The following is a 110,672-nucleotide window of genomic DNA, read 5'->3' on the forward strand; positions in this document are numbered from 1 at the left end:
GGGTGGGGGTGTGGGCGTGGGCGTGGGGGACGGCGGCGGCGGTGAGCAGAACGGGGGGTCGGTCCAGGTGACGTGTCCCGCGACCGCCACCGCCTCCGTGCCGCCCGGTCCCGCCGAGGCGTACGCGCAGGCGTCGGCCACGGCCGTGCCGGGTGCGCCGACGATCGTCCAGATCAGCGTCGCCACGGCCAACGCGCGTGCCGCGGCGTGGGATTGGGTCGATACGAGTGCTTGCACGACGAAGATCATGAGTCGTGCGCCGCCGGGCCACGCCCGGGATCCCGGTGATTGCCCCGAAGGAGTTAACGAAAGAAATCCGGGACACCGTTGAACACGACCCGTGCCTCCGTGCGTACCCATCGTCGAGCGGCGGCACAGCAGGGCGCTGCACGACCCTTGCGATGATGTGGAGTTGACGATGAAGACCTCCTGGCGGAGCGCCTCACTGGTGGCGAGCGCCGCGGCGGTGCTGGCCCTGACCACGGCGTGCGGGCAGGAGAGCCCGCCGCCCGCCTCCAGCCAGAACGTCGGCGCCACGGCCGGGGCCGGGGACGTCGGCAGCATCGACGCGGGCCAGGCGGGAGGCGGCGGCGCGCAGGCGCCGGCGAGCCCCGCCGACACGGCGGGCGAGCTGAACGTCTCCACCAACGCCGAGCTGGGCAAGCTGGTGACCGACAGCCTTGGTCTGACCCTGTACCGCTTCGACCAGGACACCGCCGAGCCGCCCGCCTCCAACTGCGAGGACGACTGCGCCAAGACCTGGCCGCCGGTGCCCGCCGACGACGCCACGGCCGGCGAGGGGATCGACGAGTCGCTGCTCGGGGAGGTCGCCCGGGCCGACGGCACCAAGCAGCTCACCGTCGCCGGCTGGCCGGCCTACCGCTACGTCAAGGACGTCAACGCCGGTGACGTCAAGGGCCAGGGCGTGGGCGGCAAGTGGTACGCGCTGAACCCCGAGGGCAAGAAGGCGCAGGCGGCCGACCAGCCCGGGCTGTCCACCCGTGAGGACCCGAAGCTGGGCGAGATCGTCGTCGACGGGAACGGCATGACCGTCTACCGCTTCATGAAGGACGAGGCCTGGCCGAAACCCGTCTCGGCCTGCACCGGCGCCTGCCTGGAGAAATGGCCGGCGGTGTCGCCGGTCGCCTTCGACGACACCAAGGGCATCCAGAAGAAGGGCTACATGACCTTCACCCGCCCGGACGGCGCCGAGCAGCAGACGATCAACTGCTGGCCCATCTACACCTTCGCCGGTGACAAGGCTCCCGGCGACACCAACGGTCAGGGCGTCGGCGGCACCTGGTACGCCGTGCGGCCCGACGGAAAGCCGGTCGGCGCGTCGGAGAAGTAACGACCTTCCCAGGGTGTCGTCCACTCCGGACGCCGCCGGCCCCGTGTCCGCCCCTCCGCGAACCGCGGAGGGGCGGACCGTTGTGCCGTGGTTCACCGGCGCCCGGGGAATGATCGGCACCCTTCTCCGCGCACTTCTCGGCGCGTCGGGACTCTCCGGGATGCCGTGGACACATGTCGTCACGCTTTCCCGGGGGAGCCGAACAGGCACGTGCCCCTGGCAGTGACCGGGAACGGACGGTCAATTTCCGTTTGGGGTCGCTCCTTTGACCGGCGATCAGTAGCCTCTGCTCGAACACCGGATCGCCTACGCCTGGAGAGATACATGGAGCGTCCCGCCTGGGCCCCACGGAGCATCGACATCTCGGTGCCCAGCGTCTCCCGGATGTACGACTACTACCTGGGCGGTTCGCACAACTTCGAGGTCGACCGGGAAGCGGCCCGCAGGGCCATGGAGTTCCTGCCGGGCCTGCCCAAGATCATGCAGGCGAACCGTGCCTTCATGCGGCGAGCGGTGCGTTTCGCGGTTGGTGAGGGCGTCACCCAGTTCCTGGACATCGGTTCCGGCATCCCGACGTTCGGCAACGTCCACGAAGTGGCGCAGGCCGCAGTGCCGGACGCACGGGTGATGTACGTCGACCACGACCCGGTGGCCGTGGCGCACAGCCAGGCCGTCCTGGAGGGCGACGACGGCGCGGGCGTCGTCGCCGCGGACCTCCGCAAGCCGCGGGAGATCCTCGACAGCCCCGAAGTGCTGCGGCTGATCGACCTGAATCGGCCAGTGGCGCTGCTCCTCGTTGCCATACTGCACTTCGTGGAAGACGCGGACGACCCGTACGCGGCGGTGGGCGAACTGCGCCAGGCCCTCGCGCCCGGCAGCATGCTCGTGCTCACCCACGCCTCGTACGAGGGGATCCCGCTGCCGGCGGAGCGGGCCGAGGGGGCGGTGGGCGTGTATCAGGACATTCGCAACCCGCTGATCATGCGCACGCGCGACGAGATCGCGCGGTTCTTCGAGGGGTACGACATGGTGGAACCCGGACTGGTGCCGATGCCGCGGTGGCGGCCGGACACCGCGCCGGAGGACGAGGATCCCTACGCGTTCTCCGGTTTCGCGGGCGTGGGGCGTACGGCGTGAGCGCGGAGCCGGACGGGCCGGAGGACAGACTGCGCCGGTTCGCGACGATCTGGAGCCGGGCGGTCTTCCCGGTGACCTCGACGTCGGCGACCCGCCCGGAGTTCGAGGAGCTGCTGCTGCCGCTGGCCCGGCTGCTGAGCGAGGCGCTGCGGGCCCGGTCGTTCGACCCGGACGCGGGCCGGACGGCCGGCGCGGCGCTGGTGGAGGCGCACTGCACCGACCCGGAGGCGCTCAGCCGGACCCTGGACTGCGTGGACGCCTATCTCGTCCTGTACTGCGGCGGGGACGGCGACCGGGAGGACCTGCGGGCGCGCTCCGGCAGGCTCCAGCACGCCATGGCCGCCGGGTTCGCGCAGGCGCTGCGCGAGCGGACGCTGGCCGAGCAGGAGGCCATCGCGCAGGCCGCGCTGGAGGCCCAGGGCGTGGTGGCGCAGGCGCTGCACGCCACCGAGGCCCGGTTCCGGGCGGTGTTCGAGGGCGCGGCCATAGGGATCGGCATCGCCGACCTGGAGGGCAACGTCCTGCAGGTCAACGGCGCGCTGCGGCGCATGTTCGGCCTGTCCGAGCAGGGCCTGCGCGGCCGCAAGGTCAAGGAGTGGGTCCACCCCGACGACGCCCCGCAGACCTGGCGGCTCTACGACGAGCTGGTGAGCGGCGAGCGCGAGCACTACCACCTGGAAAAGGCGTTCTACCGCCCTGACGGAACGGTCCTGTGGACCAACCTGACGGTGTCCCTGCTGCGCGACGCCGACGGCGACCCGCAGTACCAGCTCGCCCTCATGGAGGACACCACCGAGCGGCGGCTGCTCAACCTCCGGCTGCGCTACGAGGCCACCCACGACGCGCTCACCGGGCTGCCCAACCGGACGTTCTTCTTCGAGCGGCTGGAGAAGGCGCTGGGCGCCGGGGAGGGCCGGCGGTTCGGCCTGTGCTACCTCGACCTGGACGGTTTCAAGACCGTCAACGACAGCCTCGGGCACGCGGCCGGCGACCGGCTGCTCGTCGAGGTCGCCGACCGGCTGCAGGCCTGCGCCACCGCGTCCGGCGAGATGGTGGCCCGGCTCGGCGGCGACGAGTTCGTGGCGCTGACCACCGGCCCCGACACCGAGCGCACCGTCGACGAGCTGGCCGCGCGCATCATGAACGCGCTGCTCGCCCCGATCAGCGTGGACGGCCGGGAGCTGACCGTGCGCGGCAGCATCGGCATCGTCGAGGGACCCGCCGGGGAACGCAGCGCGGCGGAGGTGCTGCGCAGCGCCGACATCACCATGTACCGGGCCAAGTCGGCGGGCGGCAACCGGTTCGAGCTCGCCGACCCGGAGGCCGACGCCCGCGCCATCACCCGGCACGGGCTCACCACGGCGCTGCCGACGGCCCTGGACCGGGGCGAGTTCTTCATCGAGTACCAGCCGCTGGTGCATCTCGGCGACGGCAGCGTCCGGGGCGCGGAGGCGCTGGTGCGCTGGCTGCACCCGCAGCACGGGGTGCTGTCCCCGGACCGGTTCATCCCGCTCGCCGAGCACACGGGGCTGATCGTTCCGCTGGGCCGCTGGGTGCTGGAGCAGTCGGTGCGGCAGGCCCGTGAGTGGCGGGACCGGCACGGCGGTGAGGCGCTCGGGCCGCTGCGCATCAACGTGAACCTGTCGCCCTGTCAGCTCACGCATCCCGGACTGGTCCAGGACACGGTGGAGATCCTGGAGCGCACGGGTGTGGAGCCGGACGCCCTGTGCCTGGAGGTGACGGAGTCGGCGCTGATCGGCGCGGACGACGATCTGCTGAAGCCGCTGCGCCGGCTGGCGGAGATGGGCGTCGACATCGCGCTGGACGACTTCGGCACCGGCTACTCCAACCTGGCCAACCTGCGCCGGCTCCCGGTGAGCGTCCTGAAGCTGGACCGCTCCTTCACCCAGAGCATGCAGCAGTTCCCGGCCGACCCCGTCGACCTCAAGATCGTCGAGGGGATCGTCTCCCTGGCGCACAGCCTCGACCTGGCGGTGACGGTGGAGGGCGTGGAGACGGGGGCCCAGGCCGAACAACTCCGCCTCCTCGGCTGCGACACGGCCCAGGGCTGGTACTACGCCCGCCCGGGCCCGCCCGACCGCCTGCACGAGCTGGCCCTCGTCGACGCGACGGGCTAGCCGCCCAGCGGCGCGGGGCGTATGGGCCGTACGGCGGCTGCGGGTGGGGCGTGGCTGACCGCGCCCACGCGGCGGAGCCGCACAGGCGCCTGCCCCGCGCCCCTGGGGGAAGCTCTCACGGACGGAGAAGGACCAGGTGGGGACGGACCGGGAGAGGGGTCCGGTGAGGGCGGCGGTCGAAGGGGAGCTGCGGCTCATGGACCCGGCCGTGCGCTCCTCGCGTGCCGAGGTGGTGCGCCTGCCGGACCCGGAGTTCACCGAGGTGGGCGCCTCGGGCCGGCGCTACACGTACGAAGAGACGCTCGCCGAGCTGTGCGACCACCCGGGCGGCCCGGTGTACGAACCGTCGGAGATCACCGGCGTCCTCCTCGCACCCGGCCCGGTGCACCTCACGTACGAGACCCGCTTCGACGGTCACCGGGCCCGCCGCAGCTCCCTCTGGCGCAAGCACGACGACCGGAGGGACCGGCGCATGTACTACCACCAGGGCACCCCGGTCCCCTGAAGGGGCACGGGCCTACAGGGGCGCGGGGAACTGCGCACGGGGGTCCGGGGGCGAAGCCCCCGGGGACGGGAAGGGAAGGGGCGGCGGGGGCGAGGAAGCCCCCACGCGCCCCCCGCGTCAGCGCTCCAGCAGCATCCGCTGCAACTCCCGCGCGGCCCGAGGCGGAGCCACATCACTGCGGTGGGCCAGCGCGATGGTCCGGTACAGCCCCGGCCGCGCCAGCGGAGTCACCCGCAGCCCGTGCCCCGACCGCGCGGCCACCATCCGCGGCACCACCGCCACCCCCAGCCCCGCCCGTGCGAAGCCCAGCACCGCGTCCATCTCGCCGCCCTCCACCGCGAATCCGGGCTCGAAGCCCTCCGCCCGGCACGCCGCCACGGTCAGCTCGCGCAGGTCGTAGCCGTGCCGGAACATCACCAGGCGTTCGCCCTCCAGATCGGCGATGCGCACGGCGCGCCGGCCCCGCCCCGGCCGCGGGGCGTCCGGGGAGGAGACGACCACCAGGTCCTCGCGCAGCAGTTCCACCGTGGTGAGCGCGGGGGAGGGCGTCGGCAGCGGCAGGACCACCAGGGCGAGGTCGAGGGCGCCGCGGGCCAGCTCCCGTACCAGGTCGTGCGAGCCGCCCTCCTCGATCAGCAGCCGGACGCCCGGGTAGCGGTCGTGGAAGGCGCGCAGCACGTCCGGCAGCAGTCCGGTGCACAGGCTCGGCGTCGCGCCCAGCCGCACCCGCCCGCTGCGCAGCTGCGCCACCTCCTGCACCTCGTGCCGGGCGGTGTCCGTGTCGGCGAGGATCCGCCGGGCCAGCGGCAGCAGCGCCTCGCCCGCGTCGGTCAGCGTGATGTTGCCGCGCGCCCGCCGGAACAGATCCGCCCCCAGCTCCCGCTCCAGCGCCCTGATCTGCTGGGACAGCGACGGCTGCGCGACATGGACCAGCTCCGCGGCCCGGGTGAAGTGCCGGGTCTCGGCGACGGCCACGAAGTACTGGAGCTGCTGGAACTGCACGCACCCAGCATAGGCTTTTCCTATCGGAACGAGCCGGACCATGTCTTGGACCGATGGGGCCTTTCGGCCCTAGCGTCTGATGACATGGCTCTGGCAACGCGGACGGACCGACGGCCGTCCATGGCACGCACCGTGTGGGACTCGACCGTCGGCAAGAAGACGGTGATGGCGGTCAGCGGCATCGTCATGCTGCTCTACCTGGTCGCCCACATGATCGGGAACCTGAAGATCTTCTTCGGGGCGGGCGAGTTCAACCACTACGCCCACTGGCTGCGCACGGTCGGCGAGCCGTTCATGCACGAGGAGTGGACGCTGTGGATCGTCCGCGTCGTCCTCGTCGTCGCCGTGATCGCCCACGCCGTCTCCGCCTACCAGCTCAGCCGCCGCGACCTCAGGGCGCGCCCCGACAAGTACGTCCACAAGAAGGCGCGGACGAGCTACGCCACGCGCACCATGCGCTGGGGCGGCGTCATCCTCGCCCTGTTCATCGTCTGGCACCTGCTCGACCTGACCACCGGCACCGTGCACTCCGGCGGCTTCGAGACCGGCAAGCCCTACCAGAACGTCGTGGACACCTTCTCCACCTGGTACGGCAACGTCATCTACATCGTCGCGATGCTCGCCGTCGGCCTGCACATCCGGCACGGCTTCTGGAGCGCGGCCCAGACCCTCGGCGTCGGCAGCCGCACCCGCGACCGCGCCCTCAAGACCATCGCCCATGCCCTCGCGCTGCTGCTCACGGCCGGCTTTCTCGCCGTCCCCGTGGGCGTCATGACCGGAGTGGTGAGCTGACCATGACTTCCTACACCGCGTACACGACCGGCGAGCCGGTCGCCGACACCAAGGCCCCCGCGGGACCGGTCCACGAGCGCTGGGACAAGCGCCGCTTCGAGGCCGGGCTGGTCAACCCCGCCAACCGGCGCGGCAAGACCGTCATCGTCGTCGGCACCGGCCTCGCGGGCGGTTCGGCCGGCGCCACGCTCGCCGAACAGGGCTACCGCGTGGTCCAGTTCTGCTACCAGGACTCCCCGCGCCGCGCCCACTCCATCGCCGCGCAGGGCGGCATCAACGCGGCGAAGAACTACCGCAACGACGGCGACTCGGTCCACCGCCTGTTCTACGACACCGTCAAGGGCGGCGACTTCCGCTCCCGCGAGTCCAACGTCCACCGCCTCGCGCAGATCTCCGTCGAGATCATCGACCAGTGCGTCGCCCAGGGCGTGCCCTTCGCCCGCGAGTACGGCGGGCTGCTCGACACCCGCTCCTTCGGCGGCGTCCAGGTCTCCCGCACCTTCTACGCCCGCGGCCAGACGGGCCAGCAGCTCCTCCTCGGCGCCTACCAGGCGCTCAGCCGGCAGATCGCGGCCGGCAACGTCGAGATGCACCCGCGCACCGAGATGCTCGACCTGATCGTCGTCGACGGGCGGGCCCGCGGCATCGTCGCCCGGGACCTGATCACCGGGAGGATCGACACGTACTTCGCGGACGCCGTCGTCCTCGCCAGCGGCGGTTACGGCAACGTCTTCTACCTGTCGACGAACGCCATGAACTCCAACGCCACCGCGATCTGGCGGGCGCACCGGCGTGGCGCGTACTTCGCCAACCCCTGCTTCACCCAGATCCACCCCACCTGCATCCCGCGCACCGGCGACCACCAGTCCAAGCTGACGCTGATGAGCGAGTCGCTGCGCAACGACGGCCGGATCTGGGTGCCGAAGGCCAAGGGCGACACCCGCCCGGCCGACCGGATCCCCGAGGACGAGCGCGACTACTACCTGGAGCGCATCTACCCCTCCTTCGGCAACCTGGTGCCCCGCGACATCGCCTCCCGCGCCGCCAAGAACGTCTGCGACGAGGGCCGCGGCGTCGGTCCCGGCGGGCAGGGCGTCTACCTCGACTTCGCGGACGCGATCAAGCGGATGGGCCGGGAGGCGGTCGAGGCGAAGTACGGCAACCTCTTCGACATGTACCAGCGGATCACCGACGAGGATCCGTACCGGGTGCCGATGCGGATCTACCCCGCCGTGCACTACACGATGGGCGGCCTGTGGGTCGACTACGACCTGCAGACGACGATCCCGGGCCTGTTCGCGATCGGCGAGGCCAACTTCTCCGACCACGGGGCCAACCGCCTCGGCGCCTCCGCGCTGATGCAGGGTCTGGCCGACGGCTACTTCGTCCTCCCGGCCACCGTCAACGACTACCTGGCCCGCAACCCGCACCAGGACGAGGTCACCGGCGAACACCCGGTGGTGCAGGAGGTGCTGGCCGAGACCGAGGACCGGCTCAACCTGCTGCTGGCCGTGGACGGCGACCGCACCCCGGACTCCTTCCACCGCGAACTGGGCGAGCTGATGTGGGAGTTCTGCGGCATGGCCCGCACCGACTCCGGGCTGCGCAAGGCCCTGGAGCGGATCCCGCAGATCCGCGAGGAGTTCTGGCGGCGCATCAAGGTCCCGGGCACCGGCGAGGAGTTCAACCAGTCGCTGGAGAAGGCCAACCGCGTCGTCGACTACCTGGAGCTCGCCGAGCTGATGTGCCTCGACGCGCTGCACCGCTCCGAGTCCTGCGGCGGCCACTTCCGCGAGGAGTCCCAGACCCCCGACGGCGAGGCCGCGCGCCGGGACGACGCGTTCTCCTACGCCGCCGCCTGGGAGTTCACCGACACCGGCGAGGCTCCCGTCCTGCACAGGGAAGACCTGGTCTTCGAGTACGTCCACCCCACCCAGCGGAGCTACGCATGAAGCTCAACCTGCGCGTCTGGCGGCAGAAGAACGCCGACGCCGACGGCGCCATGTCCACGTACGAGGTGGACGGCATCTCACCCGACATGTCCTTCCTGGAGATGCTCGACACCCTCAACGAGGAGCTCATCCTCAAGGGCGAGGACCCGGTCGCCTTCGACCACGACTGCCGCGAGGGCATCTGCGGCGCCTGCTCGCTCGTCATCAACGGCGACGCCCACGGGCCCGAGCGCACCACCACCTGCCAGCTGCACATGCGGTCCTTCGAGGACGGCGACACCATCGACGTCGAGCCGTGGCGGGCATCCGCCTTCCCGGTCGTGAAGGACCTGGTGGTCGACCGGTCCGCCTTCGACCGGATCATCCAGGCCGGCGGCTACATCACGGCGCCGACGGGCTCCGCGCCGGAGGCGCACGCGACGCCGGTGCCGAAGCCGGACGCGGACCTGGCGTTCGAGCACGCCGAGTGCATCGGATGCGGGGCGTGTGTCGCGGCGTGCCCCAATGGGGCGGCGATGCTGTTCACGTCGGCGAAGGTCAACCACCTCAACGTGCTGCCGCAGGGGGCGCCCGAGCGGGAGACGCGGGTGCTGGACATGGTGGCGCAGATGGACGAGGAGGGATTCGGGGGGTGCACCCTCGCGGGGGAGTGCGCGACCGCATGTCCCAAGGGCATCCCGCTCACCTCCATCACGGGGATGAACAGGGAGTGGCTGCGGGCCACCCGCAGGGCGGGCAAGCGGTAGCACCGCGTCGCGGTGCGTCGCGCCCGCGCGGCGGAGCCGCACGATGTCACGTCCGCGCCCCCGTCGGGGCGCCTCACCGAACGTTCGCCGAAGGTGCGGACGGACGGGGCCGGGAGAGGTGCTCCTTCCGGCCCCGTCTCGCTTTCCGCTCCTGGCATTCAGCATCTCCACATCCGCACTCCCGGCTCCGGTCACGTACACGCCAACCCGGATCGGAAGAACAGGAGTGTCCCCACTCCCGCTCCGGTGCGTGATCAGGAGAGAGCCATGACCGGCGTACTGACCGTCGACCACCCGCGGCCCGCCACCCCCACCCGCTACACCGTCACCCTCGCCCGCGACGAGGAGGACGTGCGTGCCGCCCAGCGGTTGCGGTACGAGGTCTTCGCGGGGGAGATGGGCGCTCTGCTGGCCACCCCGCAGCCGGGGCTGGACGTCGACCCCTTCGACGCGTACTGCGACCACCTGCTCGTGCGGGAGGAGGCCGGCGGCCAGGTCGTCGGCACCTACCGGCTGCTGCCGCCGGAGCGCGCCGGTATCGCCGGACGGCTGTACGCGGAGGGGGAGTTCGACCTGTCGGCCCTCGACGCCATACGGCCGTCCCTCGTCGAGGTCGGCCGTTCCTGTGTGCACCCCGACCACCGCGACGGCGCGGTCATCGGGCTCATCTGGGCCGGCATCGCCCGCTACATGACCGACCGCGGCCACGCCTGGCTGGCCGGCTGCTGCTCCGTCCCCCTCGCCGACGGGGGCGCGCTCGCCTCCGCCACCTGGGACCGGGTGCGGGCGGGGCACCTCGCGCCGGAGGAGTACCGGGTGCGCCCGCTGCTGCCCTGGCTGCCGAGGACCTCGGCGCCCGCCGCCCCCGGTGACCTGCCCGCCCTGCTGCGCGGCTACCTCCGGCTCGGCGCCTGGGTCTGCGGCGAGCCCGCGCACGACGTGGACTTCGGTGTCGCCGACTTCTACGTGCTGCTGCCGATGGACCGGGTCGACCCCCGCTACCTGCGGCACTTCCTCTCCCTCGTCCCCGCCCGGTGAGCGTCTGGCAGCCGGGCGCGCCCTGCACCCCGCGGGGCTGTGTGGAACCGACGGCGTCCGCGGCGGCCGTACCGCTGGCGGTGCTGCGGCTGACGGCGGTGGGCCTGCTGGTCCTCGCCGGGATCGCGCTGCTCCCGCTCGGGCGGCGGATCCCGGCGGGCGCGGTGCGCCGGTGGTGCCGGTGGATCGTACGGGCCGCCGGTGTCCGGGTCCGCATCGACGGGGCCGCCGTGCCCACGGGCGGACTGCTGCTCGTCGCCAACCACATCTCCTGGCTGGACGTGCCGCTGCTCGCGGCGGTCCGTCCGGCCAGGATGCTGGCCAAGACGGAGATACGGCGCTGGCCCGTGGCGGGGGCGCTGGCGGCGCGCGGTGGCGTGCTGTTCATCGACCGTGACCGGCTGCGCGCCCTGCCGGACACGGTCGCCGCGCTCGCCGGGGTCCTGCGCGGCGGTGCGGCGGTCGCGGCGTTCCCGGAGGGCAGCACCTGGTGCGGCCGGGCCCGGGGGCACTTCCGCCGCGCGGTCTTCCAGGCGGCGCTGGACGCCCGGGTCCCGGTCCAGCCGGTGCGCATCGGCTACCGGGGTGTGCGCGGGACCCCGGCCACCGCACCGGCCTTCGTCGGCGACGACACGCTCCTCGCCTCGCTGTGGCGCGTGGCGTCGGCCCGGGGAGTGGTCGCCGAGGTCGAGGTGCGGCCTCCCCTCCCGCCGGGGAGCCACCTCGACCGCCGTTCCCTGGCGCGCGCGGCGCAGCCGGAGGCGGTGGCGGGGCACGAGGGCGGCCACCACGAGTGAGCACTGCGGAAAATTAAGTACCTTTTGTCGCTTTCGTACTGTTTTCGGTGAGGGATCCGGGAGAACCAGTGAGGGGCGACTTCCGAAAGGAGGGTGATGGAAGATGATCACCCGCGAAGAGATCTCGATCCTGCTGGATCACCCCGTCTACGACGGGGACGGGAACAAGGTAGGCGACGCGAAGCACGTCTTCCTCGACGACGCCAGCGGACGCCCCGAGTGGGTGACCGTCAAAACGGGCATGTTCGGCTCCAGCGAGTCGTTCGTCCCCATCCGTGACGCCGCCCTGGTGAAGGACCACCTCGAGGTCCCCTACCCCAAGGACAAGATCAAGGGCGCGCCCAACGTCGACATCGACGCGGGCGGCCACCTGTCGGTGGAAGAGGAAGACCGCCTGTACGACTACTACGGCATCGACTGGGACTCCGTGCTGGCCGAACCCGGCGAACGCGACCGGTCTCCCGGCGCGGGCGCGGCCGGTACGGCGGGAGCCGCCGGAGCCGCGGGCACGGCGGGCATGGCCGGCCGTCGGGACGACACCTCCCGGACGGCGCCGGACGCCGCCGGAACCGCGGCTGCCGCGGGCAGCCGGAGCGAGGCCCGGACCCGAGGGCACGGCGACGACGCCATGACCCGCTCCGAGGAGCACATGCGCGTCGGCGTCGAGCGGCACGAGGCCGGACGGGCCAGGCTGCGCAAGTACGTCGTCACGGAGGAGGTCCAGCAGACCGTGCCGGTGCGCCACGAGGAGGTCCGCGTGGAGCGCGAGCCGATCACGGACGCCAACCGCGACGAGGCCATGTCGGGTCCGGCCTTCAAGGAGGACGAGCACGACGTCACGCTGTACGAGGAGCGCCCGGTCGTGGAGACCGAGGCGGTGCCGGTCGAGCGGGTCCGGATGACCACGGAGGAGAAGACCGCCGACGAGACCGTCCGCGGTCAGGTCCGCAAGGAGCGCATCGAGGCCGAGACGGAGCTGGACGAGGAGTCCGGCCGCCGTGGCCGCGACGCCCCGGGGCGGGGCCGCGAGTAGGACCGCCCCCGACCCCCAGCGCGCGCCGGTGCCGTCTCACCGGCGCGTCGCCGTGCCGCCGTCCAGCCCGGCGATCGCGGCGAGCCGCCGGTAGGAGTCCAGCAGCGCCTCCCGGTCGTGGGTGCTGGTGGTGACGAGCACCTCCTGCGCGCCGGTCTCCTCCAGCACCGTCTCCAGCCGGTGCGCCACCTCCTCCTCGGTGCCGGCCAGGTGACCGCTGAGCCCCGACTCGTAGAAGCCGCGCTCCTTGGCGCTCAGGGAGAGCGTCTCGACGCGCTCGGCGGGCGGCAGCGGCGGAAAACTGCCGTGGGTCCGGGAGTACGCCATCGACCAGGCCTCCGGGATCAGCAGCCGCCGGGCCTCCTCGGGGGTGCCGGCCACCGCGACCGTGCCGGAGACGACCACGTACGGCTCGCTCGCCCACTGCGAGGGGCGGAACCGTTCGCGGTAGCGGTCGATGCCGCGCCGCACCCCGTCCCGGTCGCGGAGGTCGCCGATGACCATCGGCAGACCCGCGCGGGCCGCGATCGTGGCGCCCTCGCCCATGGCGAGCACGAACGGCGGCACGGTCAGCCCCTCGGCGGGCCGGGCGCGCACCCCGGTGGGGGAGGTGCCCCGGAACCAGCCGAGCAGCTCGTCGAGCTGGGCCGCGAAGTCCTCCGCGTCGTCCTTGCCGCGCCCCAGCGCCCTGCGCACCCCGTCGGTGAAGCCGACCGAGCGGCCCAGGCCCATGTCGACGCGGCCCGGGAACAGCGATTCCAGCACCCCGAACTGCTCGGCCACCACCAGCGGCCGGTGGTTGGGCAGCATGACCCCGCCGGTGCCGACGCGGATGGTGCGGGTCGCCCCGGCGACGGCGGCGGCCAGTACGGTCGGCGCCGACCCCGCGACCCCCGGCACCCCGTGGTGCTCGGCGACCCAGAACCGGTGGTACCCGAGCCGCTCCGCCTCCCGGGCCAGGCCGACGGTGTCCCGCAGCGCCTCGGGGCCGGTGTGCCCCTCACGGACGCGGGAACGGTCGAGTACGGAGAAGCGGGCCGAGGAGATCGCGGAACTCATACCCGGTTCAACACCCGGCGGCGCTCAGGATTCCGCGCGCTCCCCGTCTACGCTGGGCGGTGTGACCGACCGCGACGAGCGGCCGCCGGCCGTGTTCGACCTCGACAACACCCTCGCCGACACGGCGCACCGGCAGCGCTTCCTGGCGCGCAGGCCGCGCGACTGGGACGCCTTCTTCGCCGCCGCGCCGCAGGATCCGCCGCTCGCCGAGGGCGTCGCACTGGTCCGGGAGAGCGCGCGGGAGTGCGAGATCGTCTACCTCACCGGGCGGCCCGAGCGCTGCCGGCGCGACACGCTGGACTGGCTCGCGGCCCAGGAGCTGCCCGCGGGGGACGTGCACATGCGCGGCGACGCCGACCGCCGGCCGGCCCGCCGCACCAAACTGGCGGTCCTGCGCCGCCTCGCCCGCACCCGGGACGTCCGCGTGCTCGTGGACGACGACGAGCTGGTCTGCCGGGACGCCCGGCAAGCCGGCTTCACCGTCGTCCTCGCCCGCTGGACGGCCCCGTCCGGGGAGCTGGCGGACGCGCAGGAGCGGGAAGGGCGCACCTGAGCGGCGGCCCGGCCCCGCCCCGGCTCAGTCCGACTCCTCCAGCCGGAAGCCGACCTTCAGCCCCACCTGCCAGTGCGCGACCCGCCCCTCCTCGATCTGGCCGCGCACCTGGGTCACCTCGAACCAGTCCAGATTGCGCAGGGTCCGCGAAGCACGTTCGATGCCGTTGCGTACGGCCTGGTCGACGCCGTCGGGCGAGGTGCCGACGATCTCCGTGACCCGGTAGGTGTGATTCGACATGCGGCTGCTCCTCTCACGTCATTCCACCGTGCCCCACCCCGCGGCGGAGCGCGAGGCGTCGGCCCTGTTCGCCCGACGGCCTTGACCTACGCATTGGTCCATACCAAGATGCTGAGCACCCGTCCGAGCACCGCTCGCCCCCCACGTCGGGCCCCGCCCTGTCCGCCGGACCGAAACAGGACCCCTCGTGAGACGCCGTCTGCCCGCCCTCGTCTGTGTGTCCGCCTCCCTGCTCAGCGGCTGTGGGCTGCTGCCCGGCGACGCCGAACGGAGCACGGTCACCGTGTGGTTGATGCGGCACAGCGCCTCGCAGGAGTACCTGGACCGCTTCACCGAGGAGTTCGAGCGCGAACACCCCGCACTCGACCTCGACATCCGCGTCCAGGAGTGGACCGGCATCGGCGAGAAGGTGCAGAAGGCGCTGGAGTCGGACGAGGAGGACGGCCCCGACGTCATCGAGGTCGGCAACACCCAGGTCGCCACCTACGCGGAGGGCGACGGGCTGCTCGACCTCACCCTGGAGTCCCTGCGCGACTGGGGCCGCGACGACTGGCTGCCCGGCCTCGCCGAGCCCGGCCGGTGGGGCTCCCAGCAGTACGGCATCCCCTGGTACGCGGCCAACCGCGTCGTCATCTACCGCAAGGACCTCTTCCGGCAGGCCGGCGTCGCCGCCCCGCCGAAGACCCGCGACGAGTGGCTCGACCTCACCGAGAAGCTCGACGCCGGCGGCAACCAGGGCGTCTACCTCGCCGGACAGGACTGGTACACGCTCGCCGGCTTCATCTGGGAGGAGGGCGGAGAGCTCGCCGAGGAACGGGACGGGGTCTGGCGGGGCACGCTGGACGGCCCGGCGGCGCTGCGCGGCATGGACTTCTACCGCCGGCTCCAGGCGCTCGGTGACGGACCGGTCGACGCCGACGAGGAACACCCGCCGCAGGCGGACGTGTTCGCGCGGGGCGAGGTGGCGCAGATCGTGGCCGTACCGGGACTGGCGCGCGCCATCCTCAAGCAGAACCCGGGCCTGGCGGACGAGTTGGGCTACTTCCCCGTCCCCGGCAGGACCGCCGGCAAGCCCGGCGCCGTCTTCACCGGCGGGTCCGACCTCGTGGTCCCGGCCAAGACCGACACCAGGGAGGGCGCCGTCGAGGTCGTGGCCGCGCTCACCGGCGCCCGGTGGAACACCGACCTGGCCCGCACGATGAACTACGTCCCCAACAAGGCCGGACTCGCCGAGTCGGTGGCGGGGGAGGAGGGGGTCGCGGCCATGGCGGCCGGAGCCGCACGGGGCCGGGCGACCCCCGGCACACCCCAGTGGGCCGCGGTCGAGGCGGACAACCCGATCAAGGAGTACATGACCGAGGTGCTCACCGGGGCCGACCCGGCCACCGCGGCCGAGCGCGCCGCGCGCCGCATCACCGAGGCCCTGGCCTTCGACTAGGGCGGCGCGGCGCTCCCGTCAGCGCGCGACGCTCAGGGACAGCGCGAACCGTCCTTCCCCGTCCGTCCACCACCGGACCGGTTCCAGCCCCGCGGCCGTCAGTTCCGCACGCACTCCGTCCCGGCGGAACTTCGCCGACACCTCGGTGCGCAGCTCCTCGCCCGCCGCGAAGTCCACGGCGAGTTCCAGGGAGGGGATCTTCACCGTCTGCGCGGTACGGGAGCGCAGCCGCATCTCGATCCACTCGTGCCGGGCGTCCCACAGCGCCACGTGGTCGAAGGCGTCCGGGTCGAAGTCGGCGCCGAGCTCGCGGTTGATGACGGTCAGGACGTTCTTGTTGAACGCGGCCGTCACCCCGGCCGCGTCGTCGTATGCCCGGACCAGCACCCGCTCGTCCTTCACCAGGTCCGTGCCCAGCAGCAGCGCGTCGCCCGGGGCGAGCAGGGCGCGGACGGAGGCGAGGAACGCGGCGCGCTCGGCCGGCAGCAGGTTGCCGACGGTGCCGCCGAGGAACGCCACCAGCCGCGGCCCCGGCGTGTCGGGCAGGGCCGGCAGGGCGGTGAAGTCGGCGATCAGCGCGTGCACCTCCAGTCCCGGCCGCTCGGCGGCCAGCGCCCGCCCGGCCAGGGCGAGGGCGCTCTCGCTGACGTCGACGGGGACGTAGGCGTGCAGCCCGGTCAGGGCGTCGATCAGGTGCCGCGTCTTCTCCGAGGAGCCGGAGCCCAGTTCGACCAGGGTGCGGGCGCCGGACGCCGCGGCGATCTCACCGGCGCGGGTGCGCAGGATCTCGCGCTCGGCGCGGGTCGGGTAGTACTCGGGCAGCGCGGTGATCTCCTCGAACAGCTCGCTGCCCCGGGCGTCGTAGAACCACTTGGGCGGCAGCGTCCTGGGGCTGCCGGTCAGGCCCTCGCGGACGTCGGCGCGCAGGGCGGCGTCGGCGGCGTCCTCGGGCAGGGTGCGGGTGAGACGGAACGGACTCACGTGCGTGGCTCCCTCGAAGGTACGGGTGCGTCGGCCGGCGTCAGGGCGTCGCCGGGCTCCTTGAGCGGGGTCAGCAGGACGTCGGTGGGGCTCGCCGCGAGCAGGGTGCGGTCGGGGACCTCGCGCCAGTGCGGATCGTCGTCGTAGGGCTCGGAGGCCACGACGGTGCCGCCGCCGGTCCGGGTGAGGTACCACAGCGTGTCGCCCCAGGCGGTCGCGGTGACGGTGTCGCCGCTTGTGAGCAGCAGGTTGAGCCGGGCCCCGGGGGCCGCCGCGGCGACCTCCAGGACCGTGTCGGCCAGCGCCTGCCCCTCCTCGTCACCGGCCCGCAGCCGGGTGAGCACCAGCGCCCACACGAACGCGGAGTCGTTGCGGGCCTCCAGCGACAGCACGTCCTCGGCGGGCAGGGACGCCACCAGCGGCGCGAGCGAACCCGGCCAGCCCGGCACCGCCCCGTTGTGGCTGAACAGCCAGGTCCCGGCGGCGAACGGCGCCGCCGCGGCCTCCGCGTCGGCGCCCGACAGGGTCGCGTCCCGCACGGCCGCGAGCAGCGCCCGGGTCCGTACGACGCGGGCGAGGTCCGCGAACGACAGGTCGGCCCAGACCGGTCCGGCCCGCCGGTACCGGGCCGGCACCGGATCACCCTCGGCGTACCAGCCCACACCGAAGCCGTCGGCGTTGACCGTGCCGTACCGCTGCCGCCGGGGCGCCCACGACTGGCGGTACAGGCCGTACGGCGGCCGCACGAGCAGCTCGCCCAGCGGCTCCTCGGGCCCCACGTACGCCACGTGACGGCACATCAGACCTCCTCCGAGCGCGCCGTGCGGAACCCGGAGAAGATCTGCCGCCGCACTGGCAGGTCCCAGTTGCGGAACGTGCCCCGGCAGGCCACCGGGTCCACGGCGAACGAACCGCCGCGCAGCACCTTGTACTCCGGCCCGAAGAACACCTCCGAGTACTCCCTGTACGGGAACGCCCTGAACCCCGGGTACGGCAGGAAGTCGCTCGCCGTCCACTCCCACACGTCGCCGATCAACTGCCGCACCCCGAGCGGCGACTCACCGGCCGGACAGCTCCCGGCTGGCGCCGGACGCAAGTGCCGCTGGCCGAGGTTGGCGTGCTCGGGGCCGGGGTCGGCGTCGCCCCACGGATAGCGCATCGAACGGTCGCCGGCCGGGTCGTACCGCGCCGCCTTCTCCCACTCGGCCTCGGTGGGCAGCCGGCGCCCGGCCCAGCGGGCGTAGGCGTCGGCCTCGTACCAGCACACGTGCAGCACCGGTTCGTCGGACGGCACCACCTCGGTGACGCCGAACCGGCGCCGCAGCCACTGCCGGCCGTCCCGGCGCCAGAACAGCGGCGCGGTCAGGGAGTTGCGGCGGACGTGGGCCCAGCCCTCGGCGGTCCACCAGCGGGGCTCGTCGTAGCCGCCGTCCTCGATGAACGCCTGGTACGCGGCGTTCGTCACCGGAGTGGTGTCGATGCGGAAGGGCGGCACCTCGCGCCGGTGCGCGGGGCGTTCGTTGTCCAGCGCCCACGGCTCGTCCGAGGTGCCCATGGTGAACGGACCGCCCGGGACGAGGACGTCGGACGGGCCCGTGAACAGGGGCGCGGGCTCCGGGTCAGGGGCGGTCAGCGCCCGCGGCCCCTTCCGGAGCTGGTGGGTGATCAGCATGGTCTCGTCGTGCTGCTGTTCGTGCTGCGCGATCATCCCGAAGGCGAAGCCCGCCTCGGTCAGCCGCGTCCCGTGGAACGCGGCGCCCTCCAGCACGTCCAGGGCCCGGCCGCGCACGTCGGCCGCGTACCGGCGGGCCTCCTCCGGCGGCAGCAGCGGCAGGGCCGGGCGTTCGGCGCGCGGATGCTCGAAGGCGTCGTACAGGGTGTCGATCTCGGGCCGTATCGCCTCGTGGCCGGCGACGGCCCGCAGCAGCCACTGCTCCTCCTGGTTGCCGATGTGGGCGAGGTCCCACACCAGCGGCGACATCAGCGGCGAGTGCTGGGCGGTCAGCTCGGGACCGTCGACACAGCCGGTGAGCAGCGTGGTGCGGTCCCGCGCGGTGATCAGCGAGGCGACCGCGCGCTCGCGCAGGGCTTCGGCGCCGAGGGCGGGATCGGTCATGAGGGGGTGTCCTTCCCGTGCGGGTGCGGGGGCCGGGGGCGTGTGCCGCCGGCCGTCGCGCGCAACTCGTCGAGCAGGTCGTCGGCCGGGCAGCGGCCGCGGGCGACATAGCGGTCCCGGTACGTCCCGACCGCGTCGACCACCTGGGTGGTGGCGCCGAGCCGGGGCAGGGCGCGCAGCGCCGCCGTGAAACAGCCGGCGGCCACCTCGCGCAGCTCCGGGTCGGCCGGTCCGACGCGGGCCGCGTCCCACCAGAGCGGATTGTGCGGGGCCGGCATGCCGCGGGCCCGCTCGGCCAGCGGCTTCACCGCCCGGTAGGCGGTCTCGGCGGCCTCCGGGTCGTCGAACAGCGCCGCGACCACGGCCAGCGGCACGATCCAGCCGTCGTCGCCGGGCTGCGCGTCGATCATGCGCAGTTCCAGGTGGCCGCGCGGCCGCACCGGCGGGAACAGGGTCGTGACGTGGTAGTCGAGGTCGTCCCGGGTCGGCGGCCCGGGCGTGCCGGACCTGACCCACTTCCGGAAGGTGAGCCCCCGGGGCACGTCCCACGGCCCGCCGTCACGCCGTACGCACATCACGGGCGCGTCCAGGACGTGCCGGGCCCAGGCGCCGCGCGGGTCGGCGTCCAGCACGGGGGCGCCCGCCCGGCCGGTGCCGATCTGCGCCCAGCGCAGCTGCCGGGTGGACAGCCAGCCGGTCGGCCGGCCGTCGGCGATCGGGGAGTTGGCGAACACGGCGACCAGGACCGCGCCCAGCTGGTGCGCCAGCCACCAGCGCCGTACGTGGCCGAGCGGGCCGGGCTCCTCGTACCCGGCGTCCACGCACACCTGCACGGAGGCGGAGGCGCACATCATGCCCCGGCCGGCGGGGCCGGTGCGGTCGAGGCAGGCCTCCATGGCGTCGTACCGCGGTTCGCGCAGGAACCGGCGGGGGCGGTGCCAGGGGGCGTGGCCGAGGCCGGCGAGGAGCAGACCGTCCTCGCGCAGCACCGCGCGGACGGCGTCCAGGTCGGCGGAGACGGTGCCGACGCACTCCATCAGGGAGGCGGCGGGCGGCGAGCTCAGCTCCAGCTGGCCGCCGGGCTCGATGGTGAGCGCCGACCTCAGGGGCACGGTCCGCAGGGCGGCGTAGGCCGCTTCGAGTCGTTCGGGTGACACGGGGAGCCGCGGGTCCCGCAGCTCGTGGACGAGCCATTCCACCTCGACGCCGAGGAGGCGCGGCGGTCCGGTCTTGAAGCAGATGCCCCGGACCAGGGCCTCCACCTCGGCTTCCGTGACAGGGGTACGCGGCTCGGCACAGCCGCCCGCCGTATCGGACATGCAGGCATCCTCCTGAGATTCCGCCATGTCACCGGCCCGGAGCCTTCGCGGTCCCGGCCGGCACCAACCCGTCCACCCAAAACCTTCGCGCCGACGGGCACAAGGGCGCCCGGCGGGTCGTCCCGGTCCGGCCGTCCCTTCGTCCGGCCTGTTCCCGGGCGGTTCTCCACCCGTTCCCCGGGCCTTCCGGGGAGGCGGAAACTCCGTTGCGGCGCGTCACCAGCATCGCTCAGGATGCCCGCATGAGCACGACGAGCGAGACCGCGCGGTGCGTGGTCACGGCGGCTACGGGGGTGGCGCCGTGAGCGCGCCCGCGCGGCATCGCCCGCGAGACGAGCGGAGCGTAGCCGGAGCGGACGGGGGCGCCCCCGTCCCCGGCGGCGGGCACCCGAACGGGGCGCAGGCGCAGGAGGAGGCCCTGTGCCGCGCCTTCGCGCTGTGCACCTGTCTGCCGCGGACCGCCGGCTTCCACGACCGCCACCGCGCCCGCCGTGACCCGTTCCGCGCGGGCCGGGTGGTCCACTCACCCGCCGTGCCCGTCTTCCGCGACGACCGCGGACGCCCCCTGGACGAGCCGTTCACGGCCGGTTTCCCCACCTCCCCCGCGCCCCACGCGGGAGTGATCCCGCGGACGGCGCCGCAGCGGGCCGTCGAGGAGCCGCACGCCCCGGCCGTACGGGCCGGGCGCGTCCCGGAGACCGCCGCCGCCCACGGCTGCCGGCGGCTCGTCCCGGGCGCCAGGGGCCGCGGGGGTGTTCCGCGACGACCCCGCCCACGCGGCGGCGGCGTTCCGGTCGCACCCGGAGCCGGGCGGGCGCTTCGCGGGCGCCTTCGCCCATGTGGTGTTCGGCGTCCTGGACCGCACCCGCGACAGCGCGGTCCGCACCGCGTTCGAGCGGACCTCCGCGGACCTGCCGTCCGGGCCGACGGCGATCAGCTCCAGCCGTACCGCTCCCGCAGCCGCTGACGCACGAGGTTGAACCGCATCCGGTCCAGCGCGCACGCCTCCCGGCGCATGCCCTCCTCGTGCAGCCGCAGCACCCGGTCCACGGCCACCCACGAATCGCGGCCCGACCGGTCCCACGGCCCGCCGCCGATCGGCACCCACTCCCGGTGACCGTCGCGCCCCTTGCTGGACAACCGCACGGCGAGGAACGTCCCGCCCGCCTCACGGGCGACGACCAGCACCGGACGGTCCTTGCCCCGGCCGTCGTTCTCCTCGTAGGGCACCCAGGTCCAGACGATCTCCCCGGGATCGGGGTCGCCGTCGTGCGCGGGCGAGTACTCGGTGCGCACCCGGCCCACCTCACGGGGCGCGGCCTCGACGGTGGCGGAAGGGCCGTGGCGGCCCGGGGTGTTCTCAGGACTGAAGGCGGTCACAGGCGTACCGTACGGCACCCCCGAAGACGCCTCGCACGCGGCCGTGGCCTCCTCGCAGGAGGCGACAGGTGAACGGCCCCCGGCGGCCGTTGACAGCCGACCCGCCCCGGCGGTACTGATCGAGGCCGGAGCAGGCAGGAGGCGCGGACGTGCACGAACCCCCCTTGTCCGGGATCACGGTGGTCAGTGTGGAACAGGCGGTGGCCGCGCCCTACGCGACCCGGCAGCTGGCCGATCTCGGCGCCCGTGTGATCAAGGTGGAGCGGCCGGGCGAGGGGGACTTCGCCCGCCGGTACGACACGACCGTGCACGGCAACTCCAGCTACTTCGTGTGGATCAACCGCTCCAAGGAATCGCTCACCCTGGACCTGAAGGACCCGCGCGGCCGCGCGATCCTGCACGGACTGCTCCGGGACGCCGACGTCTTCGTGCAGAACCTCGCGCCGGGCGCCGCCGACCGCCTCGGCCTCGGGACCGGCGAGCTGACCCGCCGTCACCCGCGGCTGATCCCGTGCACGATCTCCGGATACGGCACGAGCGGCCCCTGGGCCGGCCGCAAGGCGTACGACCTGCTGGTGCAGTGCCAGACCGGCCTGGTGTCGCTGACCGGCACACCGGAGGGGCCCGCCCGCACCGGGATCTCCGTCGCCGACATCGCCGCCGGGATGTACGCGTACAGCGGTGTGCTCACCGCCCTGTACACCCGCGCGACCACCGGCAGGGCGCACCCGGTGGAGGTGTCCCTGTTCGAGGCGCTCGCCGAGTGGATGGGCCAGCCCGCCTACTACACCCGCCACGGCGGCGGCCAGCCCCCGCGCCTGGGCACCCAGCACGCCACCATCGCCCCGTACGGCGCCTACCGGGCCGCCGACGGACGCGAGGTGCTGTTCTCCGTCCAGAACGAGCGCGAATGGGCGGCCCTGTGCGCGGAGTTCCTCGGCCGGCCGGAGCTGACCGACGATCCGCGCTTCGCCACCGGCCCCGACCGGGTGGCCCACCGCGAGGAGCTGAACGCGGTCGTCGCCGAGCGCTTCGCCCGCGCGGACGCCGATGAGCTGCTCGGGGAGCTGGAGGGGATCGGCATCGCCTGCGCCGGGGTCAACGACGTCGCCGCGTTCCTCGACCACCCGGTGCTCGCCGCCCGCGACCGCTGGCGCGAGGTGGCGGTACCGGGCGGCACCGTGGAGGCGCTGCTGCCGCCCGCCGGCCTCGCGGGTCTGCCGGCCCGCATGGGCCCGGTACCGGCCGTGGGCGAGCACACGGAGGCGATCCTCACGGAACTGGGCCGCTCCCCCGGGGAGATCGCGGCACTGCGCGCGGACGGGGTCGTCTGACCGCGGCTACGCCTGCCGTCGGCTCAGCGCGTCCAGCACGTCCTCGTCCGTCAGCTGGTCGAACTCCTCGTACCACTGGCCCACGGCCAGGAACGCGGCCGGCTCGTGCGGACAGACCACCTCGTCGGCCTCGGAGCGCATCAGCGCGAGGCCCTCCCTCGCGCCGACCGGAACGGCCAGCACCAGGTGTGCGGGGTCCTGTGCCCGCAGGGCGCGCAGCGCGGCGCGGGCGGTGGAGCCGGTCGCCAGTCCGTCGTCGACGACGATCACGGTCCGTCCGCGCAGTTCGGGAGCGGGACGGCCCTGACGGTAGCGCTGTTCGCGGCGGCGCAGCTCGGTGCGCTCGCGCTCGACGACGGGCGCCAGGTCGGCCTCGTCCAGACCCAGCCGCGCCAGGGCGTCCTCGTCGAGGAGCGGAACCCCGTCGCCGGCCATCGCGCCGACGCCGAACTCCTCGTGGAAGGGGGCGCCGATCTTCCGTACGACGAGGACGTCGAGCGGGGCGTCCAGCGCCCGGGCGACCTCGACGGCCACGGCGGCGCCGCCGCGGGGCAGGGCCAGCACGACGGGGTCGGGCAGGGCTCCCTCGTCCTGCCTCTCCCGCAGCCGTGCGGCCAGTTCGCGGCCGGCCTGCCGACGATCGCGGAACCGCATGGCGGATGCCCTCCCTCCGCACCGGAGACGGCGCCTGAAGCACCTGATTCGCACCCGTGTACCCCGCTCTCCGGCGCGCGAAGCGCCCGGCGCCCGCATGGGTGCGCGGTCGTCGGGCAGGCGAGTCCCATGGTCGGTGACACGAGCGACTACGGGCAGGCGCGGCCGGAGGAGAGCGGGCACCGGGCGGTGGCGCAGGAGGACGAGCTCCGGATCGAGGTGTGGGCGGCGAGCCGGGAGAACTGTCTGGCGGAGGCGGTGGCGGCGATGGTGGAGTGCTTCGCCGACGTCTCCGGGGTGCGGCCCACGGGCGTGGGCCGCGTCCGGCTGGCCGGGGCCAGCGACGACGATCTGCTGGCGGCGCTGCTGGAGGAGATCCTGTACCGGCTGGAGGAGTACGGCCAGGTACCGGTCGACGTGGAGGCGGACGGGACCGAGGACGGTCTCGACGTACGCCTGGCGGTGGCCGCCCTGACGGACGTACGGGTCACCGGCCGGATGCCGACGGCCGTGGGCTGGGAGGAACTGCGGATCCACCCGGGGCCGTACGGCTGGACGTGCGCGCTCACGGTCGACGGATGACGGCCGTCCCGAAGCAGCCCCTCCGGGGGAGCCCGGGGACCGAGGGCCCGGGGGGCGGCGCCCCGGGCACGGACGGACGGGGCCGGCGGGGCGGGGACCCGCCCCCCCGGCCCGGGCTCCTCGGCTCCGGGAAGAACCGCGCTCAGTGCGTGGGGGCCGCCGCGCTGATGTCCGCCAGGGCGGAGTGCGGGTCCTCCGTCGCGGCGAGGTCGCCGAGGCTCACCATCCCCACCGGACAGCCGCCGTGTTCCACCACCGGGAGCCGTCGCACGGCGTACCGCCGCATCAGCTCCACGGCGTGCTCGGTGGTGTCCTCGGGGTCGAGTGTCACCAGGGGCGGACGCGTGCACAGGGAACCGACCGTCGTGGCCTCCGGGTCGCGTCCCTCCGCGACACCCCTCAGCACGATGTCACGGTCGGTGAGCACACCGAACAGATCACAGTCGTACGCGACGAGGACGTCGCCGATGTCCTGCTCGCGCATCAGGCGCGCCGCCCGCGCCACCGTCGTCATGGGCTCGACGGACGCGGCGTCCGCGGACATCACGTCCCGTATCCGTGTGGTCATGGGCACCTCCCGGTACGTGGCCGGCCTGGCCTCCCCGTGTCCGCCGCGTAGCCCGTCGCGCGGTGCGTAAACCGTCGCGCGGTGCGTAAACCGACCGGGCGGGGGCGGGCGTGCGGAACACGCCCGCCCTCGTCCCGGCTGCACGGTCACACGGCTTTGGGGACCTCCTCGGTGACGCCGTTCAGCGGCGAGGCCGGGTCGGTGCCGTACGGAAGGGTGATGGCCTCGAGGCCGTGGCCCGCCGGGTCCCGGAAGTACACGCCGCGACCGCCGTCGTCGCGGTTGATACGGCGGGAGTGCCTGCCGTGCGGATCGGCCCGGACGGGGATCCCGGCGTCCACGAGCCGGGTGAGGATCGCGTCGAACCCGTCCTCGGGGACGAGGAACGCGTAGTGCTGCGCCGGGATGTCGATGTCGACGGTCGCGAAGTCCGGGGTGACTCCGTTGGCGGTCGTCACCGGCGGGAACACTCCGGCCGGCTCCCCGGCCTCCAGACCCGGGATCCGGGCGAGGGATCGGGCGGACTTCTCCCGGTCACGGGTGGGCACGATGGTGTGGTCGAACTCGACTGACACGTCGTCCATGCCTCCACGGGCATCCGCGGCGCCTCCATGCCTCACCCGGCCGGGGACCGGCACGCGATGCCGCGCCGGAGAGCCTGGACGGCGGGACCGACGGCTGTCGAGCCGTTAAACGGCGGGCGGGACGCGCGGGCGCGTGTCAGGCCGGGGCGTCGTGCCCGCCCTCGGCAGCGGCGGCCTCGTCCACGCGGCCGGCCACCCAGTCCAGGAAGTCCCCGACCGCAGCCCCGGGCAGCGCGAGCGCGGACTCGCGGGGGCGCTCGAAGCTGCGCAGCGCGTCCGCGATCAGTGGCCGGAAACCCGCCTCCGAGGCGGCGACGATCCCGGCCGCCCCGCGTTTGGCGAACCAGCGGCCGGTGCGGCAGTACACCACGGAGCGGCAGCCGTTGAGCACCCGGTTGTCGGCCGCGTGTCCCTCCCCCACGGCGTGTTCCCGCACGGAGGCGCGGAGCGCGGTGAGTACGGCGGCCCGCTCCGGTGCGGCGATCACGTCCCGTACCGGCCCGCCGAACAGCGGGAGGCCCGCCTGGTGGGCGACGGAACGGTCGAGGACGTACCAGAACGCGGGCGACTCCCCGGGGTCGTGGCTGACCCGCTCGGGCAGGGACGGTCCGGTGTTGAGGTCCATGAGGTACCCGGCCCCGCCGGACGGACGGCCGGCGAAGTCGGCCGGGTACACGACCAGTTCCAGTCCGGCCGCGGGACAGGGCAGGGCGGGGTGGGCCAGCGCCCCGGCCAGTTCGGGCAGGGCACGCCGGGGAAGCGAGCGGTCCACCACGACGGTCACGTCGATGTCGCTGCGCCCGTGCCGGTAGTCGCCGAGCGCGAGGGATCCGACGGCGAGGACGCTCACCAGGTGGGGGCCGCAGACGGCGCGCGTGCGGTGGACCAGCTCGTCGAGGTAGGGACGGACCTCGCGGGGCGGGACGGGAGTACGGCTCATGGGACCAGTGTCGGCCCGCGGATCCGCGACGCGGTGCGTCAGTTCCACAACTCGTCGCTGTCACACACCCGTGCGCCCATGTTGCGTTCCATCATCCGCAGGGCGGCGTCCGCGAGGTCGGCGTGGATGTGGGCGACGGCGTCCCGGGGGACGATCACGTCGAAGTGGCGGATGTGCGCGTCGAGCGACGAGTAGAGGACGCACTGCTCCGTGACCTGACCGCACAGCACGAGCCGGTCGATGCCCTGCTGGTTGAGCAGATAGCCCAGGGGGGTCTCGAAGAAGATCGAGTGCCGTGCCTTGACGACGAAGAGCGAGGAGTCGTCCGGCACCAGTGGCTCCACGAGGCGCGCGTGCGGTCCCGACAGGGCCTTGTCGAGCAGCTCCCCGTGGTGGGAGCGCCACTCGCCGAAGTTGTCGTTGACGTAGATCACCGGCACGTCCCGGCGCCGCGCCCGTTCCAGCAGGGCGGAGACGACCGGTACGACCGCCTCGGCGGAGGGGAGCAGATGCTCGGCGTCCGGATGGTCGTAGGTGTTGATCATGTCGATGACGATCAGCGCGCTCTTGCCCATGCTCCCCGGGTTCCACGGACGAGGGGGAGTCAGACATGTCCCCTCGCCCGCACGACCACGGCGACGTCCTCCGGGACAGGGCCGTCCGGCCCTAGCCCCGGCGGGATCCGCCGACGACGATGGAGGAATGATCCACAGCGATGGCTTCCGGTCGCTCGACCGCCAGGAGTGCCTGCGCCTGCTGGCCGAGGCGCCGGTCGGTCGCGTCGTCTACACCCGGCAGGCGCTGCCCGCGGTCCTGCCCGTCAACTTCACCCTGGACACGGATTCCTCCGTGGCGCTGTGCACCTCCGCCGCCTCCGATCTGGTCCGGGCGGTCGACGGCGTCGTGGTCGCCTTCGAGGCCGACGACTTCGACGCCGGGAACCGGTCCGGCTGGAGCGTGGTGGTCACGGGCCGGGCGGCCGTGGTGACCGACCCGGCCGAGCACGAACGCCTGCTGCGGACCGGACCCCGCTCGTGGATGCCGATGCGCGACGGGGTGTTCGTCCGGATCGAGGCCGAGATGGTCAAGGGCCGGGAACTCACGGGACTGCCCGGGCCCGGCTGAACCGGCGCCCGCGTCGGCGGCGTTGTCCCGCCGCCCCGCTGAGGTCACCGTCCGGTGGGCACGTCGTCTCCGGAGCCGCCCGGACGACGTGGGACCGTGCCGCGGGCCCGACGGGGACCGCCGGTGCGTCGGCCGTCGGGCAGCGGCCGTCGCGGCGGACCGGTGCCGCCGTGCTCGGCCCGGAGACCGCCGGTGCGGTGCGCGCCACGGCCTTCTGGACGCATCCGGTCGGCGCCGAGCCGCGGCGCGGCCGGATCTCCACCCGGCCGCGCGGTGTGTCCCTCCAGGGCGCCATCGTCGCCGGCGCCCGCGCCCGCACGGTCGCCGACGCCGTCCTGCCGCTGGACGCGGCGAGCGGCGACCACGGCCTCGACCCGCACCGGCCGTCGGCCCTCGGCACCTTTGGGGCTGCCGGCCGCGAGCCCGGCCGGCCGCGGATCGCGCTCTCGCCGAGGCCGCCGCTCACCGCCGTGCCCGCCCGGCTGTGCTCCGAGACGCGCGCCCGGCTCGTCGAACCGGCCGGAGAACCGCCCCTGTCGGGGCCGTCGCCGCAGGCGGCGCGCCGCGCGGAGGCGGTGCCGCACCGGCGTGCCGGCGGGTTCTCCACCGGCTCGGCTTCACGGAGCGTCCGCGGGCCTGCTGCGGGAGACGATGCGGGCGCCGCGGTCGTCGACGGCACGGACCTGGAGCGAACCGCAGCCGCAGCGGGTCCACACCGTGCTGCCCGTCGCGGTGCCGTGCCGGGAGACCACCTGGAACGGCTCGGCGTCGTTTGGCCACCCGCAGTACGGGCAGCACATGCCGGTCGTGCCCGTGGCGCCGGTCGTGCTGGTCATGGTGACTCCTCGGATCCTCGATCACATGGGTGCGCTGCCGGTCGTCGCGACACGGCAAGGGTGCTTCGTGCCTTCCGTGCACGTCCAGGTTGACTTTGTGCACGCCATCGTTAAGCGTGGCCTTCATGATCGACCTGCGTCGGCTGCACGTCCTCAGGGCGGTCGCCCACTACGGCACGGTCACCGCGGCCGCCCGCGCGCTGCACTTCACCCCGTCCGCCGCCTCCCAGCAGATCCGTCAGCTCGCCCGCGACCTGGACGTCGACCTGCTGGAACCGCGGGGGCGGGGGGTACGGCTCACCCCGGCCGCCGAGAGTCTGCTGGCGCACGCCGACGCGATCCAGGCGCGCTGGGACCAGGCCGAACGGGACCTGCGCGCCGACCACGGCGCCCCGGCCGGGGTGCTGCGCGTCACAGGGTTCCCGGTGGCGATCTCGGTGCTGCTGGCGCCGATGGCCGCCCGGCTGGGCGGGCGTCATCCGCGGTTGTCGGTGCGGATCGCGGAGGCGGAGGTCACGCGGAGCTTCGACCTGCTCTTCGAAGGGGCCGTCGATCTGGCCGTCGTCGAGTCCACCCCGCACAACCCGCCGCTGAGCGACACGCGGTTCGACCAGCAGCCGCTGCTGGACGACCCGTTCGACCTCGTGGTCCCGGCGGGGCACCCGCTGGCCGGGCACGGGCGGACCGACCTCTCCGAGGTGGCGCGCGAGCCATGGGTCGTACCGGTGCCGGACAGCCCTTGCCGGCCGCATGTGCTGGCCGCGTGCGGTGCGGCCGGCTTCGCCCCGGACGTCGTCCACCACGCCTGTGACTGGAACGTCATCGCCCATCTCGTCGCCCACGGCCTCGGCGTCGCGCTGATCCCGCGCCTCGCCCGTCTCGCCCCGGACCTTCCGGTCGCCCGTGTGCGCTGCACCGGCGACCCGCACCGCAGACTGCTGACCTGCACCCGCGGCGGTGGCCACGCCCGCCCGGCGGTGGTCGCCGCCCTGCGGGAACTGCGCGAGCTGGCCGCCACGGCGGTCGACTGAGAGCGGGACGGCGCCCCTGCCGGGCGGGCGTCCGGGCGGGCCGCCGGGGACGGTGCCGGCGGCCGGCCGGGGTCGTGACGCCCGCGTGGGGGCGGGGCCGGCGGGTGGTCCGTCCGCCGGCGTTCCGGCCGGTGCGCTACCGTCCCGGCGCCCCGGCCCGCAGGCCGTCCATGACCAGGTCCAGCAGCCGGGTGGCGCGCGGCTGCCAGTCCTCGGCGGGATCGAGCTGCCACAGGCCGCCGATGGCGAGGACGAGGTCGTCCGCGGTCACTCCCGGACGAATGGATCCGGCCTCCTTGCAGCTGCGCAGCAGGAGTTCCGCCGCCTCGGTCACCGGACTGTGTCCCGGCTTCGCCGGGCTCCCCGGTCCGCTGGTGGCCTGCCGGATGGCGTCGGCCAGCCCGGCCTTGGCCATGGCGAAGCGGGCGAGCCCGTCCATCCACTCGCGCAGTGCGCGGTCGGGCTCCCGCGTGCTCAGCAACTGCGCCGCACTGTCCGCCACCTGCTGCATCTCGTACCGGTAGATCTCCATGACCAGCGCCTCACGGCTGGGGAAGTTCCGGTAGAACGTGCCCTGCCCGACGCCCGCCTTCTTGGCGATCGCGCTCAGCGGGGTGTCCGCCGCGCGCGTGAGTTCGACGAGGGCCACCTCCAGGATGCGCTCGCGGTTGCGCTGCGCGTCCGAGCGCAGGGGCGGCGCCGTGCTCCGCGGTGTCCGCGCGCACGGGGATGCGTCCTTCTCGTGCCCCACTCGTCCTCCTCCTCCCGGACCGTGACCGAAACCCGCCCTTGAGAACCGGACAACTGTCCACTACGTTCTCGGGGGTAACGGACAGCTGTCCGCTTCGGGTCCATCGTATCGGCGGACACGGACGGCGCGGGACGCCCGGTGGCATGCCCTCGACGACCGGCGCGTTCCCGGTGCCTCCCCCTCCTCCCCATGGTCCCGCACGCCCCCACGTTCCTCACGGCCCCCCCACGTCATCGACTCGTCCGCCTTCCCGATCCCTGAAAGAAGGCTTCCCATGGCCCCCCCGACGTCCAGCAGCGTCACCCTGAACATCAACGGCGAGAAGCACCCGCTGTCCGTCGACCACCGCACCACCCTGCTCGACGCCCTGCGCGAGCGCCTCGATCTGACCGGCACCAAGAAGGGCTGCGACCAGGGACAGTGCGGCGCCTGCACGGTCCTGGTCGACGGCCGCCGCACCGTATCCTGCCTGCAACTGGCCGTCGCCTCCGACGGACGCGAGATCACCACCGTGGAGGGCCTGGCCGACGGGGACCGGCTGCACCCGGTGCAGCAGGCCTTCCTCGACCTGGACGGCTTCCAGTGCGGCTACTGCACCCCCGGCCAGATCTGTTCGGCCGTCGCCGTCATCGAGGAGCACGCGGCGGGCTGGCCCAGCGCCGTCACCGGGGACGTGCGTCCCGAAGCGGGACCGCCGCCCCTGACCCCCGAGGAGATCAGGGAACGCATGAGCGGCAACCTGTGCCGCTGCAGCGCGTACGTGCAGATCGTCGAGGCGGTCGCCCGCGCCGCCGCGGAGCACCGCGGCGAGACCGAGAGGGCCGTGGCATGAGGGAGTTCGACTACCGGCGCGCCGACGACGTCTCCGGCGCGGTGGCGCTGCTCGACGCCGACCCCGACGCCCGCTACCTCGGCGGCGGCACCAACCTCGTCGACCTGATGAAGAGCGGTGTCGAGCGCCCGGCCCGGCTCGTCGACGTCCGCGCCCTCCCGCTGGACCGGATCGAACCGGCCGGTGACGGCGGGCTGCGCGTCGGCGCCACCGTCACCAACAGCGACCTCGCCGCGCACCCCGTGATCCGCCGGGACTACCCCGCCCTCGCCCAGGCCGTGCTCGCCGGCGCCTCCGGGCAGTTGCGCAACATGGCCACCGTCGGCGGCAATCTGCTCCAGCGCACCCGCTGCGGTTACTTCACCGATGTGACCAAGCCCTGCAACAAGCGTGTCCCCGGCAGCGGTTGCCCCGCCGTCGAGGGCGAGCACCACAACCACGCCGTCCTGGGCGCCTCCGGCCACTGCGTGGCCGTCCACCCCTCCGACATGGGGGTGGCGCTGACCGCGTTCGACGCGGTCGTCTCCTACGAGACCGCCGACGGGCCGGGACAGTCGCCGCTGGCCGACTTCTACCTCCCGGTGGGCGACACCCCGCACCGGGAGACCGTCCTGCCGCCCGGCGCGCTCATCACCCACGTCACCCTGCCGCCCGCGCCGGTCGCCGCCCGCTCGCGCTACCGCAAGGTCCGCGAACGCGCCTCGTACGCCTTCGCGATCGGCTCGGTCGCCGCCGCCCTCGACGTCGGCGGGGGAGTCGTGCGCGAGTCCCGCCTCGCCTTCGGGGCCGTGGCGTCCCGGCCCTGGCGGGCCCGCGCCGCCGAACGCGTGCTGAACGGCGCCCCGGCCACCGCGGAGTACTTCGCGGCGGCGGCGGACGCCGAACTCGCGGCCGCCAGGCCGCTGCCCGACAACGGATACAAGGTGACCCTCATGCGCAACCTCGTGGTGGCCGTGCTGTCCGAACTCGCCGAGGAGGCCGCCCGATGACCACCGCCACGACGGGCGCCGTCGGCACCGCGCACACCCGCGTCGAGGGCCGCGACAAGGTCACCGGCGCCGCCCGGTACGCCGGTGAGATCCCCTTCGCCGGCCTCGTCCACGGCTGGCTGGTGCTGTCCACCGTCGCCCGCGGCCGGATCCTGTCCGTGGAGACCGGGCCGGTGCTCGGCATGCCGGGCGTGCTCACCGTCCTGCACCACGGGAACGCCCCGCGCCTCGACACCGACTACGTCGGCATGCTGGGCGTTCCGCCGGACCCGACGGCCGCGGTCTTCCAGAACGACCGGGTCCCGCACGCCGGCTGGCCCGTCGCGCTCGTCGTCGCCGAGACGCCGGAGCAGGCCAGGGAGGCCGCCGAGGCGCTCGTCGTCACCTACGAGCGGGAACCGCACGACATCGAGCTCTTTGCCGGCCGCCCGGACGCCTACGCGGCGGACGGACACATGCCCGCGGTGACGGAGAAGGGCGACCTGGAGGCCGAACTCGCCGCCTGCGCCCACGTGGTGGACGTGGAGTACACCACGCCCGAGGAGCACCACGCCATGATGGAGCCGCACGCGGCGACCGCCCTGTGGGACGGCGGCCGGCTCGAGGTCGTCGACTCCAACCAGGGCGCCACCTGGGTCGCCGACGAGCTCGCGCGGATGTTCTCGCTGGACGCGTCCGCGGTGCGGGTGCGCTCCGAGCACATCGGCGGCGGCTTCGGCAGCAAGGGCCTGCGGGCCCACCAGGTGTCCGCCGTGATGGCCGCGACCGCCTTGCAGCGGCCGGTCCGCGTCGTCCTGACGCGACGCCAGATGTTCTCGCTCACCGGCTACCGCAGCCCCACCGTCCAGCGGGTCCGGCTCGGCGCCGGCCCCGACGGCCGGCTGCGCGCCCTCGAGCACCGTTCACTGAACCAGACGTCGACGGTCTGGGAGTTCGTCGAGCCGAGCGCCGGGGTGGCGCGCGTGATGTACGACGCCGACGCCCACCGCACCTCGAACGAGGTGGTGCGGCTGGACGTGCCGTCCCCGACGTGGATGCGCGGGCCGGGCGAGGCGCCCGGGTCGTTCGCGCTGGAGGCGGCGTTCGACGAACTGGCCGAGCGGTGCGGCATCGACCCGGTCGAGCTGCGGCTGCGCAACGATCCCGAGCGCGGCCCGGTCTCCGGACTGCCGTTCGCCGGCCGCAACCTCGCCGCCTGCTTCCGCGAGGGCGCCCGCCGGTTCGGCTGGGCGGACCGCGACCCGCGTCCGGGGACGCGCCGCGAAGGGCGCTGGCTGCTCGGCACCGGCACGGCCGCGGCCTCCTTCCCCTCGGGCGCCCTGCCGTCGACGGCCGCGGTGACCGCGGAGGCGGACGGCACCTACACCGTGCGGATCGCCGCGGCCGACATCGGCACCGGGGCGCGTACGGCGCTCACCCTGGTGGCCGCCGACGCGCTCCGGGTGGCGCCCGACCGGGTCCGGGTGCGCATCGGCGACAGCGACTTCGGCCCGGCGGGGATCGCGGGCGGCTCCATGGGCACCCGCTCCTGGGCCTGGGCGGTCACGGCCGCCGCCGAGGAGCTGCGCGGCCGGCTCGTCCCCGGAGGCGCCGTGCCGCCTGAGGGCATCACCGTACGGTCCGACACCACCGCCGCCCTCGGCGCCCTCGCCCAGAAGGAACGGCACTCCTTCGGGGCGCAGTTCGCCGAGGTGGCCGTGGACGTCGCCACCGGCGAGGTGCGGGTGCGCCGGATGCTCGGCGTCTTCGCCGCGGGCCGGATCGTCAACCCGCTCACCGCGCGCGGTCAGCTGGTGGGCGGCATGACCTGGGGCATCTCGATGGCCCTGCACGAGGAGGCGGTCCGGGACCGCGCCTTTGGCGGCCTCTACGGCGCCGATCTGGCCGGCTACCACGTCGCCACCCACGCCGACGTGCCGACGGTCGAGGCGGACTGGGTCGACGACCCGGACCCCGACGACCCCGTCGGCATCAAGGGCATCGGCGAGGTCGGCATCGTGGGCGCGGCGGCGGCCGTCGCCAACGCGGTCTGGCACGCGACCGGCGTACGCCACCGGAACCTGCCCATCCGTCCGGACCGGGTGCTGCGGGCGGGAGGAACGGGTGTTTGACATCGCCGGCGAGCTGCACCGCTGGCTGACCGAGGGCCGGGAGTTCGCCGTGGCCACGGTGGTGTCCGTGGGCGGCAGCGCGCCGCGCGGCCCCGGCGCCGCCCTCGCCGTCGACCGCGGGGGCACGGCGATCGGCTCGGTGTCGGGCGGGTGCGTGGAGGGCGTGGTGTACGACCTGTGCGCCCGGGCGCTGGAGGACGGCGAGACCCGTGTCGAGCGGTTCGGGTACAGCGACGAGGACGCCTTCGCGGTCGGTCTGACCTGCGGCGGGGTCATCGACGTCATGGTGACCCCGGTCGGCGTGCGGGCGCCCGCCCGGCCGGTGCTGGAGGCGGCGCTGTCGGCCGTCCTGCGGGGCGGGCCGGGGGCGCTGGCCCGGGTCGTCGAGGGACCGGCGGAACTCCTCGGCAGGGCCCTGTTCGTCCACCCGGACGGGTCGTACGAGGGTGGCCTCGGCGGCGCTCCCGAGCTGGACCGGACGGCGGCCGGGGAGGCCGGGGCCCTGCTGGAGGCCGGCCGCACCGGTACGGTCCGCGTCCAGGAGGACGGGTCGTACTGCCCCGGCGGGCCGGCCCTGTTCGTGGAGTCCTCGGTGCCGCCGCCCCGCATGATCGTCTTCGGGGCGGTCGATTTCGCGGCGGCGCTGGTGCGGGTGGGCAAGTTCCTCGGCTACCACGTCACGGTGTGCGACGCGCGGCCCGTGTTCGCGACCGGGGCCCGCTTCCCGGAGGCCGACGAGGTCGTGGTCGACTGGCCGCACCGCTATCTGCGGAGCACCGGGACGGACACGCGCACGGTGCTGTGCGTCCTCACCCACGACGCGAAGTTCGACGTACCACTGCTGCAGGTGGCCCTGGGGCTGCCGGTGGCGTTCGTCGGAGCGATGGGCTCCCGGCGCACCCACACCGACCGGGAGCGGCGGCTGCGGGAGGCGGGGGTGGGGGAGCGGGAGCTGGCCCGCCTCCGCTCTCCGATCGGCCTCGATCTCGGTGCGCGTACTCCGGAGGAGACGGCTCTGTCCATCGCGGCGGAGATCGTCGCGGCTCGTCGGGGCGGTACGGGGGTTCCCCTGACGGGCTCGCGAACGCCGATCCATCGCGACGGGCGGTCCGCGTCGGCGGCGGCCTGAGCCGTTGAGGGGTTTTCGCCCCCGCCGCCCCTTCCCGTCCCGTCCCGAACCTGGGGCTGCGCCCCGGACCCCGCTCCTCAAGCGCCGGAGAGGCTGAGACTCAGCCTCTCCGGCGCTTGAGGAGCGGAGATTCCGGGGGCGGAGCCCCCGGGCGAGGAGATCAGACCGCGGCCGGCGCGTCGACGATGCCGTGGAGGCGGGTGACGACCTCGGTCAGCTGGGCGGCGACCTCGTCGTCGTCGGCCGGGTGGGTCTCGGCGAAGCGGGTCACCGAGCCGGGGATGGAGAGCTTGATGTCCTCGATCACCTTGCCGCCGGCGATGCCCACGGCCTTGCGGGCCTCGTCCTGCGCCCAGACGCCGCCGTACTGGCCGAAGGCGGTGCCGATCACGGCGACCGGCTTGCCGCTGACGGCGCCGGCGCCGAAGGGGCGGGACAGCCAGTCGATGGCGTTCTTCAGGACGGCCGGGATCGTGCCGTTGTACTCGGGCGTGAAGAGCAGCAGGGCGTCGGCGCCCGCGGCGGCCTCGCGCAGCGCGGCGGCGGCGGCCGGGACGCCGCCCTCGACGTCGAGGTCCTCGTTGTAGAAGGGGATCTCCGCGAGCCCTTCGTAGAGCGCCACCTCGGCGCCCGCGGGAGCGAGCTTGACCGCGGCCTCGGCGAGCTGGCGGTTGTGCGAGCCGGCGCGGAGGCTGCCGACGAGGGCGAGGATGCGAACAGACATGGGGGAACTCCAGGGGGGATGCCGAAACACTGCCGAAACAATCCGGACCGAGGTCCGTTTCTCCGTTGTAGCACTTGAACCGGACCGCGGTCCAGTTTCCTCCCGATGCTTTACGCTGGCTTCATGTCCGCCGTGCCGCCGCCCGCCCCGGTACCCCAGGAGCCCGTACAGCCGCAGGAATTGCTGCAACTCGGCACCGACCCCGGCGAACCCTGTCTGCGCGCCGACGCCGCACGCAACCGGGCCCGCCTGCTGGAGGCCGCCGCGCTGCTCGTGGCCGAGCGCGGGGCCGACAGCATCACCATGGAGGAGGTCGCGGCGGCGGCCCGCGTGGGCAAGGGGACGGTCTTCCGCCGCTTCGGCGACCGTACCGGTCTGCTCACCGCCCTCCTCGACCACTCCGAGAAGAAGTTCCAGGCCGCCTTCCTCAGCGGACCCCCGCCGCTCGGGCCGGGCGCGCCCCCGGCCGAGCGGCTGCGCGCCTTCGGCCTGGCGATGCTCCGCCGCACGGCCGAGGAACTGGAGCTGCAACTGGCGGCCGAACCGGGAGCGGGCCGCCGCTTCACCAGTCCGCCCCGCCGCGTGCTGTGCCACCACGTGACCCTCCTGCTGCGCGAGACGGTCCCGGACGCGGACTGCGACGTCCTCGCCCACACGCTGATGGCCCAGCTCGACCCCGCCCTGGTCCACCATCTGATACGGCAGTGCGGCATGCCGCCGAAGCGGCTGGAGTCCGCGTGGCTGGACCTGGTCGACCGGGTGACGGGCCGGCCGTCCGACCGCTGACGGTGTATCAACTCCCCCGGCTGAAAGGCCGGTTACGGCTTCTGCGAGGATGCCGTACGTCATGGTGCAGATAACGAACACGCCCGCGTCCCCCGCACCGACGCGCTCCGTGCCCACGAGCGCCGATGTGGCCCGCCTGGCCGGCGTCTCGCGCGCGACCGTCTCCTACGTCCTGAACAACGCCGGTGCCGTCCGGATCAGCGAACCCACCCGTCGCCGGGTCCGCGAGGCCGCGAAGGAGCTCGGGTACGTGCCGCACGCGGCGGCCCGCAGCCTGCGCGCCGGACACAGTCGCACGGTCCTGATGCCCGCGCCCGCCTTCCCCGTCGGGCCGCTCTACAGCCGGTTCATCAACGATCTCCAGGCCTCCCTCGCCCGTCTCGACTACACGGTCGTGCAGTACGGCACCGTCGGCCTGCACGACGACGAGGCCGCCCGCGCCTGGGCCGAGCTGAGGCCGGTGGCGGTCCTGGTGCCCGGCTCCGGCCTCGGCCCGCGCGGCGTCGAGGTGCTCAAACGCTCCGGGGCGCGGGCCGTCGTCACCCTCGGCCCCGAACCCGTCGAGGGCGCGCATGCCCTGCTCCTGGACCACGACGTCGTCGGGCACAGCGCCGGCGCCCACCTCTTCGACCGGGGCCGCCGCCGGATCGGCGTGGTCGTTCCCGGGGAGCCCGGCCTGGAGGCGTTCTCCGCGCCCCGCCTGGCCGGGGTGCGCGCCGCCCTGCGCGGCACCGGCGCCACGGTCACCGAGCTGCCGCTCGCGCTCGACGAGGCCGACGCCGCCCGGCTGGCCGACCGCTGGCGCGAGCTCGGCCTGGACGCCGTGTTCACCTACAACGACGAGTACGCGATGCTGCTGATGCGCGCGCTCCAGGACGAGGGCGTCCGCATCCCGGAGGAGACCGCGGTGGTGGGCGCCGACGACCTGATGCTGGGCCGGCTGCTGCGGCCCCGGCTGAGCACCGTCCACCTCGAACTGCCGGCCGGCCGCGAGCTGGCCGAACTGGTCGACCGCGCGGTGCGCGACCCGGCCGCGGCGCCCGAGGCCCACAAGGTGCTGGGGGCGTCGGTGATACGACGCGAGTCCAGCTGACCTTCGGGCGCGGGCCCGTCGTGGCTGTTCGCGCCCACGCGGCGGAGCCGCATGTCGACACAGGTCGGCGCCCCCGCAGGGGCGCGGGGAACCGCGCGAGGGGGTCGGGGGCGAAGCACCCGGGGACGGGAAGGGGCGGCGGGGGCGAGAACCCCGCCCCACCGCCGCCGAGGCCGTCTCAGGCGCCCGGCGCCTCCCCCTGCTGCGCCTGCTGCTCGGCGATCTGCTTGCGGACGTCGTCCATGTCCAGCTTGCGGGCCTGCCCGATGACGTCCGTCAGCGCGGCCTCGGGCAGCGCACCCGGCTGGGCGAACACGGCGACCTGGTCGCGCACGATCATCAGCGTCGGGATCGACTGGATGCCGAAGGCCGCGGCCAGCTCCGGCTGCGCCTCGGTGTCCACCTTGCCGAACACCAGGTCGGGGTTCTCCTCCGCAGCCTTCTCGTACACCGGCGCGAACTGGCGGCACGGACCGCACCAGGCCGCCCAGAAGTCGATCAGTACGAACTCGTTGTCCGTGACCGTCCGGTCGAAGTTCTCCTTGGTGAGCTCCACGGTGCTGCTCATCGCGCGTTCCCTCTTCCTGGTCTCGGGTCGGGCCGTCGGCACAACACGGCCGGCCGGTCACGTATTCCGCGCCCCTACCCATGTGGCCCCGGGGCACACCGCCCACCAGACTGACGTCATGACGGAAACGCAATCGACGCAACCGGAATCAACCGCCTACGACGTCGTGGTGCTCGGCGCCGGACCCGTGGGGGAGAACGTCGCCGACCGCACCCGTGCCGCCGGGCTGACCACCGCGGTCGTGGAGAGCGAGCTGGTCGGCGGCGAGTGCTCCTACTGGGCGTGCATGCCCAGCAAGGCCCTGCTGCGCCCGGTCGTGGCCCGGGCCGACGCCCTCCGCGTCCCCGGCCTGAGCCGGTCCGTCCAGGGGCCCCTGGACACCGGCGCCGTACTCGCCCGCCGGAACTCCTTCACCTCCGACTGGAAGGACGACGGCCAGGTCCGGTGGCTGGAGGGCACCGGAGCCGACCTGTACCGCGGTCGGGGCCGGCTCACCGGTCCGCGCACCGTCACCGTCACCGGCGCCGACGGCGGCCGGCGGGTCCTCACCGCCCGGCACGCCGTCGCCGTCTGCACCGGCAGCCGCGCCCGCCTGCCCGACCTGCCCGGACTCGACGAGGTGCGGCCCTGGACCAGCCGCGAGGCCACCGGAGCGCAGTCCGCGCCCGGCCGGCTGGTCGTGGTCGGCGGCGGGGTCGTCGCCACCGAGATGGCCTGCGCCTGGCAGGCCCTCGGCTCACGGGTCACCGTCCTCGTCCGCGGCGAGAGCCTGCTGAACCGCATGGAGCCGTTCGCCGGCGAGATGGTGGCCGAGGCGCTCACCGAGGCCGGCGCCCGGATCCGTACCGGCACCTCCGTGAAGTCGGTGACCAGGGAGAACGGCACCGTCCTGGTCACCACCGACGGCGGTGACCGGATCGAGGCCGACGAGATCCTCTTCGCCACCGGGCGCGCCCCGCGCACCGACGACATCGGCCTGGAGACGGTCGGTCTGGAGCCCGGTTCCTGGCTCGCCGTGGACGACAGCCTCCGCGTCACCGGCCACGACTGGCTGTACGCCGTCGGCGACGTCAACCACCGGGCCCTCCTCACCCACCAGGGCAAGTACCAGGCCCGGATCGCGGGCGCCGCCATCGTCACCCGGGCCGCCGGGGAGCCCGTACAGGCGGAGGAGTGGGGCGCGCACGCCGCCACCGCCGATCACGCCGCCGTCCCCCAGGTCGTCTTCACCGACCCGGAGGCGGCCTCCGTCGGCCTCTCCCTGGCCGAGGCGGAGCGGGCGGGCCACCGCGTCCGCGCCGTCGACGTCGACCTGTCCTCGGTCGCGGGCGCCGGTCTGTACGCCGACGGCTACAAGGGCCGGGCCCGCATGGTCGTCGACCTCGAGGAGGAGATCCTGCGCGGCCTCACCCTGGTCGGCCCCGGCGTCGGCGAACTCATCCACTCCGCGACCGTCGCCGTGGCCGCCCGGGTCCCGATCGCCCGCCTGTGGCACGCGGTCCCGTCCTACCCGACGATCAGCGAGGTGTGGCTCCGCCTGCTGGAGGCGTACCGGGACGCCTGAGCCCCTCCAGCCCGTCCGCCCCCTTCAGTCCGTCCGGCGTTTGAGGACGAGGCCCGTTCAGGGCCGAAGGGGGGCCGGGGGGCGGAGCCCCCGGGGACGGGAAGGGAAGGGGCGGCGAACCACCCTCGGGAACGGCGGCCGACGGCCCGGTCCGGTGGAGGGCGAGGGCCAAGGCGCCCGGCGCCGAGCGCTCCGGTCCTCCGTCCGGCGGGCGGATGCCGCCGGACGGAGGACCGGAGCGGGGTCACGGCAGCTCGAACCCCAGCTCCCGGGCCGCCCGCTCCGGCGTCGGCTGCGACCAGCGTTCCATCGCGGACCGGTTGGACGACAGCGAGCGCGGCTCGGCCCGGTCGAGGTACAGCGTGCCGTCGAGGTGGTCCGTCTCGTGCTGCACGATCCGCGCGGGCCAGCCGCCGACCACCTCGTCCAGCGCCCGCCCGTGCTCGTCCCGCCCGGTCAGCCGCACCTCGGCGGGCCGCGCCACCACCGCCTGGTACCCCGGCACGCTCAGGCACCCCTCGAAGAACCCGACCCGCCGGGCGCCGACCGGCTCGTACGCCGGATTGACCAGCACCCGGAACGGCTGCGGCACCCGCCCGCGCGCCAGGCGCACCTCCTCCGGGACCGGCGCCGGGTCCTCGATCACCGCGATCCGCAGCCCCACCCCGACCTGCGGCGCGGCCAGCCCGACACCCGGCGCCGCGCGCATGGTGACCCGCAGCGCCGCCACGAACCGGGCCAGCAGAGCAGGCCCCAACTGCCCGTCGTACGGCTCGGCGCCGCGGCGCAGCACCGGGTCACCGGCCGCGACGATGGTCAACGGCCCTTCCACGGCGAGCAGTTGCTCGACCCGCTCGACCAAGGGCGCGCGATCGTCCGGAGTTCCCATCCCGCCAGCATCGCACGCCCGTCATGTGTGGCGCAGGTCACATGCGACGTCCGGGAACCGGACGCCCCGCCGCCCCGACTACTGCACCACCACCCCGCCAAGACGTTTCCGGGAGAACCCCACCGATGACCACCGCTCCCTCGACCGCCCCGGACGAGGCAACGAAACCCCCCGCCCCCGCACCCGTGAAGAGCGCCCGGGCCGGCCTGCGCCCCCTCGTCCTGCGCCTGCACTTCTACGCGGGGGTCCTGGTCGCGCCGTTCCTCCTCGTCGCCGCCCTCACCGGACTGCTGTACGCCGCCTCCTTCCAGGCCGAGAGGATCGTCTACGACCACGAGCTGACCGTCCCCGTCGGCGACCGCAAGCTCCCCGTCTCCGAGCAGGTGGCCGCCGCCCGCGAGGCCCACCCCGAGGGCGCCGTCTCCGCCGTGCGCCCCTCACCCGCGGCGGACGCCACCACGAGGGTGATGCTGTCCGGCGTGCCGGGCGTGGACCCCGGTCACACCCTGGCCGTGTTCGTCGACCCGTACACCGCGAAGGTGCGCGGCGCGCTGGAACAGTACGGCTCCACGGGCGCGCTGCCCCTGCGCACCTGGATCGACGCGTTCCACCGCGATCTGCACCTGGGCGAACCGGGCCGTCTCTACAGCGAGTTCGCCGCCAGCTGGCTGTGGGTGATCGCGGGCGGGGGACTGGTGCTGTGGTTCTCCCGGCGTCGCACCCTGCGCAAGCTGCGCGGCACCGGTGGACGGCGCCGTACCCTGGCCCTGCACGGCGGCGTGGGCGCATGGGCGGCTGCCGGCTTCCTCTTCCTCTCGGCGACCGGCCTGACCTGGTCCACGTACGCCGGCGCGAACATCGGCGAACTGCGCGCCTCCCTCGGCCAGGAGACCCCCTCGGTGTCTGCCGAGGCGGCCGGCGAGCACGCGGGCCACGACGCGGCCGGCGGCGCGTCGGGCGATGCGGCGCACGGGGTCGGCCTGGACGAGGTGCTCTCGGCGGCACGGGCCGAGGGACTGGGCGACCCGGTGGAGATCGTGCCGCCCGCCGACGGGAAGTCCGCCTACGTCGTGCGGCAGATCCAGCGCAGCTGGCCCGAGAAACAGGACTCGGTCGCCGTCGACCCCGCCTCCGGCGAGGTCACCGACGTCCTGCGCTTCGAGGACTACCCGGTCCTCGCGAAACTCACCCGCTGGGGCATCGACCTGCACACCGGCAACCTGTTCGGCCCGGTGAACCAGATCGTCCTGATGGCCCTGGCCCTCACCCTGATCCTGCTGATCCTGTGGGGCTACCGCATGTGGTGGCAGCGGGGCCGCGGCTCCGCCTTCGGCCGGCCGGTCCCCCGCGGGGCCTGGCAGCAGGTGCCGCCGTACGTGCTCGTCCCCCTGCTGGCGGCGATCGCCGTCCTGGGCTACTTCGTCCCGCTCCTCGGCATCCCCCTGGCGGCGTTCCTCGCCGTCGACGTCGTGCTCGGGGAGGTGGCCCACCGCCGGGGCCGGCGGAGTTACGGAGGCGACCCGGCGGCGCGATGACGCGCGGCGCCCGGCTCCCCGTCGCGGGGAACCGGGCGCCGGCCCGCCCTCACTCCTCGTCGAAGGAGCCGCCCAGCGCGGCGGCGATCCGCAGGTGCGGCCGGGCCTCGTCGTCCCGCCCCTGCCGCTGGAGGGTGCGCCCGAGCATCAGCCGGGCGTAGTGCTCCACCGGGTCACGCTCCACGATGACCCTCAACTCCTCCTCCGCGCGCCGCAGTTGCGCCGAGTGGTAGTAGGAGCGCGCCAGCAGCAGCCGCGGCCCGGTCTGCTCCGGCACCTCCTCGACCAGCCCGCCGAGGACGCGCGCGGCGGCGGCGTACTCCTTGGCGTCGAAGAACATCCCGGCGCGCTCCCAGCGCTCGGCCGGCGTTCCGTGGTCGTAGTACGTGGTGTCCACTTCTGACCTCCTCCGAGGCCGACAACGGACCCGGCCACCGCGGTATTCCGCCGCCTCGCGGTCGGGCCGCGGCGGTCAGGCCGCGGCGGTCAGGCCGCCAGGCCCCGGCGGTAGGCGTAGATCACCGCCTGGACGCGGTCGCGCAGGCCGAGTTTGGTGAGGATGCGGGAGACGAAGGTCTTCACGGTCTCCTGGCTGATCAGCAGGGCCGCGGCGATCTCGCGGTTGGACAGGCCGTCCGCGATGAGACGGAGGACCTCCAGTTCGCGGGGGGTCAGGGGGAGGTCCCGCGACGCCCCGTCATCGGCGGGGCGGATCCGGGCGGCGTAGCGGCCCACGAGCCGGCGGGTCACCTCCGGGTCCAGCAGCGCCGCGCCCGTGGCCACGGTCCGGATGCCGTGGAGCAGCCGGTCCGGCGGCGCGTCCTTGAGCAGGAACCCGCTCGCCCCCGCGCGCAGCGCCTCGTAGACGTACTCGTCCAGGTTGAACGTCGTCACCACGAGCACCTTCACCGGATGCGGCACCCCCGCGCCGGCCAGCAGGCGGGTGGCCTCGATGCCGTCGAGCACCGGCATGCGCACGTCCATCACCACGACGTCCGGACGGAGCCGGCCGGCGAGGTCGACGGCGGACCGCCCGTCGCCGCACTCGCCCGCCACCTCCAGGTCGGGCTGGGCGTCGATGATGGTCACCAGGCCGGTGCGGACCAGCATCTGGTCGTCGCAGACCAGGACCCGGATCGGCGCGGTCATGCCGTGCTCCCCGTCGGTATCCGGGCCCGTACGACGAAGCCGCCGCCCGCCTCCGGTCCCGCGCTGAAGTCGCCGCCCAGGACGTCGACCCGCTCCCGCAGGCCCGCCAGGCCCCGGCCGCTCCCGCCGGGGGAGGGGGCCACCGGTGCGCCGGAACCGTCGGTGCCGACCTCCACGGTGATCTGCCGTTCGCCGTGCCGCACCCGGACCCGGGTGGCGCCGCCGCGGGCGTGCTTGAGGGCGTTCGTCAGGGCCTCCTGCACGACCCGGTAGGCGACGAGGTCGGCGCTGCCGGTCGACGACGCCGGCGTGCCCTCCTCGGTGAACTCCACCGGCTGCCCGGCCCGGCGGCTCTGTTCCACGAGGGTGAGGAGCCGGCCTGCGGGCGGTGTCCTGGCCTCGGGGCCGTGGCCGGGGTCGAGCAGGTCGAGCAGGTGCCGCAGATCGGTGATGGCCCGCCGGCCGGTGTCGGTGACGGCGGTCAGTGTCCGGTCCAGCCGGTCGGGCGCGGCGGTCAGATAGCGGGCCGCCTCGGCCTGCACGACCATCGCCGTCACATGATGGGTCACGACGTCGTGCAACTCGCGGGCGATCCGGGCGCGTTCGGCGGCCCGGGAGTCCTCGGCGACGCGGTGCCGGCGTTCGGCCTCCGCGATCCGGGTGGAGCGCAGCCACGCCCCGGTGCCCCAGGCGAGGCACACCGCCAGGTAGAACGTCACGAACTCGCTCACCGGCTCGCCCGGACCGAGCCGGTGGAACACGACCGTCAGCGCCAGGTAGGCGACGGTGCACAGGGCCATGACGGTGCGCCGGTACCGCTCCAGGTACGCCCCGGCGCTCAGCAGCGCGATGACCAGCGCGGCGCCCGCGGGGGAGTGGTAGCCGCGGAGCTGGTCGAGGGCGAACCCGGCCGCCACCAGGGCGAGGCAGACGGCCGGCCACCGCCGGCGCACGGCGAGCGGAAGGGCCTGGAAGGCCACCGCCACGAGGGCGAGCCGGTCGAAGGGCCGTTCCGGCACGCCGCCGAGGAGCGTTCCGTGGTGCTGGAAGGCCGGCCACAGCGACAGGGCGAGGACGAGCAGCCCGAGCAGGAGGTCCCTGACGGTGACGTCCAGCCGGCGCCACGGGTCCCGGAGCCGGTGAGGAGCGATCACCGGGGCAGTCTAGCGGTGGCGTCGGCCCGGTCGGCGCGCCGGCGGCGGGGCACCAGACGGCCGCGCCGGTGGGCCAGCCACAGGAACGCGATCGTCAGCAGGACACCGAACAGCACCGAGTACACGCTTCCCTCCGGCCCGAAGTCGCCGCCGGTGATCCACTCGTTGCCCGACGTCGTGGAGTCCAGCAGCCCCTGCTCGGTGTCGTTGCCCGAGACCACGGTGCTGAAGACGCCGCCCGCGGCGAAGTTCCAGCCGAAGTGCACGCCGATCGGCACCCACAGGTTGCGGGTGGCGACGTACGCGGCGGCGAGCATGCCGCCGGCCTCGATCGCGATGGCGAAGGCGCCCCACGCCGTGGCGTCCGGGTTGGGCAGGTGAGCCAGGCCGAACAGCAGCGCGGTCAGCGCCAGCGCGATCCAGGTGCCCAGGTACTCCTCGACGATCCGGAACAGGACTCCGCGGAACAGCAGTTCCTCGGTGACGGCGGCGGCGGCCATGAAGCCGAACAGCCCGACGGCGCCGCTCGGCGAACCCAGGCCGTGCACCTCGTAGTCGCCGGCGGTGAAGAGGTTGGTGACGACCATCCCGAACATCACGACGCCGATCAGCGTCCCCCGGCCGAGCGCCGGCGCGGCGCCGTCCGGGTCCAGCTCCGTGACCGGCCGGCGCTCGGTCCGCCCCACCACCCACCGGTAGACCAGCACCGCGAGCACGGCGGTCAGCCCCCCGAGGGCGAGCGTGAGCCACGGGTTGTCCCGCACCGCGTTCACGCTCTGTCCGCCTATCGCGGAGATCGCCACCACGGCCAGGATCTGCCAGACCACTCTCATCGAGGACTCCTTCGTCACATCCGCGGCCGAGTGCCGCGTGCCGCAACGGACGCTACGGAGCCGGTGGCCGGAAAACGTCACCGCACGGTGGACACTTGCCCGTAGCTCGCTCGGGGGACAGGACATGTCTCGGACCAACTCCCGTGCGGGCGAAAGGTGTTCAGGATCACATTCCGGGGAATGAGTCGCGGGCGTGGGAGACGCCGTACCCACGGGCGACCGGTCGGCCCGGATACGACGACGAGGGGCCATGACTGCTGGACGGGGTGCTCGCACGGGGCGGGCCGCGGTGTTCGCGGCCGTCTGTGTCGTGCTCGCCGCCCTGGGGCACGTCATGATGTCCGGCGACCACGTCCCCCTCCGGACGCTGGCGGCCGGCTGGGCCGTGACCGGCGTCCTGGGCTGGGGACTCGCGGGGCGTGAGCGCGGACTGCCGCTGATCACGGCGGTCGCCGTCGCCGCCCAGACGGTCCTGCACGCGTCCTTCTCCCTGACGGCCCCCGCCGGCGCCGGCTCCACGGGCACGGGCGACATGGGCGCGGGCGCGATGCCGCACGGCACGCACTCCATGCCCATGCCTCCTCCGACGGGGACGGGCACGGGCATGGAGGGGCACACGGCGTCCTCCGGCCACTCCTCGGCCGGCATGCTCGCCGCCCACCTGCTGGCCGCACTGCTGTGCGGTCTGTGGCTCGGGTACGGCGAGCGGGCGGCGTTCCGGGTGCTGCGGGCCGTCGGCGGATGGCTGGCCGCCCCGGCGCGGCCGCTGTTCCTCGTGCCGAAGCCGCCGCGCCGTCCCTCCCTCCGCGTCCGCCGGCGCCGCCGCTCGCACCGCGCGCCGCGTCTCCTCCTCCTCGTCCACGCGATCACCTCCCGCGGTCCTCCCACCGGGGCCGCTGCCGCCTGACGGCAGCCGGCGACACCCCGGGCCGCCCCTGCGCGCCCCGGGCTCCGGTCGTGTGCCCGTACGCCCCCGTGCGCCGTACCGCCCGCGGCCGTACCCCCGCCGACCGGGCCGCGCACGCCCGCGGTTCCCGGTTCCTCCGCGAAGGACATCAGGTGATCACTCCCACCCTGCCCGCCCCTGCCGGAAGACCCACCGACGACGCGGCGACCGCCTGGGCGCTGGCCGCGCGCGGCGGTGACTCCGACGCCGTCGACCGCTTCGTCCGCGCCCTGCACCGCGACGTCGTCCGCTACGTCGCCCACCTGTGCGCCGACCCGCAGACGGTGGACGACCTGGCCCAGGACACGTTCCTGCGGGCGCTCGGCAGTCTGCACCGGTTCGAGGGACGCTCCTCGGCCCGCACCTGGCTGCTGGCCATCGCCCGCCGCGCGGTGGCCGACAGCCACCGGTACACGGCCGTACGGCCCCGGACGGCCGACGTGCCCGACTGGCGGCTGACCGTGGAACGGGCGCAGCCGCGCGGGCTGCCCGGATTCGACGACGGCATCGTGCTGCTCGATCTGCTGGACCGGCTGCCCCGGGAGCGGCGCGAGGCGTTCGTCCTCACCCAGCTGCTCGGACTGCCGTACACCGAGGCGGCGGCCCTCGGCGACTGCCCGGTCGGCACGGTCCGCTCCCGCGTCGCCCGCGCGCGGACGACCCTCGCCGCCCTCGTCGCCGAGGCGGAGGGGGCGAGCACGGCCGTACGGAGACCGGTCCCGGACCGGGGCTGACCCTCGTCCCGCCCCACGAACACCCGCACGTCATCGCGGGGCAGGGCACCCGACCAGCACGACCTCCAGCGTGCGCGGGCCGTGCACGCCCTCCACCCGGTCGAGTTCGATGTCGCTGGTCGCCGACGGGCCGGAGATCCAGGTGAGCGGGCGGGCCGGGTCGAGGCGTTCGAGGGCCTGGGGAACGGAGGAGACGACCTGGTCCGGGACGCGGACCACACAGATGTGGTGGTCGGGGACGAGGGTGATCCGGCGCCGGCCCTGGTCGGGGGAGCCGTCGAGGACGATCGTGCCCGTCTCGGCGACGGCGACCGCGCAGGCGGTGACCACGCTGTCGACCCGGTCCAGCTCGTGCGGGGTGCTCTCCGCCCGGTCCGCGACCCGGGTCGCCTCCGACCCGGTGAGCCAGTCCTCGTCCAGGCCGGGCGGAACGAGCACCGACGACGCCCCGCGCGCCGCGAGCAACCCGGCGACGACCCCGGCCAGCCCGGCCGCGTCCGTGCGGTGCACGATCGCCCGGTAGTCGGCCAGGTTCTCCGCGAGGAGGTCCACCGTCTCCTCGACGGTGCGCTCACCGTGCTCGCGCAGATAGCCGCGGGCGACCGCCCGCTCGTACGGGGTGTCGTCCCCCGGCACGTCGGCGAGGGCGCGCCGCACCCGGCCCAGAATCCGTTCCCTGCTGCTCACTTCGCCGCTCCCTTCCCGCTCCGCGTACGCTGCCACCAGTCCCGGAACGGCTCCGCCGGCACCGGCGGCAGGTCCCGGGTCCCGCTCCACGCCCGGCCGGGCCCCGGCAGGGTGCGCGGATGGAGGCGACGGGTGCGCGAGGCGAGGCGCTGGCCGGCGCGCAGGGCTCCGGGGTAGGTGAACGCCCAGCGGGCGGCGCGCATCGCGGCGCGCTCGGCGGCGTGCCCCTTGGCCGGCTTGAGCACCACCTTGTTGCCGCCCCGGGTCGCCTCCCCGCCCTGGGCCACCCGTTCCCGCAGGTGCACCAGCACCTCGGGGATGTCGATGGCCACCGGGCACACCTCGTAGCAGGCTCCGCACAGCGAGGAGGCGTACGGCAGGGAGGCGTCGATCTCGCTCCCGGTGCCCCGCAGCTGGGGACTGAGGATGGCGCCGATCGGCCCCGGGTAGACCGAGCCGTAGGCGTGGCCGCCGGCCCGCTCGTACACCGGGCACACGTTCAGGCAGGCCGAGCAGCGGATGCAGCGCAGCGCCTGCCGGCCCACCTCGTCGGCGAGCGTGTCGGTGCGGCCGTTGTCCAGCAGGACCAGGTGGAAGTCGCGCGGGCCGTCCTCGTCGGTGGTGCCGGTCCACGTCGAGGTGTACGGGTTCATCCGCTCGGCGGTCGAGGAGCGCGGCAGGGTCTGCAGGAACACCTCCAGGTCCTGCCAGGTCGGCACGATCTTCTCGATGCCGACGACCGAGATCAGCGTCTCGGGCAGGGTCAGGCACATCCGCCCGTTGCCCTCGGACTCCACCACCACCAGGGTGCCGGTCTCGGCGACCATGAAGTTGGCGCCGGAGACGCCGACCTTGGCGCGCAGGAACTTCTCCCGCAGGTGCTGCCGCGCCGCCTCGGCGAGTTCGGCGGGCGTGTCCGTCAGCCCCTCCGGGGCGGGGCGGCCCCACGCGCCCATCTCGCGGGCGAAGATCTCCCGGATCTCCCCGCGGTTGCGGTGGATCGCCGGCACCAGGATGTGCGAGGGCCGGTCCTTGCCCAACTGCACGATCAACTCCGCCAGATCGGTCTCGTAGGCGGCGATGCCCTCCGCCTCCAGAGCCTCGTTGAGGCCGATCTCCTGCGTGGCCATCGACTTGACCTTGACGACCTCCGACTCGCCGGTCGCCTTCACCAGTTCGGCGACGATCCGGTTGGCCTCGTCGGCGTCGACGGCCCAGTGCACGGTGCCGCCGGCCGCCGTCACCGACTCCTCCAACTGCTCGAGGTGGCGGTCGAGATGACGGAGCGTGTGGTCCTTGATCCGCTTGCCGGCCTCGCGCAGCTCCGCCCAGTCGGACACCTCCGCGACCGCGGCGGCGCGCTTGGCGCGGATGGTGCGCGTGGCGTGCCGCAGATTGCCGCGCAGCGTCGTGTCGCGGACCGCTTCGTGCGCGGCCCTGGGAAACGCCGGCATCCCGACGAACGTCCCGCTCATACCAGGGGCTCCTCTTCCGTGCTCGCCAGGATCTCCGCGATGTGCACCGGCCGCATGCCGACCTTCAGCCGGCTCATCGTGCCGCCGATGTGCATCAGACACGAGTTGTCGGCCGCGCACAGAGTCTCGGCGCCGGTCGACTCCGCGTTGCGCACCTTGTCGACGCCCATCGCCGTGGAGACGTCGGAGTTCTTCACGGCGAAGGTGCCGCCGAAGCCGCAGCACTCCTCGGCCCCCGGCAGCTCGGCCAGTTCCAGGCCCTTCACCGCCCGCAGCAGCTTCAGCGGCCGGTCACCGAGGCCCAGGGCGCGCAGCCCGTGGCAGGTCGGGTGGTAGGTCACCGTGTGCGGGTAGTAGGCGCCGACGTCGGTCACCCCCAGCACGTCCACCAGGAACTCCGTCAGTTCGTACGTCTTCGGCACGACCGGCGCCACCGCCCGGGCCAGGGTGTCGCCGCGGCCCTCGGCGCGCGCCCGCTCACCCATCCGCGGATACAGTTCCCGCACCATCGCCCCGCAGGACCCGGACGGTGTCACGATCGCCTCGTAGTCCTTGAAGACATCGGAGAACTGACGGGCCAGCGGCTCGGCCTCGTGCCGGTAGCCGGTGTTGTAGTGCGCCTGCCCGCAGCAGGTCTGCGCCATCGGGAAGTCGACGTCCACCCCGAGCCTGGTCAGCAGTTTCACCACGGCACGGCCCGTGTCGGGATAGAGCGTGTCGTTGACGCAGGTCAGGAAGAGGGCGACACGCATGGTGGCTCCTTGCTTCGGTCATCGGATGAGTGCAGCGTACGACGGGGTGGCGGCGCGGGGGAGTGCCCCGCACCGCCACCGCGGCGTCATACCGCGGCGGGCTCGGCCCCGCGGCCCGTGAGCCGGGCCTCGGCCTCCCGCCAGGCCGCGGTGCCACCACGCGGCTCGTACCGCTCGAGCGGCTGGGTGCGGGCGAGCAGCCGGCGCATCCCGGCCCGGTCGCCGACCAGCCCGTGCGCACGGGCCTGCACCAGGACGTTGCCCAGCGCCGCGGCCTCGGCCGGCCCGGCCACCACCGGCAGCCCGCAGGCGTCCGCCGTCAGCTGGCACAGCAGCGTGTTGCGGGTGCCGCCGCCGACGATGTGCACCACGTCGACCGGGTGATCGGCGAGCGCCTGCGCCTGGGCGACCGCCTTGCGGTGGGCCAGGGCGAGCGAGTCGAGGATGCAACGGGTGATCTCCGCGGGGGAGTCCGGCACCGGCTGTCCGGTGGCCCGGCAGGCGTCCGCGATCCGCTCGGGCATGTGCCCGGGCGCGAGGAACGCGGCGTCCCCCGCGTCCACCACCGACCGCAGCGCCGGCGCCTCGGCCGCAGCCCGCAGCAGTTCGCCCAGGTCCGGATTCCCCCAGGCGCGCACGCACTCCTGGAGCAGCCACAGACCCATGATGTTGCGCAGGTAACGGACCGTACCGTCCAGGCCCAGCTCGTTGGTGAAGTTGGCCGCCCGGCTCGCCTCGCCGAGCACCGGCGCGTCCAGCTCCAGGCCGGCCAGCGACCAGGTGCCGGTGCAGATGTACGCGAACCGCTCGCCGTCGGCGGGCACCGCCGCCACGGCGGAGGCGGTGTCGTGCGAACCGACCGTCGTCACCGGCACCGGGCCGCTCAGCCCGGTCTCCTCCAGCACCCGCGGACGCAGCACGCCGGCCGGGTCCCCCGGCCGCCGCAGCGGCGCGAACAGGTCCAGGTCGACGCCCAGGCGCGCGGCCACGTCGTACGCCCAGTCGCCCGTGCGGGGGTCGATCAGCTGGGTGGTGGAGGCGTTGGTCAGCTCCGTGCCCTGTTCACCGGTGAGCCAGTAGGCCAGCAGGTCCGGGATGAGCAACAGCCTTCCCGCCTGCGCGAGCTGGGCGGAGCCGCGGGCCGCCGCCAGCTGGTACAGGGTGTTGAAGGGCGCGTACTGCAACCCGGTCGCCGCGTACAGCTCGGCGGCCGGGACCGTCGCCCACACCCGCTCGGCGACGCCCTCGGTGCGGGCGTCCCGGTAGTGCACCGGGTTGCCGAGCAGGGCGCCGTCCGCGTCGAGCAGCCCGTAGTCCACCGCCCAGCTGTCGATGCCGACGGAGTCCACCTGCCCCGCCGCCCTCAGGCCTTCCAGGACGCCCCCGTACAGCCCCAGGATGTCCCAGCGCAGCCCTTCGGGGACCCGCACCGGACGGTTGGGGAAGCGGTGCGCCTCGGTCAGCTCCAGCGTGCCGGGGCCGACGCGGCCGACCATGACGCGTCCGCTGGACGCGCCCAGGTCGACCGCGGCGTACGACTTCACGGACGCGCTCATCGCAGGAAGGCGGCGGCGACGCCGGCGTCGACCGGGACGTGCAGCCCGGTGGTGTGGGTCAGCTCCCCGCCGGTCAGCGCGAACACGGCGTTCGCCACGTGCTCGGGCAGCACCTCGCGCTTGAGGATGGTCCGCTGGGCGTAGAACTCGCCGAGCTTCTCCTCCTCGATGCCGTAGGTCGCCGCGCGCTGGGCGCCCCAGCCGCCGGCGAAGATGCCGGAACCGCGCACCACGCCGTCCGGGTTGACACCGTTGACGCGGATGCCGTGCTCGCCCAGCTCGGCCGCGAGCAGCCGCACCTGGTGGGCCTGGTCGGCCTTGGTCGCCGAGTAGGCGATGTTGTTCGGGCCGGCGAAGACGGCGTTCTTGGAGGCGATGTAGACGATGTCGCCGCCCAGCTCCTGCGCGATCATCACCCGGGCCGCCTCGCGCGAGACGAGGAAGGAGCCGCGGGCCATGATGTCGTGCTGGAGGTCCCAGTCCTTCGCGGAGGTCTCGAGCAGCGGCTTGGAGATCGAGATGCCCGCGTTGTTGACGACGAGGTCCACCCCGCCGAAGGCCAGCGCGGCGGCCTTGAAGGCGTCGGCGATCTGCTCCTCGTCCGTCACGTTCACGGTGACCGCCACGGCCTTGTCCGCGCCGCCCAGCTCCTCGGCGACGGCCGCGGCGCTCTCCGCGTTCAGGTCCGCGACGACGACGCACGCGCCCTCGGCCACCAGCCGGTGCGCGATCGCCCTGCCGATCCCGCTGCCCGCGCCGGTCACCAGCGCCACCCGGGTCGCCAGCGGCTTCGGCTTCGGCATCCGCTGGAGCTTGGCCTCCTCCAGGGCCCAGTACTCGATGCGGAACTTCTCCGACTCCTCGATCGGCGCGTACGTCGAGACGGCCTCCGCGCCGCGCATCACGTTGATGGCGTTCACGTAGAACTCGCCCGCCACGCGCGCGGTCTGCTTGTCCTTGCCGAAGGAGAACATGCCCACGCCCGGGATCAGCACGATCGCCGGGTCGGCGCCGCGCATCGCGGGGGAGTCGGGCCGAGCATGGCACTTGTAGTAGGCGGCGTACTCCTCGCGGTATTCGGCGTGCAACTCCTTCAGCCGCGCGACGGCCGCCTCCACCGGGACGGTCGGCGCCAGGTCGAGGACGAGGGGGCGGACCTTGGTGCGCAGGAAGTGGTCGGGGCAGGAGGTGCCCAGGGCCGCGAGCCGCGGGTGCTCGGCCCGGGCCACGAAGTCCAGCACGACCTCGGAGTCGTTGAAGTGCCCGACCTGCGGCCGGTCCTGGGAGGCGATGGCCCGCACGTACGGGGCCAGCGCCGCCGCCCGCTCACGGCGCTCGGCCTCGGGGAGCGCCGCGTAGCCCTCGATCACGGGCCCGAAGGGCTCCGCCTCGCCGCGCTCGGCGAGGAACCGCTCGGCGGTGCGGATGATGTGCAGCGAGTTGCGCTCGCACTCCTCGGAGGTGTCGCCCCAGGCGGTGATGCCGTGGCCGCCCAGGACGCAGCCGATGGCCTGCGGGTTGGCCTCCTTGACGGCGGCGATGTCCAGACCGAGCTGGAAACCGGGCCGGCGCCACGGCACCCACACCACACGGTCGCCGAAGCACTCGGCGGTCAGCTTCTCGCCGTCCGCCGCGCAGGCCAGCGCGATACCGGAGTCGGGGTGCAGGTGGTCGACGTGGGCCGCGTCCACCAGACCGTGCATGGCGGTGTCGATGGAGGGGGCGGCGCCGCCCTTGCCGTGCAGGCAGTAGTCGAACGCGGCGACCATCTCGTCCTCGCGCTCGACGCCCGGGTAGACGCCCTTCAGCGCCCGCAGCCGGTCCAGCCGCAGCGCGGCGAGCCCGGCCTCGGTGAGGGTGCCGAGGTCGCCACCGGACCCCTTGACCCACATGAGCTCCACGTCACCGCCGGTGACGGGGTCGGTGTCGGTGCCCTTGGCGGAGGTGTTGCCGCCGGCGTAGTTGGTGTTGCGGGGGTCGGCGCCGAGCCGGTGCGAGCGGGCGAGGAGGGCGTCGGCTGCGGGGTGGGGTGCCATGGGGAGATCAGTCCTTCGGGGAAGAGAGGTGTGCGGAGTCGGGATGCCCGGGAGGGGCGCGGGCCTGTGCTCGTGTGCGGCTCCGTCGCGGGGCGCGACCGGCCGTGGCCGGCCCGCGGCCCGCGAACGACGGAACCCGGCGGACGGGACCCGGGGCTCAGGCGCCCCAGCCCGCCTGCTCTCCGCCCACGCGCTCGGCGACGATCTTCTCCTGCCATCCGCTGGAGCGGTACGCCGCGATGGGGTCGGGGTCCAGCCCCTGCTCCTCCCGCACCTCGCGCAGCAGCGGACGCACATCCGTGTTGTACGCGTCCATCAGCACCGCGTTGGCCTCCAGCACGTCCCCCGAGCGCTGGGCGGCAACGAGCGCGTCCCGGTCCACCAGCAGCGCCTTGGCGGTGGCCTCCTGGACGTTCATCACCGAGCGGATGATCGCCGGGATCTTCGCCTCGATGTTGTGGCACTGATCCAGCATGAACGCCACCTCGGGAGTGAACCCGCCCCCGCGGATGACCTCGTACATGATCCGGAACAGCTGGAACGGGTCGGCGGCGCCGACCATCAGGTCGTCGTCGGCGTAGAACCGCGAGTTGAAGTCGAACCCGCCGAGCTTCCCCTCCCGCAGCAGCGTCGCCACGATGAACTCGATGTTGGTCCCCGGGGCGTGGTGCCCGGTGTCGACGACCACCTGCGCCTTCTCGCCCAGCTTCAGGCAGTGCGCGTAGGCGGTGCCCCAGTCCGGCACGTCCGTCGTGTAGAACGCCGGCTCGAAGAACTTGTACTCCAGCAGCATCCGCTGGTCGTCCCCGAGCCGCTCGTATACCTCGGCGAGCCCTTCGGCGAGCCGGTCCTGCCGCGCCCGGATGTCGTCCTGGCCGGGGTAGTTCGTCCCGTCGGCGAACCACAGCTTCAGGTCCTTGGAGCCGGTCGCGTCCATGATGTCGACGCACTCCAGCAGATGGTCGACGGCCTTCCTGCGCACCGCCGGGTCCGGGGCGCAGATGCTGCCGAGCCGGTAGTCGTCGTCCTGGAAGGTGTTGGAGTTGATCGCTCCGAGCTTCACCCCGCGGTCCTCGGCGTGCTCGGCCAGCGCCGCGTAGTCCTCGACCTTGTCCCACGGGATGTGCAGCGCCACGGTCGGCGCGACACCCGTGAACGCGTGCACCTGGGCGGCGTCGTCCAGCTTCTCCTGCGGGGTGCGGGGGACGCCCTGTTGCGCGAACACCTTGAACCGGGTCCCCGAGTTCCCGTACGCCCAGGACGGCGTCTCCACGGCCTGTGTCTTGAGAGCGGCTTTCACCGCGGCGAGCTCGGTCACGTCAGGGCTCCTGTGACATCGGGTCGTGACGACCAATGAATGAAACGATTCAGAACGGGAAGCTATGGGTCTCCCGAAGGGGTGTCAACCCCTGTGGCGAAGACAGCCCTCCGTGACCAGGGCGAGACCTGAAGGTGTCGAAAGTTTTTCGACCGGAACCCATTGACGCGCCCTGTGTCTCGCGCCTAACGTCCCGGCAACCCAGTTGAAACCTTTCACGACGTCGCGAGGGCCTCCCACCGGCGTCGTCGAGGAGCCCTCATGACCCACCCGTCCGACACGGGTCCGGCCCCGGTTCTCGCGCTGAAGGACATCTCCAAGTCCTTCGGCGCGGTCCGCGCCCTGCGGGACGTCTCCCTGGAGCTGTTCCCCGGGGAGGTGCACGCCCTCGCCGGCGAGAACGGAGCCGGCAAGTCGACCCTCATCAAGACACTCGCCGGAGTGCACCGTCCGGACGCCGGCCAGGTGCTGCTCGACGGCGCCCCCGTCGTCTTCCACGGCCCCGGTGACGCCCGCGACGCCGGCATCGCCGTGATCTACCAGGAGCCCACGCTCTTCCCCGACCTGTCGATCGCCGAGAACATCTTCATGGGCCGGCAGCCCCGGCGGGCGTTCGGCCGGATCGACCACCGGGCCACCCACGAGGCGACCGCCGCCCTGATGGAGCGGCTCGGCGTCGAGCTCGACCCGGACCGCCCGGCCCGCGGTCTGTCCATCGCCGACCAGCAGATCGTCGAGATCGCCAAGGCGCTCTCCTTCGACGCCCGCGTCCTGATCATGGACGAGCCCACCGCCGCCCTCACCGGCAGCGAGGTCGCCCGTCTCTTCGGCGTCGTGCGCACCCTGCGCGAACAGGGCGCCGCGGTGCTGTTCATCTCCCACCGGCTGGAGGAGATCTTCGAGATCTGCCGACGGGTCACCACGCTGCGCGACGGCGCCTGGGTCTCCAGCGAGCCGCTGGACGGCATGACCGAGGACGACCTGGTCCGCCGCATGGTCGGCCGCGACCTCGAGGAGCTCTACCCCAAGCAGGACGTGACACCGGGCGAGACGGCCCTGAGCGTGCGCCGGCTGACCCGCGAGGGCGTCTTCACCGACGTCTCCTTCGACGTGCGGCGCGGCGAGATCGTCGGCCTGGCCGGACTCGTCGGCGCCGGGCGCACCGAGGTCGCCCGCGCCGTGTTCGGCGTCGACCGCTGGGACGCCGGCGAGGTGGAGGTCGACGGGCGCAGGCTCACCAACGGCGCCCCGTCCACCGCCATGGCCGCGGGCCTCGCCCTGGTCCCCGAGGACCGGCGCGCCCAGGGCCTGGTGATGGACATGTCCATCGAGCGCAACATCGGCCTCACCGGACTCCGTACGACCGTGCGGGCCGGCCTGATGGACCGCGGCGCCGAACGCAGCCGCTCCCTCGACTGGGCCGTCAGGCTCCAGGTCAAGTACGCCCGGATCGCCGACACGGTGAACACCCTGTCCGGCGGCAACCAGCAGAAGGTCGTCCTCGCCAAGTGGCTCGCCACCGGGCCGAAGGTGCTGATCGTCGACGAGCCCACCCGCGGCATCGACGTCGGCACCAAGGCCGAGGTGCACCGGCTGCTGTCCCAGCTCGCCGCCGACGGCGTCGCCGTCCTGATGATCTCCTCCGACCTGCCCGAGATCCTCGGCATGGCCGACCGCGTGCTGGTGATGCACGAGGGCCGGCTCACCGCCGAGATCCCCCGCACCGACGCCACCGAGGAAACCGTGATGGCCGCAGCCACGGGGAGGGCCGCCGCATGACGGTCACCGCTCCCGAAGAAGCCCCCGTCGCCGAGGCGCCGAAGGCCGGCGCCACCCGGCTGATGGACCGCGTCTTCAAGATGCGCGAACTCGCCATCCTCCTCGTCTTCCTGGTGATGATCGCCGTCACCCAGGCCGGCAACAGCGAGTTCCTGTCCGAACAGGGCGTCAAGGACCTGCTGCTGAACGCGACCATCCTGATCCTGGTCGCCACCGGCCAGTCCCTGGTCGTCATCACCCGCAACGTCGACCTGTCCGTCGGCTCCACCCTCGGCATCAGCGCCTTCGCCGCCGGCCTCCACCTCCAGAACGGCGGGAACCCGGTCGTCGCCATCGCCCTCGCCGTCCTGCTCGGCATCGGCTTCGGACTGCTCAACGGCCTGCTCGTCAGCCTCGGTCAGGTGCCCGCCCTCGTGGTCACCCTCGGCACGCTCTACATCATCCGCGGCATCGACTCCATCTGGGTCGGCTCCCGCCAGATCACGGCCGCCGATCTTCCCGGCGGGTTCGTCGACTTCGGCTCCGGCGGCATCTCGGCGGTGCCGTACCTGGCGCTCATCGCGCTCGCGGTGCTCGTGGCGACGGCGTACTACCTCAAGCACTTCGGCGGCGGACGCGAGCTGTACGCGCTCGGCTCCAACCCGGAGGCCGCCCGGCTCGCCGGCATCCCCGTGCGCAGGCGGATCCTCGCCGCGTACACCTTCTGCGGCGCCCTCGCCGGCCTCGCCGGCGCCCTGTACCTGGCCCGGTTCGGCAACGTCGACTCCGGCACCGGGAACGGCTACGAACTCACCGTCGTCAGCGCGGTCGTGGTCGGCGGCGTGGTCTTCACCGGCGGCTCCGGCAGCGTCTACGGCGCGGCCCTCGGCGCGCTGCTGCTGACCTCCGTCAACAGCGTGCTGCCCGCCCTCGGCGTCAGCTCCGTGTGGGTGCTCGCCATCAACGGCATCCTGCTCATCCTCGCCATCGCGGTCGACCGGGTCGTCGCGCTGCGCGTGGCCTCCGCCCTGAAGAAGAGGAACGCCCGCCATGCCTGAGTCCCTCACGCGCGCGGTCCGCTGGGACACGGTCGTCGGCGCCCTGCTCGTCGTGGTCCTGCTGCTGTCCTTCACCACCGTCGACGGCTTCGGCAACGCGCTCAACCTGTCGTTCCTCATCGGCAACACCCTGCCGATCGCGCTGATCGCCCTGCCCATGACCCTGCTCGTGGTCTCGGGCGAGATCGACCTGTCCGTGGCCTCCACGGCCGGCCTGTCCGGCGCGGTGATGGGCGCCCTGTGGAACCAGGGCATGACCATCGAGACGATCATCCCGATCTGCCTCGTCATCGGCGTCGTCTGCGGCCTGGTCAACGGCCTGCTGGTGACCCGCCTCGGGCTGCCGTCCCTCGCCGTCACCATCGGTACGCTGGCCGCCTACCGGGGCATCGCGCAGATCGTGCTCGGCTCCGACGCGGTGACCGACTTCCCCGTCCCGTACCTGGACTTCGCCGCCGGACGCATCGGCGACACGTTCGTCCCGTACGCCCTCCCGCCCTTCCTGGTGCTGCTCGCCATCGCCGTCGTCGCCCTGCACGCCACCCCGTTCGGCCGGTCGCTGTTCGCGATCGGCGCGAGCGAGGAAGCGGCCCGGTTCGCCGGCCTCCGCGTCAAGCGGCAGAAGCTGATCCTGTTCACCCTGACCGGTCTGATGGCCTCCCTCACCGGCGTCTTCTGGGCGCTCCACTACGCCAGCGCCCGCTACGACAACGCCACCGGCCTCGAACTCTCCGTCGTGGCGGCCGTCCTGCTCGGCGGCATCGACTTCGACGGCGGCAAGGGGACGCTCGGCGGCGCGATCGCCGGTGTGTTCCTGCTCGGCGCGCTGCAGAACGTGATGAGCCTCCAGGACGTCTCCGCGCAGTCGCAGATCGTCGTCACGGGTGTGCTGCTGGTGCTGTCCGTGCTCGGACCGCGGGTCGCCCGGCAGATCGCCGTCGCGCGGGCCGGACGCCGGGCAGCCGCGTCACCACCGGTCCCCAAGGCCCCCACTGCCACCCCCTGAACCCCTCTCGTCCGCTAAGGAACCCACCATGCGCAAGGCATCCATCCGCCGCACCTGCGCGGCCCTCGCCGCCGTCACCTCCCTCGCCCTGGCCGCCACCGCCTGCGGCGGCACCACCAAGGAGGACGTGAAGAACGAGGGCGGCGCGGCGGCCTCGGCCGGCAAGGCCGACCCGAACGCCGAGACCAAGAAGGGCCTGACCGTCGGCTTCCTGCCCAAGCAGGTCAACAACCCCTACTTCACCACCGCCGACAAGGGCGGCCAGAAGGCCGTCGAGGAACTGGGCTCCACCTACAAGGAGGTCGGCCCCTCCAGCGCCACCGACACCGCCGGCCAGGTCTCCTACGTCAACACCCTGACCCAGCAGCAGGTCGACGCCATGGCCGTCTCCGCGCAGGACCCCGGCGCCCTGTGCACCGCGCTCAAGCAGGCCATGAAGAACGGCATCAAGGTCGTCACCTACGACTCGGACACCACCGCCGACTGCCGCAACGCCTTCATCTCGCAGGCCAGCGGCGAGGACCTGGGCCGCACCGAGGTGCAACTGCTCGCCGAGCAGATCGACTACAAGGGCGAGATCGCGATCCTGTCCGCCGCGCAGACCGCGACGAACCAGAACGCCTGGATCGAGTTCATGAAGGACGAGCTCAAGGACCCCAAGTACAAGGACGTCAAGCTGGTCAAGGTCGCCTACGGCAACGACGACGCCCAGCAGTCCTTCCAGCAGACCCAGGGCCTGCTCCAGGAGTACCCGAACCTGAAGGGCATCATCTCCCCGACCACCGTCGGCATCAAGGCGGCCGCCCAGTACCTGTCCGGCTCCAAGTACAAGGGCAAGGTCAAGCTGACCGGCCTCGGCACCCCCAACGACATGCGCAAGTACGTCAAGAACGGCACCGTCGAGGCGTTCGAGCTCTGGGACCCGGCCAAGCTCGGAGAGCTGGCCGCCCGCACCGCCATCGCCCTGTCCTCCGGCCAGATCACCGGCAAGGAGGGCGAGACCTTCACGGCCGGCGCGCTGGGCGAGTACACCATCGGCGAGAACGGCGTGATCAACCTCGGCAAGCCCACCGTCTTCAACGCCGAGAACATCGACCGGTTCGACTTCTGATCCCGTTCCGGTCCCGACCACCCCTGGAGGAGCGGTACTTCATGCAACGCGTCTGTTTCCTGCTCAAGGTCCGACAGGACCGGATCGCCGAGTACCGCGAACGCCACGCCGCCGTGTGGCCCGAGATGCGCGAGGCGCTCTCGGCCACCGGCTGGCACAACTACTCCCTCTTCCTGCGCGACGACGGCCTCCTCGTCGGCTACCTGGAGACCGAGGACTTCGAGGCGGCCAAGGCCGGCATGGAGGCCACCGAGGTCAACGGCCGCTGGCAGGCCGAGATGTCCCCCTTCTTCGAGTCCCTCGACGGCTCCCGGCCGGACGAGGCGATGAAACCGCTGACCGAGGTCTTCCACCTCGCCTGACGACGAGAGCCCGCGATGAGACGACGCACTCCGCCGGCCGGCGCGCTCCTCGGCACCGCGGCGGCCCCCGCCCTGGCCGCCGCGCCCGGGCCGTCGGTCACCCGCACCGGCAGCACCACGCTCGACAGCCGGGCGGTCTTCTCCGTGTCCCACGACGGCCCGGTCAGCGACAACGCGTTCCGGAAGAACGGCCTGCTCACCCACAAGGGCCACCAGCACGCGGCCCGGTGCACCGCCGACCGGGGCGTCGTCGGCCGCCGCGCCCTCGGCACGAACACCTGGCGGACCGTGCGGGCCGGTCACGCCTTCCCCGTCCGCCGTACCGCCGCCGGCACCCGGCGGAAGACCGGGATCCCCGTCCCGCTCGACTCCGGCCGGCGCACCGAGCCGGCCCCGGACCGGTACGGCGACGCCCGCGCCGTGTTCCCCTACGGCCGTATCGCCGCCGCCTCCGCGGCCTTTGGACACACCGACCAAAAGCCGCTGTACGACGGCGCCGGCCCGAACGCCTCCGGCGAGGTGGTGACCGACGGGACACGTGTCCCCCAGGACGGGGTGCTGCCGGTCGTGCACCAGGAGAAGTCCACCGGTAGGACACCCTCGCCCCTGCGCGTAGTCGACTCCGGGCTGCCCGCCCGACCGTGACCGCTCACGGGCGGCGCTGCCGGTAGTGTGATGGCCCGCCGCGCCGCCCCCTCTCCCTGGAGGTCCCTGCCCGATGGCCCAGTCGGTGGGTATCAAGGACGTCGCCCGCGTCGCCGGAGTGTCCGTCGGCACGGTCTCCAACGTCATCAACCGCCCGGACACGGTCGCCGCCGAGACCCGGGCGCGGGTGCTGTCCGCCATAGACCGGCTCGGCTACGTCCGCAGCGAGTCCGCCCGTCAGCTGCGGGCCGGCCGCAGCCGCATCATGGGCCTGCTCGTCCTCGACATGGGCAACCCCTTCTTCGTCGACGTCGCGCGCGGCGCCGAACGCGCCGCGCGCGCGGCCGGGCTCGGCGTGATGGTCTGCAACAGCGCCCAGAGCCCGGACGAGGAGGCCGAGTACCTCTCCCTCTTCGCCGAGCAGCGGGTGCGGGGCGTGCTGCTCACCCCGGCGGACGCCACCGGCCGCAACATCGAGGCGTTCCGCCGGCACGGCATCCCCTTCGTGCTGGTCGACCGGGTCGCCGAGGGCACCACCGAGTGCTCGGTCTCCGTGGACGACGTGGCGGGCGGCGCGCTGGCCGTGCGGCACCTCGTCGACGCCGGCCACCGTTCCGTCGCCTACGTCTGCGGCCCGCCCGGGCTGAACCAGGTCCGGGACCGCCGCACCGGCGCCCTGAACGCCCTCGCCGAGGCCGGACTGGGCCCCGACCGCCTGCGCGAACTGCCCACCGAGCGGCTCGACGTCGCCGCCGGACGCGACGCGGGCGCCCGCCTCCTCGGACTCGCCGACCGGCCCACCGCCGTCTTCTGCGCCAACGACCTGCTCGCCCTCGGTGTGCTCCAGGCGATGTACGCGGCCGGCGTCGGCGTCCCCGACGACCTCGCGATCGTCGGCTACGACGACATCGAGTTCGCCGCCGCGGCTGCCGTACCGCTCACCTCGGTGCGGCAGCCCGCGGTCACCATGGGCGCCCTGGCGGCCGAGCTGCTGCTGGAGGAGACCGGGAGCGGGAGCACCGCCGAGCCGCACGAGCACCGCCGGGTCGTCCTGCGCCCGGAACTGGTGGTCCGGCGCTCCAGCCTGACGGCCCGCTGACGGACGGTCCGCTGACGGTCGGTCCGCAAGGATTCCGTGATCCCGGGCTCGTCGGCCGGACGAACGTGTGCTGAACTGGGGCACGGTCCGACAATCCGTTCGTCCCTGGAGCCCCGTTGTCCGTCAGCTACCGCCAGCCCGGAGTGGTCCTCACCGACCGCCGGTTCACCGTGCCCCTCGAGCACGACGACCCCTCGGGGGAGACGATCGAGCTGTACGCGCGGGAGGTCGTCGCCGGCGACAAGGCCGGCCGGGACCTGCCCTGGCTGCTCTACCTCCAGGGCGGACCCGGCTTCGGGGCGAACCGCTTCATCGGGAAGCAGGCCTGGCTCGGCCGCGCCCTCGAGGAGTACCGCGTCCTCCTCCTCGACCAGCGCGGCACCGGCCACTCCACCCCCGCCAACCGGCAGACGCTCCCGCTGCGCGGCGGCCCCGCCGAACAGACCGACCACCTCGCCCTCTTCCGCGCCGACTCGATCGTGCGGGATTGCGAGGCCATCCGCCCCGAGGTGACCGGCGGCTCCCCCTGGACCGTGCTCGGCCAGAGCTTCGGCGGCTTCTGCACCGTCGCCTACCTGTCCACGGCCCCCGAGGGCCTCGACACCGCGCTGATCACCGGCGGACTGCCCTCCCTCGACGCCCACGCCGACGACGTCTACCGGGCGGCCTACCCGCGCGTCGAACGCAAGGTCGCCGCCCACTACGCCCGCTACCCGCAGGACGTCGAGCGCGCCCGCCGCATCGCCGACCACCTCCTGACCCGCGAGGTGGTCCTCCCGAACGGCTACCGGTTCACCGTCGAGGCGTTCCAGTCCCTCGGCCGGCTGCTCGGCGGCGGCGACGGCAGCCACCAGCTGCACTTCCTCCTCGAGGACGCCTTCGTCCGCACCCCGGGCGGCCCCGCGCTCTCCGACGCCTTCCAGGAGCAGGTCCAGGGCCTGCTGTCGTTCGCCGGCCACCCGCTGTACGCGCTCGTCCACGAGGCGATCTACGGCCGGGACGCCCGGCCCACCGCCTGGTCCGCCGAACGCGTGCGGGCCGAGTTCCCGCGGTTCGACGCGGCCAGGACGCTCGCCGGCGACGAGCCGCTGCTGTTCACCGGAGAGACCATCCACCCCTGGATGTTCGACTGCGACCCCGCGCTGCGCCCGCTGCGCGAGACCGCCGAACTGCTCGCCGCGCGCACCGACTGGACGCCCCTGTACGACCCGGCGCGCCTCGCCGTCAACGAGGTCCCGGTCGCGGCGGCCGTCTACCACGACGACATGTACGTCGACACCGCCCACTCCCTGCGCACGGCCCGCGCGATCCGCGGCCTGCGCACCTGGGTCACCGACGAGTTCGAACACGACGGCGTCCGGGCCGGCGGTCCCCGCGTCCTGGACCGGCTGCTCGCCCTGGCACGTGACGAGGTGTGAGCCGGGAGCCGGGTGGGATGCCGGTGCGGCGGGTTAGTCTGCGGTCATGACCGAGCCGACGATCAGTCAACTCCAGCCCTTACCCGACGACTGGCAGCGCGCCCTGGCCGTGGTGGCCCACCCGGACGACCTCGAGTACGGCTGCGCGGCGGCGATCGCGTCCTGGACCGACGCCGGCCGCGAGGTCTCCTACGTCCTGGCGACCCGCGGCGAGGCGGGCATCGACACCCTGGAACCGGCGACGTGCGGCCCGCTCAGGGAGCGGGAGCAGCGGGCGAGCGCGGCCGTGGTCGGCGTGTCGGAGGTCCGCTTCCTCGACCACCCGGACGGGGTCGTCGAGTACGGCCCCGCGCTGCGCCGGGACATCGCCGCCGAGATCCGCCGGTACCGGCCCGAGCTGGTGATCACCCTGAACCACCGGGACACCTGGGGCGGCACCGCCTGGAACACCCCGGACCACCTGGCCGTCGGGCGGGCCACGCTCGACGCGGCCGGTGACGCCGGCAACCGGTGGATCTTCCCGGAGCTGACCGAGCGGGGCCTGGAGCCCTGGGACGGCGTGCGCTGGGTGGCGGTCGCCGGTTCCACCGCCCCCACGCACGCCGTGGACGCGACGGCCGGGCTGGAGCGTGCGGTCGCCTCGCTGCTCGAACACCGGACCTACATCGAGGCGTTGACCGACGAGGACCCGGAGGCGTACGCGCGCGGGTTCCTGACGGGGAACGCCGAGGAGGCGGGCAGACGGTTCGGCGGCCGGCCGGCGGTCTCCTTCGAGCTGTTCCCCCGGTGAGCCCCGTGGCCGACGAGGGGGAACTGCTGGCGGAGCGCTTCGAGGAGCACCGGGGGCATCTCAAGGCGGTCGCCTACCGCATGCTCGGCTCGCTGGCCGAGGCGGAGGACGCCGTCCAGGAGGCCTGGTTGAGGCTGGGCCGCACCGACACCGGCGACATCGGCAACCTCGGCGGCTGGCTGACCACCGTGACCGGCCGGATCTGCCTGGACCTGCTGCGTTCGCGCGCCGCGCGCCGCGAGCAGCCGATGGACGAGACGTTCGTCCCGGACCCGGTGATCAGGCCCCTCTCCCCGGTGGACCCGGAACAGGAGGCGCTGCACACCGACTCGGTGGGCGTGGCGATGCTGGTGGTGCTGGAGACGCTGGAGCCCGACGAGCGGCTGGCGTTCGTCCTGCACGACATGTTCGCCGTGCCGTTCGACGACATCGCCCCGGTGGTGGAGCGCAGCCCGGCCGCGACCCGCCAGCTCGCCAGCCGGGCCCGTCGCCGGGTACGGGACGCGACCCCCTCCTCCGAGCCCGACCCCGGCCGGCAGAAGCGGGTGCTCGAAGCGTTCATGGCCGCCGCGCGCGGCGGTGACTTCGAGGCGCTGGTCGCCGTCCTCCACCCGGACGTGGTGCTGCGGGCGGACGCGGGCGCACTGGTGCGCGGCGCGGCCGGGTCGAGGACCCTCCGCGGCGCGAAGACGGTGGCCGAGTCGGCGCTCCTGTTCGCGCGGTACACCGCGGCGGCCCGGACGGTCCTGGTCAACGACGCGCCGGGCCTGCTCAGCGTGGTGGACGGCCGCGTCCACTCGGTCATGTCGGTCACCGTCACCGACGACCGGATCACCGGCATGTACATCCTGTCCGACCCGGACCGCCTCGAACGTGTGGAAGCACTGACCTAGTCGCGGGCGGTCGTGCCGCAGGGCGCTGGGGCAGGGTGGACGCCGGGGTGCTCCCTCCCGGGGGAGGCACCCCCGCGAGCGCCGGGCCGCGCGACCCGCCCCCGCCCCGCGCCTCGACGCGGGTTCGGGCGGACTCGGACCCCGCCCGGCCCCGCGTCGAGGCGCGGCGTTCCGGCCGCAGCCGCAGCCCCTCCGGCATCGGCGTCAACCGCTCGGTCACCCGCGGGCGGTACCCGGGCCCGGCCCGCAGGTCACGGTCCACGCCCCACACCCCGGGATCCCGGTGCGGCATCGAGTGAGCGCCGGCGTCCCCGCACCATGCCGCATCGGACACGGCCGGCCGAGCACCGTGTCCTGTGGCCTCCCGGGTGAAGGCCGGCGCGGTCGGCCACGGCCGCGGCGACTCGTCGAGCACTCGGCGGAGCGCGGCCGGCCGGCCTTCACCACGGCGGTCCGTCCAAAGTGGCCGCGCGGCTCGGAGCCGGCCCGCGAGCAGGTGCGCGACCTGTGCGCACGTGCCCTGCCGGGCGTCCTCACGCCCTGAGAGGTCTCGTGGGGATCACGGCATCCGGTTGGCGCGCACTCCGATCTTCGGTAAGTTAGGCAAGGCTTACCTAAGAGGAGGTTCGGGGATGGCTGACGACACGCACGGCTGGACGGCCGCGCCCGGTGCGGCGGAGCGGGCCCGCTCGGTGCTCGCCGCCGCGTGGTCCTGCGCGGTGACCGCGGAGGGCGCCCGGGAGGAGCTCGTCGGCGCGCACGGCGTGACCGACGACGGACGGGTGCTGCTGCAGGTGCCCGAGGACAGCGCCCTGCTCGCCGCCGCGATCTGCGCGCCCCGCGGCGAGCCGTCCGCCGTGCTGGAGTTCGCCGACGTGGCGCCCGTCCCCGTGCGCGACCGCATCCGCGCCCGGCTGTGGCTGGCCGGCCGGCTCGCCGCGCGGGACGGGCGTCACGTCCTCCAGCCCACGCGCGTGGTGCTCCGGCAGCCCTCCGGCACCCTGGTGGTCGACGTCGACGAGTTCGCCGCCGCCGCGCCCGACCCGCTCGCCGCCGCCGAGGCCCGGCTGCTGACCCACCTCGCCGACCGCCACGCCGACGCGGTCGAACGGCTGACCCGGCTGGTCGACCACGGCAGCCTGCACGGCGCGGTCCGCGTCCAGCCGCTCGCCGTCGACCGGCACGGACTGACCCTGCGCGTCGAACGCCTCCGCACGAGCGGTGACGTACGCCTGCCGTTCCACGCGCCTGCCGACGACGTCTCCCGGCTCACCGAACGCATGCACGTCCTGCTCGCCCAGGCGGGCGCCGCCTCCCGCCCCCGTGCGCTGCAGCGGCAGCGCACGGACGGCGAGGGGTGACGCGGGGGGTCCGGTCGTCCCCGGCCGAGTACGTCACCGGGGGCGGGGGGAGGCGTCACGGCGGTTCCGGCGCAGCCGCTCCCACAGCCGGGTGAGCCGCGGCAGCCGCGCGCGCTGCGCCTGCGAGTGCCGGTCCAGCTCCTCGAACAGCCGGCGCGTGCGGTGCTCGGTGTCCATCTCGTCGAGGATGCGGTTGACCTCGGTCAGCACGGCGCCCAGCAACTGCCACTGGCGCGCGTCGCGCCGGGCCTCCTCGAAGAGCAGCCGGGCCAGCTTGTCGCGGGTGGCGGCCGCCTGCCGCAACTGGGAGGCGAGCCGTTCCTCCGCGGATTCGGCGTTCGCGCTCACGCTCGTGGTCACCAGCACCGCGAAGCTGACCACGGCGTCCGCGATCTCGGACAGCAGCTCCTCGAAGACGGCGCCCGTCTCCGGCTCGAACAGAGGTTCCGGGTCGCGCTTCTTGGTCAGGTCGGCCAGTGTGCGTGCCAGCACCCGCAGCACCACCGTGCAGATCTCCAGCGTGTCCAGGCCGGTGCGCAGCACCACCCGGTGCAGCAGGCCCTCGCGCACCCGCGGATTGAGCCGCAGGCTGTCCTCCGCCTGCCGGAGGTCCGCGTCGACCTCGGTGATGTCGTGGTCCAGCCGGCGGGCCTCGTGCAGCCGGGCCTCCGCGCGGTGCGGGGGCGTGCGGCCCGCCGCCTCCTCGCCGATGCGCAGCATCAGCTGCCGCACCCGGCGCGCCAGCTCCTCGATCGACTCGCCGGCCTCCTCCACCCACACGGGCGGGGCGAGCAGGAGGTTGAACCCCATCCCGACGAACGCCCCGATCAGTGTCTCCACGATCCGGGCCCAGGCGGTGTCCCCGTGCGTGGTCACGCCGAGCACCAGCATCGCGCTGATCGCCACCTCGGGCACGAACTCGTCCACCCGCACCAGGTGGCCGACGATCAGCGACGCCAGGATGAGCAGGCCCAGACTCCACCAGGTCAGGCCCACCAGGAGGCTGAAGAGGATCGCCACGACGACGCCGGTCACCACGGAGTTCACCCGGCGCATCCCGGTGGTGAGCGTGGAGTACAGGGTGACCTGGACGACGAGCAGCGCGGTGAGCGGCGCGGTGAGCGGCGCGGCCTCCGGACTCAGCCGCACCGCGATGACGTAGGCGACCGTCGCGGCGGCGGTCGATCTCACCATCTGCACGGTCACCGGGTCCCGGTGCCGCTTGACGAACTCGACGGCCGGCGCGGTCATCTCACGTACCACTTGCATCCTCGGACGGTTCCCCCTCCCCGGACGCCTCGAACGTGTTCACCTGCGACGGCAGTCCCCCGGCGGACAGCCGGGCCGCTCCTACAGCTTGTCGAGGAAGGCGGACAGGTTGCCCCTGGTGCGGGCGATCTGTTCCTCCAGGGTGAGGCTCTCCTCGAAGCGGGCGCCGGTCTCCGGGACCTTCCTGCCGCGCAGGTAGAGGGAGCAGGCGAGGTCGGTGCACATGTAGGCGCCGACCGAGTTGCCCTCACGGCCGGCCGGGCCCGCCTTGCGCGCCGTCATCAGGGCGACCCCGCCGCGCGGATGGGTCGTCAGGCACAGGGAGCACATGCTGCGGTGCAGGAAGCCGCGCCGGGCGGGCTGGAAGCGCATGGCCACCCCGACGAGGCGGTCCTCCCGCTCGGTGACGAGATAGCTGCGGTCGGGTGCGCCGGGATCGCGCCAGCCCAGGAAATCGAGGTCGTCCCAGGGGCGTTCGTCCAGGTCGCGCGGCACGGCCAGCCGCTTGGCCTCACCCTTCGAGCAGTTGATGAACGAACCGCGGATGTCCTGCTCGGTGAGTGTCCTCATGGGGCTTCTCCTGGCGTGCTCTTTCGAAACCTGGGGGGTCTAGGTTTCTGGGTCAGGGTAGATATCCGGCCCGGGGGAGGGCCAACGATTTTTCCGGGGCCCCGCCCGCGTGCGTTCCGTACGCTGTACCGCGGTCGCCGAGGGGAAGGGGTGTGGACGATGGGGGACTCCTGGGAGCGGGCCCGCCGGGTGCTCGCGGGGGCGGGGCTGCCGCCCGACGCGCTCACCGGGGTGCGCCCGCTGAGCGGGGGCACCTACAACACCGTCGAGGAACTCTCCCTCGCCGACGGCGGCCGCTATGTGCTCAAGGTCCCGCCCGCGCCCTCCGTCCCCGGCCTCCGGCACGAGCGGCGCCTGCTCGTCTCCGAGGCGGACTTCTGCGCCGGGGCCGCCGAGGCCGGCGTGCCCGCCCCGCGCGCGGTGTCCGTCGGCGGCGACACCTCCGCACCGTATCTGCTGATGACCGCCTGCCCGGGCGAGCCCTGGACGGAGGCGGAGCCGGCCGACGGGGAGCGGGCGGGGCTGCGCACGGAACTCGGCCGTCAGGTGGCCCGGCTGCACCGGGTGACCGGACCGGGGTTCGGCTACCCGTCCGGCGCCCTCGGCCCGCTCGCCCCCGACTGGCGGACGGCGTTCACCGCGATGACCGACGCCGTGCTCGCCGACGCCCGTGACTACGGCGCCCGGCTGCCGCGTCCCGTCGACGAGGTGGCCGCCGTGCTCCGTGCCGCCGCCGGGGCGCTCGACGAGGTCACCGTGCCGGCCCTCGTCCACTTCGACCTGTGGCCGGGCAACATCCTGGTGGAGCGCCCGGCGGCGGGGGAGGCCCGGATCGGTGGGCTCGTCGACGGGGAGCGCATGTTCTGGGGCGACCCGCTCGCCGATTTCGTCTCCCTCGCCCTGCTCGGCGACATCAGGACGGACCGGGCGTTCCTCGCCGGGTACGGGGAGGCCGGCGGCCGGGCCGTCTTCGACACGGCGGCCCGCGTCCGCCTCGCCCTCTACCGCGCCTACCTCTACCTGATCATGATCACCGAGACGGTCCCGCGGGCGGTCGGGGACGAGCACGAGCGCCGGGTTCAGGAGACCGTCGCCCCGGAGCTGACGGCCGCGCTGGACGAGATCGGCGACCTCGGTTAGTTCACATCGTGAAATAAGGGGGAGGGGAAGTCGCGTCGCACCGCTTTCCGGCGGTATGTTGCGGGTCGGGCAAGGCCTCGGAAGGAGCCGCATGGCGGGGCGGAACGGGCGCACGGTACGCGACCTCAGGCGGGCCAACCGCACGGCCGTGCTGCAACGGCTGTACTTCGACGGCCCGCTGAGCCGCTTCGAGCTCGGCCCCGCGACCGGGCTCAGTTCCGGCTCCGTGAGCAACGTCGTCGCCGACCTGGTCGCCGACGGCCTCGTGGAGGAGGCCGGCAGCGTCGACTCCGACGGCGGCCGGCCGCGCACCCTGCTGCGGGTGGCGCCGGCCAGCGGCCACATGATCGGCGTCGACGTGGGGGAGACCCGGGTCCGCGTCGAACTGTTCGACCTGACCCTCACCGAGCTCGCCCGCGCGCAGCGCCCGCTGGAGCCGCAGCGCTACGAGGTCGAGGTCATCGTCGACCACATCCGCTCCGGCGTCGCCGAGGTGCTCGCCGGCGCCGGCCTCGCCCCCGAGCGGCTGCTCGGCGTCGGCATCGGGGTCCCCGGCATCGTCGAGCACACCCCCGGCCGGGGCGCCGTCGTGCACGGCCAGACCATCGGCTGGGACGCCGTCCCCCTGGAGTCCCTGGTCCGCGCCGGGTCCCCGCTGCCCGAAACGGTGCCGTACTTCATCGACAACGGCGCCAGGACCCTCGGCCAGGCCGAGATGTGGTTCGGCGCCGGGCGCGGCGCCCGCAACGCCCTCGTCGTCCTCTTCGGCTCCGGCGTAGGCGCCTGCCTGGTCACGCCCGAGGTGGAACACGGCCGGGCGGTCGAATGGGGGCATCTGACCGTACGGGTCAGGGGGCGCCGCTGCCGCTGCGGTGCGCTCGGCTGCCTAGAGGCGTACGCGGGCGCCGAGTCGCTGCTCGCCCGGTGGCGCGAGGAGGGCGGCCGTGTGCCCGAGGGCCTCGGGCACACGGACGAGGAGACGGCGCTGACGACGATGCTCGCCGCCGCCTACCCGGCCGACGACGGCGCCCCCGACCTCGTCGCGCTCGCCGTGCTGGAGGAGACCGCCGAGTACCTGGGCGCGGGCCTGTCCGACCTGATCAACCTCTTCCAGCCCGAGCGCATCCTCATGGGCGGCTGGGCCGGCCTCCGGCTCGGCTCCCGCTTCCTGCCGTCCGTGCGCCGGCACGCCCTGTCGTACGCGCTGCGCCACCCGGCCGGGAAGGTGACGATCGAACTGGGCCGGCTCGGCCCCGACGCGGTCACCGTCGGCGCCGCGATCCTGCCGCTCGCCGATTTCTTCGCCCGCGGCGGCCGCCGCCCCGACCCGGACCCGCAGTCCCCGCCGCCCGCCTGGCACACGGCCCTCCGGGAACGCACCCCGGGCTAGGAACGCCCGCACGAGGGTCCCGCGCGAGTCGGCCCGGCCTGGCACCGGGTCTCGCGGGAACGCGTCCGCGTCGGGGGCGACCCGGCCCGGACCGGCCGGAAGGCGCCGCCGACGCGAGCCGGCCCGGGCCGCACGGACGGACTCCGGGTCCGTCCGTGCGGCCCGGTCAGGCGGAGGGTTCGTCCGGCACCGGCTGCTGCGGGTTGCCGGACGCCGAGTGCGGGGCGCCCTTCCGGCCCGTGCCGGCCTCGTCCGTGTCGGGGACGTCGGACTCCGGCTCCTCCGGCTCGTCGGCCTCGTCCTCGCTCCTGCGCTCCGCGGCGCCCGGCGCGACCTCCCAGGGGTCCTCGCCGGCGCCTGCCTGCTGGTCCGGCAGGTCACGGGGAACACCCGCGCCGTTCTCGCCGGGTCCTTCGAGGCGGTGGTCGGTCACGGCACTCTCCCTTCGTTCGTGCGCTGACCCTCGCGGATACCTCCGCGAGGGCCGGTGAAACCCGGTGCTCAGCCGACCTTGCGGCCCCGCATCGGTTCCGTGTCCTCCCCGGCGCCCTGCTCCATGCCCAGCAGGAACTCCTCCACCACCCGGGTCGCCGTGTGCTCCGGCCGCCAGCCGAGTTCCACGCGCGCACGCGTGCAGTCCATCAGCGGAAGCCTCAGCACGGCGTCGAACAGATGCGGCGAGGCGGGCAGCAGACGCAGCCCCCAGGCGGCGGCGACCGCCGAGCGGGCGGCGGTGCGCGGCAGCCGTACCCGGCGCGTCCCGAGCATCTCCCCGAGCAGTTCCGCGTCGACCGTCGGCTCCGCGGCGAGGTTGAAGGCGCCCCGCGCCTCGGCGGACAGCACGGCCAGACGGTAGGCGTGGGCCGCGTCGTCGGTGTGCAGCGCCTGCACCCGCAGCCCCGGGACGTCCGGGAGGACGGGCAGCAGCTCGGGCCGCGCCAGCTGACCCGGCAGGAAGCGGCCGCCGAAGATGCGGCGCTGCTCGCTCGCCGACTCCCGCTTGAAGAGGAACGCGGGCCGCATCCGTACCACCCGCGTCCCCGGGTGATCACGCTCGAACGTGTCCAGGGCCCGCTCCAGGTACGCCTTCTCCCGGCAGTACGCGGCGTCCGGCCAGCCGTGCGTGGGCCACGACTCGTCCACCGCGCGGTCCTTCGGGCCCGGCGAGTACGCCCCGACCGACGAGGCGTGCACCAGCGCGGGCACCCCCGCCTCGGCCACCGCGTCGAACACCCGCATGCCGCCGAGCACATTGGTGCGCCAGGTGCTCGCCGGATCGTGCGTCGGCTGGAACGCCCACGCCAGATGGATCACCGCGTCCGCGCCGGTGAACTCGCCGACGAGATCGGACCGGTCCGAGGCCAGGTCCACCGCCGACCACTCGGTCTTCGGGAGCGACAGGTCGGGGATCCGCCGCGCCAGGCCCCGTACGGAGCCGACCTCCGGTTCCTGCGAGAGGACCCGCACCACGCTGGTCCCGACATTGCCGGTGGCGCCCGTGACGACGATCCTCCTGCCCGCTGCGCTGCTCACCTTCCCGCTCCTCTCGGCCGCCCGTTCCGCGGAACGGGCCGAGTACCCCTCGGGCGGGGGCGTGCACGCCCGTCGGACGTGCCGGAGCGGGCGACGCCGGGCGACGGCAAGGGAAAGCCCCGACCGCGACGGGGGAATCACGGCCGGGGCGGCTCGATGTGGGCACGGACGGCGGTCGCCTCTCGGCGAAAGGCTCCACAGGGCTTCAGCCGAACGATCGTCCCTGTGGGCGGATGGTGAGGCCCGGGGACACTGTCCCGTCCGCACCCACGGTCGGTTCAACGGAGAACCGCCCCCGGGTGTTCCGCGTCCGGCCGCTCGGGGGCGTGACGTGTGTCACCGGACCCGGGCGCCGCCGTCGAGCTCGGCCCAGAGGTTCTCGGCCTGGAGCACCAGCGTGCCCAGGACGGCCGTCCGCGCGGCGCCCCGTCCGGCCTGTTCGCGCAGCCCGTCCTGGAGCTTCTCGTGCAGCTCCCGCATCACCGCCCCGGTCCGTTCGTCCAGAAAGGCGTCCGTGCGCGTGCCGCCCTCCAGCAGCCGGTCGGCCTCCGCGTGGCAGGCGTCGCCGATCAGCTCCAGCAGTTCCGCGTAGGAGCCCAGTACCACGGCGTCCGGCGCGGCGGGCGTACGGTCCTCGTCGGCGGCCACCGCGAGCGTGCGGGTCAGCGCCGTGACATGTCCGGTGACGCGGCTGAACCGCTCGTCCTCGTCCTCCGGCGGCAGCGCCTCCGTCGGCGCCCGGTGCAGGGAGCGCAGGACGCCCGAGGTCAGCCGCAGGCTCTCCCTGCTCCAGCCGCGGGCCGAGCGCAGCGCCTCCAGACGGTCCTGCAGCCGCGCCGCGGCGCCGAGCCGGCCCGCGGCGGTCTGCGCGTCCCATTCGTCCCCGCGCAGATCCCCGGCGACGGCGTGCAGCACGTCACCCGCCTCGCGGGCGAGCGCCGCCAGGTTCTCCCGTACGTCCCGCAGATGGACCGGCGGCAGGATCAGCGCGTTGACGGCGATGCCGATGACCGCGCCGAGCGCCGCCTGCCCCAGCCGGTGCCCGACGGCGATCGTGCTCACCGTTCCCGTGGCGATCGTGAAGACGGCCGTGGTGGCGGCGTAGATGCCCTGGTCGCCGAAGCGCGGCCAGTTCGACAGCAGCACCAGCACCGGCAGGGACAGCGCCAGGGCGCCCGTGGTGTCGTCGGTGACCGCCTGCGCCCCCGACGCCACGAGGGCTCCCACGCAGATCGCCGTGAACTGCCGCGCCCCCTGCACCAGCGAACTGAAGACGGTGGCCTGCACCAGGACCAGCGCCACCCAGGGCGCCATCAGCGCCATCGGGTCGTCGAGCCACACCTGCGCCAGCAGCCAGGCCAGCAGCGCCGCCCCGGCGGCCTTCAGCGACTGGACGAGCAGGTCACGCTCCCGCCCGGGCCCCCGCCACACGGCCCGCGCCGCCCGGCCGACGGACCGCGCGTCCCAGCGCACGGCCTCCCGCACCCGCGCCACCGGAGCCGACCGCCCCACGGCGTCACCCTGCCCGCTCTCTTCTCGCACACATGACATGCCCCGCGGGTATCCCGGCCCCGGGGGATCTCATGCCAGGGGACCGTCCGACAGCGACGCCAGGAGGTGCGCCGGGTCGTCGTAGACCGCTTCCGCGCCGGCCTCCTCCAGGTCGGCGCGCGGAATGCCGCCGCACAGCACGCCCACGCAGCGCACACCGGCACGGCTGCCGGCCCGCATGTCCCACACCGTGTCACCGACGAACACCGCCCGCTCCGCGGGCACCCCGGCCAGTTCCAGGGCGTGCTCGACGGGTTCCGGCGCGGGTTTGCCCTCCGTCACGTCGTCGGCGCTCGCCGTCGCGGCGATCGCCTCGTCCGCGTCGATCGCCCGGCGCAGCGCGCTCAGCTCGGCGCCGCCCGCCGAGGTGGCGAGCACCACCGTCCAGCCGTCCCGGTGCAGCCGCTTCAGCAGCCGGCCGGCGTCCGGCAGCGCGGGCAGCCGGTCGAAGTACTGCCCGTACAGCGCCTTGTGCGCCGCGCTCAGCTCCTCGTCGCGGCCGGTGTCCCGGTCCTCGCCCAGCAGGTGGGCGACCAGGTCCGGGGAGGCCAGCCCCACGGCCCGGTGGACGGCGTGCATCGGAACCCGGTGGCCCGCCTGTCGCAGGGCCTCCCACCAGGCGATCACATGCAGGTGGTTGGTGTCGACCAGAGTGCCGTCGACGTCGAACACGGCCGCCCGTTCCATACGCGGTCCCTTCTCGTCCTCTCGCGGGCGGTACGGGTACCACCTCGGCCGCCCGCCACTCCGGAGGACACCGTTCGCACCGCCCGGCCCGGCCGCGGACCGGGCGGCGGCCGTCCGGCCCGGCCGCCGCCCTCCAGGACGGCGCCGGTCCCCGCGCACGCCGCGAACCCCTCGTCCGGGCCGAACCGCGGTCGCCGGCCGGATCCGGGAGCGTGCGGGCCGCGGTACGGCCGCACGGCGGACGCGGGGATTGGCCCGCACGCGTGCGGGTACTGCGATGCCTCGCACCCGACCGTCGGCGACCAGGAGGCCCGCATGTCCGTCCCCACCACTCCGAGCGGCAGGGTCGCCGTGATCACCGGCGCGGACTCCGGGATCGGCCGGGCCACCGCCGTACGCCTGGCCGCCGCGGGCATGGACGTGGGCATCACCTGGCACAGCGACCGCGAGGGCGCCGAGCGGACGGCGCGGGAGTGCCGGGCGCACGGGCGGCGGGCCGAGGTGGCGCCGCTGGACCTCACCCGGCTGCCCGCCGCCGCGGACACCGTCGACGAGCTGTGCGAGCGCCTGGGCCGCGTCGACGTCCTGGTCAACAACGCCGGTACGGGCACGATGACGCCCTTCCTCGACCTGGAGCCGTCGACGGTGCGCGAGGTCCTCGACGTCGATCTGATCGGCCCGTTCCTGTGCGGGCAGAAGGCGGCGCGGCACATGATCCGGCAGGGCGACGGGGGCCGCATCGTCAACGTGACGTCCGTGCACGAGCACCAGCCCCGTGTGGGCGCCGCGCCGTACTGCGCCGCCAAGGGCGGTCTCGGGCTGCTCACCCAGGTGATGGCGCTGGAGCTCGCCGAGCACGGCATCACCGTCAACGCGGTCGCCCCCGGTGAGATCGCCACGCCCATGACCGGCCAGGAGGACACCGACCCGCACACCGAGAGCCGCCCGGGCATTCCCCTGGGACGTCCCGGCGACGCCCGGGAGGTCGCCGCGGTCATCGCCTTCCTCGCCGGGCCCGAGGCCTCGTACGTCACCGGCGCCTCCTGGAGCGTGGACGGCGGAATGCTCCGGATGGGACCGCAGGCCGGGTCGCACCTGACGGGCGACGACTGGCGGCGGCCCTGAGCGGCGGCGCGCCCGCACGCCGCGTTCGCACCGTTCGCGCTCTACCCTCGAGACATGACCGAAAGCGCGAGCCCGTACATGTCGCACCCGCGGATCGTGGTGCTCGGGGTACAGCCCGGGACTCCGCCGTTCCGGATCGTGGAGATCGACGGACAGGTGGTCGGCGAGGCGAAGACCGTCACCGACGTGCTGCACGCCGCCGCCTCGTTCGGGATCACCGTCCACGACCTGGACGACCCGGACGTGGTCCGCTGGGTGGGCGGCGACAAGTTCACCTGGACCCTGCGCGGGGCCCCGCGCGCGAGCGAGCGACCCTGACCACGAAAGCCCGCCCCCGGGGCCGGGCCCCGGGGGTCAGGCCTTCGGTCGGCGCGCGTGCACGGCCCGGCTCAGGCGGCGGCCCAGGAGCAGGTAACCGAGCAGCGCCCCGCCGGTGTTCAGGATGACGTCGTCGATGTCGAAGGCGCGTCCGGTCACCAGGGTGCCCTGCGCCAACTCCACCAGCAGCATCACGACGGCCGTCAGCACCAGCACCCGCAGGAATCCGCGCGTGCGCGGTGCGACGACCGGCGCGAGCACGCCGAAGGGCACGCCGAGCAGGATGTTCCCGCCGATCTGACGCACGGCGTCCCGCAGCGCGGGCTGGTCCAGATAGGCCCTCAGCGAGCGGCCCGGGTGCAGATTGGTGTGGGTCAGCGCCTCCGAGGCGGGGGAGGGGTACAGGGTGAGCCGGGCCAGGACCGCGGCGAAGGCGACCATGAACACGAAGGCGCACAGCATCGCCAGCAACCGCGGGAGCAACGGCAGCGGGCGCCGCTCCGGACCGCCCTCCGCGGTGCCGTGCGCGGACGGTCGCGGACGCCGTCGGAGCAGGGAGCGCGGATGCGGGACGGCGCGGGCCATGATGTCCTCCAGTCGTCAACTTCCTTGTGTGGTACGCCTGTTACCCCCGGCCGTGCGGGTCAGTCGCCGTAGCTGACCCGCACCTCCTCGAAGCCCAGGGAGCGCAGCAGTCCTTCGAGCATCTCCGTGGTGTTGGTCTCGGCCCGGGCGGTGAGGCCGCTCTCCTTCGCCGCGTCGCCGATGTGCCGTACGGCGAGCTTCTGCACGGCCTGTTCGCTGTTGGGGTTGTCCGAGAAGAGGTCGCCGAGCCGGTCGAGCAGCCCGCGCTGCTTGGACACGGCGTAGGAGCGCTCGGGGTCCAGGGCGGGCTTGCCCAGACGGGCGTGGGGCAGCCGCAGCGTGGCGGACGTGCGGTCCTCGTCGACCCGTACGTCGTCCTCGTCCAGCTTCCCGAGGTCGACGTAGGCGTCCACGGTGCCCGCGCCCACGTACAGCGTGCGGCTGCCGCGGACGGCGTCCGGCAGGAACTTCGCGTCCTTCTCCAGGTCCACCACCACCTGGAAGTTGCCCGAGGCGGCGTCGTAACGGCTGATGTCCTGGATGGACTCCAGCAGCACGGGCCCGGAGCGGTCCTCGGTCTCCGTGCCGAACAGGTCCTTCAGGCCCGGCAACAGGCTCAGCCGGATCCCGGCGAACAGCACGACGAGCAGCAGCACCACCGCGCCGAGCGCCTTCACCCATCCGGGTACGCGTGCGATCGGTCTCTTCACGGGAGTCGTCATGGTGACGGCCCTCCTTCCTCCTGACCGGATTCCCCTCAGTTCCCCGGGCAGACAGGGAAGCCGGGACGGACGACCGCACCGGAAGCACGGAGGGGCGCACGGCGGACGCCGGGCCGTGAAGCCGTCGGTCAGAGCGGGCCGGAGGCGCCCTCTGGATGTTCCAGTGCCGCGTCCAGGGTCGGCCACGGCGGCAGCAGACGGGACGTGCCGGTGATCCGCAGCATGCGCAGGGTCAGCGGGTGGGCGCACACGAGGCGGAGCCGGCCGGGGCCGTCCGCGATCCGCTGCCGGGCCCGGTACAGCAGGCGCAGCCCGGAGAGGTCGAAGAACTCGACGTGGGTCAGGTCGATCACGATCCGGGCGCCCGGTTCGGCGGTCGCCATGTCCAGATGCGGGACGATCTCCGCGGCCGCGGCGATGTCGATCTCGCCGCGGAGCTCCAGCACCGTGTGCCCCCGGTCGTGGCGGACGCGCAGATGCCGGGTCAGCGGTGCAGGTTCGTACCGCACGACGCCCTCGCCTCCAGCCTGCTTTGTGCAACGGGGGAGTGGATCGGCCCCAACACCGTTCCACACCATGGAACTTACCTTCGGTCGAGTGCATTTGAGCATGTTCGATTGACATATGTCTTCGCATTGCGACCGAGTTTTTTCGAACCGGTCGGCCGGCCCCGGAAGGCGCCGCCGGAGCGTGACGGAACCCTCACTTCGGGCAGCGGCGGAAGTTGATCCACAGGGGTGCCGACCCGATAAGCTCCTTACCGGCGCCACGAGTTGACCGACATCACGACAGGTCGCCTCGTGGTGCGCACGCGTGAGCGCGGTCCCCGTCGCACGCCCCTGCACACCCCCCATGTCGCTTCGAAGGATGCAGATGGAACTCGCCACTCCGCCACCGGCGGCGCGGGCCCCCGTCGCCTGGCACGGCTGGTGGCTGATGCCGCTCGGCCTCGGCGGCGGGACGGTCGCCGCCACGTCGATGGGCTCGGACCGGATCACCACGGCCGTCCTCGGCGCCGCCGCGACGGCCGCCTGCTCCGTGTGCGTACGGCTCATGCTCCGGTACCGGGTCCGCCTCCTGCGCGCGGAGGACGCCCACCGCACCTCGCAGGCCGAGCACACCCGGCGCTGGCAGCAGCACATGGCGGACCAGGAGCGGAGGTTCACCACCGAACGCGCCGAACGGGAGCAGGAGTTCGAAGAGCGGCTGGCCGAACGGACCAGGACCTACGAGGCACGGCTCGCCGAAGAGACCGAGGCCCGGCGGGAGCAGCTGGCCCACCAGCTGTCCGCGGTCGCCCGCCTCGCCGACGAACAGCTCCCGGAGGCGATCGGGCGGCTGCGCGCCGGCGACGCCATCGACGACCTGCTGCCGAGCGTCAACCAGTGCGCGAAGGTCGGCGCCAACCTCCAGACCGAACTCCGCAAGCTGCTGCGCACCGCGCTGATCGGCCTGGAGGAGGAGTTCGACCGTTCCACCTCCGCCGAACAGGCCGTCATCAGCATCGGCAACCGCATCCACGTGCTGACCAGCAAGCTGCGCGGCCGGCTGCACGAGATGCAGGGCGAACACGGCCGGCTGCCCGCCGTCGCCCGGGGGCTGATGGAACTCGACCAGGAGATCGGCCCCGCCGACTGCCTGGCCGCCAGCATCGGCGTCCTCGGCGGTTCCGACCGGCCCGGCAGACAGTGGCAGGAGCCGCAGCGGCTGCTGAGCGTGGTGCGCGGCGGCATCGGCCGGATCAAGGACTTCCACCGCGTCCAGCTGAGCCGGCTCCCCGAACTCGGCGTGGACGGCGGACTGGTGGACCACCTCACGCTGATCTTCGCCCATCTGCTCGACAACGCGGCCCGCTACTCGCCGCCCTCCGAACCCGTGGTCGTCTCCGGCCGCGAGGTCCCCAACGGCGTCGGCATCGAGATCCAGGACTCCGGCAAGGGCCTGAGCGAGGAGAAGAAGCGCGCGGCCGAACACGCCCTCGCGGGCACCGCGCCCGGGGCGGGCATCGGCGGCATCACCGAGGACGCCAACATCGGCCTGCGGGTCGTCGGGATCCTCGCCCGCCGCTACGGCATCCGCGTCACCTTCGCGGACTCCCCCTGGCTCGGCACCTCCGTGGTGGTCGTCGTACCGCACAAGTACTTCAGCCCGCTGCCCGCGGCCGCCGTGGTGGAGAACCCCGCCGTCGAGACCGGTCCGGCGTCGCCGGACGCCGTCGCCGGACCGGCCCCGGGCGAATCCGCCGGGCCCGCCGACACCACCCCCGGCGGACTGCCCCGCCGCCGCAGGCGGACCGACGCGGACGACCCGCGGCCCGCCGGACCCGTGACGGCCGGCGCCGTGGCCGCCGTACCGCCGGACGCCTCCTTCGCCGGCCTCGCCGCCTTCGCCACCGCCGGACGCGCCGGCGACCCGGCGCCCCGGACGCCCGGCGACCGTGAGACCCCCACCGGACGTGAGTCCACCGAGCACCGCACCGAAGAGAGCGACCAGACCACATGACGCAGCAGGGAACCGACGTGAGCTGGGCGCTCCGCGACCTCGTCGAGAGCATCCAGGAGATCCGCTTCGCCCTCGTGGCCTCCAGCGACGGCAAGGCCATCACCTCCTACGGGGCGGACGACCCCGACGACGTCGACCGCTTCGCGGCGGTGGTGGCCGGCCTCCAGGCCCTGGCCCAGCCGGTCGCCGAGCAGTTCCCCGCCTACGCGGGACAGCTGCGGCTGGCGATGATCGAGGTCGACGGCGGTCACCTCTTCGTGGTCCGCGCCGGCGTGGAGACCTACCTCGGCGTCCTCGCCCGGGAGGGACTGGACCAGGGCCTGCTCGGACACCAGATGAGGGACCTCGCCCGCAGAATGGGCGAACTCCTCGGGACCACTCCGCGCCTGGAGGAGCACTCTGGATGAGTGCTCCCCGCCGGCCGTCGGACCCGTCCGGTCTCGAGCGCTACTACGTCCTCACCCGGGGGCGCAGCGGACCGGGCGGTGCGGCGGCCGGACTCGACGTGGCGACCCTCGTCGTCTCCCGCCCGGGCCCCGTCCCGGGCCTGCAGCACGAGCACGAGGAGATCGTCCGGCGCTGCCGTGAGCCGCTCTCGGTCGCCGAACTCGGCGCCCACCTCGGGCTGCCGTTCAACATTCTCGCGGTGCTGCTGTCGGACCTGCTGGACGCGGGCCGGATCGAAGCCCGTGACCCCATCCCGGCACACGTCGCCGGTCGCGGGCCCGACCTCGCGCTCCTTGAGGAGGTACTCAGTGGACTTCAAAGGCTTTGACCGGCCCGGCCGGCAGGGCGGCGGGGACATCCGCTCGGTGAAGGTGATGATCGCCGGCGGCTTCGGCACCGGGAAGACCACCATGGTCCGCTCGGTCAGCGACATCAGGCCGCTCACCACCGAGGAGACGCTCACCCAGGCCAGCGCCGGCGTCGACGACCTCATCGGGGTCGCCGACAAGTCGCAGACCACCGTCAGCCTGGACTTCGGCAAGATCGGCCTCAACGACAGCCTGATGCTGTACCTGTTCGGCACGCCGGGCCAGGAGCGGTTCTGGTTCCTGTGGAACGGGCTGTTCAAGGGGGCGCTCGGCGCGGTCGTCCTGGTGGACACCCGGCGGCTGGCCTCCAGTTTCCGGGCGATCGAGGAGATGGAGCGGCAACAGGTGCCGTTCGTCATCGCCCTCAACGTCTTCCCCGACTCCAAGGACTTCCCGGCCGAGGAGATACGGGACGCCCTGGACATCCCCGCGCACATCCCGGTGGTGTCCTTCGACGCCCGTGACCGTGCCTCCAGCCGTGATGTGCTGGTCGCCCTGATCCGGCACCTGAAGGAACGCTCGGCCGTCGCCGTGGAGCCCCGATGAACGACCCCGAGACCCCCCGCGGCTGCCCCGTCGCCCACCACGGCGCCGAGCTCACCCGGCTGTACGGGCCGGAGGCGGCCACCGACCCGGCCGGCATCTACGAACGGCTGCGCAAGGAGCACGGCCCGGTGGCGCCCGTGCTCCTGGAGGGCGAGGTGCCGGCCTGGCTGGTGCTCGGCTACCGGGACGCCCGCCGGGTGCTGGACAACCCCCGCCAGTTCACCCGGGACGCCCGCATCTGGCGGGACCGGGCCGACGGCCGTGTCGACGACAACTCACCGCTGGTCCCGATGCTCGGCTGGCGTCCCGACTGCGTCTCCCAGGACGGCGAACCGCACCGCAGGCTCCGCGCGGCCGTCACCGACGCCCTCCAGGCCGCGGCCGGCCGCGGCATCCGCCGGCACGCCGCGCACTACGCCAACAAACAGATCGACGCGTTCGCGGACACCGGGCGCGCCGACCTGGTGCACGACTACGCCGAGTACCTGCCGATGCTGGTGCTCAGCCGCCTGCTGGGGCTGCCCGAGGCGGAGGGACGCGACCTGGTCGAGTCCTGCGCCCAGGTCCTCAAGGGCGGCGAGAGCGCCGTCGCCCACGACGCGCGCATCCAGGAGATCCTCGGCGAACTCGTCGCGCGCAAGCGCTCCGAGCCCGGCAGCGACCTCGCCACCGCCCTGCTGGAGCACCGCGCCGGGCTCGACGAGGACGAGGTCGTCAGCCACCTGCGCCTGGTGCTGATCGCCGCGCACACCACCACCAGCAATCTGCTGGCCCGGGTGCTGCAACTGGTCCTCACCGACACCTCGCGCCTCTCCGGGCTGATCAGCGGCCGGCTGAACGTCTCCGAGGTGGTGGAGGAGGTCATGTGGGACAGTCCGCCGCTGGCCGTCCTGCCGGGCCGCTTCGCCGCGAGCGACCTGGAACTCGGCGGTCACCGCGTCCAGGAGGGCGATCTGCTGGTGCTGGGGCTCGCCGCGGGCAACCGGGACCCCGAGATCCGTCCGGACGCCGGAGTGTCCGTCCAGGGAAACCAGGCCCACCTGGCCTTCAGTTCGGGTCCGCACGAGTGCCCCGGACAGAACATCGGCCAGTCCCTCATCGAGATCGCCGTCGACGTCCTGCTGCACCGGCTGCCCGGACTGCGGCTGGCGGTGGAACCGGAGGAGCTCAGCTCGACCGCCTCCACCTGGGAGTCCCGGCTGGACGCCCTGCCCGTCGAGTTCGGCGGATGACTCAGGGGGGCGTCGTTCGGATCCTGCCGGGGCGCGGGGTCCGGCACGCACGTCCGCGGCGTTGTCGTCGGTTGCCAGGGCTCCGCCCCGACGCCCTCCTCCGCCTTGCGGCCGCACGCACCGGACCCCGCTCGACTCAGCCGCACGGTGCCGTCTCCCGGAGTCGGTCCGATCCGGACGACGCCCCCCGGCCGCCCGGCCCCGGCGGCCGGGCGGGACGGCCGTCTCACACGGTCAGCAGATCGTCCACGGAGCCCCGCCCGGCCTGCTCCGCGGTGGCCACGGGGCCCTCCTTCACCGCCGCGTACCGGCCGGTGGTCAGCGCCCACTCGTAGTTGCCGTTGATCCAGTGCCGGATGGCCTCGACCCCTCGGCGCACCCGGTCGCGCTCGTCCGCGTCCAGCCCGAGCTCGTCGCACATCCGCGGCACCCGCTCCTCCAGTTCGAGGTACTCCGTCAGACGGGCGGTCGTCATGCCGTACGCCTCCGCGGCGGCCTCCTCCCAGGAGCAGCCCCGCTCCCGGTGCAGGACGGCGATGAGGTTGTGCCCGTCACCGCGGCGGCGCTCCCGCTCGAAGGAGTGGATGTCGTTCATGAACCCGATGGTGTCCGCGGCCAGGTCGCGCAGCCGCTCCATCAGCGGATGCGCCATCGCCTGCGCCGGGACCTCGAAGCCGCGGCTGCGCTCGCCCGCGTCGATGCTGTGGTGGATGCCGACGGTACGGCGCCGGAAGGCCGCGTACTCGTCCAGGCCGAGGGTCCCGGCCAGCCCCCGGGCGGCCAGGTCGACCTCCTCGCAGTGCGCCACCAGGAACCGCCCCCAGGAGGCCGCGAACCGGGTCTGCCAGGTCAGGGACATGCCGTCCGAGAGGCGGGCCCAGACCTGGGCCCAGGCCAGCGTGATGGGGCAGGCGACCCTGGGCGTGCTCCCCGCCGGCCGCAACGGGGTCACGATCAGCTCCCGCGCCACCTCGGCTATGCGCTCGGCACGGTCGGGCCGCCCGGCGTCGAACTGGTCGTCGAAGAGGAACGCGAGGGAGAACCAGTTCATCAGGACGACCAGGTCCTCCGCCGAGGCGTACGGATACGTACGGGCGGCGGCCTGGGGCAGGTCCCAGGACCGGTACTCCTCGAAACCGGCCCGGCTGCGGACCAGCCCCGTCTCCCGCACCCAGCGCAGATGACGCGCCCGCGCGTACTCCAGGTGGTCGCTGACGGGGGTGTCGAAGGGGAGGTCGAACCGGACGTCCTGAGACATGTGTTTCCTTTCGGGAGACGGAACGCGGAGTCCCCCGCCCTGCGAACGGGCGGCCGTGAGGGCAACCGCCCGCGCACTCGAACTAGGTTTCAAGCCAGGGAAGTTGGATCGAGAAGCGCTACGAGGATGCCCCAAGATCGAAAAATCTACACCGTGACGACCGGTGATCTCCGTTACCCTGCCGGAACGTTGGCGTGCGTACGCTCACACATTCCCTGAAGTCACTTGCCGAGGGCCCCGGTTGAATCCGGCGAGCGGGGATAGGCGTCACGTACAGGGCGGGGCAGGAGCGCCCCGTGCCCCGGACTCCCGCGGAGGAGACATGACCCTGGTGACGGCCGGCATGGTGGTGCTCGACTGTGCCGAACCCGAGAAACTCGCCGAGTTCTACAAGGAGCTGCTGGGCGCGGAGGACGTCGACGCCCACGTCAACCGGGTGGAGATCCGGGCCCGCGACGGTTTCCGCCTGGCACTGCGCCGGGACGTGAACGCGACCGCCCCGAGCTGGCCCCGCCCGGAGAACTCCCTCCAGGCGCACCTGGAGTTCGTGGTGGACGACCTGGACGCGGTGGAACGCCTGATCGTGGGTCTCGGCGGGCGTCCGGTGGAGACGGGCGACGCCTCGGGACCCACCGGGGAACGCGGCTACGCCGACCCGGCGGGCCACTCCTTCACCGTCCGGCGGGGCACGTCGACGGCGCCCAAACAGGGCTGACCCGCCGTCGGGGGACGGCGGGCCGGCCCTACGGACGCGTCAGTCGCGGCCGCCCTTGTCCGGGACCGGCCAGGTGCCCGTGGAACGTTCGATGGCCTTGGCGCCGGCCCGGTCCACGGCACTGCGCACCACCGCGAAGATGGCGCCCTGGATCGCCGCGGCCAGCAGGATCTCTCCCCAGCGGCGGTCGCGGTCCAGCGCGTCCGGCGCGTCGTCCTCGTGCCGGATCACCTTCCAGGTCTTCTGGAACGCCATCCCCGCCACGGTGCCGCTGGTCCAGCCCAGCACGAAGCCGATCGGCTTGTACGCCATGGGCAGCTTCTTCTTCGCCTTCTTGCTCTTCTTCGCCACGTGGGTCTCCTTGGGTCGGCTGCGTCGTCTCGTCGGTGGATGGATCGTCGGTGAACGGGGCGCCGGGCCCGGCCGGTCAGGGGCGACCCGGCGCCGGCACCTCCTCGCCGGCCCGCACCGGACCGGGCGGAGTGCCGTCCCCGAACGGCCGGCCGCCCAGCTCCGCCCGGTGGTGGGGCGCCGTCCAGCCGGACAGGTCGGGACCGAGGGGCACGATGCCGGACGGGTTGATGCCGGTGTGCACCTGGTAGTAGTGCCGCTTGATGTGGTCGAAGTCCACGGTGTCGCCGAATCCGGGCGTCTGGTACAGGTCGCGGGCGTACGCCCACAGCACCCGGTTCTCCGTCAGCTTCCACCGGTTGCACTTGAAGTGGCCGTGGTACACCGCGTCGAACCGCACCAGCGTGGTGAACAGCCTGATGTCCGCCTCGGTGATGGTGTCGCCCACCAGGTACCGCTGCCGCTCCAGCCGCCCCGCCAGCAGCTCCAGCCGCCGGAACAGGGCGGTGCACGCGGCCTCGTACTCCTCCTGGTCCGTGGCGAAGCCCGCCCGGTACACGCCGTTGTTGACGTCCTGGAAGACGTCCTCCGCCAGCGCGTCGATCTCGTCACGCCGTGCCCGCGGGTACAGGTCGGGCGCCCCCTCGCGGTGCAGGGCCGCCCACTCGGTGGCGAGGTCCAGGGTGATCTGCTGGTAGTCGTTGGTGACGAGTGCGCCACTCTCCACGTCCACGACCGCCGGCACGCTCACCCCGCCCGGGTAGTCCGTCTCCCGCCGGTCGTACGCCTCGCTCAGGTACCGGATGCCCAGAACCGGGTCGCGGCCGTCCGGGTCCAGGGTGAAGCGCCAGCTCCGGTCGTCCTGCAACGGGTCCGTGACGGCCAGGGACAGGGCGTCCTCGAGACCGAGCAGCCGCCGGGACACCAGCGCCCGGCTCGCCCACGGACAGGCCCGGCTCACGACGAGCCGGTAGCGCCCGGCCTCCACAGGCCAGCCGTCCCGGCCGTCCGCGGTGATCCGGTCCGCGAAGTGGGCCCTCGACCTCTTGAACTTCTTCCTGCCGTACGACCTGTTGCCGCCGCCCCCGTCGTCGCGGCCCATGGTGCCCTCCTCGTCGCCGTTCGGATGTCCCTGTGACCGCGTTCCCCGTTTTCCGCCGACGGCACGGTATGGCGTGGGCCGACCGGGGCAATCGGCCGAGGGTGAGTACTCGATCGGATCGCAGAACCCGGATCACGGTGCTGGTGGCGCTCGCCGCCAATCTGGTGATCGCCGTCGCCAAGGCCGTCGGCGGACTGGCCGCCTCCTCCCCCGCGTTGCTGTCGGAGGCGGCGCACTCGGTCGCCGACAGCCTGAACGAGGTGTTCCTGCTGGCCGCGCTGCGGCGCAGCCGGCGCCCGGCCGACCGCCGTCACCCGTTCGGCTACGGCAAGGAGCGGTTCTTCTGGTCGCTGCTCGCGGCCGTCGGGATCTTCGTGATGGGCGGCTGCTTCTCGTTCTACCAGGGCGTGGAGGCGCTCAGGAGCGGGAGCGAGGAGGACCTGGACGGCTATGTCGCCGGACTGGTCGTGCTCGGCGTCGCCCTGCTCGCCGAGGGCGGCTCCCTGCTGCGCGCCCTGTACCAGGTGCGCGGGCAGGGCGGCCTGGGCAGCGGACTGCGTGATCCGGCGCTGCGCACGGTGGTCGCCGAGGACGGCACCGCGGTGGTGGGCGTCACCCTGGCCATCGTCGGCATGGTGCTGCACATGATCACCGGGCAGGCGGTGTGGGAGGCGTCCGCCTCGCTCGCCATCGGCGCGCTGCTGGTCTACGTCGCCTTCCGGCTCGGACGCGACGCCCGCGACCAGCTGATCGGCGAGGCCGCCGACCCGCGGGCGAGCGACCGGATCCGGGAACTGCTGTGCGAGCAGCCCGAGATCGACAGCGTGGAGGCGCTCTTCACCATGAAGACGGGCCTGGACACCGCCCTGGTGGCCGCCCGCGTCGACCTGGTGCCCGGCATGGACAGCGAGCGGGTGGAGAAGGTCGCCGTACGCATCAAGCGGTCCATCGCCCGTGAGGTGCCCGAGGCGGACCAGATCTTCCTCGACGTCACCGAACGGGGCGACCCGGAGGCACGGGAGGCGTGGGAAAGCCCCGCCGCGACGGGGGAACGCGGCGGGGCCTGACGCACGGATGCCCGGCGGCCGGTGCTTCATGCGCACCGGGGCGGGGATTTCTCCCCTCCGCCCGCCGGACCCGCGTCCGTCAGCCCTGTTCCCGCCGCTCCAGCACGAAGACCGGGATCTCACGGTCCGTCTTCTCCTGGTAGTCGGCGTACGGCGGAAAGGCCGCGACGGCGCGCTTCCACCACTCGGCCTTCTCCTCCCCGGTGACCTCACGGGCCGTCATGTCGAACTTGGCCGGCCCGTCCTGGAGCTCGACGTGCGGGTCGGCCTTGACGTTGTGGTACCAGACCGGGTGCCGGGGGGCGCCGCCCAGCGAGGCGACCGCCGCGTACCGCCCCTCGTGCTCGACCCGCATCAACGGGGTCTTGCGCAGCTTGCCGCTCTTCGCGCCCCGGCTGGTCAGCACGATGACGGGCCTGCCCTGCAGGGTCGTCCCCTCCGTGCCGCCGGAACTCTCGTACAGCTCCACCTGTTCGCGCACCCACTGCGTCGGACTGGGGTCGTACTCGCCTTGCAGAGGCATGGCATCCATCCCGTCGTTCTCGCGTCCTGCGGTCGAGTCGATCACTCCTGCAACACCATCGCACGCCGAATTCATCCGAACCGGGCCCGCGGGCCGTCATCGCTCCGGACGCCGCCGGCCCCGGTGACCGGTCGGCGCCCGGCCCAGCAGGGCGCCGCCGGCGAGCAGCACCTGCCGGCTCGCGGACGCGGCGAAGGCCGCCGTCACGAACACGGTCCGCCCCGGAGCCCGGCCGCCTCCCCGCCGCGGGAGCCGAGCACGAGCGCCGCGAAGCGGATCACGGGGGCGGGGTTCGGCAGGGGGATTCCGGGCAGCGACGGATACGCGCGGGCGGCGCGCGGGGGAGCGGATCGAGGAGCGGGAGACGCTGCCGCTCCGCGCCGACCGGGGCGTGGGCGTCCTGCTCCGGAGCCCGCTCGCCCGGGGCCGGCCCACCCGGGACCGGGACGCCACCACCGGGCGCAGCGCCACCGACGCGTTCGGCGGCGCCCTGTACCAGGAGGGGGACCGTGCCGTCGTCGAGTCGGTCGCCCGCATCGCCGAACGGCGCGGCGCGCCGCGCCGCGCGTCCGGGGCGCCCTCGCCCGGCCGCTCCACCAGGACACGGTCGCCGCACCGATCACCGGCGCGTCCAGGGCCCACCACGTCGAGGACGCCGTGGCCGCCGTCGGACCCGGGCCGACCGACAAGGAGGCGGAGGAACTCCGGCAGCCGTGCGTCCCGCACCCGGTCGCCGCTCACCGAGGGCTTCGGCGTTCAGGGGCCGGTGCCCGGCTCCAGCACGGTGAGGAACACCGAGGACGCGTTGCCGGACATCGGGACCGCACCGTCCGTCCAGGGCACCTTCAGGGGGTCCCGTTCGTCCGGTGGGGTGACGAGGAGCGCCGCCGGGGTGGCCGCGCGTGCGCCGCTGACTCCGGGGCTCGCGTAACTCAGCCCCGCCCAGGCACTGGCGCCGGGCGTCAGGGTGACGGTCGCCGGGGCACCGGGGGTGCGCTTCGGGTCCCGGCCCAGCTGCCCGCCGGCCGCGTCCACGAAGGCGGCGCCCGGATGGCCGTACAGGGTGCAGGTGCGGGAGGAGACGTTCGTCAGCACGACGGGGAGGTTGCGCTGCCCCGCACCCGGGTCCATCCGGCCGACGGCGGCGCTCAGTTCGGCGGTGCGGCACCGGGACGCCGAGCGGTCCGCGGACCCGGCGGCCGTCGGGGACAGGTCGTTCGTGGAACCGGCGGCGTCGCTCGGCACGGCGCCGTGCGGGGAGTCCCCGGTGGTCCGTGCGGCGGACGCGGAGGGCTGCGGGGAAGGGCCCGCGGTCCCGCCCCCGGTGCCGCAGGAGGCCAGCGCGCCCAGCAGGACCAGCGCACCCGCCACCACCGCCGTCGTGTGCCGTGACCCGTTCGCCATGGTTCACCTCGTGTCACATCTCGTCCGCCAGTGCCAGTTCCGACCAGATGGTCTTGCCGTCGGCCGTGTGTCTGCTGCCCCAGCGCTGGGTGAGCTGGGCGACCAGCAGCAGACCCCGGCCCCCCTCGTCCCAGGTCTTGGCCCGCCGCAGGTGCGGCGCCGTGTGGCTGGTGTCGGACACCTCGCAGATCAGCGTCGAGGCGTCGTGGATCAGCCGCAGCCGGATGGGCGGGGCGCCGTACCGGATGGCGTTGGTGACCAGCTCGCTCACCACCAGCTCCGCGGTGAACGACGCCTCGGTCAGCGCCCAGGTGGCCAGTTGCTCGAGGACCTGCTTGCGGACGGGGGCGACCAGCGCCGGATCGGCGGGGATGTCCCAGGTGGCGACCTGCGCGGACGGCAGACCGCGGGTACGGGCCAGCAGCAGGGCCACGTCGTCCGTCGCGCCGTCCGGTGCGAGCATGGTGTGCAGGACCCGGTCGCAGGTCTCGTCGAGCGGGCCGGCGGCGTGGGACAACGCCTCACGGAGCAGGACGTGACCGGCCTCGGTGTCCCGTCCGCGGGACTCGACCAGCCCGTCGGTGTAGAACGCCAGCACCGCGTCGTCGGGCAGCTCCAGCTCGACCGACTCGAAGGGCAGCCCACCCAGGCCCAGCGGGGGTCCGGAGGGCAGTTCGAGGTGCCGGGCCGGGCCGCCCGGCGGGATCAGGACCGGTGAGGGGTGCCCCGCCCGGGACAGGGTGCAGCGCCGTGACACCGGGTCGTACACCGCGTACAGACAGGTCGCGCCGACCTCGCCCGCCCCGGGGTCGCCGTCCGACTCGTGCGAGAGGTGGAGCACCAGGTCGTCGAGGTGGGTGAGCAGTTCGTCCGGCGCCAGGTCGATGTCGGCGAGAGTGCGCACCGCGGTGCGCAGCCGGCCCATGGTCGCGGACGCCTGGATGCCGTGCCCGACGACGTCCCCGACCACCATGGCCACCCGCATCCCGGACAGCGGGATCACGTCGAACCAGTCGCCGCCCACCCCGGAGCGCGCGGCCGGCAGGTAGCGGGTGGCCGCCTCCACGGCGGCCGTGCGCGGCAGGGTGCGGGGGAGCAGGCTGCGCTGGAGCGCGAGGGTGGTCTCGCGTTCCCGGGAGTAGCGGCGGGCGTTGTCGATGCAGACGGCGGCGCGCGCGGTGACCTCCTCGGCCAGCAGCACGTCGTCGTGGGTGAACGCCTCGGGACGGGCGAAGCGGGTGAAGGCGGCCACTCCGAGGGTCGTACCGCGCGCCTGGAGCGGGACGGACAGCATGGAGTGGACGCCGAACTCCCGGACCTGCCGGGCGCGTGCCTCGTCCACCGTGAGCCACGGGTCGAGATCGCCGGACGGCACCGAGGCCGCGATGCTGTGACCCGCGATCAGCGAGTCCGCCTGCGGCGCGGCCTCCGGGTAGACGACCACCTCGCCCACGCGGGCGACCGCCTCGGGGCTGCCCGGTGTGAGGGACTGGTGGGCGACCCGGCGCAGCGAGACCGGCGTGGTCAGCGGACCGGTGGGCTCGCCCCCGGGCTCCTCGGGCTCCAGCAGGTCGACGCTGACGAAGTCGGCGAGGGCGGGCACGCACACCTCGGCCAGCTCCTGCGCCGTCCGGGCGACGTCCAGGGTGGTGCCGATGCGGATGCTGGCCTCGTTGACCAGCTGCAGCCGCTCCCGCGCCAGGTACTGCTCGGAGAAGTCGTGGGCGGTCACGCACACGCCCCGCACCCGGCCGGACCGGTCGGTGAGCGGGGCGAGCCGGGCCAGCCAGGCGTGCGGGCGGCTCTCGCTGGTGGCCTTCATGTACGTCTGCATGTCCTGCGGCCGTCCGGCGCGCAGCACCTGACGCAGCTGCCGCTCCAGTTCGGCGTGCTGCGGCCGGCCGCCGACGTCGGTGGGCCTGAGTCCCCGCAGATGGGGGGCCGGCAGCCCGAGGAGGTGGGCCATGGCGTCGTTGACCCCGCGCAGACGCAGCCCTTCGTCGAAGACCATCGTGGCGCAGGGCGACTGGAACACGGCCGTCCTGACCAGCGGGTCGTCGGGCAGTTCCTGGTCCGTGGCCTCCAGCGGGGTGACGGCGAGCCATTCCCCCGGACCGTCGTCCGCCGGCCGTCTGCGGTGGGCGAGCACCCACACCGTGACGGTTTTGCCGTCGCGGTGCCGCAGGGCGAGGGTGCCGCTCCAGCGGGCGGCCGGGAGCCGGGACGGGGCCGGACCCTCGGCCAGCAGTACGGCGGCCGGGCGTCCGACGACCTCCTCGGCCGTGTGTCCCAGCAGCAGGCGGGCGCCCTCGCTCCACCGTGCGAGCGTGCCGTCGGCGGCGATGACGGCCCGGGCCGTCACGGCATCGTCGAACGGGTCGTCCGGCCTCATCGTCGCCACTCCATCGCGCACACTCACCGTGAACCGGTGCATCGCCTGGGTTCCAGCCTAGTGGGTCGGGGCCCGACGCGGACCGCGAACCTCCGCTCCAGGTGGCCGTCACCAGTCCTGTCCCAACCGTTGACGGAGTGTCACCCCTGCCACAACCATGGTCCGCGTACGGAAATGGGAGCGCTCCCAAACGCGCTTCCCGTGCCCCCGCACCTCCCCACGAGGAGCCCAGACGTGAACAGACGCAGAACCGCCCTGCTGTCCCTGACCGGACTGCTGGCGACCGCGCTCACCGCGCTGCCCGCCGCCCCGGCCGGGGCCGACGAGGTGGAGCAGGTCCGCAACGGCGCCTTCGACAACGGCACCGACTCCTGGTGGGCCTCCGCCGGCGTCGCCGCGGGCCCGTCCGAGGGCCGCCTGTGCGCCGACGTCCCCGGCGGCACCGCCAACCGCTGGGACGCGGCCGTCGGCCAGAACGACATCACCCTGGTGAAGGGGGAGTCGTACCGCTTCTCCTTCAGCGCCACCGGCTCGCCCGCCGGCCATGTCGTGCGGGCGATCGTCGGCCTCCAGGTGGCGCCGTACGACACCTACTACGAGGTGTCCCCGCAGCTCAGCGTCTCGGGGGACACCTACTCGTACACCTTCACCTCACCCGTCGACACCGCGCAGGGCCAGGTCGGCTTCCAGGTCGGCGGGAGCGCGGACCCCTGGCGGTTCTGCGTGGACGACGTGTCCCTGCGGGGCGGGGTCGCCCCCGAGCCGTACGAGCCCGACACCGGCCCCCGCGTCCGGGTCAACCAGGTCGCCTACCTGCCCGCGGGACCCAAGAACGCCACCCTGGTCACCGACGCCGGCGAGCGGCTGTCCTGGCAGCTGAAGGACGACGACGGCCGTGTGGTCCGGCGGGGCTGGACCGTGCCGCGAGGCACCGACGCCTCCTCCGGGCAGAACGTCCACTCCCTCGACTTCGGCTCCTACCGGAAGCGCGGCACCGGCTACACCCTGACCGTGGACGGTGAGACCAGCCGGCCCTTCGACATCGACGCGCGCGCGTACGAGCGGCTGCGACTGGACTCGGCGAAGTACTACTACACCCAGCGCAGCGGCATCGAGATCCGCGACGACCTGCGCCCCGGCTACGGCCGTCCGGCCGGGCACGTGGGCACGGCCCCCAACCGGGGCGACGGCGAGGTGCCCTGCCGGCCGGGGGAGTGCGACTACACCCTCGACGTCACCGGCGGCTGGTACGACGCCGGCGACCACGGCAAGTACGTCGTCAACGGCGGCATCAGCACCTGGGAGGTGCTCAGCACCTACGAACGCGCCCAGCACGCCCGCACCGGCGAGGCGGACAGGCTCGGCGACGGCACGCTCGACATCCCGGAGAGCGGCAACAAGGTCCCGGACATCCTCGACGAGGCCCGCTGGGAACTGGAGTTCCTGCTGAAGATGCAGGTCCCCGACGGTGAGCCGCTGGCCGGCATGGCCCACCACAAGATCCACGACGAGCAGTGGACCGGACTGCCGCTGCTGCCGAGCGACGACCCGCAGAAGCGGGAACTGCACCCGCCGACCACCGCCGCCACCCTGAACCTCGCGGCCACGGCCGCCCAGGCGGCACGGCTCTACCGCCCCTACGACAAGGAGTTCGCGGCCACCGCCCTCGCGGCGGCCCGCAAGGCCTGGACGGCGGCCCTCGCCCACCCGGACCTCCTCGCCGACCCGGACGACGGCGTCGGCGGCGGCGCCTACCCCGACGACACCGTGGCCGACGAGTTCTACTGGGCGGCCGCCGAGCTGTACCTCACCACGGGGGAGCGGAAGTTCCAGGAGTACGTCCTGAACTCCCCGGTGCACACCGCCGACATCTTCGGCCCGACCGGCTTCGACTGGTCCCGCACCGCCGCGGCCGGCCGGCTCGACCTCGCGACCGTGCCGAACCGGCTGCCCGGCAAGGACAAGGTCCGCCGCTCCGTGACCAAGGGCGCCGACCGCTATCTGGCCACGCTGAAGGCCCACCCGTACGGCATGCCGTACGCGCCGGCCGACAACGTCTACGACTGGGGCTCCAGCCACCAGGTGCTCAACAACGCGGTCGTCCTCGCCACCGCCTACGACCTCACCGGCGCCTCGAAGTACCGGGACGGCGCGCTGCAGAGCATGGACTACATCCTGGGCCGCAACGCCCTCAACATGTCGTACGTCACCGGTTACGGCGAGGTCAACGCGCACAACCAGCACAGCCGCTGGTACGCCCGGCAGCTCGACCCGAACCTGCCGAACCCGCCCGCCGGCACGCTCTCCGGCGGACCCAACTCCAGCATCCAGGACCCCTTCGCCCAGTCGAAGCTCCAGGGCTGCGTCGGTCAGTTCTGCTTCATCGACGACATCCAGTCCTGGTCCACCAACGAACACACCATCAACTGGAACGCGGCCCTGACCCGCATGGCCTCCTTCGTGGCCGATCAGGGCTGACACCCGCTCCCGGCAGGGCGGCGGCCACCCGGCCGCCGCCCTTTTCGGTACCCCTGCACGTACGGTCCGACCTGCGCATATTTACGATTCAGTACCCGAGCGGTACCGTGAAGACATGCCAGCTCTCAACGTGGAGTTCAGCGACCGCGAGCTCGAGGACCTGCGGCAGATCGCCAAGGAACGCGGTACGTCCATGAAGGCGCTCGTGCGGGAGGCGGCCGCGGCGGACATAGCCCGCCACCACGCCCTGCAGGAGGGCGCGGAAGCCTTCCGCCGCTTCTTCGCCTCCCACGCCGACGAGTTCGCCGCCGCCTTCCCGGACGACGAACCGTCCGCCGGGCGCGAGGGGCGGGCCGCCTGACCGATGGCGTCCGTGCTCCACATCGACGTGCCCTGGCTGCTCCAGCGGCACGAGGAGGTCCTCCCGGACCAGCCCACCGTCAACGACTTCTCCGCCCTCGTCGCGGCCGTCGCCCGCCATCGGGTGGACCCGCCCCGGCTGGGCGTCGACTCCGATCCGGCCTGGCGGGCGGCGGCCCTGCTGCACACCCTCGCCGTGCTCCGGCCGCTGCCCTCGGCCAACGCCCGCTTCGCCTGTGCCACGGCGGTCGCCTACATGTTCGTCAGCGGGGTCGGCATCGACCCGCCCTACGGCGCCCTGGTCGATCTGGCGCGTGACCTGATCTCCGGCGAGGCGGACGTCTACGGCGCGGCCGACCGGCTGCGCTCCTGGCAGATTTGAACCGGGCCGGACGGGCCGCGCGGCATGCCGGGAGCCCCTCGGGGCCGCCGGCCGAGGACGGGAGGACCGGGGCCGGCGGCCGCGCGCGGGGGAGCCGCCGGCTTCGCGCGTGACCTCCGGGAAGGGCCGTGACCAGGCGACTGTGCTCCGGCATGCGCCGAAAGCGTGCGCGGGGCGCTGCCATGAGCGCGGAGTTCGCACGGGGGCGGCGCGGCGGGGATCCGGGCATCCCCTGGGGCGCCCCGGCTGTGAACGGCGTGAAAACCCGGGGCGAAAGCCGTGGGCCGCGTTTCCTCTCTGACTTCCTGTCAACGCGCGGATGTCGCCCGACCGCCTTGTTGGCCGAGCGCGGGTTGTGCGAGAGTGAGCCACTCGTGCGGGGGGTAAAGGCCGGGGTCGCACGTGAGTTGATGAACCGGGTCCGATTCGCCGTCGGTGAATTCGCGCCCCTCGCGCCCCGCCAAAGAGGTATGAACCAATCGGTCTTCCTTTTCGGCGTCGGAAACCCTCGAATGACACATGCGCTGTGGGAAGGAACCATCTCAGTGCACACCCACCCCCCTCGGCCCCCGTATCCCCCGCCCGGCGGGGATCCGGAGGAATCCGACGAGTTCCTCGCCGCCCGGCTGCGGAACCGTCCGGAGGGCGAGGCCGCCCACTCCGTCGCGCTGCTGACGGCGCGGCACTGGCCGTCGATGCACGACTACGCGGCCGTCTGCCTCGCGTCGTCCGGGCCACTCGCCGCCATGGTCACCGCGGCCGCCCTGCACCGGGCACTGGACCGGGTCGCCCTCGGCGAATCGGCCGTCGCGCTCCGGCCCGTACTGCTGGTGGCCGTGCGGGACACGGTCCGCGAGTGGGCCGCGGACGATCGAATAACCGGGGTTATGCCGGAGCTGCAGAAACCGGCCGGCGGGCGCGGCATGCGCGCGGCGAACACCATGACGCCGGAAAATCGCTCACTCGCCCAACGGGCATTCCGGTCGTTGCCCGCACGCGCGCGCTGTTTGCTCTGGCACGTCGAGGTCGAGGCCGAGCCGATTTCCGTACCGGCCGGTCTGCTCGGCATGGACCCCGCCGTCGCTCCGGGCGCACTCGAACAGGCACGTGAAAAATTCCGTCAAGCCTGTGCCCACGCCCATCAGGAACTGGCACCGACGAAGGACTGCCGCTTCTACAACCGGCTCCTCGACGTCCCCATCCGGCGGGGCGGGGCCCTGCTGCCGGACGTCCGGCAGCATCTGGCGGAGTGCCGCCACTGCCGGAACACGGCCGAGCAACTGAGCCACTTCGAGGGCGGGCTGGGCACGCTGCTCGCCGAGGCGGTGCTCGGGTGGGGAGCCCGGCGCTACCTCGACTCGCGCCCGGGGCGCGCGACGGCCGGCCCGCGCGGCGGGCGCGCCGCCCGCCGCCGGCGCGGGGGCGGGCGGCCCGGCAGCGGCCGGCGCCGCGTGCTCTCCCGCATCCCCGTCCCCGGACGGCTGACGGGCCTCGCGTTCCCGGACCCGGTGCGCTCCACCAGGACCCTGCTCACCGGCCTCGGCGCGGTGTCCGCCGGAGTGCTGGTGAGCGTGCTCATCGCCGGGTCCTCCAGCCCGGACGGCGGCGGCGCCGCCCCGACGGGCTCCACCGGAGCGGCGGGCGGCCGCGCGGCCGTGCCCTCCGCGTCCCCGCCCGGCGTCGCCGGCCTGCCCACCGCACCGGAACGGACGCGGCTGCGCAACGTCGCCTCCGGCCTGTGCCTCGACACCCGGGGCGAGCCCCGGGACGGCTCCGGGACCCGGCTGGCGGACTGCTCCTCGGCGTGGACCCAGCAGTGGACGTACGAGGACGACGGGCTGCTGCGCAGCGTGGCCGACCCCGGTCTGTGCCTGGACTCGCACAAGGACGCCGGTGTCGTCGTCCTCGGCACCTGCGCCGACCCCGGCGACCAGCGGGGCGCCGACGTGCGGTACGACCTCACCGCGCAGGGCGAGCTGGTGCCCCGCTGGGACGTCCAACTGGCCCTCGCTCCGGCGACCCCTGACGCGAACGCCGACATCGTCGTCAAGGTGCGCGAGCGGAGCGTGGACCAGCGCTGGATCCCCGAACCGGTACGGACGGACACGGGCTCCCTGTCCATCAGCGGCGCGGACACCCCGTCGGCCCGGCCCGCGGGACTGGCCGAGCCGGTGACGTGACCCCCGGCCGGGGCGGGGCGGGAATCCGCCCCGCCCCGGCACGTGTCGTGGCGGGCCGGGGCGGGTCAGCCCACCGTCTCCATGAGGGACTCGGGACCGATCGTGGACGGGATGGCGTGGCCCGACAGGGCCATGGTGAGGTCGAGTTCGGCGAGCAGGCAGCGGATCACGTGCTCGACCCCCGCCTGTCCGTCGAGGCCGAGCCCGTAGGCGTACGGACGGCCCAGCAGGACCGCCCGTGCGCCGAGGGCGAGGGCCTTGAAGACGTCGTCGCCGGTGCGCACCCCGCTGTCGAACAACACGGTGAGCCGGTCGCCGACGGCCTCCACCACGCCGGGCAGCGCGTCCGCCGCGGCGATCGCCCCGGCCACCTGGCGCCCGCCGTGGTTGGACACCACCACGCCGTCCATCCCGGCGTCGGCGGCGAGCCGCGCATCGTCGGGGTGGAGCACGCCCTTGAGGACGATCGGGCCGTCCCAGTTCTCCCGCAGGAACGCCAGATCCGGCCAGGACTTGGCGGGGTCGGCGAACATGCCGACGAAGTGCATCACCGCCGCGTCGGGATCCTCGTGCACCGGCTTGGCCAGCCCCGCCCGGAACGCCGGGTCCGAGAAGTAGTTGGCGGTGCCCACACCGTGCAGGAACGGCAGGTACGCCTGGTCCAGGTCGCGCGGGCGCCACGACAGCAGGGGGGTGTCGAGCGTGACGACGAGCGCCGTGAACCCGGCGGCCTTCGCCCGGTCCAGGAAGCTCCGGGCCACCTCCACGTCCTTCGGCCAGTACAACTGGAACCAGCGCTCCGCCCCGCCCATCGCCTCCGCCACCTGCTCCATCGGCGTACTGGACGCGGAGGACAGCACGAACGGCACGCCCTGGGCGGCCGCCGCCCGGGCGGCGGCGGACTCGGCGTCCGGATGCATGATCGACAGCACCCCGACCGGCGCCAGCGCCAACGGGGCCGGCAGCGTGCGGCCCAGCACCTCGACCGACAGGTCACGCTCGTGCACGTCCCGCAGCATGCGCGGCACGATCCGGCGGCGTTCGAGCGCGGCCCGGTTGGCGCGGGCGGTGCTGCCGTCGCCCGCGGAGCCCGCAACGTACCCGACCGGTCCCGGGCCCAGCCGCTGCCCGGTCAGCTCCTCCAGCCGGGTCAGATCGGTCGGCAGCCGGGGCACGGCCCCCGTCATCCCGTTCAGGTAGATCTCGTACTGGAAGTCGGCCCAGTGCTTCGCCATGCGTCCCGCCTCGTCTCCCGGAGCCACGCCGTCCCGGTGCATGCTGGCCGCTGGGCGCGGGGCGCGTCCAGCGCCGGGCGGGAGGAGGGATCAGCGGACGGCGGCCGCCTCCCGCAGGATCCGGGCCAGTTCGCGCGGCCGGGAGAACATCGGCCAGTGCCCGGTGTCCATGGTGACCAGCTCCCACGTCTCGCTCTTCAACGCCTCCGCCACGGCGGGAAGGGGCTCCTCGCCATCCAGCAGGCACTTCACGTACGTCGCCGGCAGCTCGACGAGCGGCCGCTCCAGCACGGCCGGCTCGGTGAGCGTGGCGCCCGGGTGCGGGGTCGCTCCGCCGATGAGGCGGGCCGTCTGCTCGTTCGTCAGGCCCTGGCCCACGCAGTCGTCGGCCTCCAGGGGCGGCCAGAACCCACCGTTGGCGTCGATCGCCCGCCGGACGCCGTCGCTCGGCCAGCCGGACAGGAACGACTCCCCGTCGACCGGCACGTTCGCGTCGACGAACACCACGCGCCGCAGCCGCTCGCCGATCCGCTCGGCCGCCTGGCCGACCGGCACGCCGGAGTAGCTGTGTCCCACGAGGACGACGTCCCGCAGGCCGAGCCGCTCCACCACGTCCACGATGTCCTGGACGTGGGTCCGCTGTCCCGCCCGCACCCCCTGCTTCTCGGCGAGCCCGGACAGCGTCAGGGGATGCACCTCGTGCCTGCCCGCGCGCAGTTCGTCCGCGACCTCGTCCCACACCCAGGCCCCGAGCCAGGCCCCGGCCACCAGCACGAATCGAGTCATGCCCGCACCGTAACGGACGCCACCGACAACGCCGTTCACCCGCTGCCGGTGCCGGGCTCCGCCTCCTCCGGCTCGTTGTCCGGCCCCCGGTCCCGTACCCGCTGGACGTGCTCCAGCGACTCGCGCAGCTCGGTGAGCCAGTCGTCGGTGTGCCGCTGGACCAGGCGTACGCACCAGGCCAGCGCCTCGCTGCGGCTGCGGGCCACCCCGCTCGCGATGAGGGTGTCGAGGACCTGCCGCTCCGGCTGGCGCAGCCGGGTCATGACGGGCGCCGCCACATGCGTGAACAGGACACGGCGCCCGTCGCACTCCACACCCCAGGAGACCTTCCGGCCGAAGCGGCGCTCGGCGTCCCGGGCGACCGCGATCCGGTCGTCCCGGGTGCGTTCCCGGAACTCCTGGACGCGGCCCTCGACCGCCGCCTCCCGCTCGGCCGGCGAGACGTCCTTTGCCGGCCGGGGGCCGGGAACGCGGCCGATGACGGTGATCTCCTCGCGGTCGACCGTGACCTCGGCCAGCTCCTCGAAGAGACCGTCGGGGAGCCGGCCGGTGAACCAGCCCCGCAGTTGTTCCCGCTGCTCCTTCGTCATCATGTAATGACGATTACTCGCCCGGTTCATGAACACAAGGCGTCACGGAACGGTCCGCCAAGAGCGGAATCGGAATGTTTCAGGCCGATTGCCGAGCGGCCGCATTCCGGCCATCTGGCCACTTCGCGCACCCGGTCTCCGTGCGGTTAAAGGGCCGTGTCCCGCGCGTTCCGTGACTTCGCGCCACTGATTCAACACGCAAGGTTACCGAAATCCGTACACCCGATGTGAAGTTCCGGCGCGGACTCGGCAGACTCCGGCACGCCGGTTCGGCACCGACCGAGCACGGGCCGGCTACTCGTCGACACGAGCGGAAGGAAGCACACAATGCGGAACACCGCGCGCTGGGCCACCACCCTCGGCCTCACGGCCGCCGCCGTCTGCGCACCCCTGTCCGGGGCGGCGCTGGCCGCCCCGGGAACCGCCCCGTCCGCGCTCTACGCCCCCTCGGCCCTGGTGCTCACCGTGGGCCACGGCGACAGCGCGACGACCGTCGCACCGGAACGCGCGGTCACCCTGACCTGCGCCCCGGCCCCCTCGGGCACCCACCCGGCCCCGGGGGCGGCCTGCGCGGAGATGAACCGCCTCGGCGGCGACCTCGGCGCCCTGACGATGCGGGAGGGCGTCTTCTGCACCAAGCAGTACGACCCGGTGCTCGTCACCGTCGACGGGGTGTGGCAGGGACAGCGCGTCTCCTACGAGCGGATCTTCTCCAACGCATGCGTGATGAGCGCTCACGGTTCGAGCGTCTTCGCGTTCTGAGACCGGGATCGCACGGTTTCCCGTGACCGCGCGGCGGCCGGTGGACTGGGGAGTTCCGGACCTCCCGCGGAACGTGCGATCCCGCACAAGGAGGCCGGCGGGCGGAGTGGGGCCGCCCGCCGGCCTCCGGGCCCTCACGGAGCCCGGCGGTTCAGGTCCGGTCCCGGTGGCTGGTGTCGCACCACGGATACCGCCGGCTGCGGCGGCAGGTGCACAGGGCCACCCGGAAGCGGTCGGAGGCGACCACCGTGCCGTCCTCCAGCTCGACCTCCACCGGCCCCTCCACCAGCAGGGGGCCCTTGCGCCGGACGGTGACGCGGCGTGGGGCGTCAGACGGGGAGTTCGGCACGGATCACCACCAGCTCTTCCTCGTCGTCGGTCACCGACAGCAGCCCCCGCTCCCGCAGCCAGCGCTGCCTGCCCCGCACCACCGGGCCGAAGGCGATGCGCCGGCGCCGGATCACCGCGGCCTTCGTCCCGGCCGTCCGCAGCCCGCCGACCGTCAGCCCGGGGTCGCTGAGCGCCGACTGCACCAGCAGCAGGACGCCGCCCGGCCGCAGCAGCGCGGGCGCCTCCCGGCAGATCCGGTCCAGGACGAGCCGTCCGTCGCCGCCCGCGTCCCAGGCCCGGGCCGCGCCCCGCGGCAGCGAGCCGCCGCCGGGTGCCGGGACGTACGGCGGATTGGCGAGGATCAGGTCGAACGACTCGCCCCGTACCGGCGCGAACAGGTTGCCGCGCCGGACCCGTACCGGCACGCCGGCCAGCAACGCGTTCAGCCGCGCCGCGCACACCGCCCGCCGCGAGACGTCGACCGCGGTCACCCGGCAGCCGCGCCGGGCGGCCTCGACCGCCAGCGCGCCGGATCCCGTTCCCACGTCGAGGACGTCGGCGTTCTCGGGGACGGATTCGTCGGACAGGGCACCGGCCAGCAGCTCGGTGTCCTCTTGAGGGGCGTACACGCCCGGTGGCGCCAGTGGAGTCACGGACCGCCGAGTACCCCCGCCGTCAAGAAGCATGGGCGAACTCCTGGGACAGGGGAGTACGCAGTGACGACCGGCCGGCGCTCCAGTCCGCGAGCAGCCTCTCGCCCAGGCGGTCCTCGGCGAACACGGTGGCGTCCACGCCGAAGGCGATGTCCGCCGCGAGGTGCGGCTCCACCTCCAGCAGACCGGCGATGACCTCGTGGCGCACCACCTGCTCGTGCACCGCGTCCGCCTCCACGTGCTCGTCGTAGAAGTGCTCGGCGGCGGGCCCCGCGCCCGTGCGGCGCATCGCCTCGGCGAGCCGCCGCGAGCCGGGCGACGAGGTGATCTCGACCGTCGCGAAGTGGCCCACCAGGGCGCCCCTGAGGGAGCGGTGGAGCCCGAAGAGGGACATCAGGTTCACCGTCACGAGCAGTTCGGCGCAGGCCGCGTCCAGATAGCGGCCGTACGTGGTGTCCAGGCCCAGGTCCGTCATCAGGTCGGCGAAGAGGCGGGCGTGCACCCGGTCGGCGCGGCCGCCGCCGTACTCGTCGAACTCGACCGCCGCCATCGCCGCCTTGGCCCTGCCCCACAGCCGGGGCAGCACCCACGCGTGCGGGTCGGCCTCCTTCAGGTGGTACAGGGACCGCTGGGCGGCGTACTCGCGGACGTGCCACAGCTCGCCCTCGTCGCGCAGGAAGTGGCTGACGCCCGTGCCGTCCACCGGTTCCACCAGGATCCCGGCGAGTGCCTCGTCGACGCCGTCGTGCCGCCGGGCGTCCGCGCGGAGCGCGGTGAGGAAGCGGTCCTCCAGGGCGGCGCGGACGCGCAGCAGCTCCGGGTCCCATTCACGCTCCGCCACCACGCCCGCGAACCCGCGGTAGTGCAGCTCGTAGCACAGGTACAGGGCGAGCTGGAAGTCGTCGCCGTACACGGGGGCGGCGGTGATCTCCTCGTCGGGAGGCAGTGGGCCGGTGGCCCGCAGGTGGTCCTCGACGGCGCCGCTCAGGGGGCCGCGCGGTGCGGGCAGCCGGGGTTCTTCACAGGTGTGCTCCATGAGCCCCGGGTACCCGGACGGCCCATGGACACCCGCGTCCGCGTGGCGACCGGCCGCCCGCGGGGTACTCCATGACCGCATGAAGGCACTAGTGATCAACTGCACCCTCAAGAAGTCACCGGAGACCTCCAACACCGAGGCGCTGTACGGGACCGTCGTCGAGCAGCTGCGCAAGGAAGGCGTGGAGGTCGACGTCGTCCGCGCGGTGGACCTGGACATCGCTCCGGGCGTGGTCAGCGAGGCCGTGCACGAGGGCGACGCCTGGCCGGGCGTCCACGAGAGGATCCTCGCGTCCGAGATCCTCGTCATCGCCTCCCCGACCTGGCTCGGGCAGCCGTCGTCGGTGGCCAAACGGGTCCTGGAGCGGATGGACGCGATGCTGTCCGAGACGGACGACGACGGCCGGCCGGTCGCCTACAACCGGGTCGCGGGAGTCGTCGTCACCGGGAACGAGGACGGCGCGCACCACGTGATCAGCGAGATCACCGGCGGCCTGCAGGACATCGGCTACACCATCCCCGGCCAGGCGTGGACCTACTGGAACCAGGGCCCCGGCCCCGGACCCAGCTTCCTGGAGGGCGGGAGCGGCCACGACTGGTCCCGCAAGACCGCCCGCGCCATGGCCGCCAACCTGCTGGGCGTCGCCCGGGCCCTGGCGGCGCACCCCCTCGGCCCGCCGCCGCAGTAGCACCCGCCGGGGGTGTCGCCCGGACCTTGCCGGGGCCGAGCGGAGCCCGGCTGCGAGGAGCCGCTCACCGGAGCCGACCTGATCCGAACGACACTTCCCTAGTCGCCCCGGGACTCCTCCTGCGCCTCGGTGTTCGGGGTGACGGCGTCCGCGGCCTCGCCCCGGTGGTGGCGCCCGGCGGAGTCCTCGGTGCGCCGCTCGGCGTCCGCGACCTCGCGCAGCACCTCCTCGACGGCCGTCTCGGGCTTCTCGCGCTCGTCCCGCTCCGACACGGGTCTCTCCTTTCGTCGTACGTCCGGGTCAGCCGTGCGCGGTGGCGATGCGCAGCGGCACGGGGTCGGCGGCCGCCGGCCCCTTCTCGTTGAGGCGGGTGATCTCCGCCCACCAGGAGGGGCCGTCCTCGATATGGCGCAACAGCACCCCCTCGCGCAGCGCCCAGGGGCAGATCGTCACCGTGTCCAGGCCGGTCAGCTTCATCGCCGTGTGCCCCACGACCGCGCCCGCCAGGCTCTGCGCGGACCGCGGGGCGGAGATCCCGGGCAGCCGGGCGCGTTCGGCGGCGGGCAGGGCGGCCAGCCGGTCGATCGCCACCCGCAGGTCGGCGCAGGACAGCTCCCGCTCCACGAACGGGCCGTGCCGTCCGGGCGCGGCCCCGCACAGCCGCCCCAGCTGCTGGAAGGTGCGGGAGGTGGCCACCGCCGTACGGGGCCCCTCCCAGCGGATCCGGGCCGCCACGTCCCGCAGCTGGTGACGCACCCGTCGGCGCAGCGCCCGCACCTGCTCCGGGGACGGAGGGTCCGCGTCCGCGAAGTACTCGTGGGTGAGCCGGCCCGCCCCCAACGGCAGCGAGGCGACGAAGTCGGGCAGCCGGCCGCGTCCGAAGGCGACCTCCAGCGAGCCCCCGCCGATGTCCAGCAGCGCCAGCGGCCCGCAGCGCCAGCCCATCCAGCGCCGGGCCCCGAGGAAGGTGAGCTCGGCCTCCACCTCGCCGGGCAGCGTGCACAGGTCGACGCCGGTCCGGGCCCGGACCGCGCTCAGCACCTCCTGCCGGTTCGGGGCGCCGCGCACCACGGCGGTCGCGAACGCCAGGGGGCCCGACGCGCCCCATTGCGCGGCGGTCCTGTTCGCCGCGGCGACGGCGTCCACGAGGCGCTCCACGGCTTCCTCCGGCACCGGCTCCCCGGGCGTGACCTGCTCGGACAGCCTGAGCGGCCACTTCGCCGTGTGCACCGGCAGCGGCGCCCCGTCCGCCGTGTCCGCCACGACGAGTCTGACGGTCTTCGATCCGACATCCATCACGCTGGTTCGCATGGCTCGTGGGTACCCGTTTACCGCGCGGAGCAACGGACGGGCCCCCGCACGGGGCGAAGACGCGCCACAGACGTGACCGGACGGTGACCGTCCGTCGACGTGCGCGCCGCGGACGCCCGGCGCCTCACGCCAGCTGCCGCCGCACCAGTTCGTGCAGCCGCCCGCCGGTGTCGGCCAGGAGCTGCTCCGGCGGGCCCTGCTGGACCACCTTGCCGCCCTCCATCACCACCACCCGGTCCGCGTCGAGGACCGTCGACAGCCGGTGCGCGATGACGATCCGGGTCGCCTCCAGGGCCTTGGTGCTCTCGATGACCGTGCGCTGCGTCTCGTTGTCCAGGGCGCTGGTCGCCTCGTCGAAGAAGAGGATCCGCGGCCGGCGGATCAGCGCCTGGGCGATCATCAGCCGCTGCCGCTGACCGCCGGAGACCGCGCCGCTGCCCGAGACGATGGTGTGCAGCCCCATCGGCATCCGCCGGATGTCCTCGGCCAGCCCCGCCATCTCCGCCGCCGCCATCGCCTCCTGAGGCGTGTACGGCTCGCTCCCGCAGATGACGTCCAGGACGGACCCGGTGAACGGCTGCGCGTGCTGGAGCACCACACCGCACTGCCGGCGCACCGCCGACCGGTCGAGCGCGGCCAGGTCCTGACCGTCGTACAGCACGCTGCCGGACACCGGCCGGTCGAAGCCGATCAGCAGCCGCAGCAGGGTGGACTTGCCGCAGCCGCTGGGGCCGACGACCGCCACGAACTCGCCCGGCCGCGCCTCGAAGGACACGTCGTCCAGGACCAGCGGACCGTCGTCGGAGTAGCGGAAGGACAGCCGCCGCGCCTCGATCGCCCCGGACAGCGGGCCCGGCCGGGTGCTCGTCGCGCGCACCTCGGGCGTGGCGTCCAGCACCGGCTTGAGCTGCTCGAACAGCGGCAGCGCGGCGACCGCCGAGACGAACGCGCCGGTCAGCTGGGTGACCGAGGTCAGCACCATGGTCACCGCCGTGTTGAAGGTGAGGAACTCCGCCGCCGTCATCGAGCCGCGCGCCGGTCCGGCCAGCAGCATGAACATCGCCAGCGTGACCAGCGGCAGGTAGACCGCGCCCAGCACCGCCGTCAGGTTCTTGATCCGGCCGGCCCTCTGCTGGAGCTCACGGCTGCGGGCGAACTGGGACGCCCACGCGGCGTACGCGTAGTTCTCGGCCGCCGCCACCCGCAGCTTCGGCAGCCCGCGCAGCGTCTGGAAGGCCTGGTTGTTCAGCTTGTTGGTGAGCACCACCAGCCGCCGCTGCCAGCGCACCTGCCACAGCCCGAGCCCCAGGAACACCCCCGCGACGACCACCAGCATCCCGATCGCGGCCAGCGCCATCGGCACGCTGAACCACAGCAGCAGCCCCAGGTTCACCGCGCCCACGGTGACCGACTGGGCCACCGCCGGGCCCACCCCGGCCAGCATGCGGCGGATCGCGCTGATGCCCATCGCCGCGCTCGCCAGCTCACCCGTCGAGCGCTCGGTGAAGAACGTGGTCGGCAGCCGCAGCAGCCTGTCCCACACGGCCGGCTGGAGCGTGGCCTCCACCCGGCCCTCCAGCCGCAGCAGGGTGAGGTTCTGCAGCAGCATGAAGGCGGCGGCCACCACACTGCTCAGGATCACCGCGAGACACACCTGCGCGATCAGCCCGGTCCGCGCCTGCGGCACGAACTCGCCGAGCACCTTGCCGGTCGCCAGCGGCACCAGGGCCCCGATCGCCACCGTCACCAGACCGCTCAGCAGCAGACCCGTCAGATCTCCCCGCGTCCCCGCCATGCAGAACCGCAGCAGCCGCAGCGGGCTCAGCCGCCGCTCGGGCAGCGGACGGTAGAACATCACCGCGCGGGGCTCGAACTCCTCGGCGTTCGCCTTCTCGACCGGCGTCTCGCGGCCGGTCGCGGGGTGCACCGCCACATAGCCGCCCCGCCGCCACAGCAGGGCCACCGGCGCCCCCGACAGGGCCCGGCGACCCACCAGCGGCCCCACGTCGTCCCGCCACCAGCGCCCCTCCAGCCGTACGACACGGGTCCGTACCCGGGAGGCCAGGGCGACCCGCTCCACCGGATCGAGCCGGTCGCCGCCGGCGCCGGACCGCGCGGGCGCGGCCAGCGTGATCCCGGCCGCCCGGGCGACCAGTTCGCAGGCCGCGTACGTGGCGTCCGCGTCGGCCGCCGTCGTGCGTCGCCCCGACCGCTCGCCGATGGCGGCGAGCAGCGTCCGGTCGGCCCGGGCGCGGACCGCCTCGCCGGCCGCGATGCCCTCGGCGGTCCGCGTCTCGTGCGTGTGCTCCAGCTGCTCGATCCACCGGTCCAGCGTGGTCATCAGCCGGTACTGCTGGTCGACCATGCTCTGCCACAGCGCCGGGTCCACCAGCAGATCGGCCGCCGCCTCCGCCCCGTACAGCGAGCCGTACTGCACGCTGCCCGGCGGCACCTGCATCCAGAACACGTCGTCGTCGCTGGGCGCGCCGGCCCGCTCCGCGGCCATCGGCGCCTGGAACAGCACCGCCAGACCGCGGCCCGCACCGAGCGCGAGGGCGTACTCCAGCGGGCTCGTCGTCGGCGGTACGTACTGCGGGGCGCCGTACTCGTCGTACGACCAGGTCTGGGTGCTCGCCGGCCGGTACAGCTCGCGCAGGGCGATCCGGCGCACCACGCAGTCCCGCAGCGGGCGCGCCACCAGCGTGTGCGCCGGACCGGCCCCCGGGCCCAGCACCAGCGAGCCCGCCTCCAGCCGGCCCAGATGGTGCCAGTGGCCCTGCCGCTCGGCGTCCACCGCGAACAGGTCCACGGCGCCGGACGCGATCAGCCACAGCGTCTGCGGCCCCTCCAGGTCCAGCCGGCCGAACCCGGAGCAGTCGATCGGTGTGCCCAGCGATCCGAGCGCGCCCAGGACGAGGTCGCCGCCCCGGTCCTCGTGCACGGCTGTCATCTCATCGCTCCCTGACCAGAGCCGCGTACGCGCCGCCGCGCGCCACCAGCTCCTCGTGCCGTCCGCGCTCCACGACCGTGCCGTGGTCCAGGACGACGATCTCGTCGCTGTCGCGCACCGTGCTCAGCCGGTGCGCGATCACCACACAGGCGCAGCCGCGCCGGCGCAGGTTGTCCATCACCACCAGCTCGGTCTCCGCGTCCAGCGCGCTGGTCACCTCGTCCAGCACCAGGATGCTCGGCCGGCGCACCAGCGCCCGCGCGATCTCCAGGCGCTGGCGCTGGCCGCCGGAGAAGTTCCGGCCGTCCTGTTCGACCGGGCTGTGGATGCCGCCGGGCCGGCGCACGATCACGTCGTACAGCGCCGCGTCCCTGAGCGCCTCCACCACCGCCTCGTCCGGGATCGACGGGTCCCACAGCGCCACGTTGTCGCGGACGGTGCCCTCGAAGAGGAACACCTCCTGGTCGACGAAGGAGACGGACGCGGCCAGCGCCCCGCGCGGAATGTCCTCGATGCGCTGCCCGTCGATCCGGATCACGCCCTCCCACGGCGCGTACAGCCCCGAGATCAGCCGGGACACCGTGGACTTGCCGCTGCCGGAGCCGCCCACCAGCGCCACCTGCTGCCCGGGGCCCACGGTCAGGTCGAAGCCGGTCAGCAGCGGCTCGTCCAGCGGGTTGTACCCGAAGGCGAGGTTCTGCAGCTCGACGTGGCCGTGCAGGCGGCGGGTCGACTCGCCGGCACCCGGACGGCCGTAGAGCGGGTCCGCCCGGAAGTTCTCCACGTCCTTCAGCCGGGCCACGTCCGCCGCGAAGTCCTGGATCCGGCCCGCGACGCCGTTGAGCCGGGTCAGCGGGGCGGTGAAGCGGGCGACCAGCGCCTGGAAGGCCACCAGCAGACCGACCGAGATGTGCCCCTCGACCGCCCGCATGCCGCCGATCCACAGGATCAGCGCGCTGTTGAGGGTGGCGAGGGTCGGCGCGACGACGCCGAGCCAGGCGCTCGGCACCCCGAGCCGCTGCTGCTCCTCCAGCGTGGTGGCGTGCTGCCCGGCCCACTTGCGGAAGTAGCCGTCCTCCCCTCCGGTGGCCTTCAGCGTCTCGATCAGCTGCAGACCGGTGTACGCCGTGTTGGTGAGCCGTGCGCTGTCCGCCCGCAGCTTCGCCGTACGGGTGGCGCGCAGCCGGACGACGATCCGCATCGCCACGATGTTCAGCAGCGCCACGCCGATGCCCACGAAGGTGAGCTGCGGGTCGTACGTGTACAGCAGCACCGCGTACAGCACGACCACCACCGCGTCCACGCCCGCCGCCGACAGGTCGCGGGCCAGGGTCTCGGCCACCGCGTCGTTGGACTGCAGCCGCTGCACCAGGTCGGCCGGGCTGCGCTGGGCGAAGAAGGTCACCGGCAGCCGCAGCAGATGGCGCAGGAAGCGGGCGCTGGACAGGGTGGAGGAGATCAGCCGGCCGCGCAGCAGGTTGGCCTGCTGGAGCCAGGTCAGCACCAGGGTGAGCAGTACGCACGCGCCCATCGACGTGAACAGCACGTCCAGCGTCGAGGTCCGGCCGCCGATCAGGAACTCGTCGATGAAGGTACGGCTGAGCCCCGGCACCGCCGCGCCGACCGCCACCAGCAGCAGGCTCGACAGCACCACCGCGGGCAGGGTGCCCGCCGTGCCGCGCAGCCGGGCCGGCATCGCGCCGAGCACGCCCGGCCTGCGGCCGCCCCGGGTGAAGTCCTCGCCGGGCTCCATCACCAGCACGACCCCGGTGAAGCTGCCGTCGAACTCCTCCAGCGGGACGAACCGCCTCCCCTTGCCGGGGTCGTTGATGTACACCCCGCGTCGGCCGAACCGGCGGCCCATGCCGTCGTAGACGACGTAGTGGTTGAACTCCCAGAACAGGACGGCCGGCGACGCCACCTCGGCGAGCGCGGCCAGGTCCATCTGCATGCCCTTGGCGGTCAGTCCGTAACTCCGCGCCGCCTTCAGCAGGTTGCTGGCGCGCGAGCCGTCCCGCGAGACGCCGCAGGCGATCCGCAGCTCCTCCAGCGGGACATGGCGGCCGTAGTGGCCGAGCACCATCGCCAGCGACGCGGCGCCGCACTCCACGGCCTCCATCTGGAGCACGGTGGGGGTGCGGACGGTCTTCGCCCGGGACGTGGGCGCCTTGCGCTTCGGCGGGGCGGCCCGGCGCCGGCCGCGGGTCTCCCGGGCGGTGGTCACGGCAGCAGCCAGTCGACGGGGCGCCGGTCGGCCAGCCGGATCGAACCCGTGGCCAGGGTCATCGAGGTCAGCTCGAACGGCGGTCCCTCCGCGGAGGACCACGCGTACCCGCTCTTCGTGCCCGACGACTTCTTCAGCTCGACCGTGACCGCCACCGGCCTGCCCTCCGCGGTGAACTGCTCGCCCAGTTGGCCGTCCCCGAGGAACGCGGCGATCTGCCGGGGGGACTGCGCCGAACGGTCCACCGACTTCACCTCGCCGTGCAGCACGCCGTACTCCTGGCTCGGCACCGACTGCACCGTCAGGTCGACGGAGGCGTGCGCGGGGATGCCGGCGGCGCTCTCGGCGGGGACGTACACCGTCGCGTACAGCGGGGCCCCGGCGCGGGTGACCTTCTCCACGGCGGCGACGTCCGCCCCGGTGGAGATGATCTGCCCGACGTCGGCCGCGAGCGTGGTGACCCGTCCCGCGTCGAGGGTGCGGACGACCTCGTCGCCCCGTTCGGTGCCGACCTCCAGGACGGGGGAGCCGGCGGGCAGCCGCTCACCCTCCTTCGCGAGGACGGCGGTGACCTGGCCGGCGACGGGGCTCTGCAGGACGTAACTGCCCTGCCCGTACGTGAGGACGGCGGGCGCGCTGACCGTGGAGGACACCGAACCGGTCACCGCCCACACCGACGCGGCCGCCATCGCGACCACCGTCACCGACAGCACCAGCCGGCCCTGCGGGCGCGCGAAGCGCACCGGGAGGTCGAGCTCCTCCGGTGACTGGACCCTGGCGAGGGCCTGTTGACGGAACTGCACGGGTCTTCCCCCACCTGCGTGAACTGTGCGACGTGACGCGTGGACCGTGGAGGCGTCGCGAGGTCCCGGAGCCGGGGAGCGGCTCCGGGACCTCGCGGCACGGGGGGCGCGATCAGAGACCGGCGACCAGGTTCGTGACCGGCGCGGTGTTCAGGCCGGTGGCGCCCTCGACGGTGCCGACGACCGTGTCGACCAGGCCGGAGACCGGGGCGATGCCGTCCACCGCGCCCGTGAGGGTGTTCACGGCGTTCACGGACAGGCCGCCGGAGACGTTGTCGAGGTCGGCGTCGGAGATCTCGGCGGTCTCGACCCGGGGGGTGGAGTTCATGGGGGAACTTCCCTTCGTATGGATGCTTCACAGGGGGAACGGCCTCTCCGGTGACGGAGGAAGGCCGCGACCGCGGGCGCCGGACGCCCGTCGCTGGGAGCCCCTGGCGGCCCCGCGGTGCGATGGATCAAAGCACGCGGTGGGCGCGGGTTTCCACTCGACCAAACCTCTGACCAGGCAACTTGCGCCCCACGGGGGTCCAGGCGTGCAGACGCGGGCACGGCTCGGCGGCGACTTCTTCACATGCCCCACCGCATCGACCCGTCCGGCCGCTTGCGCCCCGGTGACCGGAATCCGGCACACCTGCCCCAAAGGCGTACCCCGGTCCGCCGGCCTGTGGACGAACCCCGGCTCCGGTGACCGGGTTGGGCATGCGATGTGCAGATTCACTGAAGCCGGGATTCCGCCGCGTGGCGGCTACCCGGCGCTCACGAAC

At 73.7% G+C, this 110,672-nt stretch carries 109 protein-coding genes and 5 pseudogenes; 57 read left to right on the top strand and 57 right to left on the bottom strand.

From position 1 onward, the window contains the following. Positions 1-237: pseudogene (locus tag ADK41_RS41635) on the bottom strand (hypothetical protein); the annotation flags it as partial. Between the two features lie 181 nt (positions 238-418). Here ADK41_RS41635 and ADK41_RS10785 point away from each other — a divergent pair. From ADK41_RS10785 to ADK41_RS10800, 4 genes are all read left to right on the top strand, one after another. Continuing rightward, positions 419-1,351 (top strand): SCO0930 family lipoprotein, encoded by a 933-nt coding sequence (locus ADK41_RS10785; RefSeq protein WP_030821580.1) that lies wholly within the window; start codon positions 419-421, stop codon positions 1,349-1,351. 324 nt (positions 1,352-1,675) lie between these two features. Next, positions 1,676-2,488, top strand: a complete 813-nt coding sequence (locus ADK41_RS10790; RefSeq protein ID WP_030821578.1) for an SAM-dependent methyltransferase — start codon at positions 1,676-1,678, stop codon at positions 2,486-2,488. Further along, positions 2,485-4,626 carry a putative bifunctional diguanylate cyclase/phosphodiesterase gene (locus tag ADK41_RS10795; RefSeq protein WP_030821572.1) on the top strand — a complete coding sequence of 714 codons (2,142 nt, stop codon included), beginning with the start codon at positions 2,485-2,487 and terminating at the stop codon, positions 4,624-4,626. The genes ADK41_RS10790 and ADK41_RS10795 overlap by 4 nt, the downstream gene beginning before the upstream one ends. 196 nt (positions 4,627-4,822) lie before the next feature. Beyond that, complete coding sequence (locus ADK41_RS10800) at positions 4,823-5,131, top strand: DUF4440 domain-containing protein (protein WP_051843018.1); 309 nt, start codon at positions 4,823-4,825, stop codon at positions 5,129-5,131. 117 nt (positions 5,132-5,248) lie between these two features. On the opposite strand, the gene ADK41_RS10805 is transcribed toward ADK41_RS10800, so the two are convergent. Next, a complete protein-coding gene (locus tag ADK41_RS10805) occupies positions 5,249-6,133 on the bottom strand; it encodes a LysR family transcriptional regulator (RefSeq protein WP_030821568.1) in 885 nt (294 codons plus the stop codon). A gap of 120 nt (positions 6,134-6,253) precedes the next feature. Here ADK41_RS10805 and ADK41_RS10810 point away from each other — a divergent pair, with 120 nt between their 5' ends. The 6 genes from ADK41_RS10810 (at position 6,254) to ADK41_RS10835 (ending at position 12,491) form a co-directional block, all read left to right on the top strand. After that, positions 6,254-6,925, top strand: coding sequence for a succinate dehydrogenase (locus ADK41_RS10810; protein ID WP_030821566.1), 672 nt, complete (start codon positions 6,254-6,256; stop codon positions 6,923-6,925). Between the two features lie 2 nt (positions 6,926-6,927). After that, positions 6,928-8,877 carry a fumarate reductase/succinate dehydrogenase flavoprotein subunit gene (locus ADK41_RS10815; RefSeq protein ID WP_030821563.1) on the top strand — a complete coding sequence of 650 codons (1,950 nt, stop codon included), beginning with the start codon at positions 6,928-6,930 and terminating at the stop codon, positions 8,875-8,877. Beyond that, complete coding sequence (locus ADK41_RS10820; RefSeq protein WP_030821560.1) at positions 8,874-9,623, top strand: succinate dehydrogenase/fumarate reductase iron-sulfur subunit; 750 nt, start codon at positions 8,874-8,876, stop codon at positions 9,621-9,623. The genes ADK41_RS10815 and ADK41_RS10820 overlap by 4 nt, the downstream gene beginning before the upstream one ends. A gap of 267 nt (positions 9,624-9,890) precedes the next feature. Then, positions 9,891-10,661, top strand: coding sequence for a GNAT family N-acetyltransferase (locus ADK41_RS10825; RefSeq protein WP_030821558.1), 771 nt, complete (start codon positions 9,891-9,893; stop codon positions 10,659-10,661). Beyond that, positions 10,658-11,458, top strand: a complete 801-nt coding sequence (locus ADK41_RS10830) for a lysophospholipid acyltransferase family protein (RefSeq protein WP_030821556.1) — start codon at positions 10,658-10,660, stop codon at positions 11,456-11,458. The genes ADK41_RS10825 and ADK41_RS10830 overlap by 4 nt, the downstream gene beginning before the upstream one ends. Before the next feature lie 103 nt (positions 11,459-11,561). Continuing rightward, on the top strand, positions 11,562-12,491 hold the full coding sequence (locus tag ADK41_RS10835; RefSeq protein WP_030821553.1) for a DUF2382 domain-containing protein: 930 nt from the start codon (positions 11,562-11,564) through the stop codon (positions 12,489-12,491). 36 nt (positions 12,492-12,527) lie between these two features. Here the strand turns inward: ADK41_RS10835 and ADK41_RS10840 are convergent, their stop codons facing one another. Further along, entirely contained in the window at positions 12,528-13,550 is a 1,023-nt protein-coding gene (locus ADK41_RS10840; protein ID WP_030821550.1) for an LLM class flavin-dependent oxidoreductase, read from the bottom strand. A 61-nt stretch (positions 13,551-13,611) separates the two neighbouring features. Between ADK41_RS10840 and ADK41_RS10845 the strand changes: the two genes are divergently transcribed. Next, the gene (locus ADK41_RS10845; protein ID WP_030821548.1) at positions 13,612-14,103 is read left to right on the top strand and encodes an LNS2 domain-containing protein; all 492 of its coding nucleotides are present in this window, start codon (positions 13,612-13,614) and stop codon (positions 14,101-14,103) included. Positions 14,104-14,127: 24 nt separating this feature from the next. Here ADK41_RS10845 and ADK41_RS10850 read toward each other — a convergent pair whose 3' ends face one another. Next, entirely contained in the window at positions 14,128-14,343 is a 216-nt protein-coding gene (locus ADK41_RS10850; RefSeq protein ID WP_030821546.1) for a dodecin, read from the bottom strand. A gap of 187 nt (positions 14,344-14,530) precedes the next feature. Here ADK41_RS10850 and ADK41_RS10855 point away from each other — a divergent pair, with 187 nt between their 5' ends. Further along, positions 14,531-15,781, top strand: coding sequence for an extracellular solute-binding protein (locus tag ADK41_RS10855; protein WP_030821543.1), 1,251 nt, complete (start codon positions 14,531-14,533; stop codon positions 15,779-15,781). An 18-nt stretch (positions 15,782-15,799) separates the two neighbouring features. Here ADK41_RS10855 and egtD read toward each other — a convergent pair whose 3' ends face one another. Genes egtD through egtA form a run of 4 tightly spaced genes read right to left on the bottom strand, consistent with a single transcriptional unit; the run spans position 15,800 to position 20,197 of the window. After that, complete coding sequence (gene egtD / locus ADK41_RS10860; protein WP_030821541.1) at positions 15,800-16,762, bottom strand: L-histidine N(alpha)-methyltransferase; 963 nt, start codon at positions 16,760-16,762, stop codon at positions 15,800-15,802. Continuing rightward, positions 16,759-17,562: an ergothioneine biosynthesis protein EgtC gene (gene egtC, locus ADK41_RS10865; protein WP_030821539.1), complete on the bottom strand. Its 804-nt coding sequence runs from the start codon at positions 17,560-17,562 to the stop codon at positions 16,759-16,761. Before egtC ends, egtD begins: the two co-directional genes overlap by 4 nt. Continuing rightward, on the bottom strand, positions 17,562-18,878 hold the full coding sequence (gene egtB, locus ADK41_RS10870; RefSeq protein ID WP_030821537.1) for an ergothioneine biosynthesis protein EgtB: 1,317 nt from the start codon (positions 18,876-18,878) through the stop codon (positions 17,562-17,564). The genes egtC and egtB overlap by 1 nt, the downstream gene beginning before the upstream one ends. Next, a complete protein-coding gene (gene egtA, locus ADK41_RS10875) occupies positions 18,875-20,197 on the bottom strand; it encodes an ergothioneine biosynthesis glutamate--cysteine ligase EgtA (RefSeq protein ID WP_030821535.1) in 1,323 nt (440 codons plus the stop codon). Before egtA ends, egtB begins: the two co-directional genes overlap by 4 nt. Before the next feature lie 148 nt (positions 20,198-20,345). Here egtA and ADK41_RS39090 point away from each other — a divergent pair. Next, positions 20,346-21,177, top strand: a pseudogene (locus ADK41_RS39090) (TIGR02452 family protein). Here ADK41_RS39090 and ADK41_RS10895 read toward each other — a convergent pair. Continuing rightward, entirely contained in the window at positions 21,131-21,577 is a 447-nt protein-coding gene (locus tag ADK41_RS10895; RefSeq protein ID WP_030821527.1) for a type II toxin-antitoxin system PemK/MazF family toxin, read from the bottom strand. The pseudogene ADK41_RS39090 and the gene ADK41_RS10895 overlap by 47 nt on opposite strands. Before the next feature lie 149 nt (positions 21,578-21,726). On the opposite strand from ADK41_RS10895, the gene ADK41_RS10900 reads away from it, so the two are divergent. Continuing rightward, on the top strand, positions 21,727-22,911 hold the full coding sequence (locus tag ADK41_RS10900) for a CaiB/BaiF CoA transferase family protein (RefSeq protein WP_030821525.1): 1,185 nt from the start codon (positions 21,727-21,729) through the stop codon (positions 22,909-22,911). Between the two features lie 6 nt (positions 22,912-22,917). Here ADK41_RS10900 and ADK41_RS10905 read toward each other — a convergent pair whose 3' ends face one another. Next, positions 22,918-23,565: a phosphoribosyltransferase gene (locus tag ADK41_RS10905; RefSeq protein ID WP_030821523.1), complete on the bottom strand. Its 648-nt coding sequence runs from the start codon at positions 23,563-23,565 to the stop codon at positions 22,918-22,920. 129 nt (positions 23,566-23,694) lie between these two features. On the opposite strand from ADK41_RS10905, the gene ADK41_RS10910 reads away from it, so the two are divergent. Continuing rightward, positions 23,695-24,147 (top strand): archease, encoded by a 453-nt coding sequence (locus ADK41_RS10910; RefSeq protein ID WP_030821520.1) that lies wholly within the window; start codon positions 23,695-23,697, stop codon positions 24,145-24,147. A 142-nt stretch (positions 24,148-24,289) separates the two neighbouring features. Here the strand turns inward: ADK41_RS10910 and ADK41_RS10915 are convergent, their stop codons facing one another. The 4 genes from ADK41_RS10915 to ADK41_RS10930 all read right to left on the bottom strand — a co-directional run bounded on the left by ADK41_RS10915 (position 24,290) and on the right by ADK41_RS10930 (position 26,814). Beyond that, the gene (locus ADK41_RS10915) at positions 24,290-24,715 is read right to left on the bottom strand and encodes a CBS domain-containing protein (protein WP_030821518.1); all 426 of its coding nucleotides are present in this window, start codon (positions 24,713-24,715) and stop codon (positions 24,290-24,292) included. A 146-nt stretch (positions 24,716-24,861) separates the two neighbouring features. Next, entirely contained in the window at positions 24,862-25,290 is a 429-nt protein-coding gene (locus tag ADK41_RS10920) for a VOC family protein (RefSeq protein WP_030821515.1), read from the bottom strand. Between the two features lie 145 nt (positions 25,291-25,435). Continuing rightward, positions 25,436-26,239: a nucleotidyltransferase domain-containing protein gene (locus ADK41_RS10925; RefSeq protein WP_030821513.1), complete on the bottom strand. Its 804-nt coding sequence runs from the start codon at positions 26,237-26,239 to the stop codon at positions 25,436-25,438. Positions 26,240-26,277: 38 nt separating this feature from the next. Beyond that, on the bottom strand, positions 26,278-26,814 hold the full coding sequence (locus ADK41_RS10930; RefSeq protein WP_030821511.1) for a cysteine hydrolase family protein: 537 nt from the start codon (positions 26,812-26,814) through the stop codon (positions 26,278-26,280). Between the two features lie 127 nt (positions 26,815-26,941). On the opposite strand from ADK41_RS10930, the gene ADK41_RS10935 reads away from it, so the two are divergent. Further along, positions 26,942-27,364 carry a pyridoxamine 5'-phosphate oxidase family protein gene (locus ADK41_RS10935; RefSeq protein WP_030821506.1) on the top strand — a complete coding sequence of 141 codons (423 nt, stop codon included), beginning with the start codon at positions 26,942-26,944 and terminating at the stop codon, positions 27,362-27,364. A gap of 617 nt (positions 27,365-27,981) precedes the next feature. Here the strand turns inward: ADK41_RS10935 and ADK41_RS10945 are convergent. Beyond that, positions 27,982-28,200, bottom strand: a complete 219-nt coding sequence (locus tag ADK41_RS10945; RefSeq protein ID WP_030821501.1) for a hypothetical protein — start codon at positions 28,198-28,200, stop codon at positions 27,982-27,984. A 125-nt stretch (positions 28,201-28,325) separates the two neighbouring features. Between ADK41_RS10945 and ADK41_RS10950 the strand changes: the two genes are divergently transcribed. Beyond that, positions 28,326-29,231 (top strand): LysR family transcriptional regulator, encoded by a 906-nt coding sequence (locus tag ADK41_RS10950; RefSeq protein ID WP_030821498.1) that lies wholly within the window; start codon positions 28,326-28,328, stop codon positions 29,229-29,231. Positions 29,232-29,367: 136 nt separating this feature from the next. Here the strand turns inward: ADK41_RS10950 and ADK41_RS10955 are convergent, their stop codons facing one another. Beyond that, positions 29,368-29,982, bottom strand: a complete 615-nt coding sequence (locus tag ADK41_RS10955; protein ID WP_051843013.1) for a TetR/AcrR family transcriptional regulator — start codon at positions 29,980-29,982, stop codon at positions 29,368-29,370. Positions 29,983-30,256: 274 nt separating this feature from the next. Here ADK41_RS10955 and ADK41_RS10960 point away from each other — a divergent pair, with 274 nt between their 5' ends. The 4 genes from ADK41_RS10960 to ADK41_RS10975 are packed head-to-tail and all read left to right on the top strand — an operon-like array spanning position 30,257 to position 35,043. Continuing rightward, positions 30,257-30,814, top strand: a complete 558-nt coding sequence (locus tag ADK41_RS10960) for a 2Fe-2S iron-sulfur cluster-binding protein (protein ID WP_030821494.1) — start codon at positions 30,257-30,259, stop codon at positions 30,812-30,814. Beyond that, positions 30,811-31,803, top strand: a complete 993-nt coding sequence (locus tag ADK41_RS10965; protein WP_030821492.1) for an FAD binding domain-containing protein — start codon at positions 30,811-30,813, stop codon at positions 31,801-31,803. The genes ADK41_RS10960 and ADK41_RS10965 overlap by 4 nt, the downstream gene beginning before the upstream one ends. Then, positions 31,800-33,914, top strand: coding sequence for a xanthine dehydrogenase family protein molybdopterin-binding subunit (locus tag ADK41_RS10970; RefSeq protein ID WP_030821489.1), 2,115 nt, complete (start codon positions 31,800-31,802; stop codon positions 33,912-33,914). Before ADK41_RS10965 ends, ADK41_RS10970 begins: the two co-directional genes overlap by 4 nt. Continuing rightward, positions 33,907-35,043: an XdhC family protein gene (locus tag ADK41_RS10975; protein ID WP_030821488.1), complete on the top strand. Its 1,137-nt coding sequence runs from the start codon at positions 33,907-33,909 to the stop codon at positions 35,041-35,043. Before ADK41_RS10970 ends, ADK41_RS10975 begins: the two co-directional genes overlap by 8 nt. Positions 35,044-35,203: 160 nt before the next feature. Here ADK41_RS10975 and ADK41_RS10980 read toward each other — a convergent pair whose 3' ends face one another. Then, positions 35,204-35,767: an NAD(P)H-dependent oxidoreductase gene (locus tag ADK41_RS10980; protein WP_030821486.1), complete on the bottom strand. Its 564-nt coding sequence runs from the start codon at positions 35,765-35,767 to the stop codon at positions 35,204-35,206. 123 nt (positions 35,768-35,890) lie between these two features. On the opposite strand from ADK41_RS10980, the gene ADK41_RS10985 reads away from it, so the two are divergent. Both ADK41_RS10985 and ADK41_RS10990 read left to right on the top strand, forming a co-directional pair. Then, positions 35,891-36,553, top strand: a complete 663-nt coding sequence (locus tag ADK41_RS10985; RefSeq protein WP_030821484.1) for a TetR/AcrR family transcriptional regulator — start codon at positions 35,891-35,893, stop codon at positions 36,551-36,553. Between the two features lie 61 nt (positions 36,554-36,614). Continuing rightward, entirely contained in the window at positions 36,615-37,646 is a 1,032-nt protein-coding gene (locus ADK41_RS10990) for a LacI family DNA-binding transcriptional regulator (protein ID WP_030821483.1), read from the top strand. Between the two features lie 178 nt (positions 37,647-37,824). Here the strand turns inward: ADK41_RS10990 and trxA are convergent, their stop codons facing one another. Further along, the gene (gene trxA, locus ADK41_RS10995; RefSeq protein ID WP_030821481.1) at positions 37,825-38,214 is read right to left on the bottom strand and encodes a thioredoxin; all 390 of its coding nucleotides are present in this window, start codon (positions 38,212-38,214) and stop codon (positions 37,825-37,827) included. 118 nt (positions 38,215-38,332) lie between these two features. Between trxA and ADK41_RS11000 the strand changes: the two genes are divergently transcribed. After that, positions 38,333-39,778 carry a dihydrolipoyl dehydrogenase family protein gene (locus ADK41_RS11000; RefSeq protein WP_030821479.1) on the top strand — a complete coding sequence of 482 codons (1,446 nt, stop codon included), beginning with the start codon at positions 38,333-38,335 and terminating at the stop codon, positions 39,776-39,778. Between the two features lie 244 nt (positions 39,779-40,022). Here the strand turns inward: ADK41_RS11000 and ADK41_RS11005 are convergent, their stop codons facing one another. Then, the gene (locus ADK41_RS11005; RefSeq protein ID WP_030821477.1) at positions 40,023-40,667 is read right to left on the bottom strand and encodes a peptide deformylase; all 645 of its coding nucleotides are present in this window, start codon (positions 40,665-40,667) and stop codon (positions 40,023-40,025) included. A 125-nt stretch (positions 40,668-40,792) separates the two neighbouring features. Here ADK41_RS11005 and ADK41_RS11010 point away from each other — a divergent pair, with 125 nt between their 5' ends. After that, positions 40,793-42,202 carry a PepSY-associated TM helix domain-containing protein gene (locus ADK41_RS11010; protein ID WP_030821476.1) on the top strand — a complete coding sequence of 470 codons (1,410 nt, stop codon included), beginning with the start codon at positions 40,793-40,795 and terminating at the stop codon, positions 42,200-42,202. A 49-nt stretch (positions 42,203-42,251) separates the two neighbouring features. On the opposite strand, the gene ADK41_RS11015 is transcribed toward ADK41_RS11010, so the two are convergent. The 4 genes from ADK41_RS11015 to ADK41_RS11030 form a co-directional block, all read right to left on the bottom strand. After that, entirely contained in the window at positions 42,252-42,599 is a 348-nt protein-coding gene (locus ADK41_RS11015) for a tetratricopeptide repeat protein (protein ID WP_030821470.1), read from the bottom strand. An 89-nt stretch (positions 42,600-42,688) separates the two neighbouring features. Beyond that, positions 42,689-43,351: a response regulator gene (locus ADK41_RS11020; RefSeq protein WP_030821468.1), complete on the bottom strand. Its 663-nt coding sequence runs from the start codon at positions 43,349-43,351 to the stop codon at positions 42,689-42,691. Continuing rightward, positions 43,348-44,505 (bottom strand): sensor histidine kinase, encoded by a 1,158-nt coding sequence (locus ADK41_RS11025; RefSeq protein ID WP_030821465.1) that lies wholly within the window; start codon positions 44,503-44,505, stop codon positions 43,348-43,350. Before ADK41_RS11025 ends, ADK41_RS11020 begins: the two co-directional genes overlap by 4 nt. Next, positions 44,502-45,338 carry a CPBP family intramembrane glutamic endopeptidase gene (locus tag ADK41_RS11030; RefSeq protein ID WP_030821463.1) on the bottom strand — a complete coding sequence of 279 codons (837 nt, stop codon included), beginning with the start codon at positions 45,336-45,338 and terminating at the stop codon, positions 44,502-44,504. The genes ADK41_RS11025 and ADK41_RS11030 overlap by 4 nt, the downstream gene beginning before the upstream one ends. Positions 45,339-45,588: 250 nt before the next feature. On the opposite strand from ADK41_RS11030, the gene ADK41_RS11035 reads away from it, so the two are divergent. Next, positions 45,589-46,245, top strand: coding sequence for a hypothetical protein (locus ADK41_RS11035; RefSeq protein ID WP_078661832.1), 657 nt, complete (start codon positions 45,589-45,591; stop codon positions 46,243-46,245). Between the two features lie 152 nt (positions 46,246-46,397). After that, positions 46,398-47,018, top strand: a complete 621-nt coding sequence (locus tag ADK41_RS11040; RefSeq protein WP_037803619.1) for a sigma-70 family RNA polymerase sigma factor — start codon at positions 46,398-46,400, stop codon at positions 47,016-47,018. 30 nt (positions 47,019-47,048) lie between these two features. Here the strand turns inward: ADK41_RS11040 and ADK41_RS11045 are convergent, their stop codons facing one another. The 6 genes from ADK41_RS11045 to rhaI form a co-directional block, all read right to left on the bottom strand. Then, positions 47,049-47,705: a LutC/YkgG family protein gene (locus ADK41_RS11045; protein WP_030821456.1), complete on the bottom strand. Its 657-nt coding sequence runs from the start codon at positions 47,703-47,705 to the stop codon at positions 47,049-47,051. Then, complete coding sequence (locus tag ADK41_RS11050; protein ID WP_030821455.1) at positions 47,702-49,180, bottom strand: LutB/LldF family L-lactate oxidation iron-sulfur protein; 1,479 nt, start codon at positions 49,178-49,180, stop codon at positions 47,702-47,704. Before ADK41_RS11050 ends, ADK41_RS11045 begins: the two co-directional genes overlap by 4 nt. After that, positions 49,177-49,932, bottom strand: coding sequence for a (Fe-S)-binding protein (locus ADK41_RS11055; protein WP_030821453.1), 756 nt, complete (start codon positions 49,930-49,932; stop codon positions 49,177-49,179). The genes ADK41_RS11050 and ADK41_RS11055 overlap by 4 nt, the downstream gene beginning before the upstream one ends. Positions 49,933-50,018: 86 nt before the next feature. Then, positions 50,019-51,488 (bottom strand): rhamnulokinase, encoded by a 1,470-nt coding sequence (locus ADK41_RS11060; protein ID WP_234318612.1) that lies wholly within the window; start codon positions 51,486-51,488, stop codon positions 50,019-50,021. Next, the gene (locus tag ADK41_RS11065) at positions 51,485-53,524 is read right to left on the bottom strand and encodes a bifunctional rhamnulose-1-phosphate aldolase/short-chain dehydrogenase (protein WP_030821449.1); all 2,040 of its coding nucleotides are present in this window, start codon (positions 53,522-53,524) and stop codon (positions 51,485-51,487) included. Before ADK41_RS11065 ends, ADK41_RS11060 begins: the two co-directional genes overlap by 4 nt. Before the next feature lie 157 nt (positions 53,525-53,681). Then, complete coding sequence (gene rhaI / locus ADK41_RS11070) at positions 53,682-54,842, bottom strand: L-rhamnose isomerase (protein ID WP_030821446.1); 1,161 nt, start codon at positions 54,840-54,842, stop codon at positions 53,682-53,684. A 261-nt stretch (positions 54,843-55,103) separates the two neighbouring features. Here rhaI and ADK41_RS11075 point away from each other — a divergent pair, with 261 nt between their 5' ends. The 12 genes and pseudogenes from ADK41_RS11075 to ADK41_RS11125 all read left to right on the top strand — a co-directional run bounded on the left by ADK41_RS11075 (position 55,104) and on the right by ADK41_RS11125 (position 66,343). Further along, positions 55,104-56,621 carry a sugar ABC transporter ATP-binding protein gene (locus ADK41_RS11075; RefSeq protein WP_030821444.1) on the top strand — a complete coding sequence of 506 codons (1,518 nt, stop codon included), beginning with the start codon at positions 55,104-55,106 and terminating at the stop codon, positions 56,619-56,621. Continuing rightward, a complete protein-coding gene (locus tag ADK41_RS11080) occupies positions 56,618-57,658 on the top strand; it encodes an ABC transporter permease (protein ID WP_030821443.1) in 1,041 nt (346 codons plus the stop codon). The genes ADK41_RS11075 and ADK41_RS11080 overlap by 4 nt, the downstream gene beginning before the upstream one ends. Continuing rightward, positions 57,651-58,664, top strand: a complete 1,014-nt coding sequence (locus tag ADK41_RS11085) for an ABC transporter permease (protein WP_030821441.1) — start codon at positions 57,651-57,653, stop codon at positions 58,662-58,664. The genes ADK41_RS11080 and ADK41_RS11085 overlap by 8 nt, the downstream gene beginning before the upstream one ends. A 28-nt stretch (positions 58,665-58,692) precedes the next feature. Continuing rightward, positions 58,693-59,775, top strand: coding sequence for a rhamnose ABC transporter substrate-binding protein (gene rhaS, locus ADK41_RS11090; protein ID WP_030821438.1), 1,083 nt, complete (start codon positions 58,693-58,695; stop codon positions 59,773-59,775). A 41-nt stretch (positions 59,776-59,816) separates the two neighbouring features. Beyond that, the gene (locus ADK41_RS11095; protein ID WP_030821436.1) at positions 59,817-60,137 is read left to right on the top strand and encodes an L-rhamnose mutarotase; all 321 of its coding nucleotides are present in this window, start codon (positions 59,817-59,819) and stop codon (positions 60,135-60,137) included. Between the two features lie 15 nt (positions 60,138-60,152). Then, on the top strand, positions 60,153-60,782 hold the full coding sequence (locus ADK41_RS11100) for a hypothetical protein (RefSeq protein WP_030821433.1): 630 nt from the start codon (positions 60,153-60,155) through the stop codon (positions 60,780-60,782). 73 nt (positions 60,783-60,855) lie between these two features. Continuing rightward, positions 60,856-61,881: a LacI family DNA-binding transcriptional regulator gene (locus tag ADK41_RS11105; RefSeq protein WP_030821431.1), complete on the top strand. Its 1,026-nt coding sequence runs from the start codon at positions 60,856-60,858 to the stop codon at positions 61,879-61,881. Between the two features lie 116 nt (positions 61,882-61,997). Beyond that, positions 61,998-63,299 (top strand): alpha/beta fold hydrolase, encoded by a 1,302-nt coding sequence (locus ADK41_RS11110; RefSeq protein ID WP_030821428.1) that lies wholly within the window; start codon positions 61,998-62,000, stop codon positions 63,297-63,299. 46 nt (positions 63,300-63,345) lie between these two features. After that, positions 63,346-64,089, top strand: coding sequence for a PIG-L deacetylase family protein (locus tag ADK41_RS11115; RefSeq protein WP_030821425.1), 744 nt, complete (start codon positions 63,346-63,348; stop codon positions 64,087-64,089). A 5-nt stretch (positions 64,090-64,094) separates the two neighbouring features. Then, positions 64,095-64,982 carry an RNA polymerase sigma factor SigJ gene (gene sigJ, locus ADK41_RS11120; RefSeq protein WP_030821423.1) on the top strand — a complete coding sequence of 296 codons (888 nt, stop codon included), beginning with the start codon at positions 64,095-64,097 and terminating at the stop codon, positions 64,980-64,982. 418 nt (positions 64,983-65,400) lie between these two features. Beyond that, positions 65,401-65,526: pseudogene (locus tag ADK41_RS43040) on the top strand (TetR/AcrR family transcriptional regulator); the annotation flags it as partial. Positions 65,527-65,614: 88 nt separating this feature from the next. Beyond that, a complete protein-coding gene (locus ADK41_RS11125) occupies positions 65,615-66,343 on the top strand; it encodes a DUF2470 domain-containing protein (protein ID WP_030821421.1) in 729 nt (242 codons plus the stop codon). Positions 66,344-66,376: 33 nt separating this feature from the next. Here ADK41_RS11125 and ADK41_RS11130 read toward each other — a convergent pair whose 3' ends face one another. Both ADK41_RS11130 and ADK41_RS11135 read right to left on the bottom strand, forming a co-directional pair. Continuing rightward, on the bottom strand, positions 66,377-67,612 hold the full coding sequence (locus ADK41_RS11130; protein ID WP_030821418.1) for an FUSC family protein: 1,236 nt from the start codon (positions 67,610-67,612) through the stop codon (positions 66,377-66,379). An 81-nt stretch (positions 67,613-67,693) separates the two neighbouring features. Next, positions 67,694-68,182, bottom strand: a complete 489-nt coding sequence (locus ADK41_RS11135; RefSeq protein ID WP_030821416.1) for an FBP domain-containing protein — start codon at positions 68,180-68,182, stop codon at positions 67,694-67,696. A gap of 159 nt (positions 68,183-68,341) precedes the next feature. Here ADK41_RS11135 and ADK41_RS11140 point away from each other — a divergent pair, with 159 nt between their 5' ends. Beyond that, positions 68,342-69,322 (top strand): phosphotransferase family protein, encoded by a 981-nt coding sequence (locus ADK41_RS11140; RefSeq protein WP_030821414.1) that lies wholly within the window; start codon positions 68,342-68,344, stop codon positions 69,320-69,322. A gap of 91 nt (positions 69,323-69,413) precedes the next feature. Beyond that, positions 69,414-70,712 (top strand): ROK family transcriptional regulator, encoded by a 1,299-nt coding sequence (locus tag ADK41_RS11145; protein ID WP_030821412.1) that lies wholly within the window; start codon positions 69,414-69,416, stop codon positions 70,710-70,712. A 166-nt stretch (positions 70,713-70,878) separates the two neighbouring features. Here the strand turns inward: ADK41_RS11145 and ADK41_RS11150 are convergent, their stop codons facing one another. The 4 genes from ADK41_RS11150 to ADK41_RS11165 all read right to left on the bottom strand — a co-directional run bounded on the left by ADK41_RS11150 (position 70,879) and on the right by ADK41_RS11165 (position 74,483). Beyond that, positions 70,879-71,145 carry a hypothetical protein gene (locus ADK41_RS11150; protein ID WP_030821409.1) on the bottom strand — a complete coding sequence of 89 codons (267 nt, stop codon included), beginning with the start codon at positions 71,143-71,145 and terminating at the stop codon, positions 70,879-70,881. Between the two features lie 68 nt (positions 71,146-71,213). Then, the gene (locus ADK41_RS11155; protein ID WP_030821407.1) at positions 71,214-72,245 is read right to left on the bottom strand and encodes an SDR family oxidoreductase; all 1,032 of its coding nucleotides are present in this window, start codon (positions 72,243-72,245) and stop codon (positions 71,214-71,216) included. 336 nt (positions 72,246-72,581) lie between these two features. After that, positions 72,582-73,796 (bottom strand): FUSC family protein, encoded by a 1,215-nt coding sequence (locus ADK41_RS11160; RefSeq protein WP_106979388.1) that lies wholly within the window; start codon positions 73,794-73,796, stop codon positions 72,582-72,584. A 30-nt stretch (positions 73,797-73,826) separates the two neighbouring features. Continuing rightward, positions 73,827-74,483: an HAD family hydrolase gene (locus ADK41_RS11165; protein ID WP_030821403.1), complete on the bottom strand. Its 657-nt coding sequence runs from the start codon at positions 74,481-74,483 to the stop codon at positions 73,827-73,829. Positions 74,484-74,798: 315 nt separating this feature from the next. On the opposite strand from ADK41_RS11165, the gene ADK41_RS11170 reads away from it, so the two are divergent. Then, positions 74,799-75,608, top strand: a complete 810-nt coding sequence (locus tag ADK41_RS11170; RefSeq protein WP_051843012.1) for an SDR family oxidoreductase — start codon at positions 74,799-74,801, stop codon at positions 75,606-75,608. Positions 75,609-75,662: 54 nt separating this feature from the next. Further along, complete coding sequence (locus ADK41_RS11175; protein ID WP_030821399.1) at positions 75,663-75,926, top strand: hypothetical protein; 264 nt, start codon at positions 75,663-75,665, stop codon at positions 75,924-75,926. A gap of 36 nt (positions 75,927-75,962) precedes the next feature. On the opposite strand, the gene ADK41_RS11180 is transcribed toward ADK41_RS11175, so the two are convergent. The 3 genes from ADK41_RS11180 to ADK41_RS11190 form a co-directional block, all read right to left on the bottom strand. Continuing rightward, positions 75,963-76,511 (bottom strand): VanZ family protein, encoded by a 549-nt coding sequence (locus ADK41_RS11180; RefSeq protein ID WP_030821396.1) that lies wholly within the window; start codon positions 76,509-76,511, stop codon positions 75,963-75,965. 59 nt (positions 76,512-76,570) lie between these two features. Beyond that, on the bottom strand, positions 76,571-77,233 hold the full coding sequence (locus ADK41_RS11185; protein ID WP_030821394.1) for a DUF4230 domain-containing protein: 663 nt from the start codon (positions 77,231-77,233) through the stop codon (positions 76,571-76,573). A 128-nt stretch (positions 77,234-77,361) separates the two neighbouring features. Continuing rightward, entirely contained in the window at positions 77,362-77,742 is a 381-nt protein-coding gene (locus ADK41_RS11190) for an anti-sigma factor antagonist (RefSeq protein ID WP_030821393.1), read from the bottom strand. 364 nt (positions 77,743-78,106) lie between these two features. On the opposite strand from ADK41_RS11190, the gene ADK41_RS11195 reads away from it, so the two are divergent. The 5 genes from ADK41_RS11195 to ADK41_RS11215 are packed head-to-tail and all read left to right on the top strand — an operon-like array spanning position 78,107 to position 82,328. Beyond that, positions 78,107-79,735 carry an ATP-binding protein gene (locus ADK41_RS11195; protein ID WP_030821391.1) on the top strand — a complete coding sequence of 543 codons (1,629 nt, stop codon included), beginning with the start codon at positions 78,107-78,109 and terminating at the stop codon, positions 79,733-79,735. Then, positions 79,732-80,142 (top strand): roadblock/LC7 domain-containing protein, encoded by a 411-nt coding sequence (locus tag ADK41_RS11200; RefSeq protein ID WP_030821389.1) that lies wholly within the window; start codon positions 79,732-79,734, stop codon positions 80,140-80,142. The genes ADK41_RS11195 and ADK41_RS11200 overlap by 4 nt, the downstream gene beginning before the upstream one ends. Then, positions 80,139-80,510, top strand: a complete 372-nt coding sequence (locus ADK41_RS11205; RefSeq protein ID WP_030821387.1) for a DUF742 domain-containing protein — start codon at positions 80,139-80,141, stop codon at positions 80,508-80,510. The genes ADK41_RS11200 and ADK41_RS11205 overlap by 4 nt, the downstream gene beginning before the upstream one ends. Beyond that, positions 80,491-81,096: a GTP-binding protein gene (locus ADK41_RS11210; protein ID WP_030821385.1), complete on the top strand. Its 606-nt coding sequence runs from the start codon at positions 80,491-80,493 to the stop codon at positions 81,094-81,096. The genes ADK41_RS11205 and ADK41_RS11210 overlap by 20 nt, the downstream gene beginning before the upstream one ends. Further along, the gene (locus tag ADK41_RS11215) at positions 81,093-82,328 is read left to right on the top strand and encodes a cytochrome P450 (protein WP_030821383.1); all 1,236 of its coding nucleotides are present in this window, start codon (positions 81,093-81,095) and stop codon (positions 82,326-82,328) included. The genes ADK41_RS11210 and ADK41_RS11215 overlap by 4 nt, the downstream gene beginning before the upstream one ends. Positions 82,329-82,554: 226 nt before the next feature. Here ADK41_RS11215 and ADK41_RS11220 read toward each other — a convergent pair whose 3' ends face one another. Beyond that, a complete protein-coding gene (locus tag ADK41_RS11220) occupies positions 82,555-83,586 on the bottom strand; it encodes a 7-epi-alpha-eudesmol synthase (RefSeq protein WP_030821381.1) in 1,032 nt (343 codons plus the stop codon). Positions 83,587-83,908: 322 nt separating this feature from the next. On the opposite strand from ADK41_RS11220, the gene ADK41_RS11225 reads away from it, so the two are divergent. Further along, the gene (locus tag ADK41_RS11225) at positions 83,909-84,301 is read left to right on the top strand and encodes a VOC family protein (protein ID WP_030821378.1); all 393 of its coding nucleotides are present in this window, start codon (positions 83,909-83,911) and stop codon (positions 84,299-84,301) included. A gap of 39 nt (positions 84,302-84,340) precedes the next feature. Here the strand turns inward: ADK41_RS11225 and ADK41_RS11230 are convergent, their stop codons facing one another. Next, entirely contained in the window at positions 84,341-84,652 is a 312-nt protein-coding gene (locus ADK41_RS11230) for a DUF4235 domain-containing protein (RefSeq protein WP_030821376.1), read from the bottom strand. Positions 84,653-84,728: 76 nt separating this feature from the next. Further along, positions 84,729-85,754 (bottom strand): glutathione S-transferase family protein, encoded by a 1,026-nt coding sequence (locus ADK41_RS11235; RefSeq protein WP_030821374.1) that lies wholly within the window; start codon positions 85,752-85,754, stop codon positions 84,729-84,731. Positions 85,755-85,891: 137 nt separating this feature from the next. Between ADK41_RS11235 and ADK41_RS11240 the strand changes: the two genes are divergently transcribed. Beyond that, complete coding sequence (locus tag ADK41_RS11240; RefSeq protein WP_030821372.1) at positions 85,892-86,821, top strand: cation diffusion facilitator family transporter; 930 nt, start codon at positions 85,892-85,894, stop codon at positions 86,819-86,821. Between the two features lie 79 nt (positions 86,822-86,900). On the opposite strand, the gene ADK41_RS11245 is transcribed toward ADK41_RS11240, so the two are convergent. Together ADK41_RS11245 and ADK41_RS43045 are read right to left on the bottom strand one after the other, a co-directional pair. Further along, a complete protein-coding gene (locus tag ADK41_RS11245; RefSeq protein WP_030821370.1) occupies positions 86,901-87,344 on the bottom strand; it encodes a nitroreductase family deazaflavin-dependent oxidoreductase in 444 nt (147 codons plus the stop codon). 114 nt (positions 87,345-87,458) lie between these two features. Beyond that, positions 87,459-87,688: pseudogene (locus ADK41_RS43045) on the bottom strand (lysine transporter LysE); the annotation flags it as partial. 2 nt (positions 87,689-87,690) lie between these two features. Between ADK41_RS43045 and ADK41_RS43050 the strand changes: the two are divergent. Beyond that, positions 87,691-88,085, top strand: a pseudogene (locus ADK41_RS43050) (aldo/keto reductase); the annotation flags it as partial. 15 nt (positions 88,086-88,100) lie between these two features. Here the strand turns inward: ADK41_RS43050 and ADK41_RS11255 are convergent. Beyond that, positions 88,101-88,748: a DUF4232 domain-containing protein gene (locus tag ADK41_RS11255; RefSeq protein ID WP_030821368.1), complete on the bottom strand. Its 648-nt coding sequence runs from the start codon at positions 88,746-88,748 to the stop codon at positions 88,101-88,103. 13 nt (positions 88,749-88,761) lie between these two features. After that, complete coding sequence (locus ADK41_RS11260; protein ID WP_030821366.1) at positions 88,762-91,140, bottom strand: SpoIIE family protein phosphatase; 2,379 nt, start codon at positions 91,138-91,140, stop codon at positions 88,762-88,764. Between the two features lie 234 nt (positions 91,141-91,374). Between ADK41_RS11260 and ADK41_RS11265 the strand changes: the two genes are divergently transcribed. The 4 genes from ADK41_RS11265 to ADK41_RS11280 all read left to right on the top strand — a co-directional run bounded on the left by ADK41_RS11265 (position 91,375) and on the right by ADK41_RS11280 (position 96,540). Further along, on the top strand, positions 91,375-93,618 hold the full coding sequence (locus tag ADK41_RS11265) for a glycoside hydrolase family 9 protein (RefSeq protein WP_030821364.1): 2,244 nt from the start codon (positions 91,375-91,377) through the stop codon (positions 93,616-93,618). Positions 93,619-93,733: 115 nt separating this feature from the next. Next, positions 93,734-93,979 carry a hypothetical protein gene (locus ADK41_RS11270; protein ID WP_030821361.1) on the top strand — a complete coding sequence of 82 codons (246 nt, stop codon included), beginning with the start codon at positions 93,734-93,736 and terminating at the stop codon, positions 93,977-93,979. A 3-nt stretch (positions 93,980-93,982) separates the two neighbouring features. Next, positions 93,983-94,360 carry a hypothetical protein gene (locus ADK41_RS11275; RefSeq protein WP_030821359.1) on the top strand — a complete coding sequence of 126 codons (378 nt, stop codon included), beginning with the start codon at positions 93,983-93,985 and terminating at the stop codon, positions 94,358-94,360. A 512-nt stretch (positions 94,361-94,872) separates the two neighbouring features. Next, on the top strand, positions 94,873-96,540 hold the full coding sequence (locus ADK41_RS11280; RefSeq protein ID WP_051843010.1) for an RICIN domain-containing protein: 1,668 nt from the start codon (positions 94,873-94,875) through the stop codon (positions 96,538-96,540). 65 nt (positions 96,541-96,605) lie between these two features. Here ADK41_RS11280 and ADK41_RS11285 read toward each other — a convergent pair whose 3' ends face one another. The 3 genes from ADK41_RS11285 to ADK41_RS11295 form a co-directional block, all read right to left on the bottom strand. Further along, a complete protein-coding gene (locus ADK41_RS11285) occupies positions 96,606-97,775 on the bottom strand; it encodes a lactate 2-monooxygenase (RefSeq protein ID WP_030821356.1) in 1,170 nt (389 codons plus the stop codon). Positions 97,776-97,865: 90 nt separating this feature from the next. Further along, positions 97,866-98,561, bottom strand: coding sequence for an alpha/beta fold hydrolase (locus tag ADK41_RS11290; protein WP_030821355.1), 696 nt, complete (start codon positions 98,559-98,561; stop codon positions 97,866-97,868). A gap of 35 nt (positions 98,562-98,596) precedes the next feature. Continuing rightward, positions 98,597-99,154: a hypothetical protein gene (locus ADK41_RS11295; RefSeq protein WP_030821354.1), complete on the bottom strand. Its 558-nt coding sequence runs from the start codon at positions 99,152-99,154 to the stop codon at positions 98,597-98,599. A 324-nt stretch (positions 99,155-99,478) separates the two neighbouring features. Between ADK41_RS11295 and ADK41_RS11300 the strand changes: the two genes are divergently transcribed. Next, a complete protein-coding gene (locus ADK41_RS11300; RefSeq protein ID WP_030821353.1) occupies positions 99,479-99,913 on the top strand; it encodes a subtilase-type protease inhibitor in 435 nt (144 codons plus the stop codon). Positions 99,914-100,064: 151 nt separating this feature from the next. Here the strand turns inward: ADK41_RS11300 and ADK41_RS11305 are convergent, their stop codons facing one another. From ADK41_RS11305 to ADK41_RS11315, 3 genes are read right to left on the bottom strand one after another with little or no spacing between them, the layout of a single operon-like run. After that, complete coding sequence (locus ADK41_RS11305; RefSeq protein ID WP_030821350.1) at positions 100,065-100,262, bottom strand: CDGSH iron-sulfur domain-containing protein; 198 nt, start codon at positions 100,260-100,262, stop codon at positions 100,065-100,067. Beyond that, entirely contained in the window at positions 100,243-100,929 is a 687-nt protein-coding gene (locus tag ADK41_RS11310) for a HemK2/MTQ2 family protein methyltransferase (RefSeq protein ID WP_037803614.1), read from the bottom strand. Before ADK41_RS11310 ends, ADK41_RS11305 begins: the two co-directional genes overlap by 20 nt. Further along, positions 100,919-101,932: an iron-containing redox enzyme family protein gene (locus tag ADK41_RS11315; RefSeq protein ID WP_030821347.1), complete on the bottom strand. Its 1,014-nt coding sequence runs from the start codon at positions 101,930-101,932 to the stop codon at positions 100,919-100,921. The genes ADK41_RS11310 and ADK41_RS11315 overlap by 11 nt, the downstream gene beginning before the upstream one ends. Before the next feature lie 79 nt (positions 101,933-102,011). On the opposite strand from ADK41_RS11315, the gene ADK41_RS11320 reads away from it, so the two are divergent. After that, complete coding sequence (locus ADK41_RS11320) at positions 102,012-102,620, top strand: flavodoxin family protein (RefSeq protein WP_030821345.1); 609 nt, start codon at positions 102,012-102,014, stop codon at positions 102,618-102,620. Positions 102,621-102,718: 98 nt separating this feature from the next. On the opposite strand, the gene ADK41_RS42080 is transcribed toward ADK41_RS11320, so the two are convergent. The 6 genes from ADK41_RS42080 to ADK41_RS11345 all read right to left on the bottom strand — a co-directional run bounded on the left by ADK41_RS42080 (position 102,719) and on the right by ADK41_RS11345 (position 110,236). After that, positions 102,719-102,892, bottom strand: coding sequence for a hypothetical protein (locus ADK41_RS42080; protein WP_167353466.1), 174 nt, complete (start codon positions 102,890-102,892; stop codon positions 102,719-102,721). Between the two features lie 28 nt (positions 102,893-102,920). Continuing rightward, positions 102,921-103,931, bottom strand: a complete 1,011-nt coding sequence (locus tag ADK41_RS11325; RefSeq protein WP_030821342.1) for a hypothetical protein — start codon at positions 103,929-103,931, stop codon at positions 102,921-102,923. 124 nt (positions 103,932-104,055) lie between these two features. Then, a complete protein-coding gene (locus ADK41_RS11330; protein ID WP_030821340.1) occupies positions 104,056-106,881 on the bottom strand; it encodes an NHLP bacteriocin export ABC transporter permease/ATPase subunit in 2,826 nt (941 codons plus the stop codon). A gap of 1 nt (position 106,882) precedes the next feature. Then, entirely contained in the window at positions 106,883-109,105 is a 2,223-nt protein-coding gene (locus ADK41_RS11335) for an NHLP family bacteriocin export ABC transporter peptidase/permease/ATPase subunit (RefSeq protein ID WP_030821338.1), read from the bottom strand. After that, on the bottom strand, positions 109,102-109,908 hold the full coding sequence (locus tag ADK41_RS11340) for an HlyD family efflux transporter periplasmic adaptor subunit (RefSeq protein ID WP_030821336.1): 807 nt from the start codon (positions 109,906-109,908) through the stop codon (positions 109,102-109,104). Before ADK41_RS11340 ends, ADK41_RS11335 begins: the two co-directional genes overlap by 4 nt. A 112-nt stretch (positions 109,909-110,020) precedes the next feature. Continuing rightward, positions 110,021-110,236 (bottom strand): hypothetical protein, encoded by a 216-nt coding sequence (locus ADK41_RS11345; RefSeq protein ID WP_030821334.1) that lies wholly within the window; start codon positions 110,234-110,236, stop codon positions 110,021-110,023. Positions 110,237-110,672: the final 436 nt, after the last annotated feature.

It is taken from the genome of Streptomyces caelestis (assembly GCF_001279005.1).
Classification (GTDB): domain Bacteria; phylum Actinomycetota; class Actinomycetes; order Streptomycetales; family Streptomycetaceae; genus Streptomyces; species Streptomyces heliomycini.

Coding starts and splice junctions, on each gene's coding strand:
- ADK41_RS10945 (WP_030821501.1), bottom strand. CDS start 28,200: ATGACCAGCACGACCGGCGCCACGGGCACGACCGGCATGTGCTGCCCG.
- ADK41_RS11135 (WP_030821416.1), bottom strand. CDS start 68,182: ATGAGGACACTCACCGAGCAGGACATCCGCGGTTCGTTCATCAACTGC.
- ADK41_RS11065 (WP_030821449.1), bottom strand. CDS start 53,524: ATGGCACCCCACCCCGCAGCCGACGCCCTCCTCGCCCGCTCGCACCGG.
- ADK41_RS11130 (WP_030821418.1), bottom strand. CDS start 67,612: ATGCAAGTGGTACGTGAGATGACCGCGCCGGCCGTCGAGTTCGTCAAG.
- ADK41_RS11165 (WP_030821403.1), bottom strand. CDS start 74,483: ATGGAACGGGCGGCCGTGTTCGACGTCGACGGCACTCTGGTCGACACC.
- ADK41_RS11175 (WP_030821399.1), top strand. CDS start 75,663: ATGACCGAAAGCGCGAGCCCGTACATGTCGCACCCGCGGATCGTGGTG.
- ADK41_RS11145 (WP_030821412.1), top strand. CDS start 69,414: ATGGCGGGGCGGAACGGGCGCACGGTACGCGACCTCAGGCGGGCCAAC.
- ADK41_RS11185 (WP_030821394.1), bottom strand. CDS start 77,233: ATGACGACTCCCGTGAAGAGACCGATCGCACGCGTACCCGGATGGGTG.
- ADK41_RS11080 (WP_030821443.1), top strand. CDS start 56,618: ATGACGGTCACCGCTCCCGAAGAAGCCCCCGTCGCCGAGGCGCCGAAG.
- ADK41_RS11020 (WP_030821468.1), bottom strand. CDS start 43,351: ATGACCGCGCCGATCCGGGTCCTGGTCTGCGACGACCAGATGCTGGTC.
- ADK41_RS11215 (WP_030821383.1), top strand. CDS start 81,093: ATGAACGACCCCGAGACCCCCCGCGGCTGCCCCGTCGCCCACCACGGC.
- ADK41_RS11225 (WP_030821378.1), top strand. CDS start 83,909: ATGACCCTGGTGACGGCCGGCATGGTGGTGCTCGACTGTGCCGAACCC.
- ADK41_RS11220 (WP_030821381.1), bottom strand. CDS start 83,586: ATGTCTCAGGACGTCCGGTTCGACCTCCCCTTCGACACCCCCGTCAGC.
- ADK41_RS10815 (WP_030821563.1), top strand. CDS start 6,928: ATGACTTCCTACACCGCGTACACGACCGGCGAGCCGGTCGCCGACACC.
- ADK41_RS10970 (WP_030821489.1), top strand. CDS start 31,800: ATGACCACCGCCACGACGGGCGCCGTCGGCACCGCGCACACCCGCGTC.
- ADK41_RS11035 (WP_078661832.1), top strand. CDS start 45,589: ATGACTGCTGGACGGGGTGCTCGCACGGGGCGGGCCGCGGTGTTCGCG.
- ADK41_RS11115 (WP_030821425.1), top strand. CDS start 63,346: ATGACCGAGCCGACGATCAGTCAACTCCAGCCCTTACCCGACGACTGG.
- ADK41_RS11060 (WP_234318612.1), bottom strand. CDS start 51,488: ATGAGCGCGTCCGTGAAGTCGTACGCCGCGGTCGACCTGGGCGCGTCC.
- ADK41_RS11325 (WP_030821342.1), bottom strand. CDS start 103,931: ATGCGAACCAGCGTGATGGATGTCGGATCGAAGACCGTCAGACTCGTC.
- ADK41_RS11095 (WP_030821436.1), top strand. CDS start 59,817: ATGCAACGCGTCTGTTTCCTGCTCAAGGTCCGACAGGACCGGATCGCC.
- ADK41_RS10985 (WP_030821484.1), top strand. CDS start 35,891: ATGTCCGCCGTGCCGCCGCCCGCCCCGGTACCCCAGGAGCCCGTACAG.
- ADK41_RS11200 (WP_030821389.1), top strand. CDS start 79,732: ATGACGCAGCAGGGAACCGACGTGAGCTGGGCGCTCCGCGACCTCGTC.
- ADK41_RS10960 (WP_030821494.1), top strand. CDS start 30,257: ATGGCCCCCCCGACGTCCAGCAGCGTCACCCTGAACATCAACGGCGAG.
- ADK41_RS10980 (WP_030821486.1), bottom strand. CDS start 35,767: ATGTCTGTTCGCATCCTCGCCCTCGTCGGCAGCCTCCGCGCCGGCTCG.
- ADK41_RS11100 (WP_030821433.1), top strand. CDS start 60,153: ATGAGACGACGCACTCCGCCGGCCGGCGCGCTCCTCGGCACCGCGGCG.
- ADK41_RS10840 (WP_030821550.1), bottom strand. CDS start 13,550: ATGAGTTCCGCGATCTCCTCGGCCCGCTTCTCCGTACTCGACCGTTCC.
- ADK41_RS11290 (WP_030821355.1), bottom strand. CDS start 98,561: ATGACTCGATTCGTGCTGGTGGCCGGGGCCTGGCTCGGGGCCTGGGTG.
- ADK41_RS11170 (WP_051843012.1), top strand. CDS start 74,799: ATGTCCGTCCCCACCACTCCGAGCGGCAGGGTCGCCGTGATCACCGGC.
- ADK41_RS11050 (WP_030821455.1), bottom strand. CDS start 49,180: ATGAGCGGGACGTTCGTCGGGATGCCGGCGTTTCCCAGGGCCGCGCAC.
- egtA (WP_030821535.1), bottom strand. CDS start 20,197: ATGTCCGATACGGCGGGCGGCTGTGCCGAGCCGCGTACCCCTGTCACG.
- ADK41_RS10930 (WP_030821511.1), bottom strand. CDS start 26,814: ATGGGCAAGAGCGCGCTGATCGTCATCGACATGATCAACACCTACGAC.
- ADK41_RS11005 (WP_030821477.1), bottom strand. CDS start 40,667: ATGGGAACTCCGGACGATCGCGCGCCCTTGGTCGAGCGGGTCGAGCAA.
- ADK41_RS10835 (WP_030821553.1), top strand. CDS start 11,562: ATGATCACCCGCGAAGAGATCTCGATCCTGCTGGATCACCCCGTCTAC.
- ADK41_RS11085 (WP_030821441.1), top strand. CDS start 57,651: ATGCCTGAGTCCCTCACGCGCGCGGTCCGCTGGGACACGGTCGTCGGC.
- ADK41_RS11180 (WP_030821396.1), bottom strand. CDS start 76,511: ATGGCCCGCGCCGTCCCGCATCCGCGCTCCCTGCTCCGACGGCGTCCG.
- trxA (WP_030821481.1), bottom strand. CDS start 38,214: ATGAGCAGCACCGTGGAGCTCACCAAGGAGAACTTCGACCGGACGGTC.
- rhaS (WP_030821438.1), top strand. CDS start 58,693: ATGCGCAAGGCATCCATCCGCCGCACCTGCGCGGCCCTCGCCGCCGTC.
- ADK41_RS11140 (WP_030821414.1), top strand. CDS start 68,342: ATGGGGGACTCCTGGGAGCGGGCCCGCCGGGTGCTCGCGGGGGCGGGG.
- ADK41_RS11320 (WP_030821345.1), top strand. CDS start 102,012: ATGAAGGCACTAGTGATCAACTGCACCCTCAAGAAGTCACCGGAGACC.
- ADK41_RS11030 (WP_030821463.1), bottom strand. CDS start 45,338: ATGAGAGTGGTCTGGCAGATCCTGGCCGTGGTGGCGATCTCCGCGATA.
- ADK41_RS10965 (WP_030821492.1), top strand. CDS start 30,811: ATGAGGGAGTTCGACTACCGGCGCGCCGACGACGTCTCCGGCGCGGTG.
- ADK41_RS11205 (WP_030821387.1), top strand. CDS start 80,139: ATGAGTGCTCCCCGCCGGCCGTCGGACCCGTCCGGTCTCGAGCGCTAC.
- ADK41_RS11285 (WP_030821356.1), bottom strand. CDS start 97,775: ATGGCGAAGCACTGGGCCGACTTCCAGTACGAGATCTACCTGAACGGG.
- ADK41_RS11260 (WP_030821366.1), bottom strand. CDS start 91,140: ATGAGGCCGGACGACCCGTTCGACGATGCCGTGACGGCCCGGGCCGTC.
- ADK41_RS11270 (WP_030821361.1), top strand. CDS start 93,734: ATGCCAGCTCTCAACGTGGAGTTCAGCGACCGCGAGCTCGAGGACCTG.
- ADK41_RS11010 (WP_030821476.1), top strand. CDS start 40,793: ATGACCACCGCTCCCTCGACCGCCCCGGACGAGGCAACGAAACCCCCC.
- ADK41_RS10820 (WP_030821560.1), top strand. CDS start 8,874: ATGAAGCTCAACCTGCGCGTCTGGCGGCAGAAGAACGCCGACGCCGAC.
- ADK41_RS11280 (WP_051843010.1), top strand. CDS start 94,873: ATGACACATGCGCTGTGGGAAGGAACCATCTCAGTGCACACCCACCCC.
- ADK41_RS10810 (WP_030821566.1), top strand. CDS start 6,254: ATGGCACGCACCGTGTGGGACTCGACCGTCGGCAAGAAGACGGTGATG.
- egtC (WP_030821539.1), bottom strand. CDS start 17,562: ATGTGCCGTCACGTGGCGTACGTGGGGCCCGAGGAGCCGCTGGGCGAG.
- ADK41_RS11075 (WP_030821444.1), top strand. CDS start 55,104: ATGACCCACCCGTCCGACACGGGTCCGGCCCCGGTTCTCGCGCTGAAG.
- ADK41_RS11000 (WP_030821479.1), top strand. CDS start 38,333: ATGACGGAAACGCAATCGACGCAACCGGAATCAACCGCCTACGACGTC.
- ADK41_RS11125 (WP_030821421.1), top strand. CDS start 65,615: ATGGCTGACGACACGCACGGCTGGACGGCCGCGCCCGGTGCGGCGGAG.
- ADK41_RS10950 (WP_030821498.1), top strand. CDS start 28,326: ATGATCGACCTGCGTCGGCTGCACGTCCTCAGGGCGGTCGCCCACTAC.
- ADK41_RS10905 (WP_030821523.1), bottom strand. CDS start 23,565: ATGCGGTTCCGCGATCGTCGGCAGGCCGGCCGCGAACTGGCCGCACGG.
- ADK41_RS10800 (WP_051843018.1), top strand. CDS start 4,823: ATGGACCCGGCCGTGCGCTCCTCGCGTGCCGAGGTGGTGCGCCTGCCG.
- ADK41_RS10850 (WP_030821546.1), bottom strand. CDS start 14,343: ATGTCGAATCACACCTACCGGGTCACGGAGATCGTCGGCACCTCGCCC.
- ADK41_RS11245 (WP_030821370.1), bottom strand. CDS start 87,344: ATGCCTCTGCAAGGCGAGTACGACCCCAGTCCGACGCAGTGGGTGCGC.
- ADK41_RS11275 (WP_030821359.1), top strand. CDS start 93,983: ATGGCGTCCGTGCTCCACATCGACGTGCCCTGGCTGCTCCAGCGGCAC.
- ADK41_RS11195 (WP_030821391.1), top strand. CDS start 78,107: ATGGAACTCGCCACTCCGCCACCGGCGGCGCGGGCCCCCGTCGCCTGG.
- ADK41_RS11055 (WP_030821453.1), bottom strand. CDS start 49,932: ATGCGTGTCGCCCTCTTCCTGACCTGCGTCAACGACACGCTCTATCCC.
- ADK41_RS11160 (WP_106979388.1), bottom strand. CDS start 73,796: ATGTCATGTGTGCGAGAAGAGAGCGGGCAGGGTGACGCCGTGGGGCGG.
- ADK41_RS11345 (WP_030821334.1), bottom strand. CDS start 110,236: ATGAACTCCACCCCCCGGGTCGAGACCGCCGAGATCTCCGACGCCGAC.
- ADK41_RS11255 (WP_030821368.1), bottom strand. CDS start 88,748: ATGGCGAACGGGTCACGGCACACGACGGCGGTGGTGGCGGGTGCGCTG.
- ADK41_RS11330 (WP_030821340.1), bottom strand. CDS start 106,881: ATGACAGCCGTGCACGAGGACCGGGGCGGCGACCTCGTCCTGGGCGCG.
- ADK41_RS10925 (WP_030821513.1), bottom strand. CDS start 26,239: ATGAGCCGTACTCCCGTCCCGCCCCGCGAGGTCCGTCCCTACCTCGAC.
- egtB (WP_030821537.1), bottom strand. CDS start 18,878: ATGACCGATCCCGCCCTCGGCGCCGAAGCCCTGCGCGAGCGCGCGGTC.
- ADK41_RS11105 (WP_030821431.1), top strand. CDS start 60,856: ATGGCCCAGTCGGTGGGTATCAAGGACGTCGCCCGCGTCGCCGGAGTG.
- ADK41_RS11295 (WP_030821354.1), bottom strand. CDS start 99,154: ATGATGACGAAGGAGCAGCGGGAACAACTGCGGGGCTGGTTCACCGGC.
- ADK41_RS11315 (WP_030821347.1), bottom strand. CDS start 101,932: ATGGAGCACACCTGTGAAGAACCCCGGCTGCCCGCACCGCGCGGCCCC.
- ADK41_RS10935 (WP_030821506.1), top strand. CDS start 26,942: ATGATCCACAGCGATGGCTTCCGGTCGCTCGACCGCCAGGAGTGCCTG.
- ADK41_RS10790 (WP_030821578.1), top strand. CDS start 1,676: ATGGAGCGTCCCGCCTGGGCCCCACGGAGCATCGACATCTCGGTGCCC.
- ADK41_RS11310 (WP_037803614.1), bottom strand. CDS start 100,929: ATGCTTCTTGACGGCGGGGGTACTCGGCGGTCCGTGACTCCACTGGCG.
- ADK41_RS10990 (WP_030821483.1), top strand. CDS start 36,615: ATGGTGCAGATAACGAACACGCCCGCGTCCCCCGCACCGACGCGCTCC.
- ADK41_RS11300 (WP_030821353.1), top strand. CDS start 99,479: ATGCGGAACACCGCGCGCTGGGCCACCACCCTCGGCCTCACGGCCGCC.
- ADK41_RS10915 (WP_030821518.1), bottom strand. CDS start 24,715: ATGACCACACGGATACGGGACGTGATGTCCGCGGACGCCGCGTCCGTC.
- ADK41_RS10785 (WP_030821580.1), top strand. CDS start 419: ATGAAGACCTCCTGGCGGAGCGCCTCACTGGTGGCGAGCGCCGCGGCG.
- ADK41_RS10910 (WP_030821520.1), top strand. CDS start 23,695: ATGGTCGGTGACACGAGCGACTACGGGCAGGCGCGGCCGGAGGAGAGC.
- ADK41_RS11235 (WP_030821374.1), bottom strand. CDS start 85,754: ATGGGCCGCGACGACGGGGGCGGCGGCAACAGGTCGTACGGCAGGAAG.
- ADK41_RS10825 (WP_030821558.1), top strand. CDS start 9,891: ATGACCGGCGTACTGACCGTCGACCACCCGCGGCCCGCCACCCCCACC.